This window comes from Streptococcus sp. k-402 (assembly GCF_013277515.1).
Taxonomy (GTDB): domain Bacteria; phylum Bacillota; class Bacilli; order Lactobacillales; family Streptococcaceae; genus Streptococcus.
In genome coordinates this window covers 1-115,343 of record NZ_VMNB01000002.1, presented here as the reverse complement: position 1 = coordinate 115,343, position 115,343 = coordinate 1, and the positions used below count along the sequence as shown (strand labels likewise).

At 40.7% G+C, this 115,343-nt stretch carries 96 protein-coding genes and 3 pseudogenes (1 of these 99 running past the window's edge); 8 read left to right on the top strand and 91 right to left on the bottom strand.

Translation table 11 applies throughout. The features are described 5' to 3' along the window. The 3 genes from HT724_RS01190 to HT724_RS01180 form a co-directional block, all read right to left on the bottom strand. Positions 1-115, bottom strand: the 5' end (the start) of a protein-coding gene (locus tag HT724_RS01190; RefSeq protein ID WP_001088017.1) for a hypothetical protein. It extends 119 nt beyond the left edge of the window; only the first 115 of its 234 coding nucleotides appear in the window; it begins with the start codon at positions 113-115; the stop codon falls past the left edge of the window. Between the two features lie 86 nt (positions 116-201). After that, positions 202-582, bottom strand: a complete 381-nt coding sequence (locus HT724_RS01185; protein WP_000259256.1) for a rhodanese-like domain-containing protein — start codon at positions 580-582, stop codon at positions 202-204. Beyond that, on the bottom strand, positions 582-851 hold the full coding sequence (locus HT724_RS01180; protein WP_033689072.1) for a YqgQ family protein: 270 nt from the start codon (positions 849-851) through the stop codon (positions 582-584). Before HT724_RS01180 ends, HT724_RS01185 begins: the two co-directional genes overlap by 1 nt. A gap of 62 nt (positions 852-913) precedes the next feature. On the opposite strand from HT724_RS01180, the gene HT724_RS01175 reads away from it, so the two are divergent. Next, positions 914-1,822: a LysR family transcriptional regulator gene (locus HT724_RS01175; protein WP_001222592.1), complete on the top strand. Its 909-nt coding sequence runs from the start codon at positions 914-916 to the stop codon at positions 1,820-1,822. Positions 1,823-1,875: 53 nt separating this feature from the next. On the opposite strand, the gene HT724_RS01170 is transcribed toward HT724_RS01175, so the two are convergent. Genes HT724_RS01170 through miaA form a run of 5 tightly spaced genes read right to left on the bottom strand, consistent with a single transcriptional unit; the run spans position 1,876 to position 6,327 of the window. Further along, positions 1,876-2,631, bottom strand: coding sequence for an SDR family oxidoreductase (locus tag HT724_RS01170; protein WP_173213807.1), 756 nt, complete (start codon positions 2,629-2,631; stop codon positions 1,876-1,878). 20 nt (positions 2,632-2,651) lie between these two features. Continuing rightward, the gene (rnz, locus tag HT724_RS01165; RefSeq protein WP_173213809.1) at positions 2,652-3,581 is read right to left on the bottom strand and encodes a ribonuclease Z; all 930 of its coding nucleotides are present in this window, start codon (positions 3,579-3,581) and stop codon (positions 2,652-2,654) included. Between the two features lie 14 nt (positions 3,582-3,595). Beyond that, positions 3,596-4,219 (bottom strand): cystathionine beta-lyase, encoded by a 624-nt coding sequence (locus HT724_RS01160; RefSeq protein WP_173276393.1) that lies wholly within the window; start codon positions 4,217-4,219, stop codon positions 3,596-3,598. Further along, complete coding sequence (hflX, locus tag HT724_RS01155; protein WP_173276392.1) at positions 4,212-5,450, bottom strand: GTPase HflX; 1,239 nt, start codon at positions 5,448-5,450, stop codon at positions 4,212-4,214. The genes HT724_RS01160 and hflX overlap by 8 nt, the downstream gene beginning before the upstream one ends. Next, complete coding sequence (miaA, locus tag HT724_RS01150) at positions 5,443-6,327, bottom strand: tRNA (adenosine(37)-N6)-dimethylallyltransferase MiaA (RefSeq protein ID WP_173276391.1); 885 nt, start codon at positions 6,325-6,327, stop codon at positions 5,443-5,445. Before miaA ends, hflX begins: the two co-directional genes overlap by 8 nt. A gap of 120 nt (positions 6,328-6,447) precedes the next feature. Between miaA and HT724_RS01145 the strand changes: the two genes are divergently transcribed. Next, the gene (locus HT724_RS01145) at positions 6,448-6,618 is read left to right on the top strand and encodes a DUF3042 family protein (RefSeq protein WP_001051780.1); all 171 of its coding nucleotides are present in this window, start codon (positions 6,448-6,450) and stop codon (positions 6,616-6,618) included. A 50-nt stretch (positions 6,619-6,668) separates the two neighbouring features. Here the strand turns inward: HT724_RS01145 and HT724_RS01140 are convergent, their stop codons facing one another. From HT724_RS01140 to HT724_RS00980, 33 genes and pseudogenes are all read right to left on the bottom strand, one after another. Further along, positions 6,669-7,508, bottom strand: coding sequence for a thymidylate synthase (locus HT724_RS01140; protein WP_173276390.1), 840 nt, complete (start codon positions 7,506-7,508; stop codon positions 6,669-6,671). A 96-nt stretch (positions 7,509-7,604) separates the two neighbouring features. Continuing rightward, a complete protein-coding gene (locus HT724_RS01135; protein ID WP_173276389.1) occupies positions 7,605-8,564 on the bottom strand; it encodes an ROK family glucokinase in 960 nt (319 codons plus the stop codon). Positions 8,565-8,674: 110 nt separating this feature from the next. Then, a complete protein-coding gene (locus HT724_RS01130; protein ID WP_173276388.1) occupies positions 8,675-9,367 on the bottom strand; it encodes an excalibur calcium-binding domain-containing protein in 693 nt (230 codons plus the stop codon). Positions 9,368-9,425: 58 nt separating this feature from the next. Further along, a pseudogene (locus tag HT724_RS01125) lies at positions 9,426-9,524 on the bottom strand (alpha/beta hydrolase); the annotation flags it as partial. 9 nt (positions 9,525-9,533) lie between these two features. Further along, positions 9,534-11,246 (bottom strand): aminodeoxychorismate synthase component I, encoded by a 1,713-nt coding sequence (gene pabB, locus HT724_RS01120; RefSeq protein WP_173276387.1) that lies wholly within the window; start codon positions 11,244-11,246, stop codon positions 9,534-9,536. Between the two features lie 68 nt (positions 11,247-11,314). Continuing rightward, positions 11,315-17,224 carry a ZmpA/ZmpB/ZmpC family metallo-endopeptidase gene (locus HT724_RS01115; RefSeq protein ID WP_173276386.1) on the bottom strand — a complete coding sequence of 1,970 codons (5,910 nt, stop codon included), beginning with the start codon at positions 17,222-17,224 and terminating at the stop codon, positions 11,315-11,317. Between the two features lie 21 nt (positions 17,225-17,245). Continuing rightward, on the bottom strand, positions 17,246-17,809 hold the full coding sequence (locus tag HT724_RS01110) for a TIGR01440 family protein (RefSeq protein WP_173276385.1): 564 nt from the start codon (positions 17,807-17,809) through the stop codon (positions 17,246-17,248). A 114-nt stretch (positions 17,810-17,923) separates the two neighbouring features. Beyond that, positions 17,924-19,615: a sensor histidine kinase gene (locus HT724_RS01105; protein ID WP_173276384.1), complete on the bottom strand. Its 1,692-nt coding sequence runs from the start codon at positions 19,613-19,615 to the stop codon at positions 17,924-17,926. Continuing rightward, a complete protein-coding gene (locus HT724_RS01100; protein WP_173276383.1) occupies positions 19,612-20,349 on the bottom strand; it encodes a response regulator transcription factor in 738 nt (245 codons plus the stop codon). The genes HT724_RS01105 and HT724_RS01100 overlap by 4 nt, the downstream gene beginning before the upstream one ends. A gap of 283 nt (positions 20,350-20,632) precedes the next feature. Continuing rightward, positions 20,633-21,745, bottom strand: coding sequence for a peptide-methionine (R)-S-oxide reductase MsrB (gene msrB / locus HT724_RS01095; protein ID WP_173276382.1), 1,113 nt, complete (start codon positions 21,743-21,745; stop codon positions 20,633-20,635). A gap of 10 nt (positions 21,746-21,755) precedes the next feature. After that, the gene (locus tag HT724_RS01090; RefSeq protein ID WP_000759275.1) at positions 21,756-22,322 is read right to left on the bottom strand and encodes a TlpA disulfide reductase family protein; all 567 of its coding nucleotides are present in this window, start codon (positions 22,320-22,322) and stop codon (positions 21,756-21,758) included. A gap of 20 nt (positions 22,323-22,342) precedes the next feature. Continuing rightward, positions 22,343-23,053 carry a thiol-disulfide oxidoreductase-associated membrane protein CcdA2 gene (gene ccdA2 / locus HT724_RS01085; RefSeq protein ID WP_173276381.1) on the bottom strand — a complete coding sequence of 237 codons (711 nt, stop codon included), beginning with the start codon at positions 23,051-23,053 and terminating at the stop codon, positions 22,343-22,345. A 163-nt stretch (positions 23,054-23,216) separates the two neighbouring features. Continuing rightward, complete coding sequence (locus HT724_RS01080) at positions 23,217-23,768, bottom strand: GNAT family N-acetyltransferase (RefSeq protein ID WP_173276380.1); 552 nt, start codon at positions 23,766-23,768, stop codon at positions 23,217-23,219. 298 nt (positions 23,769-24,066) lie between these two features. Next, positions 24,067-24,891: an ammonia-dependent NAD(+) synthetase gene (gene nadE, locus HT724_RS01075; protein ID WP_173276379.1), complete on the bottom strand. Its 825-nt coding sequence runs from the start codon at positions 24,889-24,891 to the stop codon at positions 24,067-24,069. After that, positions 24,888-26,348, bottom strand: a complete 1,461-nt coding sequence (locus tag HT724_RS01070) for a nicotinate phosphoribosyltransferase (RefSeq protein WP_173276378.1) — start codon at positions 26,346-26,348, stop codon at positions 24,888-24,890. Before HT724_RS01070 ends, nadE begins: the two co-directional genes overlap by 4 nt. Before the next feature lie 115 nt (positions 26,349-26,463). Next, a complete protein-coding gene (locus HT724_RS01065; RefSeq protein WP_173276377.1) occupies positions 26,464-26,952 on the bottom strand; it encodes a DUF6773 family protein in 489 nt (162 codons plus the stop codon). Beyond that, complete coding sequence (locus HT724_RS01060; RefSeq protein WP_001107500.1) at positions 26,942-27,151, bottom strand: helix-turn-helix transcriptional regulator; 210 nt, start codon at positions 27,149-27,151, stop codon at positions 26,942-26,944. The genes HT724_RS01065 and HT724_RS01060 overlap by 11 nt, the downstream gene beginning before the upstream one ends. A 380-nt stretch (positions 27,152-27,531) precedes the next feature. Further along, the gene (locus tag HT724_RS01055; protein ID WP_173276376.1) at positions 27,532-28,260 is read right to left on the bottom strand and encodes a hypothetical protein; all 729 of its coding nucleotides are present in this window, start codon (positions 28,258-28,260) and stop codon (positions 27,532-27,534) included. A gap of 15 nt (positions 28,261-28,275) precedes the next feature. Next, a pseudogene (locus HT724_RS01050) lies at positions 28,276-29,167 on the bottom strand (ABC transporter ATP-binding protein). A 183-nt stretch (positions 29,168-29,350) separates the two neighbouring features. Beyond that, positions 29,351-29,761: a GNAT family N-acetyltransferase gene (locus HT724_RS01045; protein WP_173276375.1), complete on the bottom strand. Its 411-nt coding sequence runs from the start codon at positions 29,759-29,761 to the stop codon at positions 29,351-29,353. Positions 29,762-29,862: 101 nt separating this feature from the next. Next, the gene (locus HT724_RS01040) at positions 29,863-31,224 is read right to left on the bottom strand and encodes an amino acid permease (protein WP_173276374.1); all 1,362 of its coding nucleotides are present in this window, start codon (positions 31,222-31,224) and stop codon (positions 29,863-29,865) included. A gap of 81 nt (positions 31,225-31,305) precedes the next feature. Further along, positions 31,306-31,788 carry a transcription elongation factor GreA gene (greA, locus tag HT724_RS01035; RefSeq protein WP_000818767.1) on the bottom strand — a complete coding sequence of 161 codons (483 nt, stop codon included), beginning with the start codon at positions 31,786-31,788 and terminating at the stop codon, positions 31,306-31,308. A 61-nt stretch (positions 31,789-31,849) separates the two neighbouring features. After that, positions 31,850-33,505: an endolytic transglycosylase MltG gene (gene mltG / locus HT724_RS01030; RefSeq protein WP_173276373.1), complete on the bottom strand. Its 1,656-nt coding sequence runs from the start codon at positions 33,503-33,505 to the stop codon at positions 31,850-31,852. Positions 33,506-33,628: 123 nt separating this feature from the next. Continuing rightward, positions 33,629-34,186 carry a GNAT family N-acetyltransferase gene (locus tag HT724_RS01025; protein ID WP_240156706.1) on the bottom strand — a complete coding sequence of 186 codons (558 nt, stop codon included), beginning with the start codon at positions 34,184-34,186 and terminating at the stop codon, positions 33,629-33,631. After that, entirely contained in the window at positions 34,168-34,644 is a 477-nt protein-coding gene (locus HT724_RS01020; protein WP_173276372.1) for a GNAT family N-acetyltransferase, read from the bottom strand. The genes HT724_RS01025 and HT724_RS01020 overlap by 19 nt, the downstream gene beginning before the upstream one ends. 9 nt (positions 34,645-34,653) lie before the next feature. After that, positions 34,654-35,988, bottom strand: a complete 1,335-nt coding sequence (murC, locus tag HT724_RS01015) for a UDP-N-acetylmuramate--L-alanine ligase (protein ID WP_173262159.1) — start codon at positions 35,986-35,988, stop codon at positions 34,654-34,656. A gap of 10 nt (positions 35,989-35,998) precedes the next feature. Then, positions 35,999-36,616: a cystathionine gamma-synthase gene (locus HT724_RS01010; RefSeq protein ID WP_173276371.1), complete on the bottom strand. Its 618-nt coding sequence runs from the start codon at positions 36,614-36,616 to the stop codon at positions 35,999-36,001. A 47-nt stretch (positions 36,617-36,663) separates the two neighbouring features. Beyond that, positions 36,664-39,762 (bottom strand): DEAD/DEAH box helicase, encoded by a 3,099-nt coding sequence (locus HT724_RS01005; RefSeq protein WP_173276370.1) that lies wholly within the window; start codon positions 39,760-39,762, stop codon positions 36,664-36,666. A gap of 92 nt (positions 39,763-39,854) precedes the next feature. Continuing rightward, on the bottom strand, positions 39,855-41,021 hold the full coding sequence (locus HT724_RS01000; RefSeq protein WP_050223023.1) for a MalY/PatB family protein: 1,167 nt from the start codon (positions 41,019-41,021) through the stop codon (positions 39,855-39,857). A gap of 7 nt (positions 41,022-41,028) precedes the next feature. Beyond that, positions 41,029-42,123, bottom strand: a complete 1,095-nt coding sequence (locus HT724_RS00995; protein WP_173276369.1) for a cystathionine gamma-synthase — start codon at positions 42,121-42,123, stop codon at positions 41,029-41,031. Between the two features lie 315 nt (positions 42,124-42,438). After that, complete coding sequence (locus tag HT724_RS00990; protein ID WP_000500945.1) at positions 42,439-42,894, bottom strand: hypothetical protein; 456 nt, start codon at positions 42,892-42,894, stop codon at positions 42,439-42,441. A 313-nt stretch (positions 42,895-43,207) separates the two neighbouring features. Further along, complete coding sequence (locus HT724_RS00985) at positions 43,208-45,166, bottom strand: peptide ABC transporter substrate-binding protein (RefSeq protein WP_173276368.1); 1,959 nt, start codon at positions 45,164-45,166, stop codon at positions 43,208-43,210. 205 nt (positions 45,167-45,371) lie between these two features. Further along, complete coding sequence (locus HT724_RS00980; RefSeq protein ID WP_138702058.1) at positions 45,372-46,994, bottom strand: polysaccharide biosynthesis protein; 1,623 nt, start codon at positions 46,992-46,994, stop codon at positions 45,372-45,374. Between the two features lie 105 nt (positions 46,995-47,099). Here HT724_RS00980 and HT724_RS00975 point away from each other — a divergent pair, with 105 nt between their 5' ends. Beyond that, positions 47,100-48,545, top strand: a complete 1,446-nt coding sequence (locus HT724_RS00975) for a UDP-N-acetylmuramoyl-L-alanyl-D-glutamate--L-lysine ligase (RefSeq protein ID WP_050262126.1) — start codon at positions 47,100-47,102, stop codon at positions 48,543-48,545. A 45-nt stretch (positions 48,546-48,590) separates the two neighbouring features. On the opposite strand, the gene HT724_RS00970 is transcribed toward HT724_RS00975, so the two are convergent. From HT724_RS00970 to HT724_RS00885, 18 genes are all read right to left on the bottom strand, one after another. Next, positions 48,591-48,788 (bottom strand): CsbD family protein, encoded by a 198-nt coding sequence (locus tag HT724_RS00970; RefSeq protein ID WP_000051199.1) that lies wholly within the window; start codon positions 48,786-48,788, stop codon positions 48,591-48,593. Positions 48,789-48,887: 99 nt separating this feature from the next. Continuing rightward, a complete protein-coding gene (locus HT724_RS00965) occupies positions 48,888-49,538 on the bottom strand; it encodes a DUF1803 domain-containing protein (protein ID WP_173276367.1) in 651 nt (216 codons plus the stop codon). Continuing rightward, on the bottom strand, positions 49,522-50,034 hold the full coding sequence (locus HT724_RS00960) for a YiiX/YebB-like N1pC/P60 family cysteine hydrolase (RefSeq protein WP_173276366.1): 513 nt from the start codon (positions 50,032-50,034) through the stop codon (positions 49,522-49,524). Before HT724_RS00960 ends, HT724_RS00965 begins: the two co-directional genes overlap by 17 nt. 86 nt (positions 50,035-50,120) lie before the next feature. Further along, a complete protein-coding gene (locus tag HT724_RS00955) occupies positions 50,121-51,056 on the bottom strand; it encodes a manganese-dependent inorganic pyrophosphatase (RefSeq protein ID WP_173276365.1) in 936 nt (311 codons plus the stop codon). Positions 51,057-51,138: 82 nt separating this feature from the next. Continuing rightward, positions 51,139-51,426 (bottom strand): GIY-YIG nuclease family protein, encoded by a 288-nt coding sequence (locus tag HT724_RS00950; RefSeq protein ID WP_138706465.1) that lies wholly within the window; start codon positions 51,424-51,426, stop codon positions 51,139-51,141. Further along, entirely contained in the window at positions 51,416-52,165 is a 750-nt protein-coding gene (locus tag HT724_RS00945; RefSeq protein WP_173276364.1) for a tRNA1(Val) (adenine(37)-N6)-methyltransferase, read from the bottom strand. Before HT724_RS00945 ends, HT724_RS00950 begins: the two co-directional genes overlap by 11 nt. 53 nt (positions 52,166-52,218) lie before the next feature. Beyond that, entirely contained in the window at positions 52,219-52,578 is a 360-nt protein-coding gene (locus tag HT724_RS00940) for a S1 RNA-binding domain-containing protein (protein ID WP_119942147.1), read from the bottom strand. 1 nt (position 52,579) lies between these two features. Beyond that, complete coding sequence (locus tag HT724_RS00935; protein ID WP_173276363.1) at positions 52,580-53,980, bottom strand: bifunctional Cof-type HAD-IIB family hydrolase/peptidylprolyl isomerase; 1,401 nt, start codon at positions 53,978-53,980, stop codon at positions 52,580-52,582. Positions 53,981-54,062: 82 nt separating this feature from the next. Next, on the bottom strand, positions 54,063-54,566 hold the full coding sequence (locus tag HT724_RS00930) for a GNAT family N-acetyltransferase (RefSeq protein WP_173249885.1): 504 nt from the start codon (positions 54,564-54,566) through the stop codon (positions 54,063-54,065). Between the two features lie 99 nt (positions 54,567-54,665). Then, positions 54,666-54,905, bottom strand: coding sequence for a 30S ribosomal protein S18 (rpsR, locus tag HT724_RS00925; protein ID WP_000068664.1), 240 nt, complete (start codon positions 54,903-54,905; stop codon positions 54,666-54,668). A gap of 31 nt (positions 54,906-54,936) precedes the next feature. Continuing rightward, positions 54,937-55,407, bottom strand: coding sequence for a single-stranded DNA-binding protein SsbA (gene ssbA, locus HT724_RS00920; RefSeq protein ID WP_000609606.1), 471 nt, complete (start codon positions 55,405-55,407; stop codon positions 54,937-54,939). Positions 55,408-55,418: 11 nt separating this feature from the next. Beyond that, positions 55,419-55,709, bottom strand: coding sequence for a 30S ribosomal protein S6 (rpsF, locus tag HT724_RS00915; RefSeq protein ID WP_001151785.1), 291 nt, complete (start codon positions 55,707-55,709; stop codon positions 55,419-55,421). A 163-nt stretch (positions 55,710-55,872) separates the two neighbouring features. Next, positions 55,873-62,670, bottom strand: a complete 6,798-nt coding sequence (locus tag HT724_RS00910) for a YSIRK-type signal peptide-containing protein (protein ID WP_173276362.1) — start codon at positions 62,668-62,670, stop codon at positions 55,873-55,875. Positions 62,671-63,266: 596 nt separating this feature from the next. After that, positions 63,267-64,610, bottom strand: a complete 1,344-nt coding sequence (gene asnS, locus HT724_RS00905) for an asparagine--tRNA ligase (RefSeq protein ID WP_000167141.1) — start codon at positions 64,608-64,610, stop codon at positions 63,267-63,269. An 18-nt stretch (positions 64,611-64,628) separates the two neighbouring features. Beyond that, entirely contained in the window at positions 64,629-64,994 is a 366-nt protein-coding gene (locus HT724_RS00900) for a VOC family protein (protein WP_173276361.1), read from the bottom strand. Further along, complete coding sequence (locus HT724_RS00895; protein WP_173276360.1) at positions 64,987-66,174, bottom strand: pyridoxal phosphate-dependent aminotransferase; 1,188 nt, start codon at positions 66,172-66,174, stop codon at positions 64,987-64,989. Before HT724_RS00895 ends, HT724_RS00900 begins: the two co-directional genes overlap by 8 nt. Beyond that, the gene (locus HT724_RS00890; RefSeq protein WP_173276359.1) at positions 66,171-66,659 is read right to left on the bottom strand and encodes a DUF5590 domain-containing protein; all 489 of its coding nucleotides are present in this window, start codon (positions 66,657-66,659) and stop codon (positions 66,171-66,173) included. The genes HT724_RS00895 and HT724_RS00890 overlap by 4 nt, the downstream gene beginning before the upstream one ends. 186 nt (positions 66,660-66,845) lie before the next feature. Then, the gene (locus HT724_RS00885) at positions 66,846-68,042 is read right to left on the bottom strand and encodes an MFS transporter (RefSeq protein WP_173276358.1); all 1,197 of its coding nucleotides are present in this window, start codon (positions 68,040-68,042) and stop codon (positions 66,846-66,848) included. Between the two features lie 428 nt (positions 68,043-68,470). Here HT724_RS00885 and HT724_RS00880 point away from each other — a divergent pair, with 428 nt between their 5' ends. After that, the gene (locus tag HT724_RS00880; protein ID WP_173276357.1) at positions 68,471-69,019 is read left to right on the top strand and encodes an NADPH-dependent FMN reductase; all 549 of its coding nucleotides are present in this window, start codon (positions 68,471-68,473) and stop codon (positions 69,017-69,019) included. Positions 69,020-69,141: 122 nt separating this feature from the next. Here the strand turns inward: HT724_RS00880 and yaaA are convergent, their stop codons facing one another. From yaaA to HT724_RS00850, 6 genes are all read right to left on the bottom strand, one after another. Next, a complete protein-coding gene (gene yaaA, locus HT724_RS00875) occupies positions 69,142-69,870 on the bottom strand; it encodes a peroxide stress protein YaaA (protein ID WP_173276356.1) in 729 nt (242 codons plus the stop codon). A 78-nt stretch (positions 69,871-69,948) separates the two neighbouring features. Next, a complete protein-coding gene (locus HT724_RS00870) occupies positions 69,949-70,113 on the bottom strand; it encodes a YczI family protein (RefSeq protein ID WP_000508267.1) in 165 nt (54 codons plus the stop codon). Positions 70,114-70,177: 64 nt separating this feature from the next. After that, on the bottom strand, positions 70,178-71,773 hold the full coding sequence (locus HT724_RS00865; RefSeq protein ID WP_173276355.1) for a hypothetical protein: 1,596 nt from the start codon (positions 71,771-71,773) through the stop codon (positions 70,178-70,180). Positions 71,774-71,784: 11 nt separating this feature from the next. Next, positions 71,785-72,195, bottom strand: a complete 411-nt coding sequence (locus HT724_RS00860; protein WP_173276354.1) for a peptide deformylase — start codon at positions 72,193-72,195, stop codon at positions 71,785-71,787. Positions 72,196-72,404: 209 nt separating this feature from the next. Continuing rightward, positions 72,405-73,208, bottom strand: a complete 804-nt coding sequence (gene yghU / locus HT724_RS00855; RefSeq protein ID WP_173276353.1) for a glutathione-dependent disulfide-bond oxidoreductase — start codon at positions 73,206-73,208, stop codon at positions 72,405-72,407. Positions 73,209-73,220: 12 nt separating this feature from the next. Continuing rightward, positions 73,221-75,917 (bottom strand): cation-translocating P-type ATPase, encoded by a 2,697-nt coding sequence (locus HT724_RS00850; RefSeq protein WP_173276352.1) that lies wholly within the window; start codon positions 75,915-75,917, stop codon positions 73,221-73,223. A gap of 308 nt (positions 75,918-76,225) precedes the next feature. Between HT724_RS00850 and mntE the strand changes: the two genes are divergently transcribed. Further along, the gene (mntE, locus tag HT724_RS00845) at positions 76,226-77,410 is read left to right on the top strand and encodes a CDF family manganese efflux transporter MntE (protein WP_173276351.1); all 1,185 of its coding nucleotides are present in this window, start codon (positions 76,226-76,228) and stop codon (positions 77,408-77,410) included. Between the two features lie 37 nt (positions 77,411-77,447). Here mntE and HT724_RS00840 read toward each other — a convergent pair whose 3' ends face one another. From HT724_RS00840 to cdaA, 8 genes are all read right to left on the bottom strand, one after another. Continuing rightward, on the bottom strand, positions 77,448-79,319 hold the full coding sequence (locus tag HT724_RS00840) for an ABC-F family ATP-binding cassette domain-containing protein (RefSeq protein ID WP_173276350.1): 1,872 nt from the start codon (positions 79,317-79,319) through the stop codon (positions 77,448-77,450). Then, positions 79,316-80,515, bottom strand: a complete 1,200-nt coding sequence (locus HT724_RS00835; RefSeq protein WP_345890301.1) for a CCA tRNA nucleotidyltransferase — start codon at positions 80,513-80,515, stop codon at positions 79,316-79,318. Before HT724_RS00835 ends, HT724_RS00840 begins: the two co-directional genes overlap by 4 nt. After that, positions 80,512-81,279 (bottom strand): 4-hydroxy-tetrahydrodipicolinate reductase, encoded by a 768-nt coding sequence (gene dapB / locus HT724_RS00830; RefSeq protein ID WP_173276349.1) that lies wholly within the window; start codon positions 81,277-81,279, stop codon positions 80,512-80,514. The genes HT724_RS00835 and dapB overlap by 4 nt, the downstream gene beginning before the upstream one ends. Positions 81,280-81,658: 379 nt before the next feature. Further along, on the bottom strand, positions 81,659-82,507 hold the full coding sequence (locus HT724_RS00825; protein WP_173276348.1) for a DegV family protein: 849 nt from the start codon (positions 82,505-82,507) through the stop codon (positions 81,659-81,661). A gap of 1 nt (position 82,508) precedes the next feature. Next, positions 82,509-82,883 carry a DUF1149 family protein gene (locus HT724_RS00820; protein ID WP_001050088.1) on the bottom strand — a complete coding sequence of 125 codons (375 nt, stop codon included), beginning with the start codon at positions 82,881-82,883 and terminating at the stop codon, positions 82,509-82,511. 73 nt (positions 82,884-82,956) lie between these two features. Then, positions 82,957-84,309 carry a phosphoglucosamine mutase gene (gene glmM / locus HT724_RS00815; protein ID WP_173276347.1) on the bottom strand — a complete coding sequence of 451 codons (1,353 nt, stop codon included), beginning with the start codon at positions 84,307-84,309 and terminating at the stop codon, positions 82,957-82,959. A gap of 24 nt (positions 84,310-84,333) precedes the next feature. Continuing rightward, positions 84,334-85,113 carry a CdaR family protein gene (locus HT724_RS00810; RefSeq protein ID WP_173276346.1) on the bottom strand — a complete coding sequence of 260 codons (780 nt, stop codon included), beginning with the start codon at positions 85,111-85,113 and terminating at the stop codon, positions 84,334-84,336. Next, positions 85,100-85,957, bottom strand: a complete 858-nt coding sequence (gene cdaA, locus HT724_RS00805) for a diadenylate cyclase CdaA (RefSeq protein WP_050089436.1) — start codon at positions 85,955-85,957, stop codon at positions 85,100-85,102. Before cdaA ends, HT724_RS00810 begins: the two co-directional genes overlap by 14 nt. 135 nt (positions 85,958-86,092) lie before the next feature. On the opposite strand from cdaA, the gene HT724_RS00800 reads away from it, so the two are divergent. Further along, entirely contained in the window at positions 86,093-87,061 is a 969-nt protein-coding gene (locus tag HT724_RS00800; RefSeq protein ID WP_173276345.1) for an NAD(P)/FAD-dependent oxidoreductase, read from the top strand. A 549-nt stretch (positions 87,062-87,610) separates the two neighbouring features. Further along, entirely contained in the window at positions 87,611-88,186 is a 576-nt protein-coding gene (locus HT724_RS00795) for a hypothetical protein (RefSeq protein WP_000593540.1), read from the top strand. 207 nt (positions 88,187-88,393) lie between these two features. Here the strand turns inward: HT724_RS00795 and whiA are convergent, their stop codons facing one another. The 16 genes from whiA to HT724_RS00715 form a co-directional block, all read right to left on the bottom strand. Beyond that, on the bottom strand, positions 88,394-89,305 hold the full coding sequence (gene whiA, locus HT724_RS00790) for a DNA-binding protein WhiA (protein ID WP_173270191.1): 912 nt from the start codon (positions 89,303-89,305) through the stop codon (positions 88,394-88,396). Then, positions 89,302-90,279: a YvcK family protein gene (locus tag HT724_RS00785; protein WP_173276344.1), complete on the bottom strand. Its 978-nt coding sequence runs from the start codon at positions 90,277-90,279 to the stop codon at positions 89,302-89,304. Before HT724_RS00785 ends, whiA begins: the two co-directional genes overlap by 4 nt. Beyond that, a complete protein-coding gene (gene rapZ, locus HT724_RS00780; RefSeq protein ID WP_020903049.1) occupies positions 90,276-91,166 on the bottom strand; it encodes an RNase adapter RapZ in 891 nt (296 codons plus the stop codon). Before rapZ ends, HT724_RS00785 begins: the two co-directional genes overlap by 4 nt. A gap of 51 nt (positions 91,167-91,217) precedes the next feature. Continuing rightward, positions 91,218-91,598 carry a RidA family protein gene (locus HT724_RS00775; RefSeq protein ID WP_001140420.1) on the bottom strand — a complete coding sequence of 127 codons (381 nt, stop codon included), beginning with the start codon at positions 91,596-91,598 and terminating at the stop codon, positions 91,218-91,220. Positions 91,599-91,608: 10 nt separating this feature from the next. Next, positions 91,609-92,196: a ribosome biogenesis GTP-binding protein YihA/YsxC gene (gene yihA, locus HT724_RS00770; RefSeq protein ID WP_000422605.1), complete on the bottom strand. Its 588-nt coding sequence runs from the start codon at positions 92,194-92,196 to the stop codon at positions 91,609-91,611. 8 nt (positions 92,197-92,204) lie between these two features. Next, entirely contained in the window at positions 92,205-93,437 is a 1,233-nt protein-coding gene (gene clpX, locus HT724_RS00765) for an ATP-dependent Clp protease ATP-binding subunit ClpX (protein WP_025169664.1), read from the bottom strand. A gap of 36 nt (positions 93,438-93,473) precedes the next feature. Beyond that, positions 93,474-93,644, bottom strand: a complete 171-nt coding sequence (locus tag HT724_RS00760; RefSeq protein WP_050389337.1) for a hypothetical protein — start codon at positions 93,642-93,644, stop codon at positions 93,474-93,476. Continuing rightward, positions 93,644-94,150: a dihydrofolate reductase gene (locus HT724_RS00755; RefSeq protein WP_173276343.1), complete on the bottom strand. Its 507-nt coding sequence runs from the start codon at positions 94,148-94,150 to the stop codon at positions 93,644-93,646. The genes HT724_RS00760 and HT724_RS00755 overlap by 1 nt, the downstream gene beginning before the upstream one ends. Positions 94,151-94,279: 129 nt before the next feature. Beyond that, positions 94,280-94,798 (bottom strand): Dps family protein, encoded by a 519-nt coding sequence (locus HT724_RS00750; protein WP_137996072.1) that lies wholly within the window; start codon positions 94,796-94,798, stop codon positions 94,280-94,282. Between the two features lie 498 nt (positions 94,799-95,296). Next, a complete protein-coding gene (gene lytC / locus HT724_RS00745) occupies positions 95,297-96,787 on the bottom strand; it encodes a choline binding-anchored murein hydrolase LytC (protein WP_173276342.1) in 1,491 nt (496 codons plus the stop codon). 37 nt (positions 96,788-96,824) lie between these two features. Further along, a complete protein-coding gene (tpiA, locus tag HT724_RS00740; RefSeq protein WP_000087893.1) occupies positions 96,825-97,583 on the bottom strand; it encodes a triose-phosphate isomerase in 759 nt (252 codons plus the stop codon). 97 nt (positions 97,584-97,680) lie between these two features. Then, positions 97,681-98,358: a DnaD domain-containing protein gene (locus tag HT724_RS00735; protein ID WP_000221596.1), complete on the bottom strand. Its 678-nt coding sequence runs from the start codon at positions 98,356-98,358 to the stop codon at positions 97,681-97,683. 8 nt (positions 98,359-98,366) lie between these two features. Next, the gene (gene metA / locus HT724_RS00730) at positions 98,367-99,311 is read right to left on the bottom strand and encodes a homoserine O-succinyltransferase (RefSeq protein WP_173276341.1); all 945 of its coding nucleotides are present in this window, start codon (positions 99,309-99,311) and stop codon (positions 98,367-98,369) included. 182 nt (positions 99,312-99,493) lie between these two features. Next, positions 99,494-100,006: an adenine phosphoribosyltransferase gene (locus HT724_RS00725; protein ID WP_001049318.1), complete on the bottom strand. Its 513-nt coding sequence runs from the start codon at positions 100,004-100,006 to the stop codon at positions 99,494-99,496. Positions 100,007-100,091: 85 nt separating this feature from the next. Further along, entirely contained in the window at positions 100,092-100,850 is a 759-nt protein-coding gene (locus HT724_RS00720; RefSeq protein WP_173276340.1) for a class I SAM-dependent methyltransferase, read from the bottom strand. 452 nt (positions 100,851-101,302) lie between these two features. Continuing rightward, the gene (locus HT724_RS00715; protein WP_173276339.1) at positions 101,303-109,408 is read right to left on the bottom strand and encodes a YSIRK-type signal peptide-containing protein; all 8,106 of its coding nucleotides are present in this window, start codon (positions 109,406-109,408) and stop codon (positions 101,303-101,305) included. Between the two features lie 530 nt (positions 109,409-109,938). On the opposite strand from HT724_RS00715, the pseudogene HT724_RS00710 reads away from it, so the two are divergent. Next, positions 109,939-110,194, top strand: a pseudogene (locus tag HT724_RS00710) (ISL3 family transposase); the annotation flags it as partial. Positions 110,195-110,257: 63 nt separating this feature from the next. Here HT724_RS00710 and HT724_RS10130 read toward each other — a convergent pair. Both HT724_RS10130 and HT724_RS00700 read right to left on the bottom strand, forming a co-directional pair. Continuing rightward, on the bottom strand, positions 110,258-110,539 hold the full coding sequence (locus tag HT724_RS10130; protein ID WP_240156705.1) for a hypothetical protein: 282 nt from the start codon (positions 110,537-110,539) through the stop codon (positions 110,258-110,260). A gap of 298 nt (positions 110,540-110,837) precedes the next feature. Further along, positions 110,838-115,343 (bottom strand): ZmpA/ZmpB/ZmpC family metallo-endopeptidase (locus HT724_RS00700; RefSeq protein ID WP_173293544.1); only part of this gene is annotated, 4,506 nt, incomplete at its 5' end.

Here is a 115,343-nt window from a genome sequence, read left to right as displayed (position 1 = left end):
CCAAAACCAATCCTATGATCCCCAAAATCAGACTCACTATTGGAGAAAGCAAACCAAGGACGATAGATAAGATACCTAAAATAAGTGAAGGTTTTTTCTTTTCTTGTGAATTCATATTATAAAATCTCCTTAAAATTAATATAAATGATGATACCATAAAATGCTAGCTTTATCTATCATTCGACAGATTTTTACAGAATGTTAGCTAGTCTTCACTTTCCCTTTCCAAGAATCCAAACCATAAGAAAGGATATAAATCTCAGAAAAACCTTGTTTTTTCAAGTAAAGGGCCGCATTTGTGACACGTTGCGCACGTTGGTTTTCGTAGAGAAGGACAGGTTTGTCTTTACGCAGGGCTGCAAGACTAGTCTTCAACTGACTTGAAGGAATATTACGGGCACCAAGGATATGTTTTCTGTGGAATTCTGCTGGATCACGCAAATCAATCAATTGACCTGTACGAATCAAGGCTTCAAATTCCTCATTATCCACAATTTTAGCCGCACGGCGAATACGAAGATAGTTAAAGCCCATCCACGCCAACATTGCCAGTATAAGTGCCCACAAAATCCAAGTAACCATTAGTTCTTTTCTCCATTTTTCTCAATATAATCCAATTCTACCTTGTGCTCTCTGCGAAGAACCGCTTCCGCTTCCAGATAATCCAGTTTGTCCATCAGCCCTGCATCGTAAATCCGAGAGAGTTCCAACTTCATCAGTTCAATATCATATAAGCGTTTTCCCATATAAACAATAATACCAAATCGTTTGAGGAATTGCTGCACATCATAGAATGTTTTCATAAGACTCATTCTAGCAAATTTTTGTGTTTTTTTCAAGAAGAGACTCACACAATACCTTGATTTTCCTATCTTCCTTGGCGATTCTGACGCAAGTGTGGTACAATAAAAACATGAGAATTCAACAATTACATTATATTATCAAAATCGTCGAAACTGGCTCCATGAATGAGGCAGCCAAGCAACTCTTTATCACTCAGCCGAGTCTTTCCAATGCTGTGAGAGATTTGGAAAATGAAATGGGTATTGAAATCTTTATCCGCAATCCCAAGGGCATTACCCTGACCCGTGATGGAATGGAGTTTCTCTCTTATGCCCGTCAGGTTGTCGAGCAAACTCAGCTTCTGGAGGAACGCTATAAAAATCCTGTCGCCCACCGTGAACTCTTTAGCGTTTCGTCTCAACACTATGCCTTTGTGGTCAATGCCTTTGTATCGCTACTCAAGAAAAGCGATATGGAAAAATACGAACTCTTCCTTCGTGAAACTCGTACTTGGGAAATTATCGATGACGTCAAGAACTTCCGTAGTGAGGTCGGTGTCCTATTTTTGAACAGCTACAACCGTGATGTTTTAACCAAGATGCTGGATGACAATCATCTGCTGGCTCACCATCTCTTCACAGCACAACCGCATATCTTTGTCAGCAAGACCAATCCTCTGGCAAAGAAAGACAAGGTCAAACTATCTGATTTGGAAAACTTCCCTTATCTCAGCTATGACCAAGGGACGCACAACTCCTTCTACTTTTCAGAAGAGATTCTTTCCCAAGAACACCACAAGAAATCCATCGTAGTCAGCGACCGTGCTACCCTCTTTAATCTCTTGATTGGTTTGGATGGATATACCATTGCAACAGGGATTTTGAACAGCAACCTCAACGGAGACAATATCGTTTCTATCCCACTGGATATTGATGACCCAATTGAACTGGTCTATATCCAGCATGAGAAAACCAGCCTATCTAAGATGGGCGAACGCTTTATCGACTATCTACTAGAAGAAGTCCAGTTTGATAGTTGATAAATGATAAGAACCAATATGTAGGCTAGCAACAACCTGCATATTGGTTCTTTTTACTTATAATTAAAAGTCTCCCCTGCCAACTTATCAGCTAGCTTAGGAAAGAGGGTATAAAACTTATGGGCTAGGTTCAACAACATCGGTAGATTGAGTTCTCGTTTGTTTTTTCCTATAATCTTGACAATCTTTTTAGCCACTGCATCTGACTCTAGCAGGAAGCGTTCAACCGACTTAAGATAGGTACCATCTGGGTCGGCTTGGTCAAAAAATCCTGTTCGGATTGGTCCTGGATTAACCGTCGTTACATAAACACCATAGGACATGAGTTCGAGGCGCAGAGCATTTGAAAAACCAATGGCCGCAAACTTGGTCGCTGAGTAGAGACTAGACTTGCCAGTAGCGATCAAACCTGCCATGCTAACAATATTGATGATATGGCCTTTTCGACTTTCCTTCATTCGAGCCGCAAGGCGACGAGACAGATTCATTAGGGCAAAGGTATTGACCTCGAACATCTGATGAATATCTTGGTCGGAAATCTGGTCAAATTCCTCAAAAATCCCGTAACCAGCGTTGTTAATCAAGACATCAATCTTGCCATAGCGGAGATAGAGGTCAGTTACCAGAGTTTCTAAGGCTGAATCATCGGTAATATCGATTTCAATCAATTCTGCACAGGGATGATTTCTGTAGATTTGGACTAATTTTTCCTTATTTCGACCAAGCAAGATGAGTTGGTCATTGGGCAGGAGTTTGACCATTTCTTGGGCTAGACCACCGCTAGCTCCGGTAATGAGAATAGTAGACATACTTATCCTTTCTCAAGCTTTTAGATTTCCACTTCTTCCAAGTCTTTGACCACATGGACATTTTCAAAAACACTAGCAGCGTCTTTCTTGAGTTTGCTGATATCTTTTGAGAGAAAACGGGCACTGATATGGTTGAGCAAGAGGCGTTTGGCACCTGCTTCTACCGCTACTTGTGCAGCTTGCATGTTAGTAGAGTGGCCATGGTTACGAGCAATTTTTTCATCACCCTTGCCATAAGTGGATTCATGGACAAGGACATCGGCATTAACAGCCAGACGCACACTGGCACTAGTTTTTCGGGTGTCACCAAGAATAGTGATAATCTTACCTGGACGTGGCGCTGAGATATAGTCAGCTGCCTTGATTTCAGTCCCATCTTCGAGAACAACGTTCTGACCGTTTTTGATTTTTCCAAAAAGTGGGCCAAATGGGACGCCAGCAGCCTTGAGCTTTTCAGCATCCAAGGTACCTTCTAGGTCCTTTTGCATGACACGATAGCCAACACAGAAAATAGTATGATCCAGCTCCTCTGCATACACAGTGAATTTATCAGTTTCAAGGATTTTTCCTAAAGAATCTTGGTCAAACTCATGAAAATGAATACGGTAAGGCAGACGCGAACCTGACACACGAAGGCTGGTTAAGACAAATGACTTAATCCCTTGCGGTCCATAGATTTCCAAATCTGTCTGCTCTTCATTGGCCTGAAAGGCACGGCTAGAAAGGAAACCTGGCAGACCAAAAATGTGGTCTCCATGCAAGTGAGTGATAAAGATTTTGCTGACCTTACGTGGTCGAATTGTGGTTTCCAGAATGCGATTTTGCGTACCTTCTCCACAGTCAAAGAGCCAGACTTCGTTAATCTCGTCCAAAAGTTTCAGGGCGAGACTTGAAACGTTGCGGGCTTTAGAGGGCTGGCCAGCCCCCGTTCCTAAAAATTGAATATCCATTCGATACTTCCTAATTAATCAATATATAACATGGCTGTGCGGTTTTCCGATCGGAAATAGCGCTTGCCAGAAAAAGCAGTAGCTTCTTGTAATAGCTCCTCTTGGCTGTATCCTTTAAGACGCTTGCGACCATCAGCCAAGCTTTCCAAATCAGTCAAAGCTGTTAGACTCTCCATGCTAACAACTTCCTCATCTCCAACAGCCTTCATGTAAATCTTGCCAGACTCCTCAAAGACCAGTTGATGGGGGAAAATTTGCGCAATTTCAAAAAGCAAGTCATCTGAGATTACCTTTTCATTTTCAGAGAAAATCCGACCCAGACCCTCACTCTCATAGCAAAAACCAAAGGATTTACCAGACAGGTTAAGGCGAATAAAAGGTTTGTTTTCAAGAGTGAAACTAGGTTCAGCATTGTAGAGATTCAGTTCCTGACTGACTTCTGCAAAATAATTCGTCGCAGTCTCAGGACTCTTTTTCTGGTATAGCTCTGCAAAGTAGGCATTGACCACACTTGGCGGAGGGGTGATCAGTGCCAACTGCTCCTGCTCTGTCTTGCCAGCTAGAAGCTGATCCAGATAGACCTTATCCAGACTTGTATAGCCCCCATATTTTAGAGCCAACGTTTTAATATCAGTCATAAAATTCCTCTAACCTCCATTTATTTTTCTCGGAAATGTAGCCTGTAATTACTTCGCCGTCCTCCTGATAATCGCGTTCTTCAAGAATCGCAACACTTTCTAAATCGTGAATCTTGTAGGACTTTGAAAAAGACACGCGCAAGGTAAATCTCTCAAAAATCTCCTTGATTTTCTCTAAAAATAGTGCCTGCAAGTTCTCACGACTATCCTCAGACTTGGCAGAAATCAGGGAATAAGGCGTCTGAGTAGGTGTAAAATCCTCCACCAAATCCGCTTTATTATAAAGGGTCAGGCGAGGAATATCCTCCATGTCCAAGTCTTTCATGATGGAAAGGACCGTTTTTTCATGCTCTTCATGGTAAGGATTGCTGGCATCGATAACATGAACCAGAAGGTCTACATGCTTGCTTTCTTCCAAGGTTGACTTGAAACTGGACACCAACTCTGTCGGCAAATCTTGGATAAAGCCCACAGTATCAGTCAAAGTTACTTGGAGATTGCCCCCCAGATGGATACTCTTAGTCGTCGCATCCAGAGTCGCAAAGAGCTCGTCAGCCTCATACTGGGTCTTACTGGTCAAGGTGTTCATGATAGTTGACTTCCCTGCATTGGTGTAACCAATCAGACCAATCTTAAAGGTGCTAGACTCCAGACGTTTTTCTCTGACAGTCGCCCGATTTTTCTCAACCACCTTGAGCTGACGCTCGATATCCGTGATTTGATTGCGAACACTCCGACGGTTCAGTTCGAGCTGACTTTCACCAGGACCACGGGAACCAATTCCCCCTGCCTGACGGCTGAGCATAATTCCCTGACCAACCAAGCGAGGCAAGAGATATTTGAGCTGAGCTAGGTGGACTTGGAGCTTCCCTTCATGGCTTCGAGCTCGCATGGCAAAGATATCCAAAATCAACTGCATACGGTCAATGACCTTGACACCCAGAACTTCTTCTAAATTGACATTTTGCCGTGGAGTTAAACGGTTGTTGACAATGACAGTGGTAATTTCTTCTGCATCCACCATGAGCGCAATTTCTTCCAACTTACCAGAGCCGACGAAGGTCTTGGAATCATATTTTTCACGTTTTTGTCTGTAGCTATCTACAACAACTGCCCCAGCTGTCTTAGCTAGACTGGCCAATTCTTCCATGGAGAGGTCAAAATTGTCCATGCCCTGCAATTCTACACCAATCAGCAGAACCCGTTCCTCTTTTTTCTCCGTTTCAATCATCTAAAAACTCCTCTATCTGGCTTAAAATGCGGTCTTGCACACCAGCTTCTCCAATCTGATAAAAGGTGACCTGCATACGATTACGGAACCAGGTCAACTGACGCTTGGCAAAACGGCGGGTCGCCTGTTTGAGACTCTCACTAGCTTCCTCCAAGGTCTGCTCTCCACGGAAATAAGGAAAGAGTTCCTTATAGCCAATACCTTTAGCAGCCTGCACATCAGGGTAATGGTCAAAAAGCCACTTGGCCTCATCCAAAAGCCCAGCCTCAAACATCAAATCCACTCGATGATTGATTCGTTCATATAATTGACTGCGCTCATCATCCAAGCAGATAATCAGCGGTTCATATAGACTCTCTTGATTTTCCAAATCCTGACCAAAATGAGCAATTTCCAAGGCACGCATAGCACGACGACGATTAAACTGGGGAATCTCAAGACCTGCTTGCGCCACCAGATGAGCTAATTCCTCATCTGAATATGGCTCCAAACTAGCTCGATAGTCCAAAATCTCCTCATGGGGAGTCTCCCCACCCAGGTGATAACCTTCTAGCAAGCTCTGGATATAAAGCCCAGTCCCACCGGCTATAATGGCTAGCTTGCCACGGCTGTGAATATCCTCAATAGCCATCTTAGCTTCTGAAACAAAATCAAAAGCCGAGTAAGACTCGGTTACCTCTCTAACATCGATTAAATGATGGGGAACAGCTGCCTGCTCTTCTGGACTAGCCTTAGCCGTCCCAATATCAAGTTCTCGATAGACTTGCTGGCTATCTCCACTAACCACTTCGCCATTAAAACGCTTGGCCACTTCAATGGCAAGGGCTGTTTTTCCAACAGCAGTCGGTCCAACAATCACAATTATTTTTGTTTTCATCTTTTTTCCTTGAAAAATTCCCATTTTTTCGTTACTATTATTATAACACAAAAAGGTCAGTCAGAAAAATGTGACCTCTTGAGGAGGCTGGCTGATTGAGAATATAAAGGAGGAAGACTCATGGCTAAAGGATTCGCTAAAGGTCTTGTAACAGGTGTCGCAGGAACTGTCGCTGCCGTTGCAGGTGCAGTATACGCATTTAAAAAGAAAGTAATCGAACCAGAAGAGCAAAAAGCAGCTTTCATCGAAGAAAACCGTAAAAAAGCAGCTCGTCGCCGCGTATCACGTTAAAAAACAAAAGAAGTTGGGATTTATTGTCTCAACTTCTTTTTTCTATTCTTTTAAATAGCTAGGTCAAACTTCAACTGTGGCTTGACAGGGTCATAATCCACCAACTCAAAATCTTCTGCTTTAATATCAAAGAAACTAGTCCCATCAGGAACATTTAAAACCAAGCGAGGTTGGCAGTTTGACGGCTCACGACGAAGCAATTCCTGAGCTTGTTCAAATTGATTGTCATAGATATGGAGGTTGTTGATGAAATAGAAGAACTTCCCAACCTTCCAGCCAAAATGCTTGGCAATCATCATTTGAAGAGCCACATACTGCATAGCATTGATGTGGTGGGCCACCAGCATATCGTTAGAACGCTGAGTCAAGGTTGCATCAAAATAGATTTCCCCATCTACACGGCGGACATCAAACATGGTCTGAAAGGCGCATGGGAGTAGCCCATCTGTCTCCTCAAAAGCTTGATAATCCCAGAGAGAGATAATATTGCGGCGGTTCCAAGGGTTAGCTTCTAACTGTTTGAGAAGCTTGTTGATGATATCGTGTTTCTTAACAACTGCACCATAGCGCTCACCAATGGTTCCTGTATCTCCCACTTCCCAGTCATTCCAATAGTGAACATTGTACTTATCATTAAGCACTTCTAGGCTATTAGACTGGTCTTGGTAAATCCAAAGTACTTCCTTGATGGCGGATTTAATTGCAATGGGACGCAAGGTTGTGATGGGAAATTCGCCCTTAGCCAAATCATACTCGGCAAATGCACCCGTTACATACTTGGAGTTGGCAACAGTCCCATCCTTGTACTTAGGACGAGCCTGCTCTGAGAAAACACCTTCCTTTAGAATGCGTTCAATATTCTCTTTAAAAATCGTATCTGCTTTTGTCATTTACTCTCACCTCATTTATTTCCTAACTAGTATAGCATAAAAAAGAAAAGAGGAACATTACTAACTCTAGGTTAGCATTTTTCCTCTCTCATTATCTTATTGCAATACAAGTGATGCTGCTCCGATAACTCCAGCGTCATTTCCTAGAGTTGCAAGAGCTAATTTAGTGGATGTGCGTACTTGTGGGAAACTATTTTCGTCGTAAACTTTTTGAACACCTTGTAGAAGGAATTCTCCCGCAGCTGATACTCCACCACCAATTACGATTGTTGATGGGTTTAGGATTGAGCCAATGTTAGCACAAGCGATTCCCAAGTAACGTGAGAAGTTACGGTAAACAATCAAAGCAAGGTCGTCTCCTTCTTTTGCAAGGTCAAAGACAGTCTTAGCAGTTACTTCTTCTCCGTTATCAATCAAGCGTTTCAAGACTGCATCGCCTTCGTATTCATCGGCATAGCGACGAGTCAAATTGACAATACCTGTTGCTGAAGCAACTGTCTCAAGGCAACCTTTCTTACCGCAAGTACATGCGATTGGTTGATCAAAGTCAACAGTGATGTGGCCAAGCTCACCTGCTGCACCAGCAACACCGTGAAGCAATTTGCCTTCAGCGACAATACCGCCACCAACACCAGTACCGAGTGTCATAAAGACAACGTCTGGTTGGTTATCACCAGCCCCCATCCAACGCTCACCAAGAGCTGCTACGTTGGCATCATTATCGATGAAGAATGGAATACCCAAGGCTTTCTCAATTTTTTCTTTGATTGGTTGAAGGGTTTTCCAGTTCAAATTGTAGGCACCAATAACAGTTCCTTTTTCACGGTCAACAACACCTGGTGACCCCATTCCAATACCTTGAAAGTCTGCTGCTGCCAATCCAAGCAAGTCCAAACGGTGTTGAATAGACTCAATCATATCATCTACGATATGACTTCCCTCATCCAAAATGTTAGTTTTGATAGACCATTTTTCTTGGATTTCTCCTGCTGTTGTTAAGATTGCAAATTTGATAGAAGTTCCACCAAGGTCAATCCCAATAATCTTTTGACTCATCATATTCTCCTTTTTCATTGTATAATAGTTGAAAATGCTTACAGCACTAGTATAACAAAATTCATTTACTTATGCAAAGGTTTGCATTAACTTTCTAAATTTTATCTGATTTATGGTTTCCAGAGACCTGAAGCATCTACGTAGTAACGTCCATCATCAACTCGCTCATTCTTAGCCATTTTGCCATCTGATTTCAAATAGTAGTTTCCTTGCCATGCATTGCGAGCATAAGAACCATCTGATTTCAAGTAATACCAGGCTTGGTAAGAAGAGTCATAAACCCACTCACCTTGTGACATTTTACCGTTTGACTTAAGGTAGTAAGCTCCTTGCCATGCATTCTTTGCATAAGAACCATCTGATTTCAAGTAATACCAAGCTTGATAGGAAGAATCATAAATCCATTCGCTCTGGGCCATTTTCCCGTCTGCTTTCAGGTAATAGCTTCCCTGCCAAGCATTTTTCACTGGATTTCCATTTCCATCAAAGTAGTACCAAGCGCCGTCCTGCTTAACCCAACCACTTGTTGTTGCTGAACTTGTATCAGTTTGAGCCACAGTTGCTTGTTTTGATTTAAAGGCGCCCTTAGAGGCATTTCCCAATTCGCAAGCCACACCATCATGATCACGGTCTAACTTGGCAGAATAACCAGGGTCTCCCTCATGAAGATCTGAATAGCCATTAGCCCAAGCTTCCTTACAGCTAGAAAAATGGATGTTTTCTTCTGCTAAAACTGGTTGTGAAAACAAAGCTAAAACTGACAACGTCGCCAAACTCATTTTAAAAAATAGACGTTTGTTCATTTGTTTCTCCTCTAACGATGTTATCGATTTCACTATTATTTTATCAAACTTATTTCAGCAATTCAAGAGTCTCTGTGGGCTTATCCTTCAATTGATTCCGAACTTCTTTCCAACTCTCTGCTGACTGCCCTAGACCGTGTAAAAATATCAGTTTCATCTAGTTCTCCTAAAGGCTTAGTTCATACAAGCCTCTCACTGCATTACAGCCGTAAATAGCTTCTGCTTGGGCTAAATCTGCCAAGGTCAAGACTTTCTCTTCTACCTGTCCTGTTTCTAGTAAATACTGACGGTAAATTCCTGGCAAGATTCCAAGTTCAATAGGCGGTGTGTAGAGTTTTCCAGCGATTTTCAGAACTAAATTTCCGATAGAGGTTTCAAGCAGTTCTCCTTTTACATTATGGTAAATGATTTCCTGTTTCCCTAGAGTCAAATGCGGTCGGTGAGTGGTTTTAAAATAGGTAAAGGATTGATTCAAATCAGCTTCCTGAAGGCAGAGTTGTGCATAGCAGAAGGTTGGACTGAGGGGTGTTAATACTTGACGATCGACCTCTATCTTTCCAGACTTGCTAAGGCTAATTCGCAAGCGGTAATCTTGATCAATGTCACAATCCTGACACTCTTCCTCAATCTTGTGTCTCAAGTCTTCTGAATCCAAAGGAAAGGCAAAATAGCGACTAGCTTTTTGGAGTCTTTCCAAATGTTGTTCTTCAAACAGCAAGTTCTTCTGGCTGATTTTCCCAGTAGTAATCAGCTGAAAACGAGCTTGTTTACGATAGAGAACTGCTGCCTTTTGATGAACCTCTCGGTATTCAGATTCCCATGTGCTATCCCATGTAATCCCTCCGCCAACTCCATAAATGGCTTGACCTTTGTGAAGTTGAATGGTACGAATGGCCACATTAAAAATCCGTCGTCCATTTGGAAGCAAGAGACCAATCGTTCCACAGTAGACTCCACGCGGTTGTGGTTCTAAGTCCTTTATAATCTCCATAGTCGCAATTTTCGGAGCTCCTGTGATGGATCCACAAGGAAAGAGAGAGCGAAAAATGGAAACCAAGTCCACATCTGGTCGCAACCGACTCTTGATGGTCGAAGTCATCTGCCAAACAGTAGAATACTGCTCCACTTGGCACAGACGTTCTACATGCTCACTTCCGACCTCAGACAGACGGTTCATGTCATTGCGCAAGAGGTCCACAATCATCATGTTTTCAGAACGATTTTTGGGGTCCTGTTCCAACCAACTGGCCTGCCCTAAGTCTTCTTGGTCAGTTACCCCACGCTGAGTCGTTCCCTTCATTGGTCGCGTAGTCAATTCGCGGTCATTTTGCTCAAAAAAGAGCTCTGGACTCATGGAAATCACTGCCATCTCGTCATGTTCCACATAGGCATTGTAGCCCGCCTCCTGCTCTACCACCATGCGATTGTAAATGGCAAAAGGATTGGCACTTAACTTTTGCTTGAGTTGGACGGTGTAGTTGACTTGATAGGTGTCTCCCTGTCGCAAATGATGATGTATCTGGGCAATAGCCTTTTCATATTTCTCTGCAGACGTTACTTCCTGCCAATCAGAAGGCAAATCAACCTCATCATAAGTCAGAGGAATAGGGGAAGTTTCTACCCTATCATGAACGGTAAAATATAGCAGGTACTCTCCCATCAGGGGAGCCTTGTGAACTGCTAATTTCTCCTCAAAAGCAGGTGCAGCCTCATAGCTGACATAGCCCACCACATAATAGCCCTGCTCTTGGTATCTTTCCACTTGTGCTAACAAGGCTGTTACTTCTGTTAAATCTCTGGTTTTCAACTCTTTGATAGGCTGGGTAAAGGTGTATCTCTCCCCTAAAGCCCTAAAATCAATCACTGTTTTTCTATGCATACCTTAAGTATAGCATAAAAAGGCAGATACAGCCAAGCTGATCCACCTTTGTAATGATTTTGTTAGCACTATGCCTGTGATTCATTGAAGAGATTCCCAGAGAAACCGTCGGATTTGTACAAGAGTTGTTTGAAGACTTTCTCTTTCAAGCCTACAGTATTTCTATATTTACGCTCTACTTTAGAATCGTTCAATTCAGCTAAATCTTTTTCAACAGCAGTACTGAATAGAGTCTTCAATCTGTCATAACTTGTAATCGTTTCACCATTAATTTCAATGGCAGTGAATCCATTATTAGCTTTATCTTTAATTTCTTGGAACCAATGTTGCTTCCAATCCTCAAGTGTGTTGTATACATTTTTAGATACTTTCTTAATAATAAATTTATCACTTAAATTGTTTTCACCATCCTTTTTCGCTTCACCTTTATATTTATTGGAAACATATCCAATAAATCCATTTTCATATCCGAAGTAACCCCACATACGGAAAGCATTGTGTTTGAATGATAGGGCTCCCGGAGCACCATCACTAGTATTACCACCGTAGATACCGGTCATCATATTAACGTTAACGTATGCAGATCTAAAATCTTCAGGACGATACACCCCGTTACCTGGAGCACCATGTTTTGTAATAAAGTTATTGTTAACTAAATCATTAATATTATTCAACTCAAGTGCTTTTTCTTGTTCGCTTAAGTCACGCACTTCATCCCATTGGTTAGGTCCAACTAGATGTTTATTATCACCATCAGTATGACGCATTTTCTTATCAACTTTCTTAAACCATTTACTATTATCACCATTAAGTTTCCCAATAACTGCATCAGCTTCAAGATAATCTAACATCATCAGTGCCTCATTATAGTTCTTCATATAGTGGTCAATTTCTTTACGTGATTTAAGATTATTAGGGTTATAATTATACCATTGATTTCCATCGTTTTCACGTTCAAAAGCCATATTTAGTCCTAAAGCACCATACTCACCTTGGTGACCTTGAGTAGCAGGTGATTGAAGCATACCTTGTGCGAAGGCTTCTAAGAATGTACCTTCTCGGTGTGTGTACCCTCCATAATAAACTACGCGGTCATTTATGTGAGTAGTTTCATGTGTAAATGCTGAGGATCCATACTCGCTAATCATATCAGACATAACAAATACAACTTTTGCACGATTATCATTCTTATCATCATAATAAGTTGCATAGGCTCCGGCAACAGCCCCATTAGGACCGTAATGCTCACCTACAGGGCCATAAAGTTCACGGGTTGGAGCATAAATACCTTTACCATCTTCAAACTTACCATATTTATCCATCCATTTACCCCAATCATGTCCCCAAACTTGGTATCCTTCCCAAACAGGAGTAACAATCTCTTTTGCCAATAAATTCTTAACATTCTCATTTGCAAGTCGGTACCAGAAATCAAGATAGTTAAGATGCCTATTTGCCGCCAAATCAATTTTATCTTTGAAATTTCCAAGTGTCGTATTGTATTTATTAGCTGTACCAAATGAAATTGTGTTATACGTAGAAATCAGGAATGCTTGTGTTTGCTTTAGATTTAAAAGTGGAAGAATCATCTTCTGATGATATCCTTTGGATAGATTATCAAATGCTCTATATTTAGCATTTTTAAGACCTTCTTCACGAGATTGTTTTTCAACAACGTATACTTTACCTTCAGTCGCATGAATAAACCAATCATTTATATTTTTATCTGAAGTTAAAAGTTCCATATTGTATTTTAAGAAGTCAATTAAGTTACCCGAGCGAGTAGAAGCACTCAAAACTTCACGGAATGCATCATGTGTACGATGACCTTTAAGATTGTTCTCTTTAGAGCCAATTTCAATCAATCGATCTAATACATCTATATTTTTACCATAGAAATCTGGTTTGAATAACATTAATTCTTTAATATTTACTTCTCCAAATTTTACTCCGTAATAACGATTTAGATACGTTAATCCAAGAATTAAAGCGGCTTTATTCTTTTCAACTTTATCTAAAATCATTTGTTGTGCTACTAGTGAATCATTTAATTGATGATTTTCGTTTTGAACTAACTTAGTCACTAGTTCTGTTAAGTTATTCTTCACATAATCAAAGCTTTCTTCTAAGTAAAGATTTTTCACCGCATCAAATCTTCCTGCTCCCGGTCGGTTAAAGTGTTTATAAATAACATCTGATTGTAATTCAATCGGACTTAATTTTGAAACAATTCCATTCACTAAACCATCATAATTTTTTTGAACAATATTTAATGTATATTTAACTCCTAAATCTGTTACAGTGTATTCTTTAACATTACTTAATCCTTCTGTACTGCCAGATAGATTTAAGTATTCTTTTGTTCCATCCGCATAGTGAATCATAATTTTATTCACTTCTTCTAAATTTGTAACGAATTCTGTATCATGCATTGGTGTTACAGAAAGAACTTCTTTCGTATTTAAGTTATGTGCTTTATCCAATTTATTAGCTTGATGTACAATATATTCTTTATTATAGAATGGTTGTAATTTTTCAAAATTCTTATATGCTAATTTATATTCATCGTTATAATCTTGGATTTGATCATAAGCAGAATTTTGAGACACTGTTGCGTTTAATGTAGCCACTAGTGATTTTTCGCTTTCAAAAGTATTAGCAGTAATATTATAGCTAGCTACTTTTTCATCAGCTTCTTCTTTTGTTAATTTAATTTGTTTATTAGGATATTTAGTGTATGACTTTTTACCTTCACTATATCCAGCTACACTGTATAATTTATCAATTTGTGGATGTGCATAATCATCATCAATATCATTTGAACCAAATAACATTTCTGCATTTTTCACTTTTACATAACTAACATTATCTTTTACTGTACCAAAAGGCCATGTCTTACTTGCAAACGCTCCAGTTTGTACTGGCGTAACTACATTAATCATTCCTTTGGCAACAGATTTGGTCAAGTTTCCTTTAGTTCCAGTTAAATAATCGCCTACCATTCCGTATTCAACATATGGAATTAATGAGCTTGCTCGTACGTTATTACCTGTTAATATTGCATCTACATAAGTTCTCGTTACAATGCCTCGATAATTTTTATCAGCAATACCACCTAACATAGAACCATTTGCATGTAATTTTCCGATGAATGCAACATTTTCAATGCGAGTTCCATCGTTCATATTATTAACAACACCCGCTACATTATTACGTCCAATAACAGAACCTGTAATTTTAACATCTTCAATGACAGAAGTGCCATTCATTGTATTTGCTATTGTAGCAACACCATCATCATTTTTACGATCGATATCGACATCTTCAAAATTAATATTTTTTATAGTAGCATTCTTAATAACATTGAATAAAGGTCGTTCTAACTCTGTAATAGCATAACGTTTTCCGTCTTCACTTAATAATTTTCCTGTAAATTCACTCGTGATATACGATTTTCCATTCGCAGATGCATTTCTAGCACTCATACTTTGACCTAATCGGTATTCTCCTGCTGGATCTTTTTGCATTGCTGAAACTAAATCTTCAAAATCATAATAAACATTTCCGTTAGCTGCAACTGATTTTTCAATGTAATGAGTATATTCAGATTCAAATGTTTGATCTTTTTGACGCCCAACTAAATTATCTGCTGTTGCAGTTACTTTATACATTTGTTTTCCATCAACGGTTACTTCTTCAATATTTTTCACTGCTAATAATGTTGATTTTTGATCATGTGAAGTGACTTTTAAGTAGTATTTACTCTTATCCTCTGGGATTGATTTTAATCTAGATTCATTCGTTTCTGTTTCTTGATCATATTTAATTAAATCAGTTCTTCGAATATCTTTGATTTCAACTTTTTTAAGGTCTAATTGAATTTGTTTATCTTCTAATTTCTCAGTTTCTTCACCTTCTCCACGATCATAAACCATTGTAGTAGATAGGGTGTAACCTTGATAATATTTCAATTTATCTAAAGTAGCGTTTAATTTATTTTCAGCAACCGTTACTTCTTTAACAAGTTGTCCATCTTTATCTTTTAATGCTAATTTGATGGATTTGATTTCTACTCCAGCTGGTTTTGTCAATGTATAACTAGCTGTCGCACTCTTCTTCAAGACATCTTTTTCAGTATTAGCCCATTGTAAAGTAGGTTTTTCTAAACCTTTTGTTCCTTGTTTGATAATTTTATCTTGAGGTTGTAAGATAACTTTTTCTTCTACTGTTGGAGCTTCGTTTGTTTTTTCTCCGCGAATTGTTTTATAGGTTTCAGTAATTTGTTTCTTACCGTTTACACCTTCTTGAGCAACTGTAGTTGTTCCACGTTTTAAAGTGTCATCATCTTCTGTTTTTGTAGCAAAAGGAATGGCTTCTTCTCTTGTTTCAATTGTTGTTCCTTCAACTGGTTTTGTTCCTTTTTTAACGACTTTAGAAACGGCAGGCGTTTTTACTTCTGTAGTTGTAGAAAGAACTTTATCTGTCTCTACACCTTCCACTGTTTCGTAAGTTGTTTTCGTAAGTTGAACTCCTTTAGACCCTTGACGTTCAACAACTTCTTCATCTACATATTTTGTGTCATCCGGAACTACTTCTGTTGTGAAATCTAATTCACTTTCGGTAGACTTCTCAACTGTACCTGCTGTTACTTTATATTCTGGGTTTACTTCTTGTACTGGTGCTTGACCTTCTTTGCCTTCTTCTTGCGTACCTTTAGCTGTTTTGGTCTCCTCTGTTGGTTCTACAGTTTCTTCAGCCTTGGTCTCTCGAGAGACTTCTACTGGTTTCGGGGTTTCTTCCGAAACCTTCTCTTCCTCAGAAGCTTCTGGTTGCTTTTCTGGAGAGACTGGTGCCTTTTCGTCTTCACTTGGCGCGACTGGTTCACCTGCTTGTTCAACTTTTGGTTCCGTTTGTTTTTCTACAGCAGGCGTTTCAACTTTTGGTTCTTCAACAGGTTGATTAGCAGCCTCATCTTTTGTTTCTACTACTTCTGGCTGTGTATCTTCTTGTTTCGGTGTCTCTTCCGCTCCCCTATCTTCTTTAGGATCTTCTGGTTGTGATGAATCTTTTGGTATCCTTGGTTGCTCAGGTTGTGTAGGTTGCACGGGTTGTTCTGGGACTTTTGGTTGTTCTACTGGTGGTTCAACGTTTGGCTCCTCAGCTTGTTTATCTGATGGTTGACTTTCCGATTTGACTGGTGCTTGTTCATCTGTTTTTGACTCAACTACTCCACTTACTTCTTCAACTGGAGCTGGTTCTGCTGAAACTTCTTTTTCCTCTTCTACTTTAGGGAGGGTTTCGTCAGTAGGAGTTACCTCCGATTTTGGTTCTTCCTTTGGACTTTCTTCTGTTTTAGGTGCTTCTTCCTTTGGAGCTTCCTCTGTCTCTACTGCTTGGTTTTCCGGCCTCGCTTGCTCCTGATTTGTTGCTGATTGAGGAGTCTTAACTTCGACTACAGTCACCTCTCCAGGTTTAGCTGAGGCTTCTTCTAAAACAGTGTCCAAGCCAAGCGTTTTGAGGATGTCACCTGATAGATAACCAACATAGCGATAGCCCTCCATTTCAACAACACCCTCTCGACTAGCCGGTGCTAGGGTCGCAACTGGGTCTACAGCTCCTGCACTAGGAAGGACTACCAATCCCATAGCTCCAACTAGAAAGACGCTGGCAATTTTCTTTCTCTTGTAGATTAAAAGCAAGCTCCCAACAGTCAGCAAACCAAAAGCTGTCAAAACAGATGCTTCTGTCCCTGTTTGTGGCAGCTGGTCTTTTTGATACACCAAACCATAGACAACTTCATTCCCATCAGGCTTTCCTGTCTGAATTAAATCTTTAGCTTCTTGTGAAATAACCTCTTTATCTACATAGTGATAGGTAGCTGCGTCCACTACAGAAGGAGCCATCAAAAGGCTTCCAAGAAATACAGAACCTACAACTCCCTTAATCTTACGAATTGAAAAACGGTCTTTTTTAAACACTTTCATCTCCTTTATTCATTCTCACGACTTTCTAATAGAATCTTGCGGATAGTGCGCACGCGCACCTCCGATTAATTTTGGACGACTAGCAAGAGCCGTTACATGGGCATGGCCAATTTCTCTCAAAAGAGGACGAATTGGAACCTGAACATGCTTGACATGCATACCAATTGCAGTGTCTCCGATATCCAATCCAGCATGAGCCTTGATAAATTCAACCTCAACGGGATCTTGCATAAACTTGAAGGCTGCCAACTGACCTGAACCTCCTGCATGGAGAGTAGGAAGGACACTGACCATTTCCAGACCAAACTGCTCTGCCACCTGACGTTCAACAACGAGGGCCCGATTGACATGTTCACAGCCCTGAACGGCTAGATGAATGCCTTTTTCTTCTAGAATATCTAGGATGGTCTTCACAATGATTTCCCCAATTTCTTGGCTGGATTCTTTGCCAATCTGACCCCCTATCACCTCACTAGAAGAAAGGCCCAAAACAAAGATAGATCCTTGCTTCAAATTGGCCTTTTCTAATACATCTTCTACAATCTGGCTTGTGTCTCTTTGAATGTCTTTTTCCTTCATACTTGATACCTCTTTTGTCATTATCTATCATATCGTTTTTTCTACGTTTTAGCAAGATAGACAACCTAGAAAGCTTGCCCAATTACGCATAAAACTCCCAGAATTGACTGGGAGTTAATTAGTTTCTATTCTATTTATGTATATTTCCACTTTCGTCCCTTTTGAGGGGGCAGAATCGATCTTCATCTGATAATTGTCTCCAAAATGAAGTTTGAGTCTCTGGTTAACATTTTGAAGACCAACTCCCCCACGTTTGAGTTGACTTTGACTATTATCAGCAGCAGCCTGGAAGCCAACTCCATCATCCTCAATACGGATGACCAATCCTGAATCCTGTTTCTGGACAGAAAGTTTAATATGGCCCTGACCTTCCTTTTCCTTAATGCCATGGTAAAGAGCATTTTCCACCAAGGGTTGTAGGACCAGCTTAGGCAAGACTAAATTATCAAAGGCAGGGTTTTCATCAATCTCATATTCCAGCTTATCTCCATAACGTTGTTTCTGGATAAAGAGGTACTGGCGAACATGATTGATTTCGTCAGACAGACAAATCAAGTCCTTGCCTTGATTAAGCGCCAAGCGGAAATAGGTTGCCAAGGACTTGGTCACCTGAACCACTCGCTGACTATCCTGAAATTCAGCCATCCAGATGATGGTGTCCAGAGTATTATAGAGGAAATGCGGATTAATCTGGCTCGATAGAGCTTGAAGTTGGTACTGACGGGTCGTTTCTTCCTGCCTGCGAATAGCTGCCATCAGCTGATCAATCTGATTCAACATAGCATTGAACTGGCAAGCCACCTCTCTCAGTTCATAGGCACCCGTTTCCTTGGCACGAAGATTCTGATTACCAGAAGCAATCTTCATCATGGTATCTCTCAAGTCCTTCAAAGGAGCAATCCAGCGCTTGAGACTGAACCACACCAAGGAAAGACAAGCAAGAAGAGATGTGACACTAGCACCAAGCAAGGTCCACAAGAGTTGATTCCGAACCTGGTCTAATTTCTCCAGTGAAGACACGCCAAGCACCGTCCAATCAGTTCCAGCAATCTTTTCTTGACTGACATAGGATTGGCGGTCTGGAGTATAGCCTTGCCCCGTCTCAATGTAGGGTTTCATGGCCTCCATTTCGCTAGACGAACTATAAACTGTATGTTTAGGATGGTAAACAAATTCATGGTTTTCATTGATGATAAAGGCGAAGCCCTGCTGACCCAACTGAAGTTGATTTAGATAGGCTTCCAGAGTTTCATAAGAAATATCCAAACGAAGTACACCCAGATTGGCTCCCTTTGCATCAAGAAGTTCTTGAGTAACAGAAATGACCCACTGACTATCTGATTTACGAGCTGGAGTCAAAACGGGCATAGCTCCCTGATGAATGGCCTTTTGGTACCAATCCTCAGTCATCATATCAGAGGAAGTTTTCATCTGCACACTATCATCTGTAGAAATGACCTGACCGGATTTGGTTACCAGCACAACAGTTTTCAAGTCCTGATCTGCCTTTAAGATGGTCAAAAACAGATTTCGAATTCCCTTGACCTTGTCTTGACTGGGATTCTCAGCATAGGCTAGGACATCCGCCTGCTGGGTCAAACTCGTCGAGGTGGTTTCTAGTTTTTTAATATAAGACTGAATAAAGTGGCTAGTCTGGCTGATAGTCGTTTGGCTATTGCCCTCAATGCTAGCCTCAATGGCAGAGGAACTAGATTGATAGTAGAAAGTTCCAACCAGAGCTAGGAGAATGAGAAAGACCAGAAAGATGGAAATAACCATTCTGACTAGAAGAGACAAACGCTTCATCGACCTTCCCCCTTCTTAAACTGACGAGGTGTCACACCTGCAATCTGTTTAAAACGTTGGGTAAAATAGTTCATATCTTCAAAACCAACCTTTTCGGCTATCTCATAAATCTTTAAATCTGTAGTTAAAAGCAAGAGCTTAGCTTGTTTGACACGTTCTCTCACCAGATAATCCTGAAAAGGCAAACCCAACTCTTTCTTAATCAAAGAACTCAGATAAGTAGGGCTAAAACCCAAGTCACTGGCTAAAGACTTTAAGCTAAACTGGCTATCAGACAGATGGGACTGGATTTTCTGGGCCATGTTTCCTTCAAACTTATCGGTCAATAAATCTTGTAACTGCTCTTCCTTTTCTTCTTTACCCAACTTTTGCTTGATTTTCCCCAACATTTCCTCAATATCCTGACGAGAAAAGGGCTTGAGCAGGTAGTCGTCCACGCCTAGTTTGACAGCAGACAAGGCATAATCAAAATCATCGTAGCCTGTTAAAAAAACTAGATGCACCTGAGGATAGGTTTCTCGAACCAGACTGGCCAACTGGATGCCATTCAGCTGAGGCATATTGATATCGGTTAAAACAATGTCTGGCACCTGCTTTTGAATCAATTCCCAAGCCTGCCTTCCATTTTCAGCCTGACCGATGATTTCCATATCGTAGGCTGCTACATTAACCAGCTTGGTCAAGCCTTGTCTTACCAGATATTCATCTTCTACGATTAAGATTGTGTAGGTCATGCTTCTCTCCTTTGTCACTTACTAGTATCAGTATAGCAAAATTCTCCTCTAACTGCTTAGGAAAGACTTCTTATACTCAATGAAAATCAAAAAGTAAACTAGGAAGCTAGCCGCAGCTTACTCAAAGTACAGCTTTGGGGTTGCAGATAAAAATTCTTGATATTATGTGTTTTATTGTTAGAAAATTTGCTTTATTCTCTCCTCAAATTGAGTTTTTGCCCAGTCTCAATCCTACCCACGGCAAGGCGACGCTGACGTGGTTTGAAGCGATTTTCGAAGAGTATTAATCAACATAATCTAGTAAATAAGCATAGCCTTTTTCTTCCATTTGATCTTTGGGAATAAAGCGGATAGAGAGACTATTAATACAGTAGCGCAAGCCACCCTTGTCCTGTGGGCCGTCCGTAAAGACATGGCCAAGGTGAGAATCTCCTACTCGGCTTCTCACTTCCATGCGCGTCATATTGTAGGACTTATCTTCCTTGTAAGTGGCAACATCTGGACTGATTGGTTGGGTGAAACTAGGCCAACCACAACCAGACTCAAACTTATCCTTTGATGAAAAGAGAGGTTCTCCAGTTGCTACATCCACATAGATACCGGATTCAAATTTATCCCAGTAACGGTTTGAAAAAGCTCGTTCTGTTTGATTTTTCTGGGTAACTGCATACTCCTCAGGTGACAAGGTCTTTTTCAATTCCTCATCACTTGGTTTTGGATATTTGCTGGCATCAATGACGGGATAGGCCGCCTGATTGACATTGATATGGCAGTAGCCATTTGGATTTTTCTTGAGATAGTCTTGGTGATAATCCTCTGCCACCACGAAATTCTTCAAAGGCTCCTTTTCAACTGCTAAAGGTTGGTCGTATTTCTTAGCCACTTCATCAAAGACTTGGTTAATCACCTCTAAATCCTTGTCATCTGTGTAATAAACACCAGTACGGTACTGGGTTCCCACGTCATTTCCTTGTTTATTTTTGCTGGTTGGATTGATAATGCGGAAATAATGAAGCAGAATTTCCTTGAGGGAAATTTGATTGGCGTCGTAAGTGACATGGACGGTTTCCGCATGTCCTGTTTGGTTGATCAATTCGTACTTGGTTGTTTCCCCTCTACCATTCGCATAGCCTGATACGGCATCTGTCACACCGGGAACGCGTGAGAAATATTCCTCAACTCCCCAGAAACATCCCCCGGCTAGATAAATTTCGTGCAAGTCTGCATCTTTACTCACTTCTGTTTTTTTCACTGTTTTTCCTCCTTGGCTAACTGATGCTTTCTCAATTTGCGAGCTATCTGTCTGCCCTGCATTTCGCATCAATAGAAAATAGAAACCGGTTATGGCTAGGAAAAATACTCCTAGCAACAAGATGATTTTTAGCTTATCATTCATAGGACACCTCCTAGGCTAATTCCTTCAAAGTTTGCAAAATCGCATCTTTTTCCATAAAACCTGGTTGGGTTTTGACCAATTTTCCTTCACCATCTATAAAGGCTTGAGTTGGGTAGGAACGAACGCCATAAGTTTCCAAAAGTTTGCCTGATGGGTCAACTAGGACTGGGAAATTTTTATAATCCAATCCCTTATACCAATTCTTAAAGTCCGCTTCAGATTGCTCTCCCTTGTGTCCTGGTGACACTACTGTCAAGACCACATAGTCGTCGCCAGCTTCTTTAGCAATTTCATCCGTATCTGGAAGACTAGCCAGACAGATGGAGCACCAAGAAGCCCAGAATTTGAGATAGACTTTCTTGCCCTTGTAATCAGACAAGCGATAGGTCTTGCCATCTACTCCAGTTAGCTCAAAATCAGCCACCTCTTTCCCTTTAGCCGTGCTTGTTTTACTAGCTGTCTGCTCCATCTTCATTTCATCTTTCATTTGGTGTTCACTGGTCATGGACTTGCCTGAACAAGCCGTCAAACAAAGGAGCGAACCTGCTCCAAGAACACATGTTTGCCATTTTTTCATACTGATATTCCTTTCCATTTTTATTCAAATAATTGACTTAAAATTGAAGCATTTCCAAATAGAACCAAGAGTCCCATCACAATAATGAGAAAACCACCCACTTTTTTGAGAATCCCGAGATAGGGATGAAGTTTTCGGAAATGTTTCAAAACATAACTAGAGGCCAGAGCTAGAAGCAAGAATGGTAGCGCCAAGCCCAACGTGTACACCAACATGAGACCCGCTCCCTGCCAAGCACCTGAGCCACCTGAAGCCGCCAAGGCTAAAACAGAGCCTAGAACCGGCCCCACACAAGGTGTCCAAGCAAAACTAAAGGTCAAGCCCAGTAAAAATGCCTGACTATAGCCCTTACCATTTTGCCCCTGTCCTTGCAGTTGTAACCTCTTTTCCTTATAAAGCCCCTTAAAGTGTAGAATCTCCATCTGGTGCAAGCCTAAGAGAATGATAACCGCACCCGTCACATATTGGAACCAAGAAGCATAAAGCAAATCGCCTAAAAAGCCAGCTCCATAACCTAGTAAGATAAAAATAAAGGAAATCCCCGCTATAAAGGCCAGCGTTCGCAATAAACTAACAACTGAGATTGAAAATTTGTTGCTAGAAGCCTGAGCACCATCCTTATCATCTAGTAACACCCCTGCATAGACTGGTAACAAGGGTAAGATACAAGGAGAAAAGAAGGATAGAATCCCTGCCAAAAAGACACTTAGAAAAAAGAAAATATGACCCATAAAGTTCCTCCTATCATTTTATTGATAGATTTATTATACTCCTTCCATTTTCGAAAAAATAGGGACAATGATAGGGAAAAATAGGAATTTAATCAGGTTATGTAAAAACTGTTGCAAAAAAAGCCAGACAAAGTCTGACTTCGATAGAAACAGAAAAGAGAATTCAACATTCTTCCCTACTTATCTGATAATAAATAAGATCCGCAAGATAGCCTTTTCTCTCTACACCATTAACAATGGTTTGTAGATAGGACATCCCTGCTTTCTCCATGACACGACCTGAAGCTGGATTGAGACTGGCATAACGTGCCTTGACTTTTTGAAAACTTGCTTGAGTAAAACAAAAGTCCAAGACAGCTTTTAAGGCCTCTGTCATAAGACCACGACCCCAATAGTTTTTTCCTAAAATATAGCCAATTTCACAAGAAGAATTGTTCTCATCTATTGCAACGATGCTGATATCTCCTATCACTTGCTCTAGGTTTTCTTTGAGACAAATAGCCCATTTGTAATAGTTGGGATTAGTATAGGAAGCAACCCAGTTACGAATCGAATTTCGAGTCACCTCGACATCAGAATGGGGATCCCAAGTGACATAGGTTAGATTCTCAGCGGATGAAGCCCAATTTTGAAACATGGCTTCTGCATCACTCTCCACAAATCTTCTTAAAATCAAACGTTCTGTTTGTAATATTTGTGTACCGATAGATTTCACGATACTACCTCACTTTCTGATAGATGATTCTCTGTCCAATCTCCATTGAAATTTGTTTTACTTTTGAATTTCAAGGTAATAAGCTAAAAAGGCTCACTGGACCTTCCTCACTTCCTTATTTCTATGTTCGTAGTAAAAAGGCTCAACTCAGTAACAGCTAGAAAACAAGTTTTTACTCTAGTTACTTGACGCAGACGCTGTCTGGTTTGAAATACGCTTTACCAAGCTTTTTTAAACCTAGTCATCGTTGCGGGGGTGAGACAACGGAATCGAACTCTTCGAGTTACCGATTTCTGTCTCACTCCCAAAAGTCATCAAATACGGTGATTGGTAGGTGGCGTTTATGTTGGCCTTTGTGCCACCAGTTTTCGATAGTCGTTTGGGCTTCTGGGCTGATTGTTTTGCCTTCTAGGTAGTCGTCAATCTCTTCATAGGTGACTCCGAGAGCTACTTCGTCAGCTAGACCTGGTTTATCTTCTTCTAGGTCTGCTGTTGGGATTTTTTCATAAAGTGCTGGGTCTGCACCAAGTTCCTTCAAGAGTTGTTTTCCTTGGCGTTTATTGAGGCGGTAAAGAGGGAGAATATCCGCACCACCATCACCAAACTTGGTAAAGAAACCTGTGATATTTTCCGCAGCGTGGTCTGTTCCAATGACCGCTCCGCTATGGGCGCCCGCAAGGGCATATTGAGCAATCATACGGCAACGAGCCTTGATATTCCCCTTGTTAAAATCTGAAACAGGACTACCTGTCGCTTCGACTGCTGCCGTCATGGCGTCGGCTGATTCCTTGATATTCACAACCAAGCTGACATCTGGTTGGATGAATGCTAAGGCTTTTTGAGCATCTGCTTCATCAGCTTGCACTCCATAAGGCAGGCGGACAGCGATAAATTTATAGCTGTCGTCTCCCGTTTCTGCTCGCAGTTCTTCCATAGCTAATTGAGCTAAACGTCCTGCTAAGGTTGAGTCTTGTCCTCCAGAAATCCCTAGTACAAAGGTTTTTAGGAAGGGATGTTTTTTCAGATATCTTTTTAAGAAATCAATAGAACGACGGATTTCTTCCTGGGCATCAATCACTGGTTTGACACCCAGCTCTTGGATAATCGTTTCTTGCAAACTCATTCTTCTTCTCCTTCACCAAGGGCTTCCTTGCGCATCTTGTCAATCAAGTCCATCTTGTCTTGCCATACATCACGCGCCAAATCCACTGGATAATGCTGTGGATTAAGCACGCGCTTGTACTCATCCCAAAGCTTGTCAAATTCCTTACGAGCATAATCCTGAATCTCAGTCAAGCTAGGCAAGCTGTAAGTCAATTTCCCATCTTTAAAAATATCCACCAAGAGAGGCACAGCATCAAAATTACGAACCGTCTTCTTGATGTATGTATAGGTCGGATGGAACATCTTGATTTCTGTCATGCTGGCAACATCCACACCATCATAGGTAATGTAGTCGCCTTCTGACTTGCCTTTTTCACGACTGGTAATGCGCCACACCTGCTTCTTACCTGGCGTAGACACTTTTTCAGCATTATTTGACAGCTTAATCGTATTGCGCATGTTCCCATTTTCATCTTCAATGGCCACAATCTTATAAACTGCACCAAGAGCTGGCTGGTCATAAGCTGTAATCAGCTTTGTACCCACGCCCCAGACATCAATCTTGGCCTTTTGCATCTTGAGGTTGAGGATGGTATTTTCGTCCAAATCATTAGAAGCATAAATCTTAGCCTCTGTAAATCCAGCCTCGTCCAGTTGTTGACGGACTTTCTTAGAAATGTAGGCAATATCCCCAGAGTCAATCCGCACACCCATAAAGTTAATCTGATCACCCAGCTCACGCGCCACCTGAATGGCAGCTGGAACTCCGATGCGAAGGGTATCATAGGTATCTACAAGAAAGACGCAATTTTTGTGGGTCGCAGCATAAGCCTTGAAAGCCTCATAGTCGTTACCATAAACCTGTACCAAGGCATGGGCATGGGTCCCCAAGACAGGAATATCAAAGAGTTTACCAGCACGCACATTGCTGGTCCCATTGGCACCACCAATCACCGCTGCGCGTGTTCCCCAGATAGCCGCATCCATCTCTTGCGCCCGACGTGTCCCAAACTCCATCAAGGGTTCATCTTCGATAACCGAACGAATACGAGCTGCCTTAGTCGCCACCAAGGTCTGGTAGTTGACGATGTTTAGAAGAGCCGTTTCGACCAACTGGCATTGGGCTAGAGGACCTTCCACCTGCACAATAGGCTCATTAGCAAAAACCAAGTCCCCTTCTTGGGCAGAACGAACGGTCAACTCCAACTTGAAATTGCGGAGATAGTCCAAGAATGCCCCATGATAGCCTAGCGATTCCAAATAGGCAATATCACTATCTGAAAAACGCAGGTCTTCAAGATAACTCACAATTCTTTCCAAACCTGCAAAAACCGCATAGCCATTCTTAAAAGGCTGTTGGCGGAAATACACCTCAAAGACAGCCTTTTTATTGTGAATCCCTTGGTCAAAGTAAACCTGCATCATATTAATCTGGTACAAGTCCGTGTGCAATGTCAAACTATCATCTGGATACATACTTTTCCTACTTCCTTAGCTAGAAACCCATGAAAATTTTCAAGAACTTTCATGTATTCCAATAAATTAGTACTATTATATCACATTTTAGCTGGATTGAGAAAAGAGTAACAAGCTATTCACCACTCTCCAGTTCATCCATGTCTTGCTCAAATTTTTTCTGAGCCCATTCGCCATAGCTCTTCAGACCGAGATTGCCTATAAAAACCCAAGGAAGGTAAATGACATAAGTAATGGCCCAAGCGGACAGGTATTTAGCATTCAAAGGATTATGCTGATAAATTTCTATGTTGAATTGATAATTCTGTAACATCAAAAGAGCCGTAATAGCCAAGGTTAGGAAAAAACAACCCAAAATCGTAAAATGAAAACGACTATAGTAGGTCACTCCCAGATAACGGGCACGATTGAAAAAGAAGAAAATTCCTACTATCAGAGTATAGACTAGAAAATTCGGATTAAAAAGAGAGGGAGCTAATACAGCCACCAAATAGCTTAGAAGCACAAGTCCAATGAAAAGGGTAAAGGATTCCGCTCCAGCTTTATTGATTAGTTGTTCTTCTCTTTCGTCAAGTAATTGATAATGAATGAATTTATTTACCATCTTCTTCCTCCCAAAATAGTTGATCTAGGGTTTTCCCTAAACATCTGCAAATGGACTGGCAGAGCGAGAGACTGGGATTGTATTTCCCCGCCTCTATCAAACCAATAGTCTGGCGCGTCACCCCGACAGCCTCTGCCAGTTGACCTTGTGTTAAATCAAGCTCCACACGAGCTAATTTTAATTTTAAATTTTTAGCCACCTGCGTCCTCCTTATAATTTTAATATTCATCTACTCTTAAAAAATTCCAAACTAACACAAGCTGTCAGCTATTTATTATAACCCCATGAATTTACACTCCAATATTATCTTCAGACTAAAATCAGTATGTTGGATTGTTTGAAATAAACTTCCTAGTTTGCTATTTGATTTTTTGTTTAGTATTAGCTTTAGTAGGGTCTTTTAAGCGAGTTTTGATTGCTTGTATTTCTTATTTAGTTGATTTCATATCACTATTATATAATGCTTTTGGAAATGAGTCTAGTATAAGTCAAAAACGTGGTAAACAGCAAGAGCAGGAGCATAGCAAGATGACTGATTTTTTACTAGATTTTAAGTCTGCAAAATAATACTAAACGAAACTAAAATGAATACTCCTTGCTTTTCTTGAGAGTGAAAAAATACAATAAAATGATTGTAGTGATTACCACAAGATACTGACTAATAGACATCGTATTTGAAGCAACAAATACAGGTAAGGAATAAAAAGGAAGAAGTTCAATCGCTTTGATAAACAAATCATTACTAGTATTCATCATAATCGTATTTAATATATTAGGGACAAAGAGTAGTAAAGCTACTAAAATACCAAATACCAAGCCACTTTTCAATTTATATAAATAGAAAATGTAAGATAATAGAAAATAAAATAGGACTAACAAAATTGTATTGACTACAATGGCTACAATAAAATCTAATCCTAAATCACCTGGAACACCCAATTTACTTACGATGACTAGTAACACAATACCATTCAAAGCATAGATAATGGAAACTGAGATGGCATATAGAAAATTGGACAAGACGTAAATCATCCGATTTTTCTGTTGATTATAAAATAAACTGATCGTATTGTGGGAAAAATCCCTGCTAATAATTCGGTTAGCATGTATAACAGCCATTAACATACCGAGCATAGCATAAAAATTTGAAATATGCTTAATACCAAGTGATGTCCCTTGAGTCTTTAGAATAAAGAATATAACCAGTATAGGCGGTATAAACGAGATAACCAATCCTAGATATATTACGCCTGATGAATATAAATCTCTTATATTTTCCTTAAGAAAATTCAATTTATTTAATTTCATGATTATAACCTTCCTTTATTTTGAACGATTTAGATAAATATCTTTAAGCGTCTCTTTTTTAGTTTCAAAATCAACTACTTTAATAGAGTTTTCGTTAAAAAATTTAAAAAGCTCACTACTTTGAATATTCCCAGACATAGTAATTCTCAATCCCTCTTCCTGAACAATATCCCCAAATTCTTGTTTGGTGATGAAAATGTCTCTATCTGTAGCTGATGAAAAAGCTATCTCAAACAAGCAATTATGACTATCTTTTCCTACTTTTTGAAATGTCAAAAGCCCGTTCTCCAATAAAAGGACCCTCTCACAAATTTCTTCAATATCTTCTAATTTATGACTCGATATTAAAATTCCCACATTTTCATGTAAAGCTAAGTTTTTTAGAACTGCTAAAACTATTTGTGATGATTCAATATCTAAACCATTAGTCGGTTCATCTAAAATCAATATATCAGGTTCCGTAACGAGAGTTAGAAGCAAAGCTAATTTTTGTTTTGTACCCAAAGAATAGGTCTTTACTTTTTTATTAATAGACTGAGTCAAATCTAACTCTTGGATCAAACTTCCAAATCTTTCTTGATTGTAGTCAACACCATATAAATTTGACAAATATTTTAAATTCTCTAAACCTGTTTTAGATAAAAATAATTTTGGTTCTTCGATTAAATACCCAACATTATCACTACTTATAATATTCCCTGAAGTCGGTTGATTATTCTGAACAAGAATTTTCATCAATGTACTCTTGCCAACTCCGTTTCTCCCTACTAGACCAACAATTTCACCCTTATTAAGTGCAAAATTTATACCTTTGAGAATGATTGAATGACCATAATGCTTACTTACATTTATAACTTCCATTTTTTATTCCTCCATTAATATTCTTGGTTTTCTCTTTGATTCTCATTAATTTTAAAAAGTTGCGCTTCTTTTAAAAACATTATACCATATATCTAACTTAATGCAATATATATTTGTCATTTTGTAAGATTTTATTAACAAAAAAACTCTCTATCATCTTACATGATAAAGAGTATTCGTTCTTATTTGATACTTAGCTAAGCTCCTCTTCAAAGGATAGAAGTCTAGGTCACAAATCCTTTTGGTAATAATATCTTTGCCCAATGTAGGGATAGTCTTGTAAGGTAAAGACTTCCTTGTAGCCATGTTTCTGATAAAAATCTGGCGCCTGAAACTGGTAGGTATTGACAAAAGCAAAACGACAGTTTCGATTCTTAGCTTCAGTCTCTGCTTGCTGCAATAGTTTTGAACCGATTCCTTGCCCTCGCAGTTCCTCTTTTACAAATAAATACTCGATTTCTAGCCAATTTCCAAAAGTCTCTGCTATCAAACCTGCCAGGAGATTGCCCTTTTCATCTTCGACATAAAGATTAAGTGGCTCACTTTCAGCTTCTTCTCTTTTTAAACGGTTATAAACACGAATCAGATTCCCTATTTCTTGTGATTTATGGGATTCCTTATTTTCCAATCTAAAGTACATCCAAACCTCCTTGAAAACTGATATAGCTTGTATTATAGTCTTATTTCAAAAGGATGTCAAACTAGCAAAAACCCACCAACCTGAGTTGATGAGTCCTTAATCTATTTTCTAAATTTCCACTGGCTATAAATCCCAAAACCGATAATCCAGATAGCTGAGCCGATTGCTCCTACAAATGTAGACTCTTGTAAAAAGAGGGTTACAAAGACAAAGACAAAGAAGAGCATGGTTAAAGGATTTAGGAAACGATAATGGGGCATGAGATAGCCATCCGCCATAAAGTCTGGTGACTTGCGGTATTTAAGGTGAGCCACCATGATTAAGATATAAATGGCAATATAGACACCTGATGATGATGCCGTAATCAGGGCAAAGGCATCCGAAACTCCTGGCAAGACGTTGATAAAGGCTGCTAGGGCAATCAAAACCGCTGAGGCAATGATGGCATTTTGTGGCACATTGTGGCGAGAAAGAGTATCTGCCTTGATAGCCTTTAGGAAGCGATTTGGCGAATCATGAGCAATCTGATACAAATGACGCCCTGTTGAATAAAGGGTTGAGTTAAGGGCAGATGCTGCTGAGGTCAAAACGACGAAGTTAATCAAGGCTGCCGCCCACTTGACACCGGCCAATTCAAATACTGTAACAAAAGGTGAATCAGCAGAAGCCAGTTCACGCCATGGAATGATAGCCATGATGGCTAAGAGGGCACCACCGTAGAAAAAGGCGATACGCAAAGGAATTTCCTTAACGGCTTTTGGCAAAACCTGACGTGGGTTTTTGGTTTCAGAAGTTGTGACCCCGATAAATTCAATCATAAGATAGGCAAAGAACACCATCTGGAAGGCCATGACAAAGTTGACACCTCCATTTGGGAAGAGGGAGAAATTGTCGGTAACATTGGCCAAACTTGCTACTCCATGTGGTGTCTTAAAGCCTGTCAAGACCATAAAGACTCCTGTTGCAATCATGGCTAAAATAGCCACAATCTTGACCATAGCAAACCAAAACTCAACTTCCCCAAAGAGCTTCACCGCAATCAGATTAACCAAGGCTAGAATGGTCAAAAATCCAATCTCAATCATCCAACTTGGCCAAGTTGGGAACCAAAATTGCACATAATGTGCGATAGCAGTAATTTCCGCCATACCGATAAAGACAACAGATAGCCAGTAAGACCAAACCGAGAAATAGCCCCAGCCCTTACCCAAATGGCGCGTGATAAAGTTGATAAAGGTATGTTGCTCAGGGTCTTGGTAGAGCATTTCCCCAACCGCACGCATCATGAGGAACATGAAAGCCCCTGTAATCATATAAATCAGTACAATGGAAGGACCGGTTAGGCTAATAGAGCGACCTGCTCCCAAAAAGAGTCCTGTTCCGATTGTTCCAGCGATGGCCATAACCTGCACGTGACGATTGGTCAGACCACGCTCCATCTTGTTTTTCTTCTTTGAACTCATATAGTCTCCAATTTCAATTCAATTTAAAATGGAAAAAGGAGTGAGTGAAGCGCATCGCCTCCCCACTCCTTTTTTCTGTTTTTAGGCTGTTTTTTCAACCTTCAAGATTTTTACATCATAGCTACCAACAGGTGTTTCAATCGTTGCTGTGTCACCTGTTTTCTTACCAATCAAGGCTTGTCCAATTGGGCTTTCATTTGAAACCTTACCTGCAAAGGCATCCGCACCCGCTGAACCTACGATAATATAAACTTCTTCTTCGTCCTCACCAATTTCTTGGATAGTGACTGTTTTACCAATCGCTACTTCATCATCTGCAACTGAGTCACTATTGACGATTTCGGCATAGCGGATTTTTGTTTCCAAGCTAGAGATTTGTCCTTCGACAAAGGCTTGTTCATCCTTAGCTGCTTCGTACTCACTGTTTTCAGAAAGGTCACCGTATGAACGGGCAATCTTAATGCGTTCTACCACTTCTGGTCGGCGAACCAATTTCAATTCTTCTAATTCTTTTTCAAGTTTTTCCTTTTCCTCAAGGGTCATAGGATATGTTTTTTCTGCCATTTTTCTCAACTTTCTTCTGATGATATTTTCTAAAGAAAATGATGTGAAGTATCACATAATTTTAGTTTGTTTGGTTTAATTTGCTGTTGACATGTTCAGAGACATTGCGGTCGTGGTCTTCTTGATTATTAGCATAGTAGACCTTGCCTTCTGTGACATCTGCTACAAAGTAGAGGTTATCGCTCTTAGTTTGATTGATGCTTGACTCAATCGCATCCAGACTTGGACTATCGACTGGACCAGGCATGAGACCTACATTTTTATAAACATTATAAGGTGAATCAATGTTGGTATCAATCGCAACATCCTCAGCTAGACTGATATTTTGCCCCAGTTTTCCTTGGGCATACAAGATTGCAATATTACTTTGAAGTGGCATATCACGATTCAAACGATTGTAGAATACACCTGCAATGAGCTTACGATCTTCTGTCTTGGCACCTTCTTTTTCGACCAAGGAAGCAATGGTCAACAACTCATTGACAGTCAAGTTTTTAGATTTGATCGTACTATAGTAAGGAGATAGGTTCTTATCCATAGCAGCTAACATCTCATCAATCAAGCTCTCAATAGTTGTGCTTTCCTTGATAGAGTAAGTAGCTGGGAAAAGGTATCCTTCCAAACGATAACGAGCCCCACTTTCCTTTGTAGGCAAGCTTTCAAGTAGACTCGGATATTTGGCAACTTCTTGACTGATAAACGTCTCATCTTGAACTTTAGCCAAGAAAGCCTCCGCTGTCAAAGGCTCTTTGAAGTCACCTTGCAATTGACCCACAGCTTGAGCAATCTGATCCAAAGTATAACCTTCTGGAATTGTCAAAGTCGCAAGGACAGGTTCTTGTGGTTCATCTGTTCCACCTTTTTGCAACTCTTTGAGTAAGTCTTCTGTACTCATACTCTTTTGCAAATTGTAGTAACCTGCTTTCAAATCGGTATAATTTTTATACTTGGCATAAAAGCTAAAAATCAGACCATGCTTTACCAAACCAGCTTTTTCAAGCGTCGTACCGATTTCTTGAACGTTTGAACCGTCAGGAATTTGAACCGTCACATATTTCTTAGAATTAGCATCAATAGGCAATAAAGAATCTAGCACGTACTGGTAACCAAAGTAACCACCTGCTGAGAGCAAGGCAAGGAATACAAGGAATGAAATCACAAAGGCTTTCACATGTGACTTCTTCTCTTTCTTAGGCTTAACGGGTTTTGCTCCTTCTCTACGGCTACGACGTGGTGTATCGCTGATGATATCCACTGTTTCTGTAGCAGGCGTAGGTGTTTCTGGACCTGCTTGTTCTGCTTTTTTCTCTGCCGTCTTATAGGAAACAGCTACCCTTGTTGGAGTTTCATTGTATTCTCTTTCAAATTTCTTAGGTCTAACAGGACCTGGACCTGGTCTTGATCCACTTTCTTCCGCTGGAGAAGAAGGTACATCTTGACTTGGAACACCAGGAATTTCTCTTTGAATCTCATCTGCTGGAGAAGCTGGTACATCTTGACTTGGGTGAGTCGGCACGGTAGGAGCTTTTCTCATAATCTCCTCTACCGTTGACAAGGAATCAGCCATGAGTTCTTCAGCTGAAGGTTCATTTGCAGGAGTAGGAACTACTGCCTCATCTTCTTTCAGAACTTCATCATAGCCTTTTACTTTTTCTAAATCTCTCAGAATCTGCTCTTTAAAGCTTAATTTCTCTTCTTCTCTTGACTTTTCACTCAAAAGTTTTTCCTCCTTGTTGACAATCCATAATATTATATCTTAAAAGTCCAAGAAAAGCAACCTATGATACTTTTCCTAGCTTATTTTTTATACTCAATGAAAATCAAAGAGCAAACTAGGAAGCTAGCCGCAAGCTGTACTTGAGTACGGTAAGGCGACGCTGACGTGGTTTGAATTTGATTTTCGAAGAGTATTAGCTTCCCAGACCATATCATACCAAGTTTCCCCTGCAAAGGTTGACTGGGACAAGCCTTCATTGACAAATCCATGTTTTTCATAGTAGGCGATGAGATAGTCATGACAGGTTAGGTTAATGCCTTCTCTTTCGTGTTCAAGAGCCAGTTCTTTCAAGGCTGTTAGCAATTTCTGACCCAGTCCGAGGCCCTGTGCTTCCTTTGCAATCGACAGACAGGTGACAGAGATATAACCACCAGGCTCATGACTATGGTCTTTTATTTCTTCTGTAAAAGACTGGTCTTGCAGATGGCGGTGGGGGCCAACTGGCCCTTCTATATAACCCATAATCCTTCCCTCTCTTTCTGCAACCAGAAAAGAGGTCTGTATTTCTCGCAAATGTGCCTCAAAAACAGAGCGAGGAATGGCTTCTTCTACCGAGAAATTCTCTAGTTCAATCTCGACGATACGATCCAAATCTTCTAATCTTACTTTCCTAATTTCCATTGTGCCTCCAGATAAAAGGGATTAAACCAAATCATACTAAAACCCTGGCTAGTTGCATAAAGCGAAGTTTCTTCATCGATAAAACCGTTCATTTCAAAATAGGAAAGCAGCTCATCAGGACTCTCCAAACGAATCCCTTTGTAATCCAGCTCAACTGCCATCTCTTTCAAGGCTGCAAGAAGAAGTGTTCCCAAGCCCTGTCTCTGATGGTCAGCCTCGATGACCAAAGAATGTATTTTTAGACATTGCGGATTGTCTGACTGCGGACTTGATAGAATATAGCCTAAAAGTTTATTTTCATCCCTAGCTAGAAGAAAGGTATCCGCACACTTACGGATACTTTCTTCTAAGATATGGGAAGGTTGCTGCTTTTCAGCCGGAAAAGACGAAGTTTGAATCGCCTCTATCTCAGCCAAATCAGACTGACTTGCCTGAATGATCTTAATTGGAATTTCCATGAGAATAACCTATTGAACATTGCTTGTCAAGTTTGACAAGAGACGCTCAAATGAGTATTCATAGGTTTGGATGTCTCCTGCTCCCATAAAGACGTAGACAGCATTATCATGGTCTAGGAGTGGGGAAACATTTTCAACAGTAATCACTTGGTGTTTCTTGTTGATTTTATTGGCTAGGTCTTCTACCTTGACATCTCCATGGTCTACCTCACGAGCAGATCCATAGATTTGCGCTAGGTAAACAGCATCTGCTTGGTTTAAAGCATGAGCAAAGTCATCTAACAAGGCAATGGTTCTTGTAAAGGTATGCGGTTGGAAGACCGCTACAATTTCCTTGCTTGGGTATTTCTGACGAGCCGCATCCAAGGTCGCAATAATTTCTGTTGGATGGTGGGCAAAGTCATCGATAATCACTGTATCATTGACAATTTTCTCAGTGAAACGACGCTTAACACCGGCAAATGTTTTCAAGTGCTCACGCACCAAGTTCAAATCAAATCCTGCTGTGTAAAGAAGACCAATAACGGCTGTCGCATTCATGATATTGTGACGACCAAAGGTTGGAATGTGGAATTGCCCCAAGTCTTGTCCACGGAAATGAACTGTGAAGGTTGAACCAGTTGTTGAACGAAGAAGATCGCTAGCTACAAAGTCATTGCCTTCTGCTTCAAAACCATAATAATAAATTGGTGCATCAGACGTAATTTTACGCAATTCTGCATCTTCACCATAGACAAAAAGACCCTTGGTAATTTGTTTGGCATAGTCGTTAAAGGCATTGAAAACATCCTCGAGACTTGTGAAATAGTCTGGATGGTCAAAGTCAATGTTGGTAATAATAGAGTATTCTGGGTGGTAAGGCATGAAATGGCGCTCATATTCGTCAGATTCAAAGACAAAATATTTGGCATTGGCCGAACCACGGCCTGTCCCATCCCCAATCAAGAAGCTAGTATCCGTGATGTGAGACAAGACATGAGACAACATACCTGTCGTTGAAGTTTTTCCATGCGCTCCTGCTACTCCCATGCTAACAAAGTCACGCATAAAGCTACCAAGGAACTCATGATAACGTTTGTAGCTGATACCATTTTGGTCTGCATAGGCAATTTCGACATTGTTATCTGGACGAAAGGCATTTCCAGCGATAATTTCCATATCACCGTCTAGGTTCTTTTCATCAAAAGGAAGAATAGTAATCCCTGCCTGCTCAAGACCACGTTGGGTAAAGTAGTACTTTTCAACATCTGATCCCTGAACCTTGTGCCCCATTTGGTGCAACATCAAGGCCAAGGCACTCATCCCTGATCCCTTAATCCCGATAAAATGATATGTCTTTGGCATGTTTTCTCCCCTATTCTGTCATTCTGGTCAGATTCAACTCTTGGGCAACCCGACGTTCTTGTTCTGTTTGTTTACTTTTTTTATTGTAGATTTGGCTCTTCTTTAGAAAATCATAGTTGTTTTTCTTTGGAGCAGGTGCTGCCACTTCTTCACTCTTGGTAGGGATAGAATGAACTTCTTCCGCCAAGATGTAATGAGACTGGGTCAATTTTTGGCTATATTTGACAAATTCACCAGGATTTTCCTTTTGGAAAGGCGCTGTCGGTTGATTGCCCTGTCTAACGAGGCCTGATTGAGAATGACGTCTCGCACGGCTGAAATCCTGAGTTAGATAGTTAGCAGAGCGTTTCTTTTTCAAGTCTGCACGCGCTTCTTCACGCGCCACCTCTGCATAGCTCTTTCCTTCTTTTTTAACCCCTAAAGGAGCCTTTTTAGGTTTCTCTACTTGCTTTTCAATCGGTTTGACTGGCGCCTCTTCAGTAATAGGAGCCCATTCTAAATAATTTTTATCTCGATACTCACCCTTGATATTACTGATCAGATCAGACTCATCGTACAAGTTCATGACTGGCATCTCAGTCAGCATGACCTCGTCATCTGACACCAATGGAAATCGTTCTTGTTTCATTTTCTATTTCCTTTCAACACTTCATTATAGCGTATTGTCTTGATTTTTCAAGTGCTGGCTTCAGAAATTCCCAAAATTTCTCTAATTTCTGCTAGGGTGAGACTGCCACGTGACTCTGTGCCGTCCAATACTTGTGACACCAGATGTTTCTTTTGTTCTTGGAGTTCCTGAATTTTTTCTTCAATAGTTCCCTTGGTCACCAAGCGATAGACCTCAACCGTTTCTTCCTGACCCATCCGATGGGCACGGCCAATGGCTTGCGCCTCAACAGCAGGATTCCACCAAAGATCGACCAAGATAACCGTATCAGCACCTGTCAGGTTCAGACCGACACCACCAGCCTTGAGGGAAATCAGAAAGGCATCTCTTTCCCCTTGGTTAAAGGCCTTGGTCATGTCTTGTCTTTCCTTGGCTGGGGTTGAACCCGTAATTTTAAAGGAAGTCAAGCCCAAGTCTGGCAGTTCTTGTTCAATTTTCTCCAACATTCCCTTGAACTGCGAGAAAATCAAGACACGGTGTCCGCCGTCTGCCACCTGTACCAGCAGGTCTCGGAGACTATCCAGTTTGCCACTGGCTCCCTGATAATCTTCCATAAAGAGGGCAGGAGTGTCACAGATTTGGCGCAAGCGCATCAGACCAGACAAGATTTCCACACGACTTCGCTGAAATTCCTGATCTGACACTTGAGCCAATCTATCTCTCATCTGTTGCAACTGGGCTAGGTAGATAGCCTTTTGCTGGTCTTCCAGTTCATTCTTATAAACTACTTCAATCAAATCTGGCAATTCAGTCAGCACTTCTTCTTTCTTGCGCCTCATCACGAAAGGCTTGATAAACTGAGCAACGCGCTCAGCTGGTAATTTCATAAATTCTTTCTTGCTTGGCAAAAGTCCTGGCATGACGATTTGGAAAATAGACCACAACTCACCCAGATGGTTTTCAATCGGAGTTCCTGACAAGGCAAAGACAGACGGCACCACAAATTGTCTCAAAGTCTGAGCAATCTTGGTCTGGGCGTTTTTCATGACCTGAGCCTCATCTAAGAAAAGGAAGTCAAAGGCCATCCCCTGATAAAGCTCACTGTCCTGACGGAAGGTAGCATAGCTCGTCACATAGATTTGATGGCTCTCAGCAAGAATCTCCTCACGACTAGTTTTCAAACCATGAACAACAGCCACATCCAACTGTGGGGCAAATTTCTGAAATTCATCTGCCCAGTTGTAGATCAAACCTGACGGAGCTAAAATCAAGACCCGACTTTCTTTTGTCACTTGACTGGTCAAAAAAGCAATGGTCTGGAGTGTTTTCCCCAATCCCATATCATCAGCCAAAATCCCACCAAAACCATAATGATGGAGCATTTGCAGCCAGCCGATTCCCTTTTCCTGATAATCTCGCAAATCAGCCTGAACCTGAGTTGCTTGTCTAGGAAAGTCCTCTGGATGCGTCAAATCATGAGCCAGATTCTGGAATTCTTGTGAAAAAGAAACACGGTCACGCCCTTCAAAAAGATGAGCTAAACTATAAGCCAAAGATTTTCGAGCCTGCAAGGTCCCATCTTTTAATTCAAACTGCCCCAGTTCCTGTAGATTTTGGCGAATTTTCTTGGTTTCTTCATCGAAAAAGTAGACTCGATTGGACGAATCAATGTAAAAATCTTGATTGGCAACCAAGGCCTGCATGGCTTGATCAATTTCCTCTTGGGCAATATCTTGAAAATCAAATTGGATTTCCAAGAGACCTCCCTTGGAAGCAATCTGCACTTGAGGGCTTGCTAGGTTATAGAGTTCTTCTAACTTGTCTGATAGGTCAACATTCCCGAGTTTTTCAAAGACTGGAATGATTTCGTGGAAGAAATGATAGACAGACTCTGCTTTTAGGGCCTGACGCCAAGATTGAAAGTCTGCTTCAAAACCTGTAACCAAACAGACTTGGAAAATTCTTTCTTCTAAGTCAGCATCACTTGAAAATGGCAATTCTTCTAGCTCCTGTCGGCTAGATACCTGTCTATCCCCATAATCAAACTGAATCTCTAAACGAATCCGATTATCTTCTTCCCTGTCAAAGTAAAAAGAGGGCGCAAACGTTTTGATTTGTAACCGTTCTGGAGCTGAAACAGTCCCCATCTGGCTAAAAAAAGTTAAACAAGAAGCCAACTTATCTCGGTCACTACTATCAAATTGCAGGTATTTCTTTCCATGCTGATCCACAGGTAGCGCTTTAATTTCCTTGAGAAGACGCATCTGTTGGTCTGTTAGAAAATAAACCTGTCCTTTATGGAAAAGTACAGCTCCCTGATAAAAGGCATTAACTCTTGGACTCTCTCTGATTTCCATTTCAAAATAATCCGAGTATTCTGTTACTGTAAAGGCAAATAGATTAGCATCAGCATGCATATCCTGAAAAAGCAGGGTCTGGTAGCTATCCACTTGATGGTCAAATTGAAAATGGGGCAAGGTCATCAGTAAATTCACACCCTGCTCAAAAAAGGTCAGAGGGAAAAAGAGGTGCCGACCCTGGTTTTGGAAAAAGAGGTCTGGAGCCTGTCCTTCCTCCATCAGTCCCCGTAAGAACGTCAGAAGTTCTTGGCTGGCCTCATCAAAGGCTTCCCAAGAAAGAGACTCCTCATAGACCTTGCCAATCATATAAGACTTTCTCTGCTCGACAATCCTTAAAAAGAGTAGAATATCCCGAATGACATAGTATTTTTGGCTATTGATTTGGCCGATTCTCAGAGTCCACAAGATATGATTGCTTCCTGCTTCCACCTGACCCACAACTGATAACTCATAGGCGCATTCTGATTTTGGAGATAAAATTTGATCCAAAAACTTGCCACCCAAGGTCACCTTGGTTTCAATGGCCTCTTTTTCTTCATGACCTTCTTCCAGACTCCACAAGATTTCCTGACCACGCTCATCATTTTTCAGAAAATGCTCTAGCGCTGCCAAATGCACACAGTAGCCCCTCTTTTGAAAAAAATCACAGGCACAAAAAACCAAATCATCCTCTAAACTATAGCGCAGTTCTTCTTCTGCAACGCGAGCGTAGAGCCGATTGTTCTTTTCCTTGATGATATCAACCTTACCAGTTTCATAAAGGGCAACACCTTCGATACGAACTTTCCCCGGAATCAATTTAGCCATATTTTCACCTTTACCTTATCTGTTTATTATACCATATTTTCGCCTATGAAAATAGCCTTCTAGGAGGACTTTTCTCCTAGAAGGATGGATTTTTAACGTTTGGCAAAAGTCGTCACAATCCGCTGACAAACTTCTTGCAGTAGGGATTTAGGCATGGCTACATTGAGGCGGGCATGGAGACTTCCTTCCTCTCCAAAATCCAAACCACGGTTGAGGATAACCTTGGCTTCATTTCTCAACAACTCTTGCAATGTTTCATCAGTCAGGTCATAGGCTGAAAAGTCAAGCCAAATCAAGTAGGTACCTTGCGGTTTCATGACCTTGATGTTAGTCTCTTTTTCAAATAAATCCACCACATAATTGATGTGGTCTTCAAAGACTTGCTTGAGTTCCTCTAACCAATCCTTCCCATAGCGATAGGCAGCTTCTGTCGCCAAATAACCCAAGCCTGAAATTTCATGCTGATTATTGGCCAACTGGCGTTTTTGGAAAGCCAGTCGCAACTTAGGATTTTCAATAACTGCATAGGAATTTTTTGTTCCAGCGATGTTAAAGGTTTTAGTGGCACTGCTCAAGACGATAGCAAATTCTTTAAAATCAGGATTGATGGTATTGAAAGACTGGTGTTTGTGACCAAAGAGGGTCAAATCTTGGTGAATCTCATCCGAAACCAAGAAAACACCGTGTTTTTGGCAGAGTTGGCCAATCTTCTCCAACACTTCTTTTTCCCAAACACGTCCACCAGGATTGTGAGGATTGCAAAGAATATAGAGTTTAACCTCCTCTTCCACCAAATCCTTCTCCAGTTGATCAAAGCCAATCTCAAACAGACCATCCTTTTCCACCAAAGAATTGGTAATCAATCTACGGTTGTTCAACTTGACACTGCGAGCAAAGGGTGGATAGACAGGCGTGTTAATTAAAACCGCCTCGCCTTCTTTTGTAAAGGTTTGAATAGCTGTTGAGATGGCTGGTACCACACCCTCGATAAAGACAAGAGCCTCTTTGTCAAAGTTGTAACCGTATTGTGTAGCTTCCCACTTTTGAACTTCCTTAATTAAGTCTTCACTGGCATAGGTATAACCATAAACCAGTTGGTCTGCGTAAGTTTGCACGGCTTGGCGGATTTCAGGCAAGACCACAAAGTCCATATCCGCTATCCAAGCTGGTAGAACTTCACTATCCGTTTCTGTTTCTTTCCATTTATAGGTATGGTGCCCTAAACGGTTGGGCAGGCTTGTAAAATCATATTTTCTCATCTTTGTCTTATCCTTCTAAGGCTTGGCGCAAATCTGCAATCAAATCTCTAGCATCCTCAATTCCAATTGACAAGCGCAAGAGGTCATCTGTCAAACCATAAGAATGGCGCACTTCTGCTGGAATATCAGCATGAGTTTGCGTCGTTGGATAAGTAATGAGACTTTCTACCCCACCCAAACTTTCCGCAAACGAGAAGACCTTGAGACTGTTCAAAATATGAGGAATGCGCGTTTCATCGACTACTTTAAAGGAAATCATCCCCCCACGACCAGTATAGAGAACCTCCTTGACTGCTGGAGAATCCTTCAAAAAGGCAACCACTTCTTGGGCGTTAGCTGTTGAGCGCTCCATACGAAGAGACAAGGTCTTGAGACCACGAATCAACTGGTAGCTGTCAAACGGTGACAAGACTGCCCCTGTCGTATTGAGATTGTAGAAAAGCTTCTCGTATAGTTCTAAACTATTGGTCACAACCACTCCAGCCAAGACATCATTGTGTCCTGCCAGATACTTGGTTGCTGAATGGAGAACCATATCTGCTCCATCTTCGATCGGACGTTGGTAGATAGGGCTATAGAAGGTATTGTCCACCACCACTTTGGCACCCTTAGCATGAGCCAATTTTGCTAGTTTTTCGATATCAAATTCCAACATCAAGGGATTGGTTGGGGTTTCGATATAGAGAACATCCACATCCTTTTCTAACTCGGCAATCAACTCTTTTTCTGTATTGGCATAGGTAAAATGGAAACGACCTTCCTGCTCCACTTGGTTAAACCAGCGAAAAGAACCACCGTAAAGATCACGCACTGCCAAGACCTTACTTCCTACTGGAAAGACGCTAAAGGCCAGTACAATAGCTGACATCCCTGAGCTAGTCGCTAGGGCATAGTCTGCTGACTCAATAGCTGCCAAGACTTCTTCTGCCTTACTACGAGTTGGGTTTTTGGTGCGCGTATAGTCAAATCCAGTAGATCGACCAAACTCTGGATGCTGATAGGTCGTTGAAAAATGAAGCGGTGCCACCAAAGCTCCTGTCGCTTCGTCTGACTTAATACCCGCCTGGGCCAAAATTGTGTTAATGTGTAATTCCTTGCTCATACAATTCCTCCAAATCTATAGTAACTATTGTACCACTTATTTTCATCAACTCATTTTCTTCTTTTCAAGAGCTAGTTATAGTTTCAAACTATAGACTTATACTCTTCGAAAATCTCTTCAAACCACGTCAGCGTCGCCTTACCGTATATATGTTACTGACTTCGTCAGTCTTATCTACAACCTCAAAACACTGTTTTGAGCAACCTGCGGCTAGCTTCCTAGTTTGCTCTTTGATTTTCATTGAGTACTAGCTAGTAAAACTAAAAAGAATCCAGAAAAGCTTCCAGATTCTTTTGTGAAAATCCTTGCTAGGGCTTACTTAGACTGAAAGAAATCCTGTTTGACTAAATAGTCATAATGCTCTTTGTTAAATTGATACTGACCTACATGCTGACTAATCTGACCAACATCCACAGAAAAAATATAGGCTTCATTTTGATAGTTCCAGTTCAGCCTAACTGTATTCAAGACTGGCTTATAAGTAAAATCTTGAACTTGATTCCAAGGCATCTCTACGACTTGATTAGAACGATTTTCAGTTATATCACTGATGTCCATCAAGAAAATCCCCTTAGGTGTGAATGCCAGAATTTTAGGCTTCACACTCGACTGAACATAGTAGGAACCACCTATAATGAAAAAATCAATAAAGGATTTCAACCATGTCTTTTTCTTGAAAGCCATCAGAAAATTCTTTTGCCCTTCAATGCGGCAAGTTGAGAGAAAGGATGCAATCTGTTTTTCTGTCGCAAATTCCATAATCGCGCCCATGATGATACCTTCATAAAAATCACTAAATAGGCAGATAAGAACTCTTCACATAAAAGAAGAACTTATCATTTGTTGCGTTTTATCTTACTTTTTCAGTAGACGGCATCCCTCCTATAACATTACCCTAGCATATGCATACTTCAATCAACATTGGGTAGATTTTCGAAAATAGCGTCTCACATTTATGTTATATTCATTATAACATAAACTCAAGAAACAAAGAAAAAAATGTGAGATTTTTCTTCCAAATTTACTATCATTCTATTAAAAAACGACAGCTTCCTTCGAAACCATCGTTTTTCTTGAAAAATCCTTATTTGACATGTTTTGCCAATTCTTCTTGGGCTTTTTTATTGGATTCTTCTTTTTCTTTCAACCATTTTTCTCTGGCTTTTGCATATTCGTCTGTTGTGACAATCTTATCTTGTACTTTGAGGTATTTATATGATTCAACCCCTTTTGTACCGGTTAAACCATAGGCAGCAGCAAATGGTACGGTTCTTCTCAATGATGGTGTTCCCCCACGCGAAACACTTGGAAGAACTAAAGAACTATCAATCAACCAAGCTTGAATATCAGCATATTTCTCATAACGTTTGGCTGGATCTTGCTCTTTATTAGCTTCTTCCAACATTTGAGTATAGACATCCAGTCCAACTGCCTTAGCCTTGTCATTGGCTTCTCCAGGCTCTAGTCCAAGATTTTGCAGAAATCCTCCACTATTAGTATTAAAAATATCGAGATAGGTTGACGGGTCTTGATAATCAGGTCCCCAACCGCCATGATATAAATCATAGTCTTTCTGAGCAGCTGTTTGAGCAAAGTAGCCTGAACTGTCAAACTCATCTGATGTTAATTGCTGAATGTCAATCACTACATTATCAGAACCTAAAACAGATTCAATTGATTGTTTGATAGAACTAACTCCTTGTATGCCTACTTTATCTGTTACTTCCACAGTCTTATCCAAGTGGATTGGGAATTGAACACCCTTTGCTTCGAGTTCTTTCTTAGCTTCCGCAAACTTAGCCTTGGCTTTCTCAGGATTGTAGTAAGGGTCTTGACCATCCGCAAAGTTGATACCTTGCCATTCCTTACCATAGTTGACCATCTTAGAGGCTACAACTTCACCAAAGTCTTTTCCCTTGATACTGACAAAGTTTGGAGGAACCACTAGGTTACGCAAAATCTTTGTTGCACCTTCTTTCCCTTCAGACTGAGCCCCATAAGATGTTCTGTCAAAAGCAAAATTGATAGCCTGACGGAAGTTTTTATTGAGAACTGCTTCCTGAGTCGATTTCTTTTCAATGTCACTTGTTTTAGAAGTATAATTGTAAGACTTCCTATCTAGGTTAAAATTAAAGAAATATGAAGTTGAATTTTGCATACTATAGATGATATTGTTTTTGTATTTTTCTTTAATCCCTTCATAGCTGGAGCTGTTAGGAAAAAGACGAGCCGTAGTATAAGCACCAGCTGTAAAATTACGTTCCAGTGATTCTTGGTCGCTACCATCATAGTAGGTCAATTTCACATCGTCTACAAAGACATTCTTAGCATCCCAGTAATTAGGGTTTTTCTTATATTCAATAGCAGATTTTGAGACAAGTGCTTTCATCAAGAAAGGTCCATTGTACAAAATATTAGCAGGGTCTACCTTGCCAAAATCATCCCCTTTTGATTTTAGGAAATCCGCATTGACTGGGAAAAGAATGGTTGATGTCGTTTTTGAGTTCCAGTAAGGTTCTGGTCGAGCCAAGGTGTATTGAACCGTTTGGTCATCAAGAGCCTTGACACCGACAGTTGAAAAGTCGCTTGTTTTACCAGTGATATAGTCATCCAAACCTGCAACAGAGTCCTGCACTAGATACAAGGCTTCTGATTTTTTATCAGCCGCATATTGCAAACCTGTCACAAAATCTTGGGCAGTTACAGGAGCATATTCTTCTCCCTCAGAAGTAAACCACTTGGCATCCTTACGAAGTTTGTAGGTATAGGTCAAACCGTCCTTAGAAACACTCCAATCCTCTGCCAAGGATGGCACATAGTTCCCATATTGGTCATTTTCCATGAGACCATCTACCAGGTTGGTCACAATATCATTTGTTGTTGCGCGGTTTTCTGCTAGATAGTTCAAACTAGATGGATCACTTGAATAAACATAGTTATAGGTTTTTGATCCTGTGCTAGAATTTCCACACGCGCTCAATAAAATTCCTGTACCCAGGACAAGACCTGCCAAGGTTAGATATTTGCTCTTAGACTTTTTCATTTCCAGAACCTCCTGCTTTAAAGATTTGTTTTATTATACAACGTTTAGTTTGTTTAGTCAATGATTTTGTCCAAAAAAATCGAAAAAGGCCTCATCTTCTACTCTTAAAAGATAATTTTAGCTGTTTTGACGCTAAAAAAAGGAATAAGTTTCAAGTTCTCCTAAAAGATTGTTCAACTTATTCCTTTTATTTATAAATGCTATCTTAAGAAAACTTAAATTTTGCTCGCAACTGGGCAGCTTTGGCCTGTCCAATAACCTTATCTAAGAGACGAGTATAGAGACTCATGAATCCGTAGAGTCCACCCCCCATGGCACCGACAAGAGCTACATAAAAGAAGCTCCACAAACGTCCACTTGGTTGGAAAACAAATCCTAACAGCCACTGGATGGTTCCTATTAACAGAAACATGACTAGGGTCAGCAAACTGATTAAAATGATTCGCTTCACAATCACCTTGCGCTTAACACCCGTTACTTTACAAATATCCCGATACATCAAGACGTTAGGAATGATAAGAGCGATGGTTGTTGAAATCAAGGGACCATAACTGTGGAAAAGGGCGATGGTAGGCAGTTGCAAGACCAGCTTGGCAATAGAACCATAGATAAAATAGAGAACGGCCTTGCGGTTGCGGAACATGGCTTGAAGCATGGGGGACAAGACCATGTACAAGCCTAAAATAATAGACTGCAAAACTGCAAAGACAAATAAGCCCATAGCCAAACTGTCTGGCTTGCCATAGAAGACTGTATAAAGAGGTTCTCCTACCATAACCACTCCAACCGTTGCTGGTAGCAAGAACATAAAGAGTAGGGTGAGACTGTCCTGAACGAGACGAGAAGCTGCCTTCAAGTCCCCCTTGACATAGTTTTCTGTCAAAAGCGGCAAGCCTACACTCCCAATCGAAACCCCAACAGAAATCAAAATCATCGTGATTTTATTAGGATTGGCTGAGAAATAAGAAAACATGATAACCAAGTCCTCATTGCTGTAGTTGGTAAACCAGCTCATACTATTGATAAAGGTCAGCTGGTCCAAAATCTGGAAGAGCTGGATGGCAGACCCTGTCAAGATAAAAGGAATGGCTTCCTTAATGGTATCGATCAAAAGATGCTTGCTGTTAATCTTATCCCCTGTTTCAAGGACTCTTTTGAGTAAGCCTTCTTGGGCAAGGAAATAAATCAAAACTGCAAAACTAGCTACCATGCCGACAAAGGCAGCAAAGGTGGATTGGGTAACCGCTACTAGGTAATCTCCTGAACCAAGTTTCATAATGATAAAGGTTGCTAGGAGCATCCAGATAACACGAATGACCTGCTCAGCAATTTGGCTCATGGCATAAGGTTTGAGATTATTCATCCCTTGAAAAAATCCTCGGATAACACTCATAGACGGGAAAATCAAGACTCCCCAAGCCAAGCTTTGCATGATTGGGATCAAGTCTTTGCCCACGCCAGACAAGTCTGCTAGCCAAGGAGCAAAGAGATACAAAACTAAAGCAAAAACGAGGCCAAGTCCTGTCATAAATCCTAAAAAGCTCCGAATCAGGGCAAAGCTATGCTCTTCTTCTCGCATGGTATTGTACTTGGCAACTTGCTTGGCCACCGCAACTGGAATCCCTGCTGTTGAAACCAGCAAGAACCAGGCATAGATATTGTAGCCCATGGTAAAGAGACCATTTGCCGTAGCTGCATAAGATCCCATCCAGATGTACCATGGAATAATATAAATAGCCCCGAGTAGACGACTGATAAAGTTACTAGCCGTTAGCCAAGCAGTCCCCCGTAACATCTGGGCCTGCTGGTGATTGTTTTCGTGCGACATAGATTCCTCATTCAATTTTGATAACTAGGAAAAACTCCTTATCTTCCATTATAAACTTTTCCTTGTTACTTGTAAATTTACGACTTTCGGTTTACAATAGAAAGTATGATTAAGATTGAAACCGTATTAGATATATTAAAGAAAGATGGTCTCTTCCGCGAGATTATCGACCAAGGACATTATCACTACAACTACAGCAAAGTTGTTTTTGATAGCATTAGTTACGACAGCCGAAAAGTAAAAGAAGACACTCTTTTTTTTGCAAAAGGTGCTGCCTTTAAAAAAGAATACCTTCTTTCTGCTATAACACAAGGCTTAGCTTGGTATGTAGCTGAAAAAGACTACGAAGTCGGTATCCCTGTCATCATTGTGAACGATATAAAGAAAGCCATGAGTTTGATTGCCATGGAGTTCTATGGTAATCCACAAGAGAAACTAAAAATTCTCGCCTTCACAGGAACTAAGGGTAAGACAACAGCAGCTTACTTTGCTTACAACATCCTATCTCAACGCTACCCAACCGCCCTCTTGTCAACCATGAATACAACTCTAGATGGCAAAACTTTCTTTAAATCTTCATTCTCAACACCTGAAAATATCGACCTCTTTGATATGATGCATCAAGCTGTGCAAAATGACCGTACCCACCTCATCATGGAAGTCTCCAGTCAAGCCTATCTGGTCAAACGTGTCTATGGTCTAACCTTTGATGTGGGAGTTTTCCTCAATATCAGCCCAGACCATATCGGCCCGATTGAACACCCTAGCTTTGAAGACTACTTCTACCACAAACGTCTCTTGATGGAAAATAGCCGAGCAGTCATCATTAACAGTGACATGGACCACTTTTCTGTACTAAAAGAACAAGTGGCAGATCAAGACCATGATTTCTATGGTAGTCAGTCGAGCCACCAAATCGAGAATTCCAAAGCCTTTAGTTTTTCAGCTACGGGTAAACTCGCTGGTGTTTATGACATCCAGTTAATTGGCCACTTCAACCAAGAAAATGCCGTTGCTGCTGGACTTGCTTGTCTCCGTCTCGGAGCAAGTCTTGAGGACATCAAAAAAGGTATCGCTGCAACCCGCGTTCCTGGTCGTATGGAAGTCCTCACCCAGAAAAATGGAGCCAAGGTCTTCATCGACTACGCCCACAACGGTGACAGTCTGAAAAAACTCATCAATGTGGTTGAAACTCATCAAACTGGAAAGATTGCTCTGGTATTAGGTTCGACAGGAAATAAAGGAGAAAGTCGTCGTAAGGACTTTGGCCTCCTCCTCAATCAACACCCTGAGATTCAAGTCTTTCTGACTGCTGATGACCCTAACTATGAAGACCCAATGACCATTGCAGATGAAATTAGTAGCTACATCAATCATCCTGTTGAAAAAATTGCGGATCGCCAAGAAGCCATCAAGGCAGCAATGGCCATCACTGAACAAGAACTCGATGCTGTCATTATTGCTGGTAAGGGAGCAGATTGCTACCAAATCGTCCAAGGAAAAAAAGAAGCCTATCCTGGAGATGCAGTCGTAGCAGAAAATTATTTATAAGGATTGTAAAAAAAATCAAGGGAAAATGAAACCCTTGATTTTTTCCTATTCTTTAGTAAAAACGTTTTTCAAACCTTCAACGGCACCTTCTACAGCACCTTTAGCATCTTCAACTACTTCTTTTGCCTTAGCAACTGTTTTTTCAACAGCTCCTTCAAGTTCTGTCTTGCTGTCTCCAGTAACTTTACCAAAACCTTCTTTGACAGCGCCTGTTGCTTGTTCCAATTTGTTTTCAAGTGACATATGATTGTCTCCTTTAGTTTTATTCCGATATGTGTTATCGGTTACATTAGTATAAACTTATCGATAGATAAAGTCAAACAATGTGCTCAGAAAAAGCAATCACACTAAATAGAAAGTTAATCTCTCCTTGTCAAAATCGACAGCCAACTCATACTTTCCATCTTCATTTTGGACTATATAACCCAGGACAACTAAACTGTCCACAAAGATATCACGGCGTTTCTGCATCAGTTGATCTTTTTTGAGAAATTTTAGCAAAAAAGTTGTCATGTATTTGAGGGCATACTCAGGATTAACATCTCCTAAAATGTCATAAAGTTCCTGCTGTTTTTCTGTCAAAGGATACTGATGTTTGACCTTGTAGAAATAATTAGACAGGGTCATTTTTGATCTCGCAAAGTCCGTCTTTTCAACTAAAATAGCTGCATTGGTTTGATTGCGCAATTCCGTCTCAAAACTTTGCTCTAACAAGGCTTGATAGACCGGACTAGCTTCGCTGACAAAAATCTCTTGATCCAGTTCGAGACTATCGAGTGATTCAAACATAGGAAGATTAAGGTAATAACGCTTATTTTCTCGTAGAATCAAGCCTGCCTTTATATACTCTTCCATGAGTTTATCAACTGCCACATCTGGAAATTGAGCCTTAATTTCTCGCAAAATCACATCCTCATGCTGGTCCAGATAGCGGATTAATTCTCCAAAAAATGGCTGTCTCGTCAAACGAGATGGATTAAAAATCTGAATCATGAAGATTCCTTTCTTTACATTCTAACAGAGGCGATGCTGCCAACTGACTGGGATTGGTCCCCGGCTGGTTCAGAGGAACAGGCAGACCTAGTTCTCTGTAATACTCTCTCCAAAAATCACTAATCTCCTGCTCCCCATCTCCAAATTTCATAGGAATGGTTTCAAAAATGGGGAGAATTTCTGCCATATACTGGGAACAGTAAAAGCCTTCTCCATCTGGATAGAAAGAAGCATTATAAGGTGCTCCTAGATGTTTGCAAGCTTTTTCCTTCACAGACTGGATATCCATTTCTGGGTAAACATAGAGGTCGTACAAGTGATTGGGCTCAAAGAAGTCTGCAGGTTCTTGACAGACAACACCAGCCTGTCCACTAGCGTGGTAAATCATCCCATCCAAATAAATGGCAACATGGTTATAGTTGCCTGTGGAAGTCTGGATGACCTGTCCCATATCTGACTCATCTCTCACAAAAATCAAATCGCCATTTTCTAACATGCTTCACTCCTAGAAAAAAAGGAGCCGAAACTCCTTTCGATATAAGGCAAACTAGACTTTCCGATTTTGAACTGACACCTAAAATCTTACGCATTAAAGCTTTCAGTCAATTGAGGTACAACTTGTTTCTTACGTGAAACGGCACCAGCAAGGAAGGCATGATTGTTTTCAAGTTTGAAGTTGAAGGCTGCTTCAACCTTATCCATGTTAGCACCAAGTGCTAGGATTTCTGAGTTTGAGTTGACGATATCTGTAATCATCAAGACAAAGTCAGAGTAACCTTTTGCTTCGTTAGCAGCTTGCATTGCAGCTTCAATTTCTGCTTGGCGTTCCAATACTTCAGCGATGTCCACTGTGTTTACTTGGGCAACACGGACATTATTTCCGTTCAATTCAAAAGTCTTAGCATCGATGTCAATCAATTCGTCAGCAGATTTGCTAGCCAAGTTTGTACCAGCTTTCAGCATAGCCAAGCCATACTCTTCCAAGTTTACACCAGCCAATTCAGCCAATTCAGGAGCAATAATCTTATCTGTTGGATGTGTTGTTGGTGATTTCAAAAGAAGGGTATCTGAAATCAAACCTGAAAGCATCAAACCAGCAATCTCTTTAGGCACAGCTACACCATGTTCTTTGAACATACGATAAACGATTGAAGACGCTGAACCAACTGGCTCCAAACGCATGTAGAGTGGGCTTGCAGTTTCAAAGTTAGCCACACGGTGGTGGTCTACAACACCATAAACTTCTACTTCAGCGATATCTGATACAGATTGTTGGAATTCATTGTGGTCAGTCAAGATAACTTGCTCTGCTCCTTCTGCTTTGGCAGAAGTAATAACACGCGGTGCTTCTACACCAAAATAGTTCAAGACAAAGGCTGTTTCTTCATTTGGAGTTCCAAGAGCAACAGCTTCCGTATCCAAACCGTAAGCTTCTTTTGCAAGGTAGGCAAAGGCTACAGACGACCCGATGGCATCTGAGTCTGGATTTTGGTGACCAAATACTAGAATCTTAGACATGATAATACCTCATTTTGTTTATTCTCTTTATTGTAGCATTTTTTTCGCTTTTTGACAAAAGTAAGAGGAGTCAAATGACTCCTCACGATTCTTCAAAATAACTGACTAAATTTCTATCTTGATTTTCAGATAAAAATCTTTCCTTCTGTGGCCTCTTCTTACGCTTGAGAAGGGCTTCAGCCGACATGGCTTCTTCCTTACTGGCAAAACCTTGAGCATAGATAAGTTTGACTGGCAAGCGTGCTCGTGTGTATTTGGCTCCCTTCCCACTATTATGGACAGCGAGGCGTCTCTTCACATCAGTCGTATAGCCTGTATAGTAGGATCCGTCACGGCACTCCAGCACATACATATAAGCCTTATAATCCATAATAAATCTCTTCGAGTTCCGGCGTATAAGAGCCATCATCATTGTGAACAATGAGAGGTGGCAAGACCTTAAAGCCACTTGTCGAGCCATCCTTGATAGCCTCAATCAAAAGCATATTGGCTTCTTTTTCCCGCTTTGGATAAACAAACTGCAGGCGCTTAGGGGCTAGATTATGCCGTTGTAACGTATCCAAAATATCCAGAAGTCGATCAGGACGATGAACCATGGCCAAACGACCATTAGACTTGAGAATACTCTGGGCACTACGACAGATTTCCTGCAAATTGGTCGTGATTTCATGGCGCGCCAAGAGATAATGTTCACTCTCATTTAAGTTGGAATGAGGATCCACCTTGAAATAGGGCGGATTACACAAAATCATATCCACCTTACTTCCCTGGATGTAAGCAGGCATATTTTTCAAATCATCACAGATGACCTGCATCTGCTCCTCTAAGCCATTCAAACGGACAGAGCGCTCAGCCATATCCGCCAAACGCTCCTGAATCTCAACAGCCAAAATCTGTGCCTGAGTACGAGTGCTAGCAAATAGCCCCACTGCTCCATTTCCAGCGCAGAAATCCACTATCAAGCCCTTTTTAGGAAAACGTGGAAAACGTGACAAGAGAACACTATCCACCGAATAGCTAAAAACCTCTCTATTTTGAATGATTTTGATATCTGTTGAGAAGAGCTGGTTAATGCGCTCCCCTGATTTTAATAATTGTTCTTCTTCCATGGTTCTATTATAGCAGATTTATATTAACATTACAAAAAATATAAAATTCTAAACTACTTCTTCTTTTTTAAATGGTGCAAGGCTTCTCTAGTCCAAATTGGCATCATTCGTTTAAGAGGCGCAAAGCCGTAGTTAAAACGGTCGCTTGAAAAGCGTCTCCGTCTCGGAAACTGGTGCTTTTCTTCCTCCAAAGTGCGGATAGAAAGACTAGCTTTCCCTGTAAATTCATCTAAATCTACTACCTGAACCTGAACCTCTTCATCGACTTTCAAGGCTTCATGGATATTTTCAATAAAGCCTGTCCGAATCTCTGAAATGTGAATCAGCCCCGTATCACCCGTCTCTAGCTCAACAAAGGCACCGTAGGGCTGAATCCCTGTAATACGCCCCTTTAGCTTATCACCGATTTTCATCTTAGTCCTCGATTTCAATTGTTTCAATCACGACATCTTCAACTGGCTTGTCCATAGCCCCTGTCTCAACAGCAGCAATGGCATCCAAGACAGCGTAAGAAGCTTCATCAGCTAGCTGACCAAAAACCGTGTGACGGCGATCTAGGTGAGGAGTTCCACCTTGATTGGCATAGATTTCCGCAATCGGTTCTGGCCAACCACCACGAGCAATTTCTTTTTTAGAATAAGGCAGGTGTTGATTTTGCACGATAAAGAACTGGCTGCCGTTGGTATTTGGACCAGCATTTGCCATGGAAAGAGCACCACGGATATTGTAAAGCTCTTCTGAGAATTCATCCTCAAATGATTCGCCGTAGATGGACTCGCCACCCATACCAGTTCCAGTTGGGTCTCCACCTTGAATCATAAAGTCCTTGATAATACGATGGAAAATGACACCATCATAGTAACCATCTTTTGAAAGAGCTACAAAGTTAGCCACTGTTTTAGGAGCATGTTCAGGGAAAAGCTTGATACGCAAGTCTCCGTGATTGGTCTTAATAGTCGCGATAGGACCTTCTACTGTTTCAATGTCTACTTGTGGGAAATGCAATTCTTTTTCTACCATACCAAATCCTTCTAAGGCATCAAAAATGCCATCTTCTTCTAATGTTTTTGTAATATAATCTGCTTTTTCTTTGATGTTATCATGAGAAATTCCCATGGCAACGCTGATTCCAGCATAATCAAAGAGTTCCAAGTCGTTGAGCCCATCTCCAAAAACCATGACGTTCTCTGGTTTCAAACCAAGGTGTTCCACAACCTTTTCCACACCCGTCGCTTTGGAGCCTGAAATTGGCACAATATCAGACGAATGCTCATGCCAACGAACCATGCGAAGTTTGTCTGAGAGACTGTCAGGCAAGTGCAAGTCATCTCCCTTATCTTCAAAAGTCCACATCTGATAGATGTCTTCTTTTTCATGAAAATTAGGATCTACATCTAAATCGGGGTAAATTGGATTAATCGCTTCACTCATCATATCGGTGCGAGTCGACAACTTGGCATCATGACTCCCAACCAAGCCATACTCTATTTCCTCTTGCTTGACCCAAGAGATATACTCCTCAACATCTGACTTCTCAATCTGATGTTGATAAATAACCTGACCTTTTTTATCTTCGATATAGGCACCATTTAAGGTTACAAAAAAGTCAGGATTCAGTTCACGAATTTCTGACACGACACCAAAAATCCCTCGTCCAGAAGCAATACCTGTCAAAATTCCTTTCTCACGTAATTGCTTAAAAACAGCTGGGATTGAAGCCGGAATAAAACCTGTCTTGGAATTCCGCAATGTATCATCAATATCAAAAAAGACAATCTTGATCTTCTTTGCCTTATATCTTAATTTGGCATCCATCTCACTACCTCTTTCAATCTAACTCTTTCCATTATACCATAAAGTAGAGAAATCCCCTATTTTCACAGAAATTCGCTATCTCTTATTCGAACTTCTTGGATAAGTACAGAACTAAATCATCATTATTTTGAATAGTAGCATTCATTTCCAAGGGTTGATTTCGATACCAAACGCCTGAACCATCTGGAATATAGCCTCGTTTGATGTACAATCTCTGGGCAGGTCCATAGCCTGAGTGCAAACCTACACCCAACGTCACTTTGTCTGAAAAAAACTTAACTCGATTTTCTGCTTCTTCTAGCAGTTGACTCCCAATCCCTTGATTTCGAAAAGGCTCAAACACATTAAAATCTGATAATTCTGGATAGACTTCTGCAAAAGGACCATGTTTAGCAGAGGGCAAAATGGTAACGTAGCCCGCTACAGCACCATCAATCTCTGCAACTAAGACTTCTCTCTCCCCACTTTCCTGTTCCAGAAAATATCTAGCCAAAATTTCCTCTCTACCAGGCCAACCTTGATTCATAAAGCCGTGAGATAAGGATTCAATATCAGACTTAATCATATTTCTAATCGTACAATTCATCTTTGACTTACCCACCTTTACTCTTTCTATTACTATTATAGCACGCCAAGGTCAGAAAAAAACTATCTCGTGAAAAAAAGACCCACCCGGGTCTTTTCTTTAATCTTCGTTTACGAAAGGCATCAAAGCCATTACGCGAGCACGTTTGATAGCTGTTGTTACTTTACGTTGGTTTTTAGCTGAAGTTCCTGTTACACGACGAGGAAGGATTTTCCCACGTTCTGAAACGAAACGGCTAAGAAGCTCAGTATCTTTGTAATCAACATATTCAATTTTGTTTGCTGCGATGTAATCAACTTTTTTACGGCGTTTGAATCCGCCACGACGTTGTTGAGCCATGTTTTTTCTCCTTTATAATTTTAGTTGTCCATTAGAATGGTAAATCATCATCTGAAATATCCAATGGATTTGTTGCTCCAAATGGATTTTCATCACGTGAAAAGTCTGGTACTGAATTTGTAGGTGCTGAATAGTTTGCAGTTGGGGCAGAGTAAGCTCCACCTGTATGACCTTCACGCACACTACGGCTTTCCAACATTTGGAAATTCTCAGCCACGACCTCTGTCACGTAGACACGTTGTCCTTGCTGGTTATCGTAACTACGAGTCTGGATACGACCTGTCACCCCGATAAGTGAGCCTTTTTTAGCCCAGTTAGCAAGGTTTTCAGCCTGTTGACGCCACATAACGACATTGATAAAATCAGCCTCACGTTCGCCATTTTGACTCTTAAATGTACGGTTTACTGCAAGAGTAAAAGTCGCAACTGCTACATTTGATGGGGTATAACGCAACTCAGCGTCACGTGTCATACGCCCCACAAGTACAACATTGTTAATCATAGTTTACCTTCTTACGCGTCAATTTTGACGATCATGTGACGAAGAATGTCAGCGTTGATTTTTGAAAGACGGTCAAACTCTTTAAGAGCTGCATCGTCGTTTGCTTCAACGTTAACGATGTGGTAAAGTCCTTCACGGAAATCTTGAATTTCGTATGCAAGACGACGTTTTTCCCAAGTTTTTGATTCAACAACAGTTGCACCGTTGTCAGTCAAAATAGAGTCAAAACGTGCTACCAAAGCGTTTTTAGCTTCTTCTTCAATGTTTGGACGAATGATATAAAGAATTTCGTATTTAGCCATTGATATGTTCCTCCTTTTGGTCTAATGACCCCAAGACTTTGCAAGGGGTAAGTGAGGTTCGCTCACAATAAACCATTATACTAGAAAAAAATTTTTTACGCAAGTAAAAACACCGAAATAAAAAAAGAAGATGACGAATCATCTTCTCAAAAACTATGAGTTTTTAGTCTTCTTTCTTCTTGCGAGCAAGAAGTCCAAATCCACTCAATACTCCAAGAAGTCCAAGTGCTGCAAGACTAGCGTTAGCTTCTGTACCAGTATTTGGTAATTCTTTTTGACCATCAACATATTTAGGTGTTGCTGGCATTTGAGGTTTAGCTGGCTGTTCAGGTATTGCTGGAGTTGCTGGCTCTACCGGTTGTGCTGGTTGAGTCGGTTCAACCGGTGTTGGAGTTGGCATCTCAACTTTGCGGAAGATATGTCTGATATTTCCATTTGAATCTGTGACAGTCTTCACATATTCGTAACCTGGAATTGTTCCCGGTTCTTTAGAACCTGGCTCAGTTGGTTTCAATGGATTTCCATTCTCATCAGTCCAAGTAGTTGTATTTTGCTTACTTGGATTTGGTTGAGGAACAGGTGAAGGTGTTGGAGCTGGTGGTGTTACTTTTTCATAAACATGAACAGTATCTCCATTTGACAGTTTCTTAGTCTCTACGAAGCGGTAGCCTGGAATGTCTTTCTTATCGACTGTTCCCGGTTCACTTGGATAGTTAGGAATTTCCTTCCCTTCTTTGTCTTTGAAGAAGGTACTTACTTTTTCGTAGATGTGTTCTGTATCACCATTTGGTAATTTCTTAGTCTCTACGAAGCGGTATTCTGGAATATCTTTCTTATCGACTGTGCCTGGTTCACTTGGATAGTTTGGAATTTCCTTACCTTCTTTGTCTTTGAAGAAGGTACTTACTTTTTCGTAGATGTGTTTTGTATTTCCTTTTTCATCAATTTCAGTTCTAACAACATTGTATCCTGGAATTTGTTCCGAAGGTTTAGTTCCATCTTTAGGTGGAAGTAAATCTGTTTCTTTGCCATCTTTTTCAATAACTACATATCTAGTATCTGGGCGAACAGTTGGAGTATAAGTTTCAGAAACTACTTTGCCATTGACGTCTTTCACTTGAACTGTTACTCCAGAAGTTTTCCCTACGAAATCTTTTTCTGGTGTAAATTCAACGACTCCATCCTTCAGTACATATGTTCCTTCTCCTGGAACTACAACTTCTTTCACTTCTTTACCAGTTTTATCAACTAATGTCAGAGTAGATTTATCAAGCTCAACTTCTTCATCGCCTTTATTAAAGTTTACTGTTGTATTATCTTGATCTGGCGTATCAAATACTACAGGAGATGTTTGAATAGTTCCACGAGCTCCTTCAGTAGCCGATGAAGCACCTGTTGGGGTCACATCTGTTACCGTTGGGGTGTACATTGACTTAGTTGTGATAATTGCTGTAGTCTTATCATCAGAAATTAAAACCGCTGATTCAACAACTGTCACAGGAGTCGGCGTTCCTACATAAGATGGCACTGGTACAAAGGTTACCTGACCTTTATCGTCTACTGTGTAGGTTCCAACATTCTCTACCACTACTTTACCATCATTATCTGCACCTTCCAATGCATAAGTGCGTGCTGTGATATGACTAGTATCAGAAATAGTATAAGTCAGAGCTTTCCCTTCATCTGTTGATTTTTGAGTATGACCTTGGATGTTTGTCGTTGCAACGTCATTTCCTGCAGAGGTTACAGGATTTACTGTTGGAGTATAGGTTGTTTCAGAAGTGATTGTCGCCTGCGACTGATCTGCAGTCTCTAATCTATAAGTAACTTTTACTCCTACACTTGTCTTATTGGCATCACTTGATACATAGCTAGCTACGGGAACAAAGGTTACTTTACCAGTTGTATCAATTGTATAAGTACCAACACCATCTACAGTTTTAGTAGTTGAATCGTTATCCAAAGTATAACTTGGAGTGACGGTAACACCCGTACCAGCTTCTGGAGCTGTGTAAATTGGCGTACCACTTTGAGTTGAACCTTGGGTTCCAGTAGACGTTGCAGGTTCAGCTGAAGCTTTAACAGGATTTACTGTTGGAGTATAGGTTGTTGTTGCTTCAGTTCCATTGGTATCAGTAATACTTACTGTTACAGGATGTGCTTTTCCAGTAAATGTAGCAAGCGGAGTGAAGGTAACAGCATTGGCTCCAGTTGAATCTTTAACAAGCTTATAAGTACCCTGATTCGCTACAGTAACGCTACCGTCACCATTAACAGTTCCATTTTCTGCACCTACTAGCTTCACAGATGTTTTATCTAGTTCGATTGATTTAGACTCACTATTTATAATCGCAGTTCCTTTGACGAAGTTTAGAGCATTCTCATCTTTATTAACTAGATTGTAAACGATGCTAGAAGTTTGAGTTTCGCCTTGAATTCCATTTGTCTTAGAAGATTCTGCGCTTGGTTTCACTCCAACAATCTTCGGAGTATAGGTTGTTGTTACTTCAGTTCCATTAGCATCAGCAATTTTCACTGTTACTGGAGTTACATTTCCTGTATAAGTGGCTACCGGAGTGAATTGAACATAAGACTTACCGTCTTCTTTTACGATAGAGTATGTTCCTTGACCAGCTACCGATACTTTACCTTCACCATCAGCTCCTACTAGAGTCAGAGTAGCTTCATTTAAATCAACAGATTTTTCAGTTCCATTTACAGTCTCACTTCCTTTGCTAAAGTTCAAGGTATTTACATTTTCATCTTTAGCATTGAGAACCACTTCAGATTTTTGAACAGCTCCCTGAATGCCTGTAGTTGAAGCTTCACTTGCAGTTGGAGTAACACCAACAATGTTTGGTGTGTATTCACCACGTTTATCGTCTTCTGGTTGCGTACCATTGTTATCTGAAACAACAACTTGGACAGGTTTTACTGCTCCAACATAAGCTTTATTGGTTGGAGTAAAGGTCACGAGACCTGTTGACTTGTCAATACCGAAGGTACCAATCTCATCACCAGCTTTCACAGTACCATTATCTGCTGCAGCGTAAGCTGGAGTTGTAGCACCATCCGCTACTTCTGTACCTGCACTATTAAGAAGTTTATAGCTATCTGCCTTCAATGGGACTGTTTTTCTAGCTCCATTGACTTCTGCAGAACCTGGGGTAAAAGTCGGTTTACCTGTTTGAACTTGACCTTGAATATCTGTTGAAGATACCTTAGTTCCCTCTGGTCTAACGCCAATAACTGTTGGTGTGTAAGCCGCCGTAGATGTTAATGGATCAACTCCGGCTACTGTCACAGTCAATGTTACCTTAGCTGGATTTGGAGTTCCCACAAATGTTGGATTAGGAGTAAAGGTTACCTCACCCGTATCCTCATTGATTGCATAAGTACCTACAGTAGCTCCTGTATTATCTGTAGCATCTGTTGACTCTAAGCTATAAACTTTTGTACCATTTGTGGTAGAAGAAATCTTAGTTTTCTCTGCGTCATCAAAATTGAAGCTTGGAGTACCTTTCTGAACCGCTCCTTGAATATCGCTAGTAGTTGCAGGCGTTCCTTCAATACCAGCTTTAACAGTAATGGTGTAGGTTGTAGTCGTTGTAGAAGTGTTCACTCCGTGATCAGTCCCAGCAGTCGTATCCCCAACCTCTGTTCCATCAACCAAGTTTGTATTACTATCTACAGCATTGACAGTAACACTATACACACCAACTTTTGTCAATTTAAGAGATGTTTCAGCTGGATAGTTGGCTGCATCTCCAGATGTAGTCTCTGCAAACACAGTGTTGCCATCTGGATCCTTAACAGTAATACTTGTTACTTTTGTTTTATGACTTTCCTTGAATGCATCCCCTGCGTTACTTAGAGCCAACTTATTATCTTCAGCATCGCTGACACTCACCTTAGCACCAGTAGCAGCTGCAGGGCGGTCGATTAGGTTAACAGTTGTATTCAAGGTACTCTCGTAAGAATTCGAAGTAGCAGTTGGTTTCGAGTTGATGATAGTAGAAGTGCTGGTGTTTTCAGCCATAATTCCCTTAACAGTCCCAGTATAACCCGAACTAGTTTCAATTTCCCATGTGTCATCACCAGTCTTATGGGCTTTTACTGTAGACTTATCGCTTGCTGACCATTCCTCACTATTTTTATCATACTGAACAGTAATGTACATACCATTACCTGTAGCAGTGTTTGCTGTGTCTTCCTTGTTATAAACTGTCTCAGTTAAATCAACACTGTTAACAGCCGTCACTTTGTCCATATTATTGTATGTTCTGGTATATTCGTACAAGTCAAACTTCATGGAGCCATCTGTTTGAGCACGGGTTGAAACTTCTCGTTTGGTGATTGTGTAATTATCGTTGCCATCATTTAACTCTGTTCGCACCGTTGCATCAGAGTCAGCTAATTCATAACGACCTGATTTAGGGTTTAGATTTGCTGTATATTTCGTACCGTTTGTTGCAGAGTTCAACTCCACCTTGGTTCTCATGAGGTTAGCCGTAACATTTTCAGTTTTAGCATATACAGAAATCTTAGAAACTCCAGCTGCTGCCGTCGCTTCAGGTTTTACTGATAGAGAAAATTCATTCCCTACCGTTCCAACTTCATCTCCAGCAGAAACCGCTGTATTCGTTGTTCCCTCTTGTACAACCCACTTGCCAGCCTTATTTTTTAAGATAGTCTTGGAGCCATCTGGTGTTGTAATTTCTGCATAGGTTGCCCCATCTGAAATTTCAACCGGTACGGTGCTGTCATAAGTAGCTATGTTCTTTACCGTTACCTTAGGTGCAATGACAAAGGTCAATTCTCCACGACCTTCTTGTGTATCATAATTCCAACTGTAATTCCTTGCACGGTCTGTAAGGTTATAATCTTTCGCGTAGGCAGTCACATGGTAAACACCTGCCTTTGTTGGTGTTCCAGAGATCAGTCCCTTCCCATCATAGCCAACAGTTTTACCATTTTCAGTAATAGGAGTAGTCCCTGCGTTTGGTTTATAAGTCAAACCTGGGATAGCTGTATCCACCGTTGACCCCTTTGTTGAGATATTTCCTGAAATTCCAGAAGTCCCATTGCCATATGAGTGGCGAATTGAGATATCTGTACCATTAGCCAAAGTATAGGAAACATTTCCACTTGCAGTGGTTACACGGGAACCTGACTCATCCTTGTAATGGATATCTACAGGTGCAATCTCTTCTCCGACCGTTCCTTTATGAACTGTATTATTACTTTCTATGGTTGGTGGTGTAGTATCTTGCCAACCAATCCAACCCCCACGTAAGTTTCGGTAAAATGCACGAACACTTGCATTGGTTTTGGTATTGGTATAAGTCACATAGGTTCGTGTATCGTATACCCCATCTGCAATATTACTTACAACAATCTTGCCCTCAATCGTGTCAGTAGCAGCATTGTATGTTAAGCCACTTGGTAAGTTTTCCGGTGCAACTTTTGAGATAGTCCAACCAGCTTCCTTAGCAGCATCTGTTAGGTCAAAACGTTCCTTGATTTTATCTATATAAACGCGGTCTTGACCTTGCTCATAGGCATAGTGATAAATGTGGGTAGCTAGATACTCAAATCCACCATTCGCTTTATATATATCGTTGTTGCCACCCGAAATTGTCGAACCGTCTATACGTTTTTTACCTTTCCAAAGAACTGCCTCTTCTGCCAAGGCTTCTTCCTGTTCCTTGGTTAAGGGATAATCCATACGTCCTTTATTGTTAACTCCACCACCTGCGTTTCCAGGATTCGTATCTGTCCCTGAACGTTGACTAGAATAAACAACTGCTTCTAAAGATGTAATATCCCCAACGATATCATACGTAGAGAGATCTCCATTTTTTGCTGCAGTAGCATTGAACTGATAAATATCTTTACCTGTATGATTCTCTTTTGTTGGAGAGCTAGCTTTAATTGTGTAAGTCCCATCCCCATTTGGATTTGGAGTTGAAATATAGTCGCTGGCTGTTAGCAGCTGACTTCCCTCTTTCATCTCTTGACCATTACGGCTATCACGACTACCTGAGCTTGAGCCTGTTACAAGGTTTACAAGGCTGTTGCGTACACGTTTTGCTTCTTGCACACGTTTTTCAAGTTCAGGGATTGTGATATTTGCATCCTCAAGGCTTGATGTTATCAGTTGAAGACTTGCTTTTGCCTTTTCTATCACCACAGGGTCTGTAGCCAATTTCTCTGCTTGTGGTAAGTAGCTAACAAGGTCTTCTTGCACTGTCGCCAACTCTGCCTTTGCATCTTCAGCTGTTTTTTCTTCAGCTAGACTTGCATCAACCGGTTTTTCAACTTCAGTTGCTGTTGAGGCAGCTGTTGTTGCTTTTTCCTTATTTTCCGATTCAGCTGGTGTTACTCCAAGAACTTTAGGCATGCTTGCAATAATCGAGACTTGTGAACGACTCGCTTTAGCAACTGTGTTCACTTCTGATTGGCTGGCATTTCCTTTGGCAAGGATTGCTTTCGCATCTGCCAGTACTTTCTCTGCATTTGCAATAGTAGATGCCGGAACTTTAGAACGATTAATCTTAGATAATCCTAGTTCCAAGTCAGAGATTGTATCCTTAAGAATAGTCTTATCTGCAACTGTTTCTGTAGAGGATTCAGTTGCCGCTGCTTCGGTATTCTCATCGCTAGCTTGGGATGATGCAGTTTCTTCACTAGTGCCCCTAGTTAGGACTGGCGCTGCGTCATAAGTAGTGGGTTTAGATGAGTTAGCACCTTGATTAGCACCCTCATCGCCTATGGTCGGTGTTGGAGTCGTTGTTGAAGATGTTTCATTAACTCCTTCTACTTCCGTTGCTGATACCGCACCAGCTCCAAGGAACATCAAACCAGCTGCAATCGCTACTGATGCCGCCCCAAAACTATACTTACGAATACCATAACGAAGATATCTTTCAGTTCTAAAATCTTGTTGACCTCTCTTCATGAGATTCAACCTCCTTTATGCATGTTTTTTAATATTGAATTGAAATACACAGACAAACAAAAAGCCCCCCCCCCTTAAATTTTTTAGTAATATTAAGAGGTTATCATTTTAAAAAGGGTTGCCTAATAATTATCAATATCGTTTAATATTGTATCATACGACTATTATTAATTCAAGTTTCATCTCCATATATTTATCGTTTCAATCCAATATTGCCTTCGATACAATAGAACGTGCACAAGTTTTTAAACACTAACATCAATGTACTAGAATACGAAACTCCATTCTGAACAACTAATAGTATGAGTCTAGTAAAAGACTCAATTTTATAAGAATAGGGAGTAAATATTTTCACGAAAAGCGCATATAATCAAGATTTTAAATACCCAATAGTATGCGATTTTCTAATTTTTAATACTTTGTATTCAGACTAACTCATTCCGTTTTCTTTATAGCTTGTTTCTATCTATTAACAAAAATGTATTGCCATAATCATACCGTAGAAACTTAACTCCTTTTATAAAAGCTGATAATATTTCCTTTCACTTCCAGAGCTTTCTATAGAAAAAAAACGCCACATGGGCGTTTTCCTGTTCTTACGGTTTGATACGGTGCAACATACGTGGGAATGGAATAGCTTCACGGATGTGTTTTGTTCCTGCCGCGAAGGTGACCATACGTTCGATACCGATACCAAATCCACCGTGTGGAACTGTACCGTATTTACGAAGGTCAAGGTAGAATTCATATTCTGTACGATCCATGCCAAGTTCATCCATCTTAGCAACTAATGCATCGTAGTCTTCCTCACGCATAGATCCACCGATGATTTCTCCATAGCCTTCTGGAGCAAGCAAGTCTGCACAGAGCACGCGCTCTGGATTTCCAGGAACTGGTTTCATGTAGAAGGCCTTGATGGCTGCTGGGTAGTTCATGACAAATGTTGGCACACCAAAGTGGTTTGAAATCCAAGTTTCGTGTGGTGAACCAAAGTCATCACCATGCTCAAGATGCTCGTAGTCAGCATCTTCATCATTTTCATGCTCTTGCAAGAGGTCAATGGCTTGATCATAAGTGATGCGTTTGAATGGCTCTGCAATGTAGCGTTTCAAGAGCTCTGTATCACGTTCCAAAGTTTCCAAGGCTTGAGGCGCGCGGTCAAGAACACCTTGTAGAAGAGCTTTCACATAAGCTTCTTGCAAGTCAAGTGATTCATCGTGTGTCAAGTATGAGTACTCTGCGTCCATCATCCAGAACTCAGTCAAGTGACGGCGCGTTTTTGATTTTTCAGCACGGAAAACTGGACCAAAGTCAAAGACACGACCAAGAGCCATCGCACCTGCTTCTAGGTAAAGCTGACCTGATTGGCTCAAGTAGGCTGGCGTTCCGAAGTAATCAGTTTCAAAGAGTTCTGTTGAATCTTCTGCCGCATTTCCTGAAAGAATTGGGCTATCAAACTTCATGAAGCCGTTCTTGTCGAAGAACTCATAAGTTGCGTAGATGATAGCGTTACGAATTTGCATCACCGCTACTTGCTTACGAGAACGGAGCCACAAGTGACGGTTGTCCATCAAGAAGTCTGTTCCGTGTTCTTTTGGTGTAATTGGGTAGTCTTGAGATTCACCGATCACTTCGATGTCTGTAATGTCCAACTCATAACCAAACTTAGAACGTTCGTCTTCTTTGACAATACCTGTCACATAAACAGACGTTTCTTGGCTCAAACGTTTGATAACATCAAACTTCTCAAATCCTACTTCTTCACCAAATTTTTCTACAAAGTTTGGTTTAAAGGCCACACCTTGGAAGAAGGCAGTTCCATCACGTAATTGCAAGAAGGCGATTTTCCCTTTTCCTGATTTGTTGGCAACCCAAGCGCCAATCGTCACTTCCTGACCAACATAGTCTTTTACATCAATAATCGTTACACGTTTTGTCATTGTTTTTCCTTTTCTTTTTTATTCTTTATGGCAAACCACTTCTATATTGTTCCCATCTGGGTCAATCATAAAAGCAGCGTAGTAAATCGGTTGCTCACTGCGATAACCAGGAGCTCCATTGTCTCGCCCACCTGCCTCTAAGCCAGCCTCATAACAAGCCTGAACCTCTTCCTTATTTTCTGCTAAAAAAGCAAAGTGAATAGGATCTTGTGTCCCCTGAGCCAGCCAAAAATCACCATCAGGATGAGGGCTGTTTGGGGCAAGAAAACTGATTAGAGAAGTAGTCTTAAAAGCCAATTTATAGCCCAAAGGAGCGAGAAAACTTCTATAAAATCCTTCTGAAATTTGTAAATCCTTTACCTTAATTTCAAAATGATCAATCATTCTCACTACCCATAAATGCTTTCAAGCGTTCGACTGCTTCTTTAAGCGTGTCTAGGTCTGTCGCATAGCTGAGACGAACATTTTCTGGTGCTCCAAACCCTGCTCCTGTTATGAGTGCCAAACCAACTTCCTCAAGAATAGCTGTTGTAAAGTCAGTCACATCCGTATAACCTTTCATCTCCATAGCTTTTTTGACATTTGGGAAGAGATAGAAAGCTCCTTGTGGCTTAACGACTTCAAAACCAGGGACCTCACATAATAGCGGATAAATGGTATTGAGACGCTCCTCAAAAGCCTGACGCATGATATCAACAGAATCCTGTGGTCCTGTTAAGGCTTCGATAGCCGCATATTGAGAAACAGATGTCAAATTTGAAGTTGTTTGTCCTGTCAATTTACTCATAGCTGCAATGATTTCCGGATCACCTACCGCATAACCAACTCGCCAACCCGTCATGGCATAGGCCTTAGATACACCGTTGATAACAATGGTTTGCTTACGAATTGCTTCTGATAGACTTGAGATTGGAACAAATTCATTTCCATTATAAACAAGGCGACCGTATATATCATCTGCTAAGATCAGAATGTCATGCTCAACTGCCCAATTTCCGATAGCTAGTAATTCTTCACGAGTATAAATCATACCAGTCGGATTAGATGGTGAATTGAGAACCAAAACCTTTGTCTTATCTGTCCTAACTAGTTCTAGTTGATCCACCGTGACTTTAAAATCATTGTCTTCTTTAGCTTGAACAAAGACTGGAATCCCTTCTGCCATCTTGACCTGATCTCCATAACTAACCCAATATGGAGTTGGAATAATAACCTCATCTAAAGGGTTAATTACAGCCATAAAGAAAGTATAGAGGGAGAACTTAGCACCTGTGGCAAAGGTAACCTCATTACTTGCTACAGAATAGCCATAGTAGCGCTCAAAGTAGGTATTCACTGCAGCTTTTAATTCTGGTAGACCTGAAGCTACTGTATAGAAGGAAGCCTGTCCTTCTCGAATAGCTTTAACTGCTGCATCCTGAATATTTTCAGGAGTGTGAAAATCTGGTTGTCCCAAGGTCAAGAAAAGGACATCCTTACCTTGAGCTTTTAAATTTTTTGCTCTCGCATCACTAGCTAGAGTGACACTTTCTTCCATTTCTAAAACACGGTTGGATAGTTTCATAAGCCCTCCTTATTGACCAATGCTCCTGTTTCAAAATCTACTAGATAAAAATCAGATCCTGACTTGACTTCCCAGATTGGCTTGTCTTGATAACGACCGAAGGTAATCTTGTCAATCTCGCCAGCTCCTTTTTCCTTAGAAACCGCTTCTGCTTTTTCTTGTGAAACACCCTGATTTAGCTGATAAACGTAAATCTTATGGTCATCTTTCCCAATCAGGACAGCAAGTGCTTCTTGCTGTTTATTACGACCAAGAACGCTATAATAGGATTCCAAGCCATTATACAAATCAACCTGATCAGCCTGCTCTAATCCTGCATACTGCTGAGCTAATTTTTCTCCTTCACTTTTAGCTGTTTGATAGGGTTTCATACCGAGAGAAACCAGATACAGAAAGGAAGCACTGATAACCACAAATAAAATCGTCATCCCTAGACCATACTGCCACAGTAGATTATTTTTTGCTTTGTTTTGTCTTTTTTTCACTCGTCTATTTTACCATCTATTGGGCTTTATTACAAGCGAATGCAAGAACAAACCTATATTATTTCTTCCTTCAAACAAAACAGATTTTTCTTAGTTAAAACCGAGCAAGAAAAGTAAAGACACAAGCGAAATCAACCTATTAAAAAACCTGAGCTTAGTACTCAAGTTTTTAGAAGTTCTTTTAATTTATGGAATTATTTTATCATCTATTCTTTTAGCCATTTTTCCTAAAAAGATAGCTAATAAAAGGCTAATCATGACTAAAAAGAAGCCTAGATAAAGAAATGTTAGCACAAAGCCTAAATGGTCAATCAACCAGCCTGTCAGTGGGAAGAAGACAATCATACTCAGGCTAAACATCATAGAGTAGACACTCAGCATGGTTGCCCTTACTTCACTTGGGAGCCGCTCTTGCAAATCATTGTCAAAAATCGGCTGAAAAAGAGCATATAGAGCATTACTAATCAAATAAATCAAAATATAGATTAGAGGTGTTCCAAAGTAGGACAGCAGGTAGATAACTCCAGTCAGCAGGACGAGGATAGGGAAAAGCTTCAAGGCGGCATAGTTCTTTCCAATCTTACTCGCTAGATAGACTGCGACGATATTCAAGAGACTACCAAGTAGCATAACTGCTGAAATTTGCCAACTACTTAAATCTGGTAACTGATTTTGATAGTAAAAATAAAACATGCACATGAGTACTCCGACAATCTGAGATAAAATCATCCAGTTGAACAGTATGGGATTTCGCTTCAACTCATCCTTAACAGTCCAAATAATCTGTTTCATGGTCACACTATCAGCTTTTTCTAGCTTGACACTCGGTTCTTTCAGCATCCAAATCAGGAAAAGAACTATGATAGAAGTGGCAATCATGATATAGTAGGTCAGGTGCAATTGACCATGGACAAAAAATCCCGCCAACACTGTCCCCAAAGACCGAGTTCCTTCCGACACCCCTGATAGGAAGCTTGAAATGGATAGATAACGCTCCTTTAGTCCAGCCTCTACAGCCGAGTCATAGACCATTGCTGCGCTTGTGCCTGAATCAAAATTATAAGACAAGGCACTTACCGCCATAGCTAGTGCATAAATCCAAAAATTTCCCTGCCCAGCCAACATAAGAATAGAAGACACAATCCCTGCTATTCGACTTAAATAAAGGTTGGTCTTATAGGAATAGCGGTCAGCTAACATTCCAGATGGAATTTCACAGAGAAGACTGGTCGCATGAAAGATACTCTCCAGAAGTCCAATCTGCCAAAGAGACATGCCGTTTTGACTGAGAAAGAGAATCCAAAAACTGGTAATCCCTAAAAATGCAAAAAACTCAACTCCGGCCATCAGGCCAATATTTTTCCGATAATTTCTTATTAACATCTTTTCTCCTTAACAAGTGTATTATTATTTCTTTTGTCCGTCACTTGTTAATCTGTGCCTTACATGATCTCCACCCCTTTTTAGAAGCATTCTTCAATGCCATTATTGTTCCTGAAATGATTTATGAAATGATACCGGAAAATAGCTGTTATGCGGTTTCTATTACGAGTTTTCTTGTTTATTTTAGCACTTATGCCATCATATTACAAGAGAATATAGGAACAATCGCACTTTATTTCTTCCTTCAAAGCAAACCAGAATCCAAAAAACAGTTCTTACTTTTCCAGTGGCAACTGACTAGAGCTTCTGTAATTTTATAATTTTCAAATAAACTCTGAGCAGATTTCTTGCAAGTCCTTTTGTTTTGTTGTAATATATTTCATAACAACGAGAGATTTCTCGGAAATTTAAGAAAAAGGAGACACATCATGTCTAAAAAAGTATTATTTATCGTCGGATCACTACGTCAAGGTTCTTTCAACCACCAAATGGCGCTCGAAGCTGAGAAAGCACTTGCTGGTAAAGCGGAAGTTAGCTACCTTGATTATTCAGCTGTTCCTCTCTTCAGCCAAGATTTGGAAGTTCCAACACATCCAGCTGTAGCGACTGCTCGTGAAGCAGTTCTCGCTGCTGATGCCATCTGGATCTTCTCTCCAGTCTACAACTTCTCTATCCCTGGTACAGTGAAGAACTTGCTTGACTGGCTATCTCGTGCCCTTGACTTGTCTGATACACGCAGCGCTTCTGCCCTTCAAGACAAGTTTGTCACAGTATCATCTGTAGCCAATGCAGGTCACGATCAACTCTTCGCTATCTACAAAGACCTCTTGCCATTTATCCGTACACAAGTCGTTGGCGATTTCACCGCTGCACGTGTTAATGACTCTGCTTGGGCAGACGGAAAATTGGTTCTTGAAGAAACAGTCCTAAACTCACTTGAAAAACAAGCTCAAGACTTGGTCAATGCTATCAAGTAACTAACATAATAAAAGCGAACAAGACTACTTTTCTGACACTCAGAAGTCTAGCTTGTTCGCTTTTTTCTCATTTATAAACTAAAATAGCTGATGATACATATTATCCAATACAAAATATCTTTTCATACTTCCTTAACAAAAACCAATTCCTGTGGCTGTGACAGATCTTCTCGGTAGGCAAATCCTGCAAAGCTTAAGCGACGAGCTTCCTCCACCGTTTGTACTTGATTTTCTATCAGGGCTGTCAGGAAGGCACCACGCGCTTTCTTGGAAATGGTTGAGTGAATTTTCAGCTGACCTCCTCTATCCTCCATAAATTTGAAGGTCACCATTTTTTCTCTGATTTCCTTAGAAAATACCATCTCAAACTCGGACGACAAGAGGGAGAAAATCACTTCTTCCTGCTTCACAGCTTCATCATAGGCTGCCTTCCAATGGCTCTTCAAAGTCTTACCATCGACTTTGAACTTCATCAAAAAGTCCAAACGGTGAGGGGCCATGGGTGACAAGGCTGGAACGACACCGTACAAAGCCGAAGTAATAAAGACATGATTTTCAAGATAGGCTTGTTCCGCCTCGGTCAGTTTGTCTCGCTTGATATGACGATACATAAGTCCATCAAAAAGTTTCAATGCTGGGTAGTGTTGAGCAGTTTGACTTTTCAAAGCTTGGATATGTTGAAATTCTTCCGCCGCTTTCTCGGCTGAAACTTTGTAAAAACTCTCCAATTTACTAGCAGAATAGAGAGCCAAGGCATCCAGCACGGCCTGACTTTCTGGTTTTAAAGGAGTTGCCTCGATACTTGGCAAGTCTGTGTTCATTTCTTTTGCTGTTGGGATTAAAATTTTCATATTAATAGTGTAGCATATTTTTTAACCACAACCAAGAAATTCATCTAAAAAACCTCGGTTTAACCGAGGTTTCTCTATTTATTTGGGCCATCCTAACCAGACAGCTACGAGAACAAGGGCTATGCCAGCTAAACTTGTTAAGATAGATAAGAATTTATCTTTTTTCTCCTTGAACTGAGAAAAACCTATCTTCAAAGCGAGCAGTCCGAGTAGCATTGAAGCAACCATCAAATAAAAACCCATTTCTTTGTCCTCCATTAGGCTTAATTTACTTTATTATAACATATATTTCTTAAATAAACCTTTTTTACTGCACTTTAAAGGTCTTGAGATAGTTGTCTTTTCCTACTTGACCCTCGAAGGTTTTACCATTTTCAAGGTAAGGAAGGTCATCGGATACTGAGGCCTTAACCTTGTAAATCTTGCCATCAACTTTAAAGAAGTAGACGGTGTCTCCCTTGATAACAGCTGATTTGAGGTCTGCTACCACACCCTTGATGCTTTCTGTTGTTTCATTATCAATTTCAAGGTCGTTTTTATTGGCATACTTGCTGAGCATCTCTTCCACTGTCGTAGCTACGATAACGTTTTGGTACTCGACTGCGTCTACCAAAGCATACTCTTTGACCAAGCCAGCATTGTCCTTCAAGCCCATGATGTAGAGAGGCTTGTCATTGAGGTTGATGAGGATTGGGAAGGTTGCCTTGTAGGATTTCTCCTGAACAGCACCTTCTGCTGATTCACGGGCTGATTCTTCGGTCGCAGAAGCCAAGCTATACTTAGTGATTTCTCCTGTTCGCATATTTTCAAGGATGAAACCAAGATTACTCTCATCCGCATTAGCCGACGTCACACCTGTGTAGAGATAGATGTCATTACCAATAGACAAGTAATTATAGCCCTTGGTAGTCTGGGTCACGTTTTTCTTGGAAATCATGGCATTCCAGAAACCGTCCTTGTACTTGCCGTTGTAGTTGATTTGCTCAATAGTTTCCTCAGCTGGATAGACCCTGTCCACCCATTCTGGAACATCTGCCAAGCTGTATTCCTTGGTTTCTCCATTTGTGGCGTCCAATATAATGACTGAAACAGGACGAGGAACCGCAAGTCCAAATTGCTTTTGGTAAACCGTCGCCACATAGAAAGGATTGCCCTCATCGTCCACCTCGAAGGATGGCGTTTTGAAGATTTTGGTTGGGTACTTCAAGCGCAGGTGTCGTTTGACATCACGGTTAAAATACTCCGAGTCCGAATACTTGATTGGTGTCTTCAAGTCCACCAAGTCCGCATTTCCAGTTACCATATCCACCTTGATATACTCGCCGATTCCCTTGGCCTGATTGTTAAACCATTTGATAGGGTCTGCGTATTCTAGCGGCGTCACTCGATAAGGCTTCCCATCAATCGTTAGTTGAGTATAGGTGTCTGCCGCCACGTACTGCGATACCTTATCCGTTAGGGAACCTAAATAGCGGTCCCCAATTTTTTCAGCAGTACTTCTATCTAGGATAGGAACCTTACTGGTGTCACTCTTAGGAAATTCAGTAAAGTCTTTTTCCGTGACCGTAACTACATTGGCATAATTTTTAGCCTGAAAAATGCTAGAAGTCACCAAGGAAACCAAAGCTGCTAAGAGAAGAACTCCTCCAATCGAAGCTAAAAGAATTTTCCCTAACCGATTGATTTTAAAACCCTCAAGATTTAAGGCAGCTTCTGCCTTGCCGTGGCGCACATGAACTGTTTTGACAAGGTTTATCCCCTTGCCAAAGCCAAATAAGACTGCGACAACCAGCAAATGCCCACAGAGGAAAAAGAGAAATTCCCAGCTGGTCAGGTTAAGGGGCGGTAAAAAGATATACCAGGTCGTTGCGATAAAAATAAGTTCAAAGACTATTCGTTTCATTTGCTTTCCTCCTAAATGATTCGTCCTTCCAAGTGATCCAGTTCATGCTGGCAAATCTGAGCTGGGAAACCTGTCAAAGTAATGGTCTGTTCCTGCCACTTGCTGTCACGATAGGACACCGTAATCGTTTCATAACGGGTCGTCGATCGAACCCCAGTCAAAGACAAACAGCCTTCCTCTGTCTCATAAGGTCCTTCAAATGACAGGAGCACTGGGTTAAACATGACCACAGGAACCAAGCCAAGATTAAAGATAATCACGCGCTTCTGCACCCCAATCATATTGGCAGCCAGACCGACACAAGTTTCACGATTTGCTAAGAGTGTATCCTGCAAATCTCTAGCAAGATACAGATCATCCTGACTTGCCAGCTGAGATACCTGGGATAAAAACAAAATATCCTTCACAATTTTCTTTTCCACTTCCTCACACTCCTCTTGATGTTTACTATGTTATAGCAATTATAGCACAAAAGTCGGTAACTGCAAGCCCTTTCCCTCAACTGTAGCAAAAAGCCATCCGAAGATGACTTTTTTGCTACTTGTACTCAATGAAAATCAAAAAGCAAACTAGGAAGCTAGCCGCAGGCTGTACTTGAGTACGGTAAGGCGACGCTGACGTGGTTTGAATTTTATTTTCGAAGAGTATTAATTTCTTTATAAGTTACTTCCATCCCACGCTTAACAGCAGGACGATTGGCAATTTTTTCTGCCCATTTTACTAAATTCTGGTAACTTGAGGCATCTAAGAATTTTGCAGAACCTTGGTAAAGTTTTCCTTGAACTAACTGTCCATACCAAGACCAGATAGCAATATCTGCAATCGTATAATCATTGCCTGCAATATAAGGTTTCTGAGCCAATTCCTTATCCAATAAATCCAACTGGCGTTTCACTTCCATCGTAAAACGGTTAATAGGATATTCCAATTTTTCAGGAGCATAATTGAAGAAATGTCCAAATCCCCCACCTAGAAAAGGTGCTGCACCTGCTTGCCAGAATAGCCAATTCAAAACTTCTACCTTTTCCACAGGATTGCTTGGTAAAAAGATTCCAAATTTCTCAGCAAGATACAGAAGAATATGAGCAGACTCAAAGACTCTTACATTTTCAGTCCCTGACTGGTCCAACAAGGCTGGAATCTTTGAATTTGGATTGAGCTTTACAAAGTCTGATCCGAATTGATCCCCATCCATGATAGCAATCTTATACAAGTCGTAAGCCGCTTGCTCAAAACCAGCTTCTAGTAATTCTTCCAATAAGATAGTGACCTTCACACCATTTGGTGTTCCCAGTGAATAAAGTTGAAAAGGCTGCTTTCCTTTTGGCAAGTTTTGTTCGAAACGGGCGCCTGCTGTTGGTCTGTTTAGTCCCGTAAAGGCTCCTTGATTACTAGTTTCATCCTGCCATACGGTCGGTAATTGATATGCTGACATCCGAAACCTCCCTTAAATCGCATTCTTATCAAAGCCAAGTTTACGTTGAACAAACTTAACGATTTCGACGATAATAATCATTGAGAAGCTTCCGCCCATAACGATTCCCCATTGTGACAAGTCTAGTTTGGTTACGTGGAAGATTCCTTCAAGCGGTTCTACGACAATTGTTGCCATGAGAAGGATGAAGGATACCAAGATGGACCAGTTAAATGTCTTAGACTTGAATGGACCAACTGTCAAGATGGATTGGTATACAGACTTGACATTGTAGGCATGGAAGAGCTGAATCAAGCCAAGGGTTGCAAAGGCCATAGTAAGGGCATCCGCATGAATAGCATGATTGTCACCCACATGAACTGGGTAAAGAAGGGCAAGGCCATAAACACTCATAACAATAACTGCTTGGAGTACACCTTGATAGATGATAGAACTCAAAACACCACCTGAGAAGAAGCTTGCCTTGCGTCCACGTGGTTTATGGTTCATGACACCAGGCTCAGCAGGTTCAACACCTAGTGCAATTGCTGGGAAGGTATCCGTTACCAAGTTAATCCACAAAAGATGAACTGGTTGCAAAACGTCCCAACCAAACAAGGTTGATAGGAAGATGGTTAATACTTCAGCAGTATTGGCAGAAAGAAGATATTGAATAGTCTTTTGAATGTTTGAGAATACCTTACGTCCTTCTTCAACTGCGACGATGATAGTCGCAAAGTTGTCGTCAGCAAGAATCATATCAGAAGCCCCCTTAGAAACCTCTGTACCAGTGATTCCCATACCGATACCGATGTCTGCTGTTTTCAGAGCTGGCGCATCATTGACACCGTCACCTGTCATGGCAACGACTTTACCTTGTTTTTGCCAAGCCTTGACGATACGAACCTTGTGTTCTGGAGACACACGGGCATAAACAGAGTATTGCCCAACTACTTTTTCAAAGTCTTCATCTGACAGTTCATTGAGTTCAGCACCAGTTAAAACGTGGCCTTCTGTATCGTTTGCGTCAATGATTCCCAAACGTTTAGCAATAGCTTCTGCAGTGTCTTGATGGTCACCCGTAATCATGATTGGACGGATTCCAGCTTCCTTAGCCACACGAACAGCCTCAGCTGCCTCAGGACGTTCAGGGTCAATCATCCCAATCAAACCAGTAAAGATTAAATCATTTTCAAGTTCTTCAGAAGTGAGATTTTCTGGAATGCTATCAATAATCTTATAAGCACCTGCAAGGACACGCAAGGCTTGGTGAGCCATTTCAGAGTTATTTGTATGAATGAGATTTGTAACCTTCTCATCAATCGGTGCAATATCCCCAGCCTTGTCACGAAGAACACAACGTTTCAAAAGTTGGTCTGGCGCACCTTTGACTGCTACAAGGAAACGGCCATCTGGCAATGGGTGAACCGTTGACATGAGCTTACGGTCAGAGTCAAATGGCAACTCAGCTACACGAGGATATTTCTCTAAAAATTCTTTGACATCGTAGCCCTTGTCCAAGGCATATTGGATAAAGGCTGTTTCGGTTGGGTCACCAATCAGGTTACCTTCCACATCGATTTTCGTATCATTGGCCAAGACAACTGAACGAAGTAGTGGCATTTCAAGACCTAGTTCAATGTCATCAGCTGAGTCATGTAGGACTGCATCGTAGAAGACTTTTTCGACTGTCATCTTGTTCATAGTCAGCGTACCAGTCTTATCAGAAGCGATGATTTCTGTTGAACCAAGTGTTTCTACTGCTGGCAACTTACGAACGATAGAGTTACGTTTGGCCAAAACTTGAGTACCAAGGGAAAGAACGATGGTAACGATAGCAGGAAGTCCTTCTGGAATGGCTGCAACAGCAAGGGCAACAGAAGTCAACAACTCACCAAGTGGACTTTTCCCTTGGATGAAGACACCCACTACAAAAGTAACAAGGGCAATGACCAAAATAGCATAGGTCAAGACCTTAGAAAGGTTGTTCAAGTTTTGTTTGAGTGGTGTATCCGTCTCATCCGCATCTTGAAGCATACCAGCAATATGACCAACTTCAGTGTACATACCTGTATTGACAACAACACCCATCCCACGACCATAGGTTACGTTTGAGTTTTGGAAGGCCATGTTGACACGGTCACCAATACCAGCATCTGCAGCAAGTTCAACTGTCAAGTCTTTTTCGACTGGCACAGACTCACCTGTAAGAGCTGCTTCTTCGATTTTAAGAGAGTTGGCTTCTAGTAAACGTAGGTCTGCAGGTACTACATCACCAGCTTCGAGAGCGACGATATCACCTGGTACCAATTCTTTAGAATCAATCTCAGCCATGTGACCATCGCGAAGAACACGGGCAGCTGGACTAGACATGGATTTGAGGGCTTCGATAGCTTCTTCTGCTTTCCCTTCTTGGTAAACACCAAAGGCAGCGTTGATGATAACCACGGCTAAGATGATAATAGCATCTGCGATATCTTCCCCACCAGAAGTCACGACTGACAAGATAGCTGCTGCAACTAGGATAATAATCATCAAATCCTTAAATTGCTCGATGAATTTGACCAGGATTGATCGTTTCTCGCCTTCTTCGAGTTCATTGTGGCCAAATTCGGCAAGGCGCTTTTCCGCCTCACTTGATGACAAACCTTGCTCGGTCGCATCCACAGCCTGCAAGACCTCTTCAGGACTCTGAGTATAAAACGCTTGGCGTTTTTGTTCTTTTGACATGTGTCTCCTCCTTGACATTGTGTTGCAAAACAGACTCTCTTTTCCCCATCGTATCTTTTCACGACAAACAAAAAAGAGACCTGTTAATCATAACAAGTCTCGCTGTTTAAGATAGTGCCGGAAAACATACTTTTCAGTATAAAATTCGGAATGACGACACTATCACAGGTTTCTGCCAGCTACTCCCTTGAGTAGTACTATTATACCAAATTTTGAACAATTTTCAAAGAGTAAAAACTGCCTTATTTGAATTTTCCCTTGAAAACCAGTATAATGGTAGAATGCTATGTGACTAGAAAGGAAGTTGAATGAAGCAATCTATCTCAAATCTCAAGTTAGCTGAACGTGGGGCCATTATCAGCATTTCGACCTACCTGCTCTTGTCTGCAGCAAAATTAGCAACTGGTCACCTCCTTCATTCATCCAGTTTGGTGGCTGATGGTTTTAACAACGTCTCGGACATCATTGGAAATGTGACCCTCTTGATTGGCATTCGGATGGCACGCCAGCCTGCAGACCGTGACCACCGTTTTGGCCACTGGAAGATTGAGGATTTGGCAAGCTTAATCACTTCCATCATCATGTTTTATGTCGGTTTCGATGTACTTCAGGATACTATTCAAAAAATTCTCAGTCATGAAGAAACGATCATTGACCCTCTTGGTGCAACCCTAGGAATTATTTCTGCAGCGATTATGTTTCTAGTTTATCTCTACAATACTCGCCTCAGTAAGAAATCCAACTCCAAGGCACTGAAGGCCGCAGCAAAGGACAATCTTTCTGATGCTGTTACCTCACTTGGTACTACTATTGCCATCCTAGCTAGCAGTTTCAATTATCCCATTGTGGATAAACTGGTTGCTATCATCATCACTTTCTTTATCTTGAAGACTGCCTATGATATCTTCATCGAGTCTTCCTTTAGCCTATCAGATGGCTTTGACGACCGTCTGCTTGAGGACTATCAAAAAGCCATTATGGAAATTCCCAAAATCAGCAAGGTTAAGTCCCAAAGAGGCCGCACCTACGGTAGCAATATCTACCTTGATATTACGCTAGAAATGAATCCTGACTTGTCGGTTTATGAGAGCCACGAGATTGCGGATCAAGTCGAGTCTATGCTGGAGGAACGTTTTGGAGTCTTTGATACCGATGTCCATATCGAACCCGCACCTATCCCTGAGGATGAAATTTTAGACAATGTCTATAAGAAATTGCTTATGCGTGAACAATTGATTGACCAAGGAAATCAACTGGAAGAACTATTGGCTGATGATTTTGTCTATATTCGTCAGGATGGAGAGCAGATGGATAAAGAGGCTTATAAAGCCGAAAAAGAGTTGAATGCTGCTATCAAGGATATACAAATTACTTCTATCAGTCAGAAGACCAAACTCATCTGCTATGAGTTAGATGGTATCGTCCATACTAGTATCTGGCGACGCCATGAAACTTGGCAAAATATCTTTCATCAAGAAACCAAAAAAGAATAGAAAAATCCTGTCCATGAGACGGGATTTTTCTATTCTTCTAGCTATCAAAGTCACTGAGATACTCATAGCGGTCGTATTTTTCAAGGAGTGCTTCGTTTTTCTCATCTAGTTCTTTTTGAAGAGTAGCCAGCTTACCAAAGTCAGAACCATTGGCCTGCATTTCCTCTTCAATAGCAGAGATACGATCTTCCAAGGCTTCAATATCACCTTCAATGCTTGCCCACTCCTGCTTTTCTTGGTAGGTCATGCGTTTCTTGTCTTCACGGACCTTGACCACTTTCTCCTTTTCGGCCTTTTGCACTTGATTGGCCATCTCTGTTTCAAAGGCTTTTTCATCTAGGTAGTCGGTGTAATGACCAAAGAAAGGACGAATCTTGCCATCCTCAAAAGCGAGAATCTTGGTCGCTACCTTATCCAAGAAATAGCGGTCGTGACTAACAGTCAAAACTGGACCAGCAAAGCCTTGCAAGAAATTCTCTAAAACTGTCAAAGTTGCAATGTCCAAATCATTGGTCGGTTCGTCCAAGAGAAGAACATTTGGTTTTTCCAAGAGCAGTTTGAGGAGATAAAGACGTTTTTTCTCTCCACCAGACAATTTCTCAATCAAGGTTCCATGCGTCGAACGTGGGAAAAGGAACTGCTCCAGCAACTCTGCAATCGAAGTACTAGAACCACCGCTGGTCTTGACCTCTTCTGCCACTTCCTGCAAGTAATTGATCACTCGCTTACTTTCATCCAAACCCTCAATTTGCTGAGAGAAATAGGCGATACGAACAGTTTCCCCTATCACAACTTGACCTGCTGTCGGCTCAAGACTGCCTGCAATCAAGTTAAGGAGAGTTGATTTTCCAACACCGTTGTCCCCAACGATTCCAATACGGTCTTTGGCCTGCACCAAGAGATTAAAATCTTGCAAAATAGGCTTATTTTCATAGGCAAAGGAAACATCCTGAAACTCGATGACTTTCTTCCCAATCCGACTGGTTTCAAAGTTCATGGTCAAGTCTGTCTCAGCAGTACTGCCTGAAACTTCCTTTTTCAGGTCGTGGAAACGATTGATACGAGCCTGCTGCTTGGTCGCACGCGCCTGCGGTTGTCTACGCATCCAGGCCAATTCTTGCTTATAAAGTTGCTCTTTTTTGTGGAGAAGAGCCGCATCGCGCTCATCCTGTTCCGCCTTAAGGCGAACATAGTCCTGATAATTCCCCTGATACTCTGTCAAACCTGCTCGATCCAACTCGAAAATCCGTGTTGACAAAGCGTCTAGGAAATAACGGTCGTGGGTAATAAAAAGGACGGTCTTCTTAGAATTTTTCAAAAAGAGGGTCAGCCACTCGATGGTCGCAATGTCCAGATGGTTGGTCGGCTCATCCAAAAGCAAAAGGTCGTGATTGCCAAGTAAGACTTGCGCCAACTGGACCCGTCTTCTTAGACCACCTGACAATTCCCCAACAGGAGTAGATAAGTCCTGAATCCCCAGCTTGCTGAGAACGGTCTTGACCTGACTCTCAATTTCCCAAGATTGGAGAGAATCCATTTCAGCCATGACCCGTTCCAAACGCGCCTGCTTGTCCTCACTGTAGTTTACCATAAGGAGTTCATACTCACGAATGAGCTGGATTTCCTTGAGGTCACTGGAGAGGACCGTATCCAAAACTGTCTTGCTATCATCAAAATCAGGATCTTGAGTCAAGTAACCAATCTGATAATCATTCTTAGCTGAAAAGGGACTGACATCCCCATCAAAGCCAGAAACACCAGAAAGGACATCTAAAAGGGTGGTCTTGCCCGTTCCATTGACACCAATCAGACCGATTCTGTCTAGGTCATGGATGATAAAGGAAATATCCTTAAAAACGGTCTTGTCACCGACGGATTTACTTAGTTTTTCAACGATAAAATCACTCATTTTTTCTCCCTCAGGTAAGCATGGATGGCTTGTCGATCATTTTCCAATTCTCCATCGACAATGGCATACTCAATCTCTGTTAAAAGTTCTCCCAAGTCTGGTCCCGGCTGATATCCATATTCCTTGATCAAAATACCACCGTTGATTTGGATTTCTTTCTTGTCATGAATGGTCAAACTCTGGTAGGTTTCTGTGATGTCTTGCGAGTTAACTTCTTTTCCTTGAGCCTGTCGAAGATTTTCAGCCTGTAAAAGTAAATCCAAGTCAAAGCGGTAACAATCGCGCTTGCTCAATTCTCCCTTTTCACGCAGAGCCAAAATAGTCAACAAATCCTGAACCTGCTTGGCAAACTGACATGAGGTCTTCCAAGCCTTCAAAAATGGCTGCGCATTTTCAATATCCAAAACCCACAGTAGGGCCGCCCAAGCTTGTTCAGAAGATTCAAAAGTGAAATCATTCTCCAAATCAAACAGTCTGTTAAGCTTGTCCTGGCTAGCTGCCATATCAGGGAGATAGTCATAAGCTTGACTCTCAATCATGGAAGCCAAACCCCTTCTCCAAAATGGAGACAGCAAGAGTTTATCAAACTCAACGAAGGTACGCTCTACAGAAATTTTCTCCAAAAGGGGCGTCAAGATCTTCATAGCTTTAAAGGTTTCTGTCTCAAGCTCGAAGCCAAGACTAGCCTGAAAACGGAAGCCACGCATAATCCGCAAAGCATCTTCGTTGAAACGCTCACTAGCCACTCCAACTGCTCGTAAGACTTGGTTTTCCAAATCTCCTAAACCATGGAACAAGTCTATGATTTCCCCTGTCTCGTCCAAGGCAAAGGCGTTGACTGTGAAATCACGGCGATTGAGGTCTTCTTCTAGCGAGCGAACAAAGGAAACCGCACTTGGTCTTCGATAGTCCACATAGACATCTTCAGTTCGAAAGGTGGTTACCTCATACTCCTCATCCCCATCTAGGACCAAGACAGTTCCATGCTCGATTCCGATATCGGCTGTTCGCGGAAAAATATGCTTAGTCTCTTCTGGATAAGAAGACGTCGCAATATCCACATCATGGATAGGGCGATTGAGAAGAGCATCTCGAACAGAACCTCCAACAAAATAGGCTTCAAAGCCTGCTTCTTTAATTTTTTCTAATACTGGTAAAGCCTTCTGAAATTCAGAAGGCATTTGCGTTAATCTCATAATAAGTGTTCTAATCCATAGACAAGCTCATGACGCTTGACAACTTCTTTAATTCCCAAATTGACCCCTGTCATGAAGGAGCTGCGATCATAGGAGTCATGACGGAGGGTCAATCCTTCTCCTTGATTGCCAAAGATGACTTCCTGATGAGCTACCAAGCCTGGCAAACGAACTGAGTGAATCCGCATGCCATCAAAGTCAGCACCACGGGCACCTGCAATCAGCTCTTCCTCGTCTACTGCGCCTTGCTGAATGGACTCTCGAACTTCTGCCATTAACTCAGCTGTTTTAATAGCTGTTCCACTCGGAGCATCCTTTTTCTTGTCATGATGGAGCTCGATAATCTCCACATTTGGGAAATATTGGGCAGCCTGCATCGCAAATTGCATGAGCAAGACAGCACCCAAGGCAAAGTTAGGGGCGATCAAGCCACCCAAATCTTGAGCACGAGAAAATGCTTTTAGCTCTGCAATTTCTTCACTTGTGAAACCTGTTGTTCCAACTACTGGAGCAAAGCCATTCTCAAGAGCAAAGCGTGTATTTTCATAGGCAACAGCTGGTGTAGTAAAGTCTACCCAGACATCTGCTTCAAAACCTGCTAAATCAGCCTTATCCTTGAAAACAGGAATACCCTGCCATTCTGACTCAGACTCAAAAGGATCCAAAACCGCTACCAAGTCCAAGTCTGGATCAGCCAAGACCATCTGACAAGCAGCTTGTCCCATCTTTCCCTTAAAACCAGCAATAATTACTCGAATACTCATCTCTACTCCTGACTAAGATACAAAGGACGTTAGCTGCCCATGAAAAATAGGGAATGACGCTGACTTTCCATGAAAGGCAAGTCAGGCATCTTTTTTCAAGAGGTAGCTAGTCCGTGTTCAATTTCTAAGATACAAAGCCTGTAGGAACACAAAGTGAAAATAGGAGTTTTGATCAAGAAGTGTCTACTCCTTGGAAGAACTATCTTTTTCATACAGGGTTCCAGGCGTGTTCAATTATCAAGATACAAAGGACGTTAGCTACCCTTGAAAAATAGGGAATGGCGCTGACTTTCCACGAAAGGCAAGACAGGCATCTTTTTTCAAGAGGTAGCTAGTCCGTGTTCAACTGCTAACTTCTTAACTAGTCTAAAAGTGCCAACTAAATCACTGGAATATAACCCAAGGCAATACTTCCTGCTCCTAGGTGGGTTCCAATGACACTACCAAATGTAGCAAGTGAAATATCCGTACCCACTCCAGATTCAAGCAAGTGCTGACGCAATTCCTCAGCCTTTTCAGGAGCATTTCCATGAATGACAATGACCCGATATTGACCTGAAGCCGTTGTTTCTTTGATAATTTCAATTAAGCGCTTGGTTGCTTTCTTTTCAGTACGAACTTTTTCGTAAACTTCAATCACACCTTGGTCATTGAAATAAAGGATTGGCTTAATGCTAAGCAAATTGCCCAAAATGGCAGCCCCATTTGAAAGACGTCCACCTTTCACTAAATGATCCAAGTCATCTACCATGATAAAGGCTGACGTACGACTGATTTGAATGGCTAGCTTATCCTGAATGCTGGCAAAATCATCGCCCTGGTCACGCCAATTAAAGACACTTTCAACCATGATACCCAGCGGAGCGCTTGTAATCAAAGTGTCTGGAAAAGCAATGGTTAAGCCCTCATATTCATTTATCATATACTGGATATTTTGGTAAAAACCTGAAATTCCAGAAGATAGGAAAAGCCCCAAGGCATGGGTATAACCTTGTTCTTTGAGCGAAGTTAAGATTTCATCTAGCTTGGCAATACTTGGTTGACTAGTCTTAGGCAATTCAGAAGCCTGAGCCATTTTTTGGTAAAATTCCTCAGCAGTCAGATTGATGCCTTCGACATACTCCTCACCATCAATATTGACAGGAATATCCAAGACATACAAATCTTCTCTTTGCAAGGTCTCTGCACTGAGATAGGCAGAGGAATCTGTGATAACAGCTAGTTTCATATTAGAACTCCAAATTGATTCCTGGTAAGTCTAATGCAATTTCAGTTACTTCGTAAGTCAAACGGTTGAGCATGTTCAAACTTGGGCGAGCCAAAGTTTCCACTTCTTCTTGGCTCAATTCACTTGGTTCATTGACAATACGGCCATCGATATGATTTACCTGTGAAATGGTTCCACTGATGACAAACTTATCAAATACAATCATAAAGGTCAAGATGACAATCAAGGAAGTCACTTGATTTTCTTGGTCATGTTGGAGCAATTGGAAGTTTACATCCACCTTAGTTTCAGGAGCTCCATTTTCATTTTCCCATTCAAAATTACGCGCATCAAAATGATACTGACTAACAAATTCTTGTTCACGTTTAAGATTCATGTCTTTCTCCCTCGGCTACAATATTATAAGCTATTGTACCATAATTTTTTATTTTCATCTAGTTTTCTCGGATTTAGTCAATCCCGATTTCAGCTCGAACTACGTCTGCGATGGTATCAACATAGTAGTCTACTTCTTCTGTTGTAGGCGCTTCTGCCATGACACGCAAGAGGGGCTCTGTTCCACTTGGGCGTACTAGGATACGGCCATTCCCTGCCATTTCTTCTTCCATCTTCTCGATGATAGCCTTGATAGCTGGCACTTCCATAACCTTTTCCTTCATGGCATTTTCCACTCGGATATTGACTAATTTTTGTGGATAAATGGTTACTTCTGCTGCCAACTCTGACAAGCTCTTACCAGTTTCCTTCATGATTTTTGTCAATTGGACAGCAGATAATTGACCATCACCAGTGGTATTGTAATCCATCAAGATGACGTGCCCAGACTGTTCACCACCAAGGTTGTAGCCTGATTTTCTCATTTCTTCAACAACGTAGCGGTCGCCAACTGCAGTGACTACCTTGTTAATACCTTCACGGTCCAAGGCCTTGTGGAAACCAAGGTTAGACATAACGGTTGTCACAATTGTATTTTGAGCCAATTGTCCTTTTTCAGAAAGGTATTTTCCGATGATGTACATAATCTTGTCACCATCAACGATGTCACCATTCTCATCAACAGCAATCAAGCGGTCACTGTCTCCATCAAAGGCCAAACCGATAGCTGATCCGCTTTCTTTGACCGCTTCTTGAAGGGCTTCTGGGTGTGTTGAACCAACATTAAGGTTGATGTTAAGACCGTCTGGTGTTTCCCCGATAACAGTTAACTGAGCGCCAAGGTCTGCAAAGATTTGACGGGCACTTGTAGAAGCTGCACCATTAGCTGTATCCAAGGCAACCTTCATTCCTTCAAGAGGAGTTCCAGTTGAAACAAGGTAGCCTTCATACTTACGCAAGCCTTCTGGATAATCTACCAAGGTTCCTAAGCCTTCTGCACTTGGACGAGGAAGAGTATCTTCCTCAGCATCTAGCAAGGCTTCAATTTCTGCTTCTTTTTCATCGTCCAGTTTGAAGCCATCACCACCAAAGAACTTAATCCCATTATCAAGGGCTGGGTTGTGGCTAGCAGAAATCATGACACCTGCACTGGCTCCCTCAGTTTTAACCAAGTAAGCTACTGCTGGTGTTGCCAAAACGCCTAGTTTGTATACGTGAATCCCTACTGAAAGAAGACCTGCCACCAAGGCAGATTCTAGCATTTTCCCTGAAATACGTGTGTCACGTCCTACAAAGACTTTCGGTGCTTCCGTTTCATGTTGACTGAGAACATAGCCTCCAAAACGTCCTAGTTTAAAGGCTAATTCCGGAGTAAGTTCTACGTTAGCTTCTCCACGGACTCCATCAGTCCCAAAATATTTACCCATTTTTATAAAATCCTTTTTCTATTTTTAATTCGTTTTTGAACTAGTTGCTTTCGTTGACGAAGATGTCTCCGATGAACTACTTGTAGTTGAATTTGATGTGCTTGAACTTGGCGCTACTGGTTTTGTAGTGACCTTCATTGTTGTATCAAACGGAGTGATAACTACTGGTAAGACAACCCCATTGCGGTCGATTGCCTGCAAAGGTACCGAACCACTGTAATTACCTGTTATGCGTTCGCTAGTTGGCAAAACAGCGATAATCTTATCAATTCTATCCAATGTCTCTTGGTCACTCGTAATCGACACTTCTTCATCTGACAGCGTGACATTTTCAATCTGTACCCGACTATCAATTTGACTAGGGTCAATCTCTGGTACAACCTTTACCTTATTCTTCTGAGCCTTCTTACCAATCTTGACTGTAATTTTTTGCGGAGTCGCCACAGCGGTCAGCCCATTGGGTAAATCTTCAATGCTCAAAGGAACTTCAATCGTTCCAACACTGGCATCTGTTAGGTCAGCAGTAACCTTGAATTTACGTGTGCTTTCTTGCATTTCACTAGCTAGCGATAGGCGATTTGCACCAGTCAAGACCACTGATACTTCTGAAGCAAAACCGCTAATAAAATACTCATCACTATTATAGCGGATGTCAATAGGGACATTTGTTACTGTATTCGTATAGGTTTCCGTTTTTACCTGCCTAGCACTGGTACTGTTTTGAAAATTCGTCGCCGTAGCATAGACAAATAAGACACAAGCAAAAAAGAGTGAGGATATGATGTATAAACTATTTTTTCTCATGTTTCCATCCTCCTAGCAATCGTTCTTTAAAACTAAGACCTGCTTCCTCTTTTGGAAGTAAGATTTCACGTAATTCTGTTTCAAATTCATCAAGTGTTAGGTTGTGCTTAAAGCTTCCATTATAGGTTATCGAAATTCCTCCCGTTTCCTCTGATACGACAAAAGTCAAGGCATCTGAGACTTCTGATAAACCGATAGCCGCCCGATGTCTGGTGCCAAATTCCTTGGAAATTCCTGTACTTTCTGTCAAGGGCAGATAGGCAGATGTCACAGCGATACGTTCTTCTCTGATAATCACCGCACCATCATGTAGGGGAGTATTGGGAATAAAAATGTTAATGAGAAGTTCTGCAGAAATCTTAGCATCTAAGGGAATTCCTGTCGAAATATACTCCTGCAAGGTACGTACACGCTGAATAGCAACCAAGGCCCCGATTTTACGAGGACTCATGTATTCAACAGACTTAACAAAGGCACGAATCATCTGTTCCTCAGCACTAATAGGGGCATTGGAAAAGAAATCTGTCGCTCTTCCCAAACGTTCCAAACCAGTCCGAATCTCTGGAGAGAAGATAACAACCGCCGCAATAACCCCATAAGTAATAATTTGATTGATTAACCAAGAAATCGTAGTCAAGCCAATCATATTTGCAAGGATTTGAGCTAAAATAAACACCAAAACTCCACGTACCAAAATCATAATCTTGGTTCCTGCAATAGCTTTTGTAAAATGATATAAAATATAAGCAACAATCAAAATATCAATCAGATTGATAGCTATCGTCCATGGACTTGCAAACAAACTGGTCCAATATTGCAGATTGGATAATTGTTGAAAATTCATCCCTGATATCCTCCCTATCAAAACACTTTCGTCCTATTATACCATTTTCTGGCATTTTTTTCCCTATCCTAGTCCATTTTACATTGAGCAAAAATATGATACAATAAACTGACTAGAAAAAACAAAGGAGAAACCATGTCTCAACTCTATGATATTACCATTGTAGGTGGTGGTCCTGTCGGGCTTTTTGCAGCCTTCTATGCCCATCTACGTCAAGCCAAGGTTCAAATCATCGACTCTCTTCCCCAACTAGGTGGACAACCTGCTATTCTCTACCCTGAAAAGGAAATTTTAGACGTCCCAGGTTTCCCAAACCTGACTGGAGAAGAATTGACTAACCGTCTAATCGAGCAATTAAATGGCTTTGATACCCCTATTCATCTCAACGAAACGGTTCTTGAGATTGAAAAACAAGAAGAAGGATTTGTCATCACAACTTCTAAAGGGAGTCACCTGTCTAAAACAGTTATCATTGCTATGGGTGGTGGTGCCTTCAAACCACGTCCTCTGGAACTAGAAGGCGTTGAGGGCTATGAAAACATCCACTACCACGTTTCCAACATCCAGCAATACGCTGGTAAGAAAGTGACGATTCTTGGTGGAGGAGACTCAGCTGTGGATTGGGCTTTGGCTTTTGAAAAAATTGCGCCAACTACCCTTGTTCACCGCAGAGATAATTTCCGTGCCTTGGAACACAGTGTCCAAGCCTTACAAGAATCATCTGTATCCATCAAGACACCATTCGTTCCTAGCCAACTCCTTGGAGATGGAAAAGCACTCGATAAACTTGAAATCACAAAAGTCAAATCTGATGAAACCGAAACGATTGACCTAGACCACCTCTTTGTCAACTATGGTTTCAAATCTTCGGTCGGTAATCTTAAAAACTGGGGGCTCGACCTCAACCGCCACAAGATTATCGTCAACAGCAAACAAGAATCTAGCCAAGCAGGTATCTATGCTATCGGTGACTGCTGCTACTATGACGGAAAAATTGACTTGATTGCGACAGGTCTCGGAGAAGCTCCAACTGCTGTCAATAATGCTATCAACTACATCGACCCTGAGCAAAAAGTACAACCAAAACACTCTACTAGTTTATAAAAAAGAACCACGAGTCACATAGGATTCGTGGTTTTAAAATGAACTACACCTCAAAAGTTAGACAGAAATACATCTAACTTCTGATATGCAGCCCACCTTCTCTTTGCTCTTGTTTGAATAAGAAATTTTTTGAAGAATCATTAGATTATACAAAGTATTCATATCAGCCTTTTAAAGCTATATAAAAACTCTCCAACTATTCTATTATACCATATAAAAAAATAAATAAATAGACTTGTTTTTTTCTTTTTTTGACGTATACTAATAATAGAAAGCGCTTTAAATAAAATAAAAGGAGGTTTTATGAGGAAAGTAAATAAGGACATTTTATTCTTAACTGGAATCATAGTTTTATGTTTTGGTTTTTTATTATTTCACATCAACCCCTATTATGCCGAACCCTATGCGACACTGAAAGAAAGAATAAATTTATTCTTTTGGCAACTATATTGGAGACCTGTAGGAACTCTCAGTATTATTTCGGGTTGCATTATAACTTTCAAAGGATTGAAAAAATAATCTTTTACTCATGAAGAAAGGAAATTTGTTATGATTAAACTGAAACTATTGTTTTTCTCTCTACTATCAAGTCTATTATTCTTAGTCACAACATCTACGGTTTTTGCTGATGTCTATCCTGGTACAAATTATGAAATTGTATCTAATCGTATTGTAAAAGATATCAACACAGGAGAGTTATTGTCATTTTATACGACTGAACTTAGAGACGCCTATTTAGAGTCTAAATCTACGTATCAGACTCGTTCTAATGCAACTGGTGTTGCAGACTATAGAACTAAATACTCTCACTCTTACAAGAAAAGCACCACATCAGGTCCTGTAAGTTCAACTGCCTATGGTGGAAAAGCTGGAGCTACTCTGACTGTAGGTGCAGGTGTTAGCTTTTCTGCTCCGGAGTCTGGAGCTGGACTTAGTTTAAATCACTCAGTCTCCCATAACGTACCACCCTACACTTATGGTTATATTAGACTAAAAGCATCTTACACAGTAAACGTTCGTAAACTAGAAGTTAGATACTTAGGCACCAACAAATGGGTTCCAGCTGGTGAAACCTCTACTATATCGAATGTTAGCGTTTGGAGCGAACTGGTCACTTGGAAATAACTCATTAGAGACTGGGTAAAAACTCAATTTCAGGAGAAAATGAAATAAATTTTCTCACAATAAAACGCATAGTATTACGGTTCAAGTCAACACCGGATATTATGCGTTTTTGATTTTAAAGAGCCAAATTTCTTAACTTAATGACATTGCTTTTTGCCCAACCTCTTTTTATTTCAAAAAAGAACCTCGCAAAACAAGAGCCTGGTTTTATAGTTCATCAGCTAATTTATTTATCTTTCTGAGTCTGTGATTGACACCACTTTTTGTAAGGGGATTGCTGAGGCTATCTGCTAACTGCTGGATAGAGTAGTCTGGGTGCTGAATCCGCAACTGCGCTACTTCCTGCAAATCCACTGGCAGATTTTCTAAGCCCATAATATCTTTGATTTTGCTGATATTGTTGATAGTCTTCATGCTGGCAGAAACTGTCCGAGCGATATTAGCTGTTTCAGCATTATTAGCCCGATTGAGGTCATTACGGGTTTCTCGCAAAATCTTTACTCTCTCAAAATCATCACGCGCCTTCATAGCTCCGATGACTATCAAGAAGTCCATAATATCTTCGGCACGCTGGAGATAGGTCACAACTCCCTTCTTGCGCTCAAGCACCTTGGCATCCAGTAAAAACTGCTGGAGAAGGGAGGCAAGCCCTTGCGCGTGGTCCAGATAAACAGAACTGATTTCCAACTGGTACTTACCTGATTCAGGGTCACGAATGCTTCCATTTGCCAAGAAAGCGCCACAGAGATAGGAACGACCTGCTTCCTCGTCCGATAAAATCTCCTCGTCAATACCTGTTTCCAGACCAAAAAAGGAGTCTGCCAAGTGCAAATCACTTAACAAGTCCTGCACCTTTTCATCTGTAAAAACGGTATAGACTCGATTCTTGCGAAGATTACTTCTTTGGTGGTGACGAATTTCCGATTTGATTTCATAGAAATGGAGAAATGACTCATAGAGGTGACGAGCCAGCTTGGCATTTTCTGTCACGACGGACAAGGTCAAGCCCGAAGTCGAGAGACCGATGCTACCAGACATCTTGATAATGGCAGATAATTCATGTCGGCTTAGATGGTGCTGACCTAAGATTTCTTCTTTTACTTCTACTGTGAAACTCATTTTCTCACCTGTATAATGCGCATCAACTCATCCACTAGCAAATCCCCATCGTGGAAGGCACCACCATTTTCCAGACGGAGGAAGTTGGATGAAATCACGCGCGGAACTTGCTTACAAAGACCTACAAAATCATGTTCGACCTGGACCAAGTATTCATCAAAACGGTTGGAATTCATGTATTCCTGAGGCACTTTTTCGATATTCACCAAGACAGTGTCGATAAAAGGTCGGCCAAGGTGACGATGCAAGACTTCCACGTGGTCACTATCTGTAAAGTGTTCTGTCTCCCCACGTTGGGTCATAATATTGCAGACATAGGCGATTTCTGCCTTGGTTTCCAAAAGCGCCTGCCCGATTTCCTTAATCACAATATTGGGCAAAATAGAGGTAAAGAGAGAACCAGGTCCGAGGACAATCATGTCACTTTCAAGAATGGTCTGCACTACTCGACGGCTAGCCAGAGGCGTATCATCGTTGAGGGTATTGGTCACATAGACGTGGTCAATCATACCTGGATGGTCTGCAATATGACTCTCTCCAGCCACCTCTGTCCCATCCTGAAAGACTGCGTGCAGGGTCAAAGGATGGTCACTGGAAGGATAAATCTTCCCAGTTGTGTGGAAAAATTTGCTCAGTAACTGCATGGCATTATAGGTCGAACCCTGCATCTCTGACAGGCCAGCGATAATGAGATTTCCCAGCGGATGGCCAGCAAAGGCTCCCGCATCTTCAGAAAATCGATACTGAAAGACTTTCTCATAAAACTTAGGCATATCCGACATGGCTACAAGGACATTGCGGAGATCGCCTGGCGGTGTCAACTGCTGCATATTTTTTCTGAGTTCACCTGATGAACCACCATCATCCGCCACCGTTACGATAGCAGCGATTTCCACATCTTTTTCCCGCAGACTTTTAAGAATGACGGGGATCCCAGTCCCTCCACCAATCACCGTTATCTTTGGTTTTCTCATGAACGGTTTACCGTTTCCTTTCTTCGGTCTTTGTCACGATGCCCTTCATTGACAGGCCAATTCTTGGATAAGTCCTGCGCCAAGCGTTTGGCAAAGGCTACACTACGGTGTTGTCCGCCCGTACAACCCATGGCAATGGTCAAAACGGACTTCCCTTCCTTTTGGTAACTTGGCAAAATCGGCTCAATCAAGGCCAATAAATGCTGATAAAAATCTTCTGACTCAGGATGATTCATGACATAGTCATAAACAGGTTCATCCACACCCGTTTGGTTTCTCAGCTCTGGAAGGTAATATGGATTTGGCAAAAAGCGCACATCAAAAACCAAGTCTGCATCAATTGGGATTCCATATTTAAAGCCGAAAGACATGACTTCGATACGGAAAGACTGGGCTTGTTCTTGATCTGAAAACTGCTCTGCAATGGTTTTACGCAGCTCACGAGGAGTGAGTTCAGTCGTATCCACCACATTTTGGCTCATATTTTTTAAAGGTGCCAAAAGTTCACGTTCCAACTTTATTCCATCCAAAATCCGTCCATCTGCAGCTAATGGGTGACTCCGTCTGGTTTCCTTGTAACGAGCGACCAATTCCTTATCAGCTGCATCCAAAAAGAGAATTTTAAAGTCCAGTTCTTCCTTGTTTTCCAACTCATCCAAAACAGCTTGAATCTCTGAGAAGAAAGAACGGCTACGCATATCTACTACCAAGGCCAACTTATGGTCGTCTTCCTTTGTTTCCACCAACTGCAAAAACTTAGGCAAGAGAGCTGGTGGCATATTATCAATAGTAAAATAACCCAAATCTTCGAAGGACTGAATGGCTACAGTTTTGCCTGCACCACTCATTCCTGTCACAATCACCAAGTGAAGTTGTTTCTTTGTCATCTTTTTCTCCTTATATCAAAAGAAGTTTGGCAACACCAAACTTCAACTAGCTTATCCAATCTCTGCGATGACTTCGATTTCGACTTTTACATCACGAGGAAGACGAGCTACCTCTACTGCTGAACGAGCTGGAAATTCCTCTTTAAAGGCCGTTTGGTAAACCTCGTTAAAAGGAACAAAGTCGTTCATATCGCTCAAAAAGCAAGTTGTTTTGACAACATGGTCAAAGTCAGTTCCTGCTTCTGCCAAAATAGCACCGATGTTTTTCAAGACTTGCTCTGTCTGTTCTTGAATCGTTTCTCCAACGATTTCTCCAGTTTCAGGAGAGAGAGGAACTTGACCACTAGCAAACAAAAGGTTGCCAACGATTTTTCCTTGAACATAGGGTCCGATAGCCTTTGGAGCTTTGTCTGTATGAATTGTTTTTGCCATTTTCTTTTCCTCACAATTTTTCTAAGATTGCATCCCAAGCCTCATCCATCCCTGCCTTGCTGACAGATGAAAAGAGGATAAAGTCGTCACTTGGGTCAAAGTTTAATTTCTTTTTGATTGCTGATTCATGCTTGTTCCATTTACCACGAGGAATCTTGTCCGCCTTAGTCGCCACAATGATGACTGGAATCTCATAATACTTGAGAAATTCATACATCTGCACATCATCTGCTGACGGGTCATGACGAAGGTCAACTAGACTGACTACCGCACGGAGATTTTCTCGAGTCGTTAGGTACTCCTCAATCATGCGCCCCCACTTTTCACGTTCCTTTTTGGAAACACGGGCATAGCCATAGCCAGGAACATCCACAAAGCGCATCTTGTCGTCAATGTTAAAGAAGTTGAGAAGCTGAGTTTTCCCAGGTTTCCCTGACGTACGAGCCAGATTCTTACGGTTCAGCATGGTATTGATAAAGCTGGATTTACCAACATTTGAACGCCCTGCTAGAGCAATCTCTGGTAGTTCATCCTGCGGATAGTGGGACTTATTAGCCGCACTGAGCAAGATTTCAGCATTGTGTGTATTAAGTTCCATAGTCACCTCTAGGCTGTTTCTAGGATTGGTTTATCCGTTCCATCGACAGCTTCTTTTGTGATGCGAACCAATTTCACATTTTCCTGACTCGGTACTTCAAACATGACATCTAGCATTGTTTCTTCGATAATCGAGCGAAGACCACGCGCCCCTGTCTTCCGTTCGATGGCTTTATTAGCAATCTCTTGAAGGGCTTCGTCATCAAATTCCAACTCAACATCATCATAAGATAGCAAGGTTTGGTATTGTTTGACCAAAGCATTTCTTGGCTCTTTCAAGATGCGAACCAGGTCATCAACAGTCAATTGCTCAAGAGCTGCAAAAACAGGCAAGCGTCCAATCAACTCAGGAATAATCCCGAATTTTTGAATGTCTTCTGCGATGATTTCTTGCATGTAAGAGCTGTTTTCATCAATCGCCTTGTTATTTTGACCAAATCCGATGACTTTTTCACCCAGACGTTGTTTGACGATTTCTTCAATGCCATCAAAGGCACCACCCACGATGAAGAGGATATTTTTGGTATCCACTTGAATCATTTCTTGTTGCGGATGTTTGCGTCCACCTTGAGGCGGCACGCTAGCAACGGTTCCCTCGATAATCTTGAGAAGAGCTTGTTGCACCCCTTCACCAGAAACATCACGTGTGATAGACACATTCTCACTCTTCTTGGCAATCTTGTCAATTTCATCCACGTAGATAATGCCACGCTCTGCACGTTCAATGTTAAAGTCAGCAGCCTGTAGGAGTTTGAGAAGGATATTTTCCACATCCTCACCCACATAACCAGCCTCAGTAAGAGCTGTCGCATCCGCAATCGCAAAAGGCACGTTCAAGCTCTTAGCCAAGGTCTGGGCAAGGAAAGTTTTCCCTGAACCAGTTGGGCCAATCATCAAGATGTTTGACTTCTGCAAATCCACATCTTCTGACTCTTCACGCGTATCGTGGAAATTGATGCGTTTGTAGTGGTTGTATACTGCTACTGCTAAAGCACGCTTGGCACGATCTTGACCGATTACATAGTGATTCAAGATATGGAGGAGTTCGATTGGTTTTGGAACTTCTGACAAGTCTGCTAAAACTTCCTCAGCCAACTCCTCTCGAATGATTTCCTGAGCCAACTCCACACATTCATTACAGATAAAGGCGTTGTTCCCAGCGATTATTTTTTGTACTTCTTCTTGGCTTTTGCCACAAAATGAGCAATAAACCATCATATCATTATTCCTAGTTGTAGGCATGATTTCCTTCCGTTCTATTCTATACTGTCATTCTATCTAAAATAAGGTCATGTAAAAAGCATGGATACTATTGACCAAATTGGTAAATGCATTTAACCAGAGCAGGACAGAAAGTCCATAGCGCTTTTTACGAAAAGCCTGTGCTCCTGCCAGAAGGCAGATGAAACACAGAAAAGCCGTGAATAAACCAAATAAACTACGTTCCATTAGACTTCCTTTCTCTTGCGGTATTGGATGGTAAAATCATAAGGATTTTTCTCATCTTTGGCGTAAAATTTGCTTGAAACTGTCTCAAAAAGAGATAAGTCAAACTCCTCAGGTAAATAGGTATCCCCCTCCACCCGAGCATGAATGTGAGTGACAATCACTTCATCCAAATAGGACTCAAAAGCCTGAAAAATCTGCTTCCCACCGATAATGTAGAGATTCTTTTCTTGAGCCTGATACCAGTCCAAGACAGACTGGACATCGTGAAAAGTAGCAACCCCGTCTATCTTTTCTTCAGAATTACGCGTCAAAATCAAGGTCTCCCGTTGTGGAAGCAAGCGACGCCCCATCCCATCAAAGGTCACACGTCCCATCAAGATAGCATGATTCAGGGTTGTTTCTTTGAAGTGTTGCAGTTCTGCTGGCAAATGCCAAGGCAGACGATTGTCTTTCCCAATCACACCCTCTTCATCCTGGGCCCAAATAGCTACGATTTTCTTAGTCATGCTTCCATCCTTTTTACTGATAGTACTATTCTATCAAAAAACTCAAAAAAAGACTGGTTTGGAATAGCTTACAAAATAGAAAAAATCTGTAAGAAATTTCCTACAGATTTATCTATGTTGCCTTGTTTCTTACAAACCAGGTGCTTGTCCAAGTTCTGCCGCAAGCATCCAAACTGTTTTCTCAAGTTCAGCCTTAGCACCAACAAAAATATCGTTTGTAACATCATCGCCTTCTTCGTCAGTCACATCCAACGCTTTTTGGAAAAGAGTGATGAGGTAGCGATAAATAGCTAGAACACGTTCCAAGCTTTCTTCAACATTACGGTATTCACCAGCTTCTTCTTCGATTTCACTATTTTGAAGGAATTCTGTCAATGTAGAGAATGGGCTTCCACCGAGTGTAATCAATCGTTCACTGATTTCATCTAAATGACCATCAAGAGCATCCATGTACTCATCCATTTTTGGATGCCATACCATAAAACCGCGTCCACGCATATACCAGTGTACTTGGTGCAAAGCAACGTGGGCTACGTACAAATCAGCAACAGCTTGGTTCAAAACTTCCTTTGTTTTTGCCAATACTACTGGCGCTGCTTTTGTTAATGTTGCGACATCTTTTGCTGCTTCTTTTTTCAATTCTACCATTTTATTTTACCTCATTCATTATTTTTATGTAACCACTTCTTAATGATTACTACCTTAGTATACTACTAAGGAAAGACAATAGCAAGCCAAATGACCCATATGAGAAAAGTTGCAATAGACTGATAATTTAAGAATCTTTAGAAGACGAAAAAGAGGTCTGGATGCTTACAGTCCATGGAAATCCATCAGCAAACTAGGAAGCCAAACCCAGCTTGACCAAAGCACAAGTTTTGAGGTCGCAGGTAGAACTGACCAAGCTGATGTGGCTTGAAGAAATTCCCCAAGACTATAATAGATTGAAATAAGATGGAACCAAGTCGATTAGGAAAGACAAATGAATTTCTAAAAATGTTTTAGCAACCGCAATGTCCCGGTCTATATTCAATCTACCATATAATATTTATTTCCTAGCAAGATCTTGAATTTACTCGAGGATAAATTATCATAAAACAAAGAAAAAGAGGGTGCTACTATCACATCCCTCTTTCAAATCATCGCTTAATACCAAACGCTGACATCTACGCGCCCTTGGATTCCTTTCATGTATTCAGAAGAGGTATACTGCCAACCCTTTTCTCCTGAATAATGAGGATTTTCCCATTCTAAAGCATTGGTATAGGCCGCTACCCAGTTTACATGTTTTAAAATATCTGGGTGTTTTAAACGCGTCTGTAATAAACTACGATAGCTATAGACATACACATTTTGATAACCCGCCTGCTTCATCGTCTCCATGTACTTGTTGATAATCTTAACCCAAGTACCTGTATCACTCGGAGCACGCTTACTTTTATTCACATACTCCCAGTTCTCAACATCATAGTAGATAGGGTAAGACAGGTTCATATTGTATTTCTTCAGAAGTTCAATGGTCTGTTCAGCGTCATTCTCAGCATCGGTCTCATTTTCAGCATAGGTATAGAGATAGACACCATAAGGAATTCCCAGACGATTTAACTCCTTAATGTTATGCGCCAATTCCTTGTCTTCTTTACCGCTATAACCTAGACGAACAATGACACCATCTACTTCATTTTCATCAATAACCTTTTTCCAATCATTGATACGGCCATTGTGCTCACTAATATCAATAACTTTCTTAGCATGTTCGGTTCCAACTTGCTCTTCTCTATTATTAAAGAAATAGCGTTTACCATCTCTGTGAACCCAGCCGACATTCAAATCTTTCTTTTCTTTGAGCTCACCAGAGGCCGCAAAGATATAGCGAGCACCATCCATAATCACTTCGTCAGTCGCCATGGCACCACTTCCAGTCAAATAGTAGTTTCCTTGCCACTCATTCCGAGCCATATAACCCCACTTCTTAAAATAGTACCATTTACCGCCCACTTTTTGCCACTCTTGGTTGGCATAAGTTCCATCGGATTTTAGATAAAAATAAGCAGAATAAGCCGGATCATAAAGCCATTCATTTTGCATCATGGCACCTTGACCATTCAAGAAATAACTTCCTTGCCATTGGCTTTTAGCCATGTAACCCCACTCCTTGAAGTAATACCACTTATTTCCAAGCAATTGCCATTCTTGATGAGCATAAGCCCCATCTGACTTGAGATAAAACCAACTCTTGTAATTACTGTCATAGATCCACTCGTTTTGGGCCATATATCCACCTGATTTCAGGTAGTAATTTCCATGCCATTCATTCTGCGCGTAACGACCATCTGAATTAATATAAAACCAAGCCTTATAGTAGTTGTCAAAAATCCATTCACTTTGAGCTTTAGAACCATCAGCCTTTACATAATAATCCCCATCCCAGTGGGCAGAGACACTGTTTCTCTGTTCATTGCTACTAGTTGATGAAGTTCCTGTTGATAGACTAGATTTTTCTGAAACTGTGCTTCCACTTGTTTCATCTGCCGCAATTCCTGAAACTCTTGCGCCAAGTAAGCAAAGACTTGCTAGCCCTATACATACAAATTTTGTTTTCAATCTTTCCTCTCCTATAAAAAATGGAACAGGCACCTGAATGCTGTTCCACCTAGCTTTTGCTACTTACTGATTATTTTACAAAGTCAAGCAAAGCCAAGAAGCTTTCAGCTTCAAGTGACGCACCACCTACAAGGGCACCGTCAACGTCTGGACAAGCCATGTATGAAGCAACGTTCTCAGGTTTAACAGAACCACCGTATTGAACACGAACTTTGTCTGCCACTTCTTGACCAAAGTCAGCAGCTACAACGTCACGAACAACTTTACACATTTTTTGTGCATCGTCTTGTGAAGCTGATTTACCAGTACCGATAGCCCAGATTGGCTCATAAGCGATAACTGATGCAGCAACTTGTTCAGCAGTCAATCCAGCCAATGCAGCAGATACTTGAGCACCTACGAATTCAGCTGCTTTACCAGCTTCGTAAGTTTCAAGTGACTCACCACAACAGATAATTGGAAGCATACCGTTTGCAAAAATTGCTTTTGCTTTTTTGTTAATATCTTCGTCAGTTTCATGGAAGTAGTCACGGCGTTCTGAGTGACCGATAACAACGTAGTCAGTACCGATTTCTTTCAAAACTTGTGGGCTAGTTTCACCAGTGAAAGCACCTGCATTTTCAAAGTAGCAGTTTTGAGCAGCAACTTTAAGGTTTGAACCTTTTGCAGCAGCAAGAACAGTTGTCAAATCAAGAGCTGGAGCAGCGATACCTGCTTCCACAAGATCTGATGAAGGAAGTTTTGACGCAACTGCTTCAACGAATGCTTTAGCTTCTTCTGGATTTTTGTTCATTTTCCAGTTACCAGCGATAAATGGTTTACGTGACATTTCACATACCTCTTTTTTCAATTTATTTTCTATTTATTTTATCACAATTAAACACAGCTTGCAAATCTTACTCGGATTTCAAGCCTGCTTGCATGGATTAATCCTTCCAGAGATCCATAGCATTTCTGAAATCTGCAGATACCTGTGTCAACTGAGGATTGCTTGCTTCTCTTTCTGCCCGCTTAGCCTCGATTTGAGCCACACTTTTGATCCCTTCATGGCGCCAGTTTCTCAAAATCGCCTGAATGTACTTCCAGTTTGCTTTTCCATTTAAAACAGCTTCACGAAGAGCCTCCTTAATCAAGTCAGCACTGGTCCCATCTTCCTTTAGTGTCTTGGTCAAATCCTCAATCTCAAAAGGTGTCAACAAGCGTCCCAACTCCTGCTGGAAGGTTTCTACCAAATCCTTAAGCTGATTTTGAGGTGTCAACTGGTCTGAACTTGAATGAGCGACTCCAAGCAAGTCATCCAAACGTTCCAAAGCCAAACTAGCATCAAAAAGCAATTCGATTTCGCCATTTAATTCGATAGTACGGTACTGAAGCAGTCCCCTCTCCGTCAGATTGGAAATGGACTGGTTGACATCCGAAATTTCCTTGCCAATCCTTTCAGCAATCTGGCTTGGCGACATTTCTTCCAAACCTGTCGTATTTTGCAAATAGAAAAATTGCCAGACCAGAAAATCGTCGCTAGAAGGAAAGAGTTCCTTAAAATGCAAGAGAAGGGCACTCGGTAAAACCAAGTTCCCTGATTTAAAAGCGTCTAAATATGTCATAATTCCTCTTATAAATACCCAAATGCGGATGCATCATCTTCTATTTTTCTCCAGTCAAAAGGCGTCTCCTGATAGACCGCATAGTTCACCCAGTTACTGAAAAAGAGGGCTGCCGATGAAGACCAACAAAGACAAGGGGTCTGATTAACATCATCATCCTTAAAATAATTTTCTGGAATATGAGGAGCTAAACCTGCATCACAATCTCTGAAATACTCTTTTGCCAAGGTATCACGGTCATATTCCAAATGCCCAAAACTATAAATTTCTCGCAAATCACGACTGGCCAAAATAGAAACCCCAACCTGAGGTCCTTCTGATAAAATCTCGAGATTGGTTCTGTTTAAGATCTCTTCCTTAGAAATCTCCGTGTGACGTGAATGAGGGGATACATAGCTATCGTCAAAGCCTCTAAAGAGAAGGTGCCCTTCTTTTAAAGCATCCTGAGGATAAATACCTGATAACTTACTGTCCATCTGGTATTTTTCCACTCCATAACGCAGATAGAGTCCTGCCTGAGCCCCCCAACAGATATGAAGTGTCGAATAGACATGGGTCTTGGACCACTCGATTACTTGACTGAATTCCTCCCAATAGTCCACTTCCTCAAATGGTAAATGCTCAACTGGAGCACCCGTGATAATCATCCCATCAAAATACTCGTCCTTGACTTCAGGAAAAGTTTTATAAAATGTCTCCATGTGTTCTGAACGAGTTGTTTTAGAACGATGGCTCTCCATATAGAGAAAATCAATATCCAGTTGTAGGGGTGTATTGGCCAAATGGCGCAACAACTGGGTCTCTGTGACCATTTTCTGTGGCATGAGATTTAAAATTAAAATCTTCAAAGGACGGATATCTTGGTGGGCCGCACGTTGATCATCCATGACAAAGATATTCTCTGTCCGTAAAATCTCAACAGCTGGTAATTTTTTATCAATTCGAATCGGCATAACCCTCTCCTAACTGTACTCTTTCAGGAATCATTGCATATGTTTGAAGCCAAATCTCAAACATCTAGTCCTTTTATTATACTGCAAGAAGATATAGTTTTCAATTATACTTTTTCTCTAACTAGCTATAGTCTATTTTTATATCCTAATGTAGAGAAAACAGCCCTAGGGACTGTTTTTCATTAATAATGCATCAAAACTTTGTAATCGTAGTCACCGATTTTTTCACGGCCGTTCAATTCATCCAATTCAACAAGGAAGGCACAACCTGCTACAACACCACCAAGTTTTTCAATCATCTCGATAGTTGCCTTAACAGTTCCACCTGTTGCCAAGAGGTCATCTACGATAAGAACACGTTGACCTGGCTTAATAGCGTCAGCATGCATAGTCAAGGTATCAACACCGTACTCTTTTTCATAGTCAGCAGAAATAACTTCACGTGGCAATTTACCTGGTTTACGAACAGGTGCAAAACCAATTCCCAACTCAAAGGCAACTGGACAGCCCACGATAAATCCACGAGCCTCAGGACCTACAATCATGTCAATTTTCTTGTCAGTCGCATACTGAACGATTTCACGAACAGCGTAGCTATAAGCATTCCCATCAGCCATCAAAGGACTAATATCACGGAAGGTAATTCCTTCCTTTGGATAATTTTCAATTGTTGCAATGTAATCTTTTAAATTCATCTTTTTCTTTCTTTCAAAGTTTTTACTCTCTATTATAGCATATTTTTTAAGAAAGAAAAAAGGAAAAGTTAACTTCAATAATTATCTAACGATTTGACGATTTATAACTAGCCATAGCAATAAAGCCCAAGTTCTGTTTATTCTTAGCAAACATTTTATACATCGTTAAAAACTGCTTTCTATTCTCCTTTTTACAAGCATTTACACAAATTTTCAAGGTTCCTAGCCAACCTTCGTCATAAACCATACCTGATAATTTCATTAATGTCATTTCACCAATCAATACTTTCACATCACGATAACCTGATTCTATCATCACCTGTTCCCAACCATCTTGAGTTAAAGGACCTACATTTACATGAATTGCTTGTGATAATTCCTGTCTGACAGACTCTTTAGCTTCCTTAAGAAGCACATCATGTGTCAAGAGAAGACCTTCAGGTTTTAAAACCCTTAGATATTCCATTACACATTTCTTCTTAGCTTGATCGGCTTGCATAGTCAGCATAGCTTCATTTATAACAATATCAAAACTAGCATCTTCATAAGGAAGTTTCATTGCATTAGCTCTTTCAAAACTGATTAAGTGAGCAACACCTGCTGTTTCAGCAGATTTTTTAGCCACTTCTAAAGCTTGAGCATCCATATCAACAGCAGTTATCTTACAACCAAAACGCTGTGCCAACTCAATTGCTGTAGTTCCCCTATTACACGCAACCTCTAGTATTCTCTTTTCTTTTGAAAATTCTCCTTCCGCAATTAGCCAATCTGTGGCACGTTTTCCACCTGGACGTAAGCGTTTTTTCCCCAGTTTCGCTAAAAACTTATGACCTGCTTCTGACATTTGAACACCTCTGTTTTTTCTTCATTATAACATAAAATTATATTATCTGATAATTCTAATCTATTATTTGATAAACTAGACTCAAAAATATATAGTCTGCCATGACTATAGCATAAATCTATTAGTCATCTCTCTAGTTCGAATTCAACTCCTCCCATCATTTACACATTCAGGTTACGACTATTTTTGTACTTTGGAATCGCTCTCATCTTCATCCACTCTACGAATCTCCACCTTTCTGTTCGTAGAGCCACGATTTCGCTATCCCTTCTTCTGCCGATTCTTATTTCCAGCGTCAGACTTGAGAATCGCTAACAGCTTTACTAGTATATAAAACCCACAATCCAGATGTAGGACATGCTCGTTATACAGAAAAAAAGCTGACGAATCATTCGATTCATCAGCTTTAGAGATGATCTGCTCATTGCAAACAAATCATATCATTAGAAAGATTAGTCTTCTTTCTTCTTGCGAGTCACAAGTCCAAATCCACCTAGGGCTCCAAGAAGTCCAAGTGCTGCAAGACTAGCGTTAGCTTCTGTACCTGTGTTAGGCAATTCTTTTTGACCATCAACATATTTAGGTGTTGCTGGCATTTGAGGTTTAGCTGGCTGTTCAGGCATTGCTGGAGTAGCTGGCTCTACCGGCTGTACTGGTTTTTGAGATTGAATCTTACGGTAAACATTACGAACATTTCCATTTGCGTCTGTTTCCGTACGGACTAGTTCATAATTTTCTAATGGTTTTCCTGGATGTGAACCATTTTCATCCGGAATGATTAATACTCCTTTTTCGTCTACATAAGTTGTGATGACTTTGTATTCAAATGGTGTTGGAGTAGGCGTTGGTGTAGGTGTTGGAGTTTTAACTTTTTCGTATACGTGTTCAACATCTCCATTTGGTAGTTTCTTAGTCTCTACGAATCTGTATCCTGGAATGTCTTTCTTATCAACTGTTCCTGGTTCACTTGGATATTTAGGAATTTCGTTTCCTTCTTTATCCTTGAATGATGTCTTAACTTTTTCGTAGATGTGCTCTGTATCACCATTTGGTAGTTTCTTAGTCTCTACGAAGTGGTATTCTGGAATGTCTTTCTTATCGACTGTTCCTGGTTCACTTGGATATTTAGGAATTTCATTTCCTTCTTTATCCTTGAACGACGTCTTAACTTTTTCGTAAATATGCTCTGTATCACCATTTGGTAATTTCTTAGTCTCTACGAAGCGGTATTCTGGAATGTCTTTCTTATCGACTGTGCCTGGCTCACTTGGATAGTTTGGAATTTCCTTACCTTCTTTGTCTTTAAAGAAAGTTGTTACTTTTTCGTAGATGTGTTCTGTATCACCGTTTGGCAACTTCTTAGTCTCTACGAAGCGGTATTCTGGAATATCTTTTTTATCGACTGTTCCTGGTTCACTTGGATATTTAGGAATTTCATTTCCTTCTTTATCCTTGAATGATGTCTTAACTTTTTCGTAGATGTGCTCTGTATCACCATTTGGTAATTTCTTAGTCTCTACGAAGCGGTATTCTGGAATGTCTTTCTTATCAACTGTTCCTGGTTCACTTGGATATTTAGGAATTTCATTTCCTTCTTTATCCTTGAATGATGTCTTAACTTTTTCATAGATATGCTCTGTATCACCATTTGGTAATTTCTTAGTCTCTACGAAGCGGTACTCTGGAATATCTTTCTTATCGACTGTTCCTGGTTCACTTGGATATTTAGGAATTTCGTTTCCTTCTTTATCCTTGAATGATGTCTTAACTTTTTCGTAGATATGCTCTGTATCACCATTTGGTAATTTCTTAGTCTCTACGAAGCGGTATTCTGGAATGTCTTTCTTATCGACTGTTCCTGGTTCACTTGGATAGTTAGGAATTTCCTTACCTTCTTTGTCTTTGAAGAAGGTACTTACTTTTTCGTAGATGTGTTTTGTATTTCCTTTTTCATCAATTTCAGTTCTAACAACATTGTATCCTGGGATTGATTCTGAAGGTTTAGCGCCATCTTTAGATGGAAGTAAATCTGTTTCTTTGCCATCTTTTTCGATAACTACATATCTAGTATCTGGGCGAACTGTTGGAATATACTTAGCAGTTACTGGTGTTCCGTTCGTATCAACACGTTTAACCGTTACTCCTGCAGCTTTTCCTACGAAGTTTGGTTCTGGAGTGAATGTTACTTTTCCATTTTCATCGATTGTGTATGTTCCTTCGTTTGGTACTTTCTTCGTTGTTGTTCCATCATCGAATTTTGGTTTTACAGCTTCATCGATTTCTACTGGCACTTCTTTCCCGTTGAGTGTTACTTTTCCACCTGTAAATGTTGGTGTTCCTTCTTGAGATTGTCCTTTTGGACCTTCTGATTCAGCATCTTTAGAAGTTGGTGACACTGGAATTACTACTGGTGTGTATTTAGCTGTTACTGGTGTTCCGTTCGTATCAACACGTTTAACTGTTACTCCTGTAGCTTGTCCTGTAAATGTTTTTTCTGGTGTGAATGTTACTTTTCCAGTCTCATCGATTGTGTATGTTCCTTCGTTTGGAACTGTCTTCGTTGTTGTTTCATCATCGAATTTTGGTTTTACAGCTTCATCGATTTCAACAGTTTTTTCTTGACCGTTAATCGTTACTTTTCCACCTTTAAATGTTGGCGTTCCTTCTTGAGTTGCACCTTGAACATTTGTTGTTACTACATCTGAGCTTGTTGGTGTTGCTGGTCTTACAACTGGTGTGTACTTAGCTGTTGCTGGTGTTCCATTTGTATCTACACGACGTACATCAATTCCTGCAGTTTTACCTGTGAATGTTTTTTCTGGTGTAAATGTTACTTTCCCAGTCTCATCAATTGTGTATGTTCCTTCGTTTGGTACTTTAACAGATTTTTCGTCTGTAGGTTGTTTAGTCGCAGGATCGATTAATTTAGCTGGTACGTTGTTATCTAATGGAACTTCTACTTCTGTACCGTTAACAGTTGCTTTCCCTGTTATGAATACTGGAGTTGCTTCTTGCGTTGCACCTTGGACATCTTCTGTTACAGAGTCTGTTGCTGTTGGTGTTACTGGTTTAACTGTTGGTGTGTACTTAGCTGTTGCTGGTGTTCCATTCGCATCTTTTGCTTCAACTGTCGCTGGTACTGGTGTTCCTGCGAAATCTTTATTTGGTGTGAATGTTACTTCTCCAGTGGTTGGTTTGATTGCGTATGTTCCAACTGTATTTCCTTTAGCGTCTTTTGCTGGAATTGTTGTTTTATCTGTTGGATTTCCAGTTTCTGGATCTACTAATTTCGCTGGTTGGTCTGCATCAATCTTCATTGGAACTTTGTCACTACCTTGAGTGAATGTTGGTGTTCCGCTTTGCTCAGCACCTTGAATTCCTTCTGTTGCTACAGGTGTTCCTGTTGGTTTGATTGGCGTAATAGTTGGTGTGTAAGTTGTTGTAACTGTCGTTCCATTTGTATCTGCCGCTTGAACAGTTACTGGCTGAACAGCTCCTACATAAGTTTTGTCAGTTGGTGTGAATACAGCTATAGCTTTTCCATCTACATTCTTAACTGTAAATTTACCTACTACTTTTCCATTTGGATCTTTTGCTTCTACTTCATCAGCTGGTTGTCCATTTTCTCCTAGTACCTTATATGATAAAGGATCGATTGCTGCTGTTTTTTCAGTTCCATTAACATCCGCTTTACCTGGTACGAATGTTACTTCTTTAGATTGTTCTACACCTTGTACATCTGTTGATGTAGCTGGATCTGCTGTCGGTGCTACACCTACGATATGTGGTGTGTAAGTTGTTTTAACAGTTGAGCCATTTACATCTTCCGCTTGTACATTTGCTGGTAATACCTTACCTGTATAAGTTTTATCAGTCGGTGTGAATGTTACTGTGTTTGTTGCTGGGTCGATTGAGTATGTTCCTACTTGAGTAACTCCGTCCTCTTTATAAGCTGGTACTGTCGCTTCAGTCGGTACGCTTCCATCAGCATTTAATAACTTAGCTGAATTTTCTTTAAGCGCTACTGTTTTTTCTGTACCTGAAATTGTTGCTTTACCTGGAGCAAAGGCTACAACTCCTGATTGTACTTCACCTTGAATGTTTGTTGATTCTGCAGGTGTTGCTGTTGGTTTAACTCCTACGATTGTTGGAGTGTAAGTTGTTTTAACGGTTGTTCCATTTACATCTTCTGCTTGTACATTTGCTGGTAATACTTTACCCACATAAGCCTTATCCGTTGGTGTAAATGTTACAGTATTTGATGTTGGATCAATTGTATATTCTCCGACTTTGTTTCCATTTGCATCTTCAGCATTTACTGCAGTTCCTGCAGCTACTGGATTGCCTTGTTTATCAAGAAGAACTGCTGAATTATCTTTAATAGGTACTTCTACATCTCCTGCTGTGAATGTTGGTATTCCTTTTTGTGTTTCACCTTGGATTCCTGTTGAAGTAGCTTCTTTAGCTGTTGGCGTTACGCCTGTTACTGTTGGTGTGTATTTCCCTTTTGATGTAACTGGAACTTGATTTCCTTCTGAGTCAGTTGCCATTACGGATACCTGTACATTAACACCTTTACCCTCTCCTTTAAATGTTGGAAGTGGTTTAAATGTTACTACACCTGTTGTTGAATCGATTGAATACGTTCCTTCTCCTTCGACTTCAACTTCACCTTTTTCATTAGCACCTTCTAGTGAGTATGCCGCTGTTGCCCAGTCTACATTAGTTCTATCTGGAGTGTTAGCTGTTGTATTTAATTCAGAGAAGCGATCTTTTCCTGATTTAGAAGTTTGAGTTTGACCTTGTTTTCCTGTGGTTTCATCCTTAGAAGGTTGAACTCCATATACAGTCGGTGTATACGTGTTTTCTGTCGCTACTCTTACTTGACTTCCTGACTCATCGTTGAATGTTACAGTTGCTGAAACTTTCATCGGTGCAGCTGTTCCTACAAAGCCTTCTGCAGGAGTGAAGGTTACTTCACCTGTTGTTGAATCAACAGTGTACGTCCCTTCTTCAGTTGTTACAGATTCAACTTTTGTTCCTGTTTTTGGATCTACTAGTTTGTAATCTGATACAGTAGTTCCTTCTTTTCCATCATTGAAATTGTCGGCCATTGAGTCAGTTTGTTTTTGACCTTGAGCTCCTGATGATTTCTCTGATTCTGTTACTACGATGTAGTAAGTTGTTTCTGCTACTGCATCTTCTGTAACTTCACCAGTATTTGTCTCATCTACTGTTGGAGTTGTTACAACACCATTTGAATCTACTGCTCTTGCTGTTACTTTGTAACGTCCTTTTTGAGATAATACATAAGCGTTAGCTCTAGCTAGGTTTGCTTCTGCAGCTGTTTTAAGAGCTGTACGGGCTTTTTCTACCTCTTTTTCAGCTTCTAGAGCTGCATTACGTGTTGACTCTACTTCTGTATTTTTTGTTAAAAGATTTGCTTGAGCTTTTGCTAATTGTTCTTCTACAGATGCTTTAAATTCTTTAACATGCTTAAGTCTTCTATCTGCTAATTCTTGAGCTGTTGGAGAAATCGAACGTAGTTTTAAATTATCCAATGCTTTTTGCGCATCAGCTTCCATTCTTGACTGACGATCTAATAATTCTTGAAGATTTGCTAATTCGTTTTGAGTATCTTGTTGTTCTTTTACAGCTGTTGCTGCCGCTTTGGTTTTCTCAGCAGCTGTACGTTGTGCTTGAATATAAGCTGTTTCTTCTGTTTGTGCCCCATCAAAAGTAGTTACTGTACCGTCTGGTGCAGTTGCTGTTACTTTTGTTTTAATAGTATCAGAATCTGTTGCTGATGTTTTATCATCGATTGTATCCGCAAATGCTACATTTGCTTTAGTAGACTTAATTAAGTCTACTGTTGTACCTTTTGCTTCTGAATAACTTGTTGAAGTTCCTGTTGGTTTAGCATTTTGAATTGATGCTACATCAGTTGAACTAGCTTCACGATATGATACATAACCTTTGAATCCTGAATCCGTTTCAAGTTCCCATCCTGCGTTTGATTCTGTTGCTCTAACTGTTGAACCGTCAGATGCTATCCATCGTTTCGTCACTGAGTCATAATTTACAGTTACAATATTACCTTGAGTATTCGGTACTTGCACTTTCGGAACACTTGTAATTGTACGAGTAACATCTTTTACTTCAGTAACTTGACCTTTTTCACGAATTTCAGCAATCTTATCTACTAAATTAGTTGCATCAGAAGTTGCACTCCATTTACGAGTGAATTCATATACGATGTAATCAGTATCTCCGTTTGCTTTCGCATCAGTATAAACACGTCTTTCAGTTAATGTAGAAGTTCCATCACCATTGTTTACTAATTGATACGCATCTTCTGTTGGTAAATTATATTTACCTGTGGCACTGTTAAATGTTGCTGTGTATTCTTTATTATTTACACCTTTTACAGTATATACTTCACGTTGTAAATTAGCTTGCACTCTATCTGTAGTTGCTTTAGCCACAATACTATCAACACCAACGTATTTTGTAGATTCTGGAGTCACTGATAAGTTAAGAGTTGAATCTCCTGTTGTTGAAGCCACTCCTAACACCGCACCTTCTTGTAACGCAGTGTTTGTAGTACCTGCTGCAACTGTCCAGTTACCATCTTTAACTACAAGTTTTGTAACTGTTCCATCTGGCATTGTAATTTCAGCTTTGTTAGCACCTTTTGAAATTGTCACAGGTACATTTGTTGCATAAGCTTCAACATTCTTAACAGTAATCTTAGGTGCTACTGCGATTGTTATATTTTCATGAGCTTCTTGACCATACATATTCCAATCCTGATTTGTCGCATTGGTTGCATTATTATAATCTTTCGCATAAACAGTTGCTGTGAAAATTCCAGCTTCTGTTGCTGTTCCAGTAATATTTCCATTTTGTGGATTATAATTTAATCCTGGTACAACATCATTAATTGGTGTATCACTTCCTGTATATGTACCATTCAATGCTGTATGGGCTGTAATTGTACGCGGACCGCTCATGGTCTTCACCGTAGATCCATCAGCTGCAGTAAAAGTTGCTCCAATCGTTCTGGTAGGAGCAGTTTGTGAACCAGCAACAACTTTTTCCCCGTTTTCTGGTCTTCTACTGTCTGAATATACATATCCAGCTCTTTCATCACGACTCATTCCATCGTTATCGATGTACTTGATATTATGATTAACTTGATCACCTATTGTTACTAATTTTGATGTCCCTTGAATACGCGGTGCAGATGAATCTTGCCATCCTATCCATCCAGCCGTTAAGTCTTTGAAAGTAACTTTCTGAGTAGTTCCATTGTGAGATACAGTTACTTCATAGCGCATGTCATATACACCATTTTGAAGTTCAGATGCTATGTATCCTTCTACAGTATCTGTAGTTGAATTATAAGCTAACCCAGGTGGTAAGTTACTTAGATCAACTTTTGTAATTGTGTATCCTGCAGCAGTTGCCTCTGGTGATAAACTGAAACGTTCTGTTACATCCTTAAGATACACATAATGATTTCCTTGTTGATAAGTATACCCATAGATTTCTGTAGTTAGATACTCATAGGCACCTCTTGAACCGTAAACTGTACCCCCGTTATTGCGCCCTGTAACACGTGGCTTTCCAGTCCATAGACGAGCTTCCTCAGATATTTTTTGAGCTTCTGTTTTTGACAGAGGAATATCTGTACGTCCACTAGTAGCAGCTTTACCATTATTAGCCGCAGGCACATCAGTGTTCTCAGATTGATATCCACGAACATAAATTTTATAGTCGGCGTTATGATCTAGTACTCTATACGATTTACCTGTAGCTGTGGCAAACTCACCGTTTTCTTTTCTAAGTTCGGTAGATGCTAATGTATACCCTTCGTTAGCTGAACGTAAGTGTGAACCTTGGACTAGTTCTTTACCATTACGCTCATCTTTAGAACCTGTATTTTCAATTGCGTTTGACTCAGATTTTTTCTCTGTATTTTCTGCTTTTTTCCCTACAGTTTCTTTACCATTTGTAGTATCAACTGCTGGAGCTGCTTTTTTCTCAACTGGTTTGTTTTGTAGTTTTGAGTTTACAGTTGTTACAAGTTTGTTGTAAGCAGCTTTTAACTCATCTTGACTATTAGCACTTGAAAGAGCTGCTTTTGCCGCTTCCAAATCTGCATTCAAAAGAGCCAAACTTTCGTCTGTCGTGTTTGCATATTTGCCTGCAGCTATATTTTCTGCTACCTGGTTAACATAAGATTCTAATTGAGTCTTATCCAATTTCGGAGCTACTACTTCTTTCGGAGCTTCCTCTGCTTTAGTTTCTGGTTTAACTTCTGCAGCTTTTGTAGTCTCAGGTTTCGCTTCTGCAGTATCTTGATCAGTTTTTCCAGCTGGAGATGTTGCAGCTACTGATGCTTCTGCACCTTGAACTTCCGTTGCTGATACCGCACCAGCTCCAAGAAACATCAAACCAGCTGCAATTGCTACCGATGCTGCTCCAAAGCTATACTTCCGGATACCATAACGAATATATTTCTCCGTTCGAAAATCTTGTTGACCTCTCTTCATGAGATTCAACCTCCTTGATTTATTTTATTCGTGTTGATTTAAAGCATTAGGGCAAATAAAAAGCTCCCCCCCTTAAATTTTTTAGTAATATTAAGAGGAGAACATCTTAAAAAAGATTGTTATATGATTCTAAACACTATAGCTCATTATAACATTAACACTTGTTCCGTTCAAGTATTATAGCTGGTAATTATTGAGTTTGAATGAGTGTTTTTTAATTTTATTAGAAATCTTTCTATTTTTCATTAACGATGATCAATGCTTTAGTATAAAACCAATTTAAATACGCTTAAAGAGTATTGTATTGAAACACGTGCCCCTAAGAATAACAGCAGTAACTTAAATTTACCTTATAAGGAGATGTTTCGAAATCAAAAAAAGTTAAGACATAGTGTCTTCAACTTTTGGCTCCATAATATTTATAGCAGCTAAATCCCCTATAGAGATTATAGAGCCTATTTTGTTGTAGAAAAAAAGCCCCATAGGAGCTATCACGAAAAGCAACTAAACAACTCATTAGAAAGAATCAAATGGAACAAATACTTTTTATCACAAAATTACTGGACATTAAAGACCCTAATATCAAAATGATGGATGTTGTTAATAGAGTTTTACATAAAGAAATCATTGCTAAACTGGACTACGACGCCCCATCTTTCCCTGATTGCGGATGGAAAATGAAGAAATCTGACTTTCAAAAACTTTCTAAGTTTCTTTACCTTGAAACGACTTCTATGCTTAGCCGAATCCTTCAAATTTAAGCACTATCATTGCTTAAAAATGATGTGTCATAGTCTCCGGATAAATCTGAGCTAAGGCCTCTTCTCTTCTTTTTTTCCGATAGGCAATTCAGGAAACCAAGCAGAAGTAGAGCAATAGGGTGACTAGAATTCCCAATATCCTATAAGTTCTATCTAATAGTTTGCGGTAGCTTTGGGCCACTTTCCCTAGTGAATAGTGAGCCGCTAGGACGATATTTTCTGCCTTTGACTGACCATAGTCCGCCTGCTCCATATCCGAAAAAATATGAGGGACGAAAATCAGTTCTTTTTCTAAAAACCCTAACTTAATCAAGTCTTTCTTCCAATCAGGACGAAGCTGAGGACTCGATACAAGGTGAACATATTCCAAACCCAGATGTCGTGCGATACGGGCACGATAGACTTAGGGACTCTCAGAACCATAGCCATAGATTTCTTTGGCTAGATAATCGGGGACAATTCTCGACATGCTGTAGACTCTTTCTCTCTTATTTTCTGCTTACAAAGGAAAAACCACCCTCACAAAAAGGCAAGGGTGGTTCATCCGTTACAATGCTTGGGGATTTCCTAGCAAGTTCCCCCTCAAAAGAATTTTATGCTATTCTATCACAAAGACTGACCATCTGCAAGGCAGACTGTCTTAGACAGGATAGCTTGAGGGAGTTTTCTTATGATTTATAAATCGATTCTCTGAAATCATCTGTGCTACGTAGGTAGGCATTGTAGATTTTTTGTTTTAACAAGTGCACCCAACTTGCAGGAGCATGGCTTGTCGTACGATCAATGTTAGCCACATCTTTTGCCACTGCTTGATCGATGAGTTCTTGCATTTGGGCTGCTGAACGGATTGTAATCTCCTTGCTGCTGTTTGGTACACCAAGTTCGTACTGAATGGTAATTGGTTTCAACTGATCTTGCTTACGAATACGTTGATTAAACATATCCTTCTTGAAATCAGACCATGAAACGTATTTATTATCAAAGACATTTTTCAAGACGAGACTATCAGTGATAAGACCAACATCTTTTCGGTGCCAATCTGAATAGGTAATATCCCCATTTCGCTTAGCTTCTTCTGCATATTGGTTGGATACATATGGTAAGAACCCATCTTGGTAACCTTTTTCTGCCAACAATTCATAGGCTGTCTTTCTAAACATGATGTCACCAGGAGCACCCTTTGGATTGCTGAGGGCAGCATAAATCGGTGAGAACATGTTAATAAGATGATAGCCATTACGAGTATAGTCACTCTTATCACGGTAAGCCCGACGGTTGATGATATCATTGTCAATCAAGGCATCCAAACTAGTTAGTTTACTTACTTCAGCATCTGTCAATGGACGAACAGAGTTTCCTGCATGAGTTTGTTTATGGTACTTATCCTCAATGTAGAAATTCTCTATTTTTCTAAACCATTTTTTCTTGACATCATTAGACTTGGTTAAAATAGCATTGGCTTCCATAGCATCCAAGGTGTACAAGACATCGTACATACCGTGAACATACTCTTGCAAGGCTGCAGCTGATGTGAAGCGGCTTGTCGGGTCATAAGTATGCAAGCGAGTTAGTGAATCCTTATCTCCTTTATAGAGAGTATTCAAGACAATGGCATCCTTATCTAGACTGTCAGCAGATTGCAACAATCCCAAGGCATACAACTCTGCTCCCAATCCTTCACGACGACCTTTTCCTTCAAAGTAAATATGTCCGTCAGAATTATGAACCATTTCATGGGTGTAGACAGATGTCCCATATTTATCTAACAAGCGGTCGCTGACATAGTGAACCTCTGAACCGTTAGCATAGGCTCCAGCTCCTTTACTTTCCCCATACCACTTACCAGTTGGTCCAAAGAAGTTGTAGATCGAAGCAATGGCTTTATCAGACAGGGTAGCCCAGTAATACTTGCTATTGCTATCTTTCATACCAAAGCCGTCCGAAACCATGACTGAACGGAAGAGTTTTTCTTTGTATTCTGGTGAAAGGAGGTTGTACCAGATATCGTAGTGGTCTCGTTGCCATTCAGCTGACTGGTCGACCTTAGCACGGACATACTGACGGAGTTCTTCTCCGGATAAGACTGTATTATTGACACGGTCACGATAGCGTTCGTAGCCACCAAAGGCCAAGGTAGAAAGGTTTGAAATCACATAAACATCCTCTTCTGGCAATGTTAATAACGGTAGGAGCATGTTTTTTAATTTCCAACTTGGTGCCGTAATACGGTCATAGACTCCCAGCGTATATTTACTATCTGGTGTAGCTGACTCTTGTTTGGTACGCACTTCTGGAATAGCCGACTTACTCTCTACGATATAGGCCTTAGTATTTGTCTTCAACCATTCATTATTGGTTTTGGTTGGTAGGAAGAGTTTTCTGTAAGACTCTAATAAATCCGTCACTGTCTTACGACCTTTTGCAACAGCCAGGGTTGTTTCATAGGCACTTGGATTATTTGATGCCTTGAGATTTTCTATACCACTCTGACCTAGGGCAATGATAGTATCCAGGGTTGAAGCTGTGCTATTGCCATCAAAGTCAAACTTATAGGTATTGAGGTCCTTTGTATTGATGTGATTATAGTTGATATTGTACCAGCGATTGAGGTAGGTCAAACCAAGCAAGAAAGCTTCCTTGTTGTTCTTGATTTTTTCGCTGATGTAGGTTGCTACACTATCTCCCATCGTATTGATAGATTTGTCCATGGCTAGCACTTTACGGAGATGTTCGCCGATATTGGCCTTAACTTTTTCAAACTCTTTGTCCAAATATAGCGGATCAAGTGAAGTATCTGCCTCAATGCCAAGAACTCTTCTCATAGCTACTGAGTCATATTCGACTCCTTGCAAATCTGCTAGAACTTGATTGGTCACTTTCGTATAATCAGATAGAAAAGCCTCTGGCGTAAAGATAAAGTTTTTACTTGCTACGCTGTATTCTGCAATCTGTGTATTTTTGAAATCTTCTTTGTAGGTGACATCCAGATAGCTGATTGTATTATCAGCAAAATGCAACATAAGTTTATTGATAACTGCTTTATTGGCCTGAATATCTGTGATGATGTCATTGTCCTTCATTGGTACAACATCCAGCAATTCTGTAGTATAGAGCTTATCAGTAGGATCGACTTGATTTCCATAGTGAACCACTAATTCTTTGTTGTAGAAAGGCATCAATTTCTCAATATTGTGATAAGCAACTTTTCGACTAGCTTGGCCTTGGCTTAACTGAGTATAGTCCACATTTTGCTGATTATCCTTGAGTGTTTGACCTGTATCGTCTAGCCTCACTGTCATACCATAAGACTGAACTTTTTCTCTAGCCTGGTCTTGGGTGATTGGGGTCGCATAGAGATCTACTTTCCTATTCTCTACTGCAGTGCTGGCATCTTTGATGTCCGCTCCCCTGTACTGGTCTCCTGTGATGGCATAGCCGTCTCCAGTATTGACCATGCTAACGACATGATGGATACGGCCATTTTGCCATGTAGAACCAGCTATTCCTCCGACGCGTGGATAGGTTGTCGTATTGAGGATGGTTCCACTTGCTAGTGCATGGGAAACCAAAGCACCACTTTGAACTTTCCCTACAATACCTCCAGCAAGTTGGTCATTGTTGCGGGCATTGCTAGAAATACTTGCATCAACAGCTACCTTATCAATCTTAGCCTTATTACCAGATAAGAGTCCTGCTATACCTCCCACATAGTAAGGAGAAGAATCCGCATGTTTAGCCTGAATGCTACCTGTAAAGGAACTATTGGTTATTTCTGTATCTTGAGCCTTGGCTACCAAACCTGCAACTGACTTGCTACCTGTCAATTGACCTTCTACAGCTACATTACTAATCTGGCTGTTAGTAGCCAATTTTGCTAGGCTGGCTGTGTCTTCTTGACTCTTAATCGCTACCGCTTTAAGATCAATATCTTTCACAGTAGCCTTGGTCAAATTATCAAACAAGGCTGTTTTAAGGTCATAAATCGCAAACGGTTTTCCATCACTCGCACCGATAAGATTACCAGTGAAAGTTCCTGTCACATAGCTGGTTTGTCCCTTAGCTAAAGAAACCTCATCAGCTGTCATATCAGTTCCAAGTTTAAAGGTTCCAGCGAGATTATCCTGCATGGCAGCAATCAGTTTCTTGAAGGAAGTATAAACTCCATCCTCGGACTGTTTTTGCTTATCAACTGTGAAACTATAGTTATCCTTGTATGCCGAACCTTCTTCTTGAACCAGTTCATTAAAGGCAACGGTTACCTTGTATTTCCCGTCAGTTGTTTCCTTAATAGAGCTAACTGGTAGCAACATTTCCTTCATCTTGTCTGATTTGACTTTGACAAAATAAGGGGACAAATCGCTTGGTATTTCTGATAAATTCAAATAACGACGGTAGTGACCATCTTCCTTACCATAGAGACCAACTTCGTCTATATCTTTAATTTCAATTTTCTTATAGTCTAACTGAAAATCTTTCGTCGATACTTCTGTACTTTCCTGATCAGATTGACCTAGATTATAGGTTAGATAAGTCTTAATTGTATAAGGAGTATAGTAGTCCAAGCCATCAATCGTTTGCTGGACTGATGGATCTTTCAAATTCACTTCTTTGACCAATGTTCCATTTTGGTAAATTTGGGTCTTAGCCTTAACAAAAGCAGACGTTGGATCATCTAAGTGATAGTTGACTGCTACTGCTTTTTTGCTCTCCTCTTTAACAAGATTAGTGATTTCAACTGTTGGTTTGGTTTTAACAAGACTACCAACCTTGACAATCTCTTTGGTTGGCTCTAGTTCTGTACGTGAGATTTCCTTGCTGGCTTCTACCTTACCATCTACGAGATAATCTTCATACTCGATTGTACGTAAGCCATCTTTCCCTTTCTGAGCAATTTCTCGGCGATTTTTTAAGATAGTCGCATCTTCGATTTCTTCAGTTTCATGAGGAATAGTTTCTGTTACTGTACGATGACTACTTGTCAAAGGCAGTTCAGGGAGGGCCTCTGCTACAGGAGCCTCACCTTCGTGATCGGGCTCTTGCGTGCCTTGGGTACTGATTGGGCCTGTATAAGTCGGTGGTTCTGCTTGGACCAGAGCTTCGCCTTCATGACCTGACTCTTGCGTACCTTGGGTACTGATTGGGTCTGTATAAGTCGGTGGTTCTGCTTGAATCAG

What these genes read in the sequence shown, in the direction of transcription:
- HT724_RS01185 (WP_000259256.1), bottom strand. Translation starts at nt 582, where the DNA reads ATGGTTACTTGGATTTTGTGGGCACTTATACTGGCAATGTTGGCGTGG.
- HT724_RS01175 (WP_001222592.1), top strand. Translation starts at nt 914, where the DNA reads ATGAGAATTCAACAATTACATTATATTATCAAAATCGTCGAAACTGGC.
- HT724_RS01170 (WP_173213807.1), bottom strand. Translation starts at nt 2,631, where the DNA reads ATGTCTACTATTCTCATTACCGGAGCTAGCGGTGGTCTAGCCCAAGAA.
- rnz (WP_173213809.1), bottom strand. Translation starts at nt 3,581, where the DNA reads ATGGATATTCAATTTTTAGGAACGGGGGCTGGCCAGCCCTCTAAAGCC.
- HT724_RS01160 (WP_173276393.1), bottom strand. Translation starts at nt 4,219, where the DNA reads ATGACTGATATTAAAACGTTGGCTCTAAAATATGGGGGCTATACAAGT.
- hflX (WP_173276392.1), bottom strand. Translation starts at nt 5,450, where the DNA reads ATGATTGAAACGGAGAAAAAAGAGGAACGGGTTCTGCTGATTGGTGTA.
- miaA (WP_173276391.1), bottom strand. Translation starts at nt 6,327, where the DNA reads ATGAAAACAAAAATAATTGTGATTGTTGGACCGACTGCTGTTGGAAAA.
- HT724_RS01145 (WP_001051780.1), top strand. Translation starts at nt 6,448, where the DNA reads ATGGCTAAAGGATTCGCTAAAGGTCTTGTAACAGGTGTCGCAGGAACT.
- HT724_RS01140 (WP_173276390.1), bottom strand. Translation starts at nt 7,508, where the DNA reads ATGACAAAAGCAGATACGATTTTTAAAGAGAATATTGAACGCATTCTA.
- HT724_RS01135 (WP_173276389.1), bottom strand. Translation starts at nt 8,564, where the DNA reads ATGAGTCAAAAGATTATTGGGATTGACCTTGGTGGAACTTCTATCAAA.
- HT724_RS01130 (WP_173276388.1), bottom strand. Translation starts at nt 9,367, where the DNA reads ATGAACAAACGTCTATTTTTTAAAATGAGTTTGGCGACGTTGTCAGTT.
- pabB (WP_173276387.1), bottom strand. Translation starts at nt 11,246, where the DNA reads ATGCATAGAAAAACAGTGATTGATTTTAGGGCTTTAGGGGAGAGATAC.
- HT724_RS01110 (WP_173276385.1), bottom strand. Translation starts at nt 17,809, where the DNA reads ATGAAGGAAAAAGACATTCAAAGAGACACAAGCCAGATTGTAGAAGAT.
- HT724_RS01105 (WP_173276384.1), bottom strand. Translation starts at nt 19,615, where the DNA reads ATGAAGCGTTTGTCTCTTCTAGTCAGAATGGTTATTTCCATCTTTCTG.
- HT724_RS01100 (WP_173276383.1), bottom strand. Translation starts at nt 20,349, where the DNA reads ATGACCTACACAATCTTAATCGTAGAAGATGAATATCTGGTAAGACAA.
- msrB (WP_173276382.1), bottom strand. Translation starts at nt 21,745, where the DNA reads ATGAATGATAAGCTAAAAATCATCTTGTTGCTAGGAGTATTTTTCCTA.
- HT724_RS01090 (WP_000759275.1), bottom strand. Translation starts at nt 22,322, where the DNA reads ATGAAAAAATGGCAAACATGTGTTCTTGGAGCAGGTTCGCTCCTTTGT.
- ccdA2 (WP_173276381.1), bottom strand. Translation starts at nt 23,053, where the DNA reads ATGGGTCATATTTTCTTTTTTCTAAGTGTCTTTTTGGCAGGGATTCTA.
- nadE (WP_173276379.1), bottom strand. Translation starts at nt 24,891, where the DNA reads ATGAGTTTGCAAGAAACGATTATCCAAGAGCTGGGTGTCAAACCAGTG.
- HT724_RS01070 (WP_173276378.1), bottom strand. Translation starts at nt 26,348, where the DNA reads ATGTATCCAGATGATAGTTTGACATTGCACACGGACTTGTACCAGATT.
- HT724_RS01065 (WP_173276377.1), bottom strand. Translation starts at nt 26,952, where the DNA reads ATGGTAAATAAATTCATTCATTATCAATTACTTGACGAAAGAGAAGAA.
- HT724_RS01055 (WP_173276376.1), bottom strand. Translation starts at nt 28,260, where the DNA reads ATGAAATTAAATAAATTGAATTTTCTTAAGGAAAATATAAGAGATTTA.
- HT724_RS01045 (WP_173276375.1), bottom strand. Translation starts at nt 29,761, where the DNA reads ATGTACTTTAGATTGGAAAATAAGGAATCCCATAAATCACAAGAAATA.
- HT724_RS01040 (WP_173276374.1), bottom strand. Translation starts at nt 31,224, where the DNA reads ATGAGTTCAAAGAAGAAAAACAAGATGGAGCGTGGTCTGACCAATCGT.
- greA (WP_000818767.1), bottom strand. Translation starts at nt 31,788, where the DNA reads ATGGCAGAAAAAACATATCCTATGACCCTTGAGGAAAAGGAAAAACTT.
- HT724_RS01025 (WP_240156706.1), bottom strand. Translation starts at nt 34,186, where the DNA reads ATGGAAATTAGGAAAGTAAGATTAGAAGATTTGGATCGTATCGTCGAG.
- HT724_RS01020 (WP_173276372.1), bottom strand. Translation starts at nt 34,644, where the DNA reads ATGGAAATTCCAATTAAGATCATTCAGGCAAGTCAGTCTGATTTGGCT.
- murC (WP_173262159.1), bottom strand. Translation starts at nt 35,988, where the DNA reads ATGCCAAAGACATATCATTTTATCGGGATTAAGGGATCAGGGATGAGT.
- HT724_RS01010 (WP_173276371.1), bottom strand. Translation starts at nt 36,616, where the DNA reads ATGAAACAAGAACGATTTCCATTGGTGTCAGATGACGAGGTCATGCTG.
- HT724_RS01005 (WP_173276370.1), bottom strand. Translation starts at nt 39,762, where the DNA reads ATGGCTAAATTGATTCCGGGGAAAGTTCGTATCGAAGGTGTTGCCCTT.
- HT724_RS01000 (WP_050223023.1), bottom strand. Translation starts at nt 41,021, where the DNA reads ATGAGAAAATATGATTTTACAAGCCTGCCCAACCGTTTAGGGCACCAT.
- HT724_RS00995 (WP_173276369.1), bottom strand. Translation starts at nt 42,123, where the DNA reads ATGAGCAAGGAATTACACATTAACACAATTTTGGCCCAGGCGGGTATT.
- HT724_RS00990 (WP_000500945.1), bottom strand. Translation starts at nt 42,894, where the DNA reads ATGGGCGCGATTATGGAATTTGCGACAGAAAAACAGATTGCATCCTTT.
- HT724_RS00985 (WP_173276368.1), bottom strand. Translation starts at nt 45,166, where the DNA reads ATGAAAAAGTCTAAGAGCAAATATCTAACCTTGGCAGGTCTTGTCCTG.
- HT724_RS00980 (WP_138702058.1), bottom strand. Translation starts at nt 46,994, where the DNA reads ATGTCGCACGAAAACAATCACCAGCAGGCCCAGATGTTACGGGGGACT.
- HT724_RS00975 (WP_050262126.1), top strand. Translation starts at nt 47,100, where the DNA reads ATGATTAAGATTGAAACCGTATTAGATATATTAAAGAAAGATGGTCTC.
- HT724_RS00970 (WP_000051199.1), bottom strand. Translation starts at nt 48,788, where the DNA reads ATGTCACTTGAAAACAAATTGGAACAAGCAACAGGCGCTGTCAAAGAA.
- HT724_RS00965 (WP_173276367.1), bottom strand. Translation starts at nt 49,538, where the DNA reads ATGATTCAGATTTTTAATCCATCTCGTTTGACGAGACAGCCATTTTTT.
- HT724_RS00960 (WP_173276366.1), bottom strand. Translation starts at nt 50,034, where the DNA reads ATGTTAGAAAATGGCGATTTGATTTTTGTGAGAGATGAGTCAGATATG.
- HT724_RS00955 (WP_173276365.1), bottom strand. Translation starts at nt 51,056, where the DNA reads ATGTCTAAGATTCTAGTATTTGGTCACCAAAATCCAGACTCAGATGCC.
- HT724_RS00950 (WP_138706465.1), bottom strand. Translation starts at nt 51,426, where the DNA reads ATGGATTATAAGGCTTATATGTATGTGCTGGAGTGCCGTGACGGATCC.
- HT724_RS00945 (WP_173276364.1), bottom strand. Translation starts at nt 52,165, where the DNA reads ATGGAAGAAGAACAATTATTAAAATCAGGGGAGCGCATTAACCAGCTC.
- HT724_RS00940 (WP_119942147.1), bottom strand. Translation starts at nt 52,578, where the DNA reads ATGAAAATCGGTGATAAGCTAAAGGGGCGTATTACAGGGATTCAGCCC.
- HT724_RS00935 (WP_173276363.1), bottom strand. Translation starts at nt 53,980, where the DNA reads ATGGATGCCAAATTAAGATATAAGGCAAAGAAGATCAAGATTGTCTTT.
- HT724_RS00930 (WP_173249885.1), bottom strand. Translation starts at nt 54,566, where the DNA reads ATGAATTGTACGATTAGAAATATGATTAAGTCTGATATTGAATCCTTA.
- rpsR (WP_000068664.1), bottom strand. Translation starts at nt 54,905, where the DNA reads ATGGCTCAACAACGTCGTGGCGGATTCAAACGCCGTAAAAAAGTTGAT.
- ssbA (WP_000609606.1), bottom strand. Translation starts at nt 55,407, where the DNA reads ATGATTAACAATGTTGTACTTGTGGGGCGTATGACACGTGACGCTGAG.
- rpsF (WP_001151785.1), bottom strand. Translation starts at nt 55,709, where the DNA reads ATGGCTAAATACGAAATTCTTTATATCATTCGTCCAAACATTGAAGAA.
- HT724_RS00910 (WP_173276362.1), bottom strand. Translation starts at nt 62,670, where the DNA reads ATGAAGAGAGGTCAACAAGATTTTAGAACTGAAAGATATCTTCGTTAT.
- asnS (WP_000167141.1), bottom strand. Translation starts at nt 64,610, where the DNA reads ATGACAAAACGTGTAACGATTATTGATGTAAAAGACTATGTTGGTCAG.
- HT724_RS00900 (WP_173276361.1), bottom strand. Translation starts at nt 64,994, where the DNA reads ATGATTGATCATTTTGAAATTAAGGTAAAGGATTTACAAATTTCAGAA.
- HT724_RS00895 (WP_173276360.1), bottom strand. Translation starts at nt 66,174, where the DNA reads ATGAAACTATCCAACCGTGTTTTAGAAATGGAAGAAAGTGTCACTCTA.
- HT724_RS00885 (WP_173276358.1), bottom strand. Translation starts at nt 68,042, where the DNA reads ATGTTAATAAGAAATTATCGGAAAAATATTGGCCTGATGGCCGGAGTT.
- HT724_RS00880 (WP_173276357.1), top strand. Translation starts at nt 68,471, where the DNA reads ATGTCTAAAAAAGTATTATTTATCGTCGGATCACTACGTCAAGGTTCT.
- yaaA (WP_173276356.1), bottom strand. Translation starts at nt 69,870, where the DNA reads ATGAAAATTTTAATCCCAACAGCAAAAGAAATGAACACAGACTTGCCA.
- HT724_RS00870 (WP_000508267.1), bottom strand. Translation starts at nt 70,113, where the DNA reads ATGGGTTTTTATTTGATGGTTGCTTCAATGCTACTCGGACTGCTCGCT.
- HT724_RS00865 (WP_173276355.1), bottom strand. Translation starts at nt 71,773, where the DNA reads ATGAAACGAATAGTCTTTGAACTTATTTTTATCGCAACGACCTGGTAT.
- yghU (WP_173276353.1), bottom strand. Translation starts at nt 73,208, where the DNA reads ATGTCAGCATATCAATTACCGACCGTATGGCAGGATGAAACTAGTAAT.
- HT724_RS00850 (WP_173276352.1), bottom strand. Translation starts at nt 75,917, where the DNA reads ATGTCAAAAGAACAAAAACGCCAAGCGTTTTATACTCAGAGTCCTGAA.
- mntE (WP_173276351.1), top strand. Translation starts at nt 76,226, where the DNA reads ATGAAGCAATCTATCTCAAATCTCAAGTTAGCTGAACGTGGGGCCATT.
- HT724_RS00840 (WP_173276350.1), bottom strand. Translation starts at nt 79,319, where the DNA reads ATGAGTGATTTTATCGTTGAAAAACTAAGTAAATCCGTCGGTGACAAG.
- HT724_RS00835 (WP_345890301.1), bottom strand. Translation starts at nt 80,515, where the DNA reads ATGAGATTAACGCAAATGCCTTCTGAATTTCAGAAGGCTTTACCAGTA.
- dapB (WP_173276349.1), bottom strand. Translation starts at nt 81,279, where the DNA reads ATGAGTATTCGAGTAATTATTGCTGGTTTTAAGGGAAAGATGGGACAA.
- HT724_RS00825 (WP_173276348.1), bottom strand. Translation starts at nt 82,507, where the DNA reads ATGAAACTAGCTGTTATCACAGATTCCTCTGCCTATCTCAGTGCAGAG.
- HT724_RS00820 (WP_001050088.1), bottom strand. Translation starts at nt 82,883, where the DNA reads ATGAATCTTAAACGTGAACAAGAATTTGTTAGTCAGTATCATTTTGAT.
- glmM (WP_173276347.1), bottom strand. Translation starts at nt 84,309, where the DNA reads ATGGGTAAATATTTTGGGACTGATGGAGTCCGTGGAGAAGCTAACGTA.
- HT724_RS00810 (WP_173276346.1), bottom strand. Translation starts at nt 85,113, where the DNA reads ATGAGAAAAAATAGTTTATACATCATATCCTCACTCTTTTTTGCTTGT.
- cdaA (WP_050089436.1), bottom strand. Translation starts at nt 85,957, where the DNA reads ATGAATTTTCAACAATTATCCAATCTGCAATATTGGACCAGTTTGTTT.
- HT724_RS00800 (WP_173276345.1), top strand. Translation starts at nt 86,093, where the DNA reads ATGTCTCAACTCTATGATATTACCATTGTAGGTGGTGGTCCTGTCGGG.
- HT724_RS00795 (WP_000593540.1), top strand. Translation starts at nt 87,611, where the DNA reads ATGATTAAACTGAAACTATTGTTTTTCTCTCTACTATCAAGTCTATTA.
- whiA (WP_173270191.1), bottom strand. Translation starts at nt 89,305, where the DNA reads ATGAGTTTCACAGTAGAAGTAAAAGAAGAAATCTTAGGTCAGCACCAT.
- HT724_RS00785 (WP_173276344.1), bottom strand. Translation starts at nt 90,279, where the DNA reads ATGAGAAAACCAAAGATAACGGTGATTGGTGGAGGGACTGGGATCCCC.
- rapZ (WP_020903049.1), bottom strand. Translation starts at nt 91,166, where the DNA reads ATGACAAAGAAACAACTTCACTTGGTGATTGTGACAGGAATGAGTGGT.
- HT724_RS00775 (WP_001140420.1), bottom strand. Translation starts at nt 91,598, where the DNA reads ATGGCAAAAACAATTCATACAGACAAAGCTCCAAAGGCTATCGGACCC.
- yihA (WP_000422605.1), bottom strand. Translation starts at nt 92,196, where the DNA reads ATGGAACTTAATACACACAATGCTGAAATCTTGCTCAGTGCGGCTAAT.
- clpX (WP_025169664.1), bottom strand. Translation starts at nt 93,437, where the DNA reads ATGCCTACAACTAGGAATAATGATATGATGGTTTATTGCTCATTTTGT.
- HT724_RS00760 (WP_050389337.1), bottom strand. Translation starts at nt 93,644, where the DNA reads ATGGAACGTAGTTTATTTGGTTTATTCACGGCTTTTCTGTGTTTCATC.
- HT724_RS00755 (WP_173276343.1), bottom strand. Translation starts at nt 94,150, where the DNA reads ATGACTAAGAAAATCGTAGCTATTTGGGCCCAGGATGAAGAGGGTGTG.
- HT724_RS00750 (WP_137996072.1), bottom strand. Translation starts at nt 94,798, where the DNA reads ATGGTAGAATTGAAAAAAGAAGCAGCAAAAGATGTCGCAACATTAACA.
- tpiA (WP_000087893.1), bottom strand. Translation starts at nt 97,583, where the DNA reads ATGTCACGTAAACCATTTATCGCTGGTAACTGGAAAATGAACAAAAAT.
- HT724_RS00735 (WP_000221596.1), bottom strand. Translation starts at nt 98,358, where the DNA reads ATGACATATTTAGACGCTTTTAAATCAGGGAACTTGGTTTTACCGAGT.
- metA (WP_173276341.1), bottom strand. Translation starts at nt 99,311, where the DNA reads ATGCCGATTCGAATTGATAAAAAATTACCAGCTGTTGAGATTTTACGG.
- HT724_RS00725 (WP_001049318.1), bottom strand. Translation starts at nt 100,006, where the DNA reads ATGAATTTAAAAGATTACATTGCAACAATTGAAAATTATCCAAAGGAA.
- HT724_RS00720 (WP_173276340.1), bottom strand. Translation starts at nt 100,850, where the DNA reads ATGTCAGAAGCAGGTCATAAGTTTTTAGCGAAACTGGGGAAAAAACGC.
- HT724_RS00715 (WP_173276339.1), bottom strand. Translation starts at nt 109,408, where the DNA reads ATGAAGAGAGGTCAACAAGATTTTCGAACGGAGAAATATATTCGTTAT.